The organism is Salicola sp. Rm-C-2C1-2 (assembly GCF_040196175.1).
GTDB lineage: Bacteria > Pseudomonadota > Gammaproteobacteria > Pseudomonadales > Oleiphilaceae > Halospina.
The window spans coordinates 170985-281272 of the sequence record NZ_JBEFNF010000003.1 but is presented as its reverse complement, the minus strand read 5'-3'; the positions used below and the strand labels follow the sequence as shown (position 1 = coordinate 281272).

At 59.6% G+C, this 110288-nt stretch carries 118 protein-coding genes (1 of these 118 only partly in view); 60 read left to right on the top strand and 58 right to left on the bottom strand.

Annotated features, from left to right (window positions below):
- Positions 1 to 180 precede the first annotated feature (180 nt).
- From AAF659_RS08510 to AAF659_RS08500, 3 genes are all read right to left on the bottom strand, one after another.
- Positions 181 to 801, bottom strand: a complete 621-nt coding sequence (locus tag AAF659_RS08510; protein WP_349751305.1) for a HEPN domain-containing protein — start codon at positions 799 to 801, stop codon at positions 181 to 183.
- 89 nt (positions 802 to 890) lie between these two features.
- On the bottom strand, positions 891 to 1622 hold the full coding sequence (locus AAF659_RS08505; RefSeq protein ID WP_349751304.1) for a hypothetical protein: 732 nt from the start codon (positions 1620 to 1622) through the stop codon (positions 891 to 893).
- 100 nt (positions 1623 to 1722) lie between these two features.
- Positions 1723 to 2454: a hypothetical protein gene (locus tag AAF659_RS08500; RefSeq protein WP_349751303.1), complete on the bottom strand. Its 732-nt coding sequence runs from the start codon at positions 2452 to 2454 to the stop codon at positions 1723 to 1725.
- Between the two features lie 227 nt (positions 2455 to 2681).
- On the opposite strand from AAF659_RS08500, the gene AAF659_RS08495 reads away from it, so the two are divergent.
- Positions 2682 to 3647 (top strand): integron integrase, encoded by a 966-nt coding sequence (locus tag AAF659_RS08495; protein ID WP_349751302.1) that lies wholly within the window; start codon positions 2682 to 2684, stop codon positions 3645 to 3647.
- Positions 3648 to 3748: 101 nt separating this feature from the next.
- Entirely contained in the window at positions 3749 to 4624 is an 876-nt protein-coding gene (locus AAF659_RS08490) for a patatin-like phospholipase family protein (protein WP_349751301.1), read from the top strand.
- Here the strand turns inward: AAF659_RS08490 and uvrD are convergent.
- Complete coding sequence (gene uvrD, locus AAF659_RS08485; RefSeq protein ID WP_349751300.1) at positions 4600 to 6753, bottom strand: DNA helicase II; 2154 nt, start codon at positions 6751 to 6753, stop codon at positions 4600 to 4602. The genes AAF659_RS08490 and uvrD overlap by 25 nt on opposite strands.
- 310 nt (positions 6754 to 7063) lie before the next feature.
- Between uvrD and AAF659_RS08480 the strand changes: the two genes are divergently transcribed.
- The 4 genes from AAF659_RS08480 (at position 7064) to AAF659_RS08465 (ending at position 12587) form a co-directional block, all read left to right on the top strand.
- Positions 7064 to 8677 (top strand): methyl-accepting chemotaxis protein, encoded by a 1614-nt coding sequence (locus tag AAF659_RS08480; RefSeq protein WP_349751299.1) that lies wholly within the window; start codon positions 7064 to 7066, stop codon positions 8675 to 8677.
- A gap of 38 nt (positions 8678 to 8715) precedes the next feature.
- Positions 8716 to 9912: a porin family protein gene (locus tag AAF659_RS08475; RefSeq protein WP_349751298.1), complete on the top strand. Its 1197-nt coding sequence runs from the start codon at positions 8716 to 8718 to the stop codon at positions 9910 to 9912.
- Positions 9913 to 9923: 11 nt separating this feature from the next.
- The gene (locus AAF659_RS08470) at positions 9924 to 10319 is read left to right on the top strand and encodes a hypothetical protein (RefSeq protein ID WP_349751297.1); all 396 of its coding nucleotides are present in this window, start codon (positions 9924 to 9926) and stop codon (positions 10317 to 10319) included.
- A gap of 306 nt (positions 10320 to 10625) precedes the next feature.
- Complete coding sequence (locus AAF659_RS08465; protein ID WP_349751296.1) at positions 10626 to 12587, top strand: methyl-accepting chemotaxis protein; 1962 nt, start codon at positions 10626 to 10628, stop codon at positions 12585 to 12587.
- Between the two features lie 17 nt (positions 12588 to 12604).
- Here AAF659_RS08465 and thiI read toward each other — a convergent pair whose 3' ends face one another.
- Positions 12605 to 14107: a tRNA uracil 4-sulfurtransferase ThiI gene (thiI, locus tag AAF659_RS08460; protein WP_349751295.1), complete on the bottom strand. Its 1503-nt coding sequence runs from the start codon at positions 14105 to 14107 to the stop codon at positions 12605 to 12607.
- 76 nt (positions 14108 to 14183) lie between these two features.
- On the opposite strand from thiI, the gene ppnN reads away from it, so the two are divergent.
- Both ppnN and AAF659_RS08450 read left to right on the top strand, forming a co-directional pair.
- Positions 14184 to 15563, top strand: a complete 1380-nt coding sequence (ppnN, locus tag AAF659_RS08455; protein ID WP_349751294.1) for a nucleotide 5'-monophosphate nucleosidase PpnN — start codon at positions 14184 to 14186, stop codon at positions 15561 to 15563.
- 102 nt (positions 15564 to 15665) lie between these two features.
- Positions 15666 to 16877, top strand: a complete 1212-nt coding sequence (locus AAF659_RS08450; protein WP_349751293.1) for an HD-GYP domain-containing protein — start codon at positions 15666 to 15668, stop codon at positions 16875 to 16877.
- A gap of 19 nt (positions 16878 to 16896) precedes the next feature.
- Here the strand turns inward: AAF659_RS08450 and AAF659_RS08445 are convergent, their stop codons facing one another.
- Positions 16897 to 17235, bottom strand: coding sequence for a c-type cytochrome (locus AAF659_RS08445; protein ID WP_349751292.1), 339 nt, complete (start codon positions 17233 to 17235; stop codon positions 16897 to 16899).
- A gap of 140 nt (positions 17236 to 17375) precedes the next feature.
- On the opposite strand from AAF659_RS08445, the gene AAF659_RS08440 reads away from it, so the two are divergent.
- A complete protein-coding gene (locus tag AAF659_RS08440) occupies positions 17376 to 18518 on the top strand; it encodes an enoyl-CoA hydratase/isomerase family protein (RefSeq protein ID WP_349751291.1) in 1143 nt (380 codons plus the stop codon).
- Between the two features lie 8 nt (positions 18519 to 18526).
- Here AAF659_RS08440 and AAF659_RS08435 read toward each other — a convergent pair whose 3' ends face one another.
- The 3 genes from AAF659_RS08435 to AAF659_RS08425 form a co-directional block, all read right to left on the bottom strand.
- Positions 18527 to 19210, bottom strand: a complete 684-nt coding sequence (locus AAF659_RS08435; RefSeq protein ID WP_349751290.1) for an ankyrin repeat domain-containing protein — start codon at positions 19208 to 19210, stop codon at positions 18527 to 18529.
- A 66-nt stretch (positions 19211 to 19276) separates the two neighbouring features.
- Entirely contained in the window at positions 19277 to 21376 is a 2100-nt protein-coding gene (locus tag AAF659_RS08430; protein ID WP_349751289.1) for a tRNA(Met) cytidine acetyltransferase TmcA, read from the bottom strand.
- Between the two features lie 2 nt (positions 21377 to 21378).
- Complete coding sequence (locus AAF659_RS08425; RefSeq protein WP_349751288.1) at positions 21379 to 21762, bottom strand: DUF2237 family protein; 384 nt, start codon at positions 21760 to 21762, stop codon at positions 21379 to 21381.
- A 62-nt stretch (positions 21763 to 21824) separates the two neighbouring features.
- On the opposite strand from AAF659_RS08425, the gene AAF659_RS08420 reads away from it, so the two are divergent.
- On the top strand, positions 21825 to 24068 hold the full coding sequence (locus AAF659_RS08420; protein ID WP_349751287.1) for an ATP-dependent helicase: 2244 nt from the start codon (positions 21825 to 21827) through the stop codon (positions 24066 to 24068).
- Between the two features lie 5 nt (positions 24069 to 24073).
- Here AAF659_RS08420 and AAF659_RS08415 read toward each other — a convergent pair whose 3' ends face one another.
- Positions 24074 to 24421 carry a DUF4870 family protein gene (locus tag AAF659_RS08415; protein ID WP_349751286.1) on the bottom strand — a complete coding sequence of 116 codons (348 nt, stop codon included), beginning with the start codon at positions 24419 to 24421 and terminating at the stop codon, positions 24074 to 24076.
- A gap of 63 nt (positions 24422 to 24484) precedes the next feature.
- Between AAF659_RS08415 and AAF659_RS08410 the strand changes: the two genes are divergently transcribed.
- Together AAF659_RS08410 and AAF659_RS08405 are read left to right on the top strand one after the other, a co-directional pair.
- Entirely contained in the window at positions 24485 to 25402 is a 918-nt protein-coding gene (locus AAF659_RS08410; protein ID WP_349751285.1) for a cytochrome c oxidase assembly protein, read from the top strand.
- Positions 25399 to 25998: an SCO family protein gene (locus tag AAF659_RS08405; RefSeq protein WP_349751284.1), complete on the top strand. Its 600-nt coding sequence runs from the start codon at positions 25399 to 25401 to the stop codon at positions 25996 to 25998. The genes AAF659_RS08410 and AAF659_RS08405 overlap by 4 nt, the downstream gene beginning before the upstream one ends.
- Here AAF659_RS08405 and AAF659_RS08400 read toward each other — a convergent pair.
- Genes AAF659_RS08400 through mqo form a run of 4 tightly spaced genes read right to left on the bottom strand, consistent with a single transcriptional unit; the run spans position 25983 to position 28726 of the window.
- Complete coding sequence (locus AAF659_RS08400) at positions 25983 to 26264, bottom strand: hypothetical protein (RefSeq protein WP_349751283.1); 282 nt, start codon at positions 26262 to 26264, stop codon at positions 25983 to 25985. The genes AAF659_RS08405 and AAF659_RS08400 overlap by 16 nt on opposite strands.
- Positions 26261 to 26992 (bottom strand): esterase/lipase family protein, encoded by a 732-nt coding sequence (locus AAF659_RS08395; RefSeq protein ID WP_349751282.1) that lies wholly within the window; start codon positions 26990 to 26992, stop codon positions 26261 to 26263. The genes AAF659_RS08400 and AAF659_RS08395 overlap by 4 nt, the downstream gene beginning before the upstream one ends.
- A gap of 45 nt (positions 26993 to 27037) precedes the next feature.
- Entirely contained in the window at positions 27038 to 27181 is a 144-nt protein-coding gene (locus AAF659_RS08390; protein ID WP_349751281.1) for a hypothetical protein, read from the bottom strand.
- A gap of 27 nt (positions 27182 to 27208) precedes the next feature.
- Positions 27209 to 28726 carry a malate dehydrogenase (quinone) gene (mqo, locus tag AAF659_RS08385; protein ID WP_349751310.1) on the bottom strand — a complete coding sequence of 506 codons (1518 nt, stop codon included), beginning with the start codon at positions 28724 to 28726 and terminating at the stop codon, positions 27209 to 27211.
- Positions 28727 to 28894: 168 nt separating this feature from the next.
- Between mqo and AAF659_RS08380 the strand changes: the two genes are divergently transcribed.
- On the top strand, positions 28895 to 29122 hold the full coding sequence (locus AAF659_RS08380) for a hypothetical protein (RefSeq protein WP_349751280.1): 228 nt from the start codon (positions 28895 to 28897) through the stop codon (positions 29120 to 29122).
- Between the two features lie 30 nt (positions 29123 to 29152).
- On the opposite strand, the gene gloA is transcribed toward AAF659_RS08380, so the two are convergent.
- Entirely contained in the window at positions 29153 to 29698 is a 546-nt protein-coding gene (gene gloA, locus AAF659_RS08375; protein WP_349751279.1) for a lactoylglutathione lyase, read from the bottom strand.
- A 131-nt stretch (positions 29699 to 29829) separates the two neighbouring features.
- Positions 29830 to 31068: a porin gene (locus AAF659_RS08370; RefSeq protein WP_349751278.1), complete on the bottom strand. Its 1239-nt coding sequence runs from the start codon at positions 31066 to 31068 to the stop codon at positions 29830 to 29832.
- A 334-nt stretch (positions 31069 to 31402) separates the two neighbouring features.
- On the opposite strand from AAF659_RS08370, the gene AAF659_RS08365 reads away from it, so the two are divergent.
- Complete coding sequence (locus AAF659_RS08365) at positions 31403 to 31570, top strand: hypothetical protein (RefSeq protein WP_349751276.1); 168 nt, start codon at positions 31403 to 31405, stop codon at positions 31568 to 31570.
- 132 nt (positions 31571 to 31702) lie between these two features.
- Positions 31703 to 33058, top strand: coding sequence for an MATE family efflux transporter (locus AAF659_RS08360; RefSeq protein ID WP_349751275.1), 1356 nt, complete (start codon positions 31703 to 31705; stop codon positions 33056 to 33058).
- Here AAF659_RS08360 and AAF659_RS08355 read toward each other — a convergent pair.
- The gene (locus tag AAF659_RS08355; RefSeq protein ID WP_349751274.1) at positions 33012 to 33845 is read right to left on the bottom strand and encodes a uroporphyrinogen-III synthase; all 834 of its coding nucleotides are present in this window, start codon (positions 33843 to 33845) and stop codon (positions 33012 to 33014) included. The genes AAF659_RS08360 and AAF659_RS08355 overlap by 47 nt on opposite strands.
- Positions 33846 to 33847: 2 nt before the next feature.
- Positions 33848 to 35305 carry an NAD-dependent succinate-semialdehyde dehydrogenase gene (locus AAF659_RS08350; protein ID WP_349751273.1) on the bottom strand — a complete coding sequence of 486 codons (1458 nt, stop codon included), beginning with the start codon at positions 35303 to 35305 and terminating at the stop codon, positions 33848 to 33850.
- 216 nt (positions 35306 to 35521) lie between these two features.
- Here AAF659_RS08350 and AAF659_RS08345 point away from each other — a divergent pair, with 216 nt between their 5' ends.
- Complete coding sequence (locus tag AAF659_RS08345; protein WP_349751272.1) at positions 35522 to 35938, top strand: universal stress protein; 417 nt, start codon at positions 35522 to 35524, stop codon at positions 35936 to 35938.
- A gap of 52 nt (positions 35939 to 35990) precedes the next feature.
- Complete coding sequence (locus tag AAF659_RS08340; protein ID WP_349751271.1) at positions 35991 to 37652, top strand: BCCT family transporter; 1662 nt, start codon at positions 35991 to 35993, stop codon at positions 37650 to 37652.
- A 55-nt stretch (positions 37653 to 37707) separates the two neighbouring features.
- Here AAF659_RS08340 and AAF659_RS08335 read toward each other — a convergent pair whose 3' ends face one another.
- The 3 genes from AAF659_RS08335 to AAF659_RS08325 form a co-directional block, all read right to left on the bottom strand.
- Complete coding sequence (locus tag AAF659_RS08335) at positions 37708 to 38430, bottom strand: 3'-5' exonuclease (RefSeq protein ID WP_349751270.1); 723 nt, start codon at positions 38428 to 38430, stop codon at positions 37708 to 37710.
- Positions 38431 to 38438: 8 nt separating this feature from the next.
- Positions 38439 to 40331 (bottom strand): DUF294 nucleotidyltransferase-like domain-containing protein, encoded by a 1893-nt coding sequence (locus AAF659_RS08330; RefSeq protein ID WP_349751269.1) that lies wholly within the window; start codon positions 40329 to 40331, stop codon positions 38439 to 38441.
- A 74-nt stretch (positions 40332 to 40405) separates the two neighbouring features.
- Positions 40406 to 41065 (bottom strand): hypothetical protein, encoded by a 660-nt coding sequence (locus AAF659_RS08325; RefSeq protein ID WP_349751268.1) that lies wholly within the window; start codon positions 41063 to 41065, stop codon positions 40406 to 40408.
- Positions 41066 to 41208: 143 nt separating this feature from the next.
- Here AAF659_RS08325 and AAF659_RS08320 point away from each other — a divergent pair, with 143 nt between their 5' ends.
- The 5 genes from AAF659_RS08320 to AAF659_RS08300 all read left to right on the top strand — a co-directional run bounded on the left by AAF659_RS08320 (position 41209) and on the right by AAF659_RS08300 (position 44230).
- Positions 41209 to 41760 carry a hypothetical protein gene (locus AAF659_RS08320; protein ID WP_349751267.1) on the top strand — a complete coding sequence of 184 codons (552 nt, stop codon included), beginning with the start codon at positions 41209 to 41211 and terminating at the stop codon, positions 41758 to 41760.
- A gap of 146 nt (positions 41761 to 41906) precedes the next feature.
- Positions 41907 to 42650 carry a MotA/TolQ/ExbB proton channel family protein gene (locus AAF659_RS08315; protein WP_349751266.1) on the top strand — a complete coding sequence of 248 codons (744 nt, stop codon included), beginning with the start codon at positions 41907 to 41909 and terminating at the stop codon, positions 42648 to 42650.
- The gene (locus AAF659_RS08310; protein WP_349751265.1) at positions 42637 to 43041 is read left to right on the top strand and encodes an ExbD/TolR family protein; all 405 of its coding nucleotides are present in this window, start codon (positions 42637 to 42639) and stop codon (positions 43039 to 43041) included. The genes AAF659_RS08315 and AAF659_RS08310 overlap by 14 nt, the downstream gene beginning before the upstream one ends.
- Positions 43038 to 43454, top strand: coding sequence for a biopolymer transporter ExbD (locus AAF659_RS08305; protein WP_349751264.1), 417 nt, complete (start codon positions 43038 to 43040; stop codon positions 43452 to 43454). The genes AAF659_RS08310 and AAF659_RS08305 overlap by 4 nt, the downstream gene beginning before the upstream one ends.
- Positions 43451 to 44230 carry an energy transducer TonB gene (locus tag AAF659_RS08300; RefSeq protein WP_349751263.1) on the top strand — a complete coding sequence of 260 codons (780 nt, stop codon included), beginning with the start codon at positions 43451 to 43453 and terminating at the stop codon, positions 44228 to 44230. The genes AAF659_RS08305 and AAF659_RS08300 overlap by 4 nt, the downstream gene beginning before the upstream one ends.
- A 48-nt stretch (positions 44231 to 44278) precedes the next feature.
- Here the strand turns inward: AAF659_RS08300 and AAF659_RS08295 are convergent, their stop codons facing one another.
- The 3 genes from AAF659_RS08295 to AAF659_RS08285 all read right to left on the bottom strand — a co-directional run bounded on the left by AAF659_RS08295 (position 44279) and on the right by AAF659_RS08285 (position 47428).
- Positions 44279 to 45340 carry a hypothetical protein gene (locus AAF659_RS08295; protein ID WP_349751262.1) on the bottom strand — a complete coding sequence of 354 codons (1062 nt, stop codon included), beginning with the start codon at positions 45338 to 45340 and terminating at the stop codon, positions 44279 to 44281.
- An 86-nt stretch (positions 45341 to 45426) separates the two neighbouring features.
- A complete protein-coding gene (locus AAF659_RS08290; protein WP_349751261.1) occupies positions 45427 to 46521 on the bottom strand; it encodes a hypothetical protein in 1095 nt (364 codons plus the stop codon).
- 181 nt (positions 46522 to 46702) lie between these two features.
- Positions 46703 to 47428 (bottom strand): SIR2 family NAD-dependent protein deacylase, encoded by a 726-nt coding sequence (locus AAF659_RS08285; protein ID WP_349751260.1) that lies wholly within the window; start codon positions 47426 to 47428, stop codon positions 46703 to 46705.
- Between the two features lie 154 nt (positions 47429 to 47582).
- Between AAF659_RS08285 and AAF659_RS08280 the strand changes: the two genes are divergently transcribed.
- Both AAF659_RS08280 and AAF659_RS08275 read left to right on the top strand, forming a co-directional pair.
- The gene (locus AAF659_RS08280; protein ID WP_349751259.1) at positions 47583 to 49169 is read left to right on the top strand and encodes a methyl-accepting chemotaxis protein; all 1587 of its coding nucleotides are present in this window, start codon (positions 47583 to 47585) and stop codon (positions 49167 to 49169) included.
- 35 nt (positions 49170 to 49204) lie between these two features.
- On the top strand, positions 49205 to 49747 hold the full coding sequence (locus AAF659_RS08275) for a DUF4136 domain-containing protein (protein ID WP_349751258.1): 543 nt from the start codon (positions 49205 to 49207) through the stop codon (positions 49745 to 49747).
- Here the strand turns inward: AAF659_RS08275 and AAF659_RS08270 are convergent, their stop codons facing one another.
- Complete coding sequence (locus AAF659_RS08270) at positions 49748 to 51565, bottom strand: ExeM/NucH family extracellular endonuclease (RefSeq protein ID WP_349751257.1); 1818 nt, start codon at positions 51563 to 51565, stop codon at positions 49748 to 49750.
- A 172-nt stretch (positions 51566 to 51737) separates the two neighbouring features.
- On the opposite strand from AAF659_RS08270, the gene AAF659_RS08265 reads away from it, so the two are divergent.
- Both AAF659_RS08265 and AAF659_RS08260 read left to right on the top strand, forming a co-directional pair.
- Positions 51738 to 52253, top strand: a complete 516-nt coding sequence (locus AAF659_RS08265; protein ID WP_349751256.1) for a MarR family transcriptional regulator — start codon at positions 51738 to 51740, stop codon at positions 52251 to 52253.
- Complete coding sequence (locus AAF659_RS08260) at positions 52228 to 53199, top strand: L,D-transpeptidase family protein (protein ID WP_349751255.1); 972 nt, start codon at positions 52228 to 52230, stop codon at positions 53197 to 53199. The genes AAF659_RS08265 and AAF659_RS08260 overlap by 26 nt, the downstream gene beginning before the upstream one ends.
- On the opposite strand, the gene yfbR is transcribed toward AAF659_RS08260, so the two are convergent.
- Complete coding sequence (gene yfbR, locus AAF659_RS08255) at positions 53178 to 53777, bottom strand: 5'-deoxynucleotidase (RefSeq protein WP_349751254.1); 600 nt, start codon at positions 53775 to 53777, stop codon at positions 53178 to 53180. The genes AAF659_RS08260 and yfbR overlap by 22 nt on opposite strands.
- Before the next feature lie 125 nt (positions 53778 to 53902).
- Here yfbR and pdxH point away from each other — a divergent pair, with 125 nt between their 5' ends.
- From pdxH to AAF659_RS08220, 7 genes are all read left to right on the top strand, one after another.
- On the top strand, positions 53903 to 54538 hold the full coding sequence (gene pdxH, locus AAF659_RS08250; protein WP_349751253.1) for a pyridoxamine 5'-phosphate oxidase: 636 nt from the start codon (positions 53903 to 53905) through the stop codon (positions 54536 to 54538).
- Positions 54511 to 55218 carry a 4'-phosphopantetheinyl transferase family protein gene (locus tag AAF659_RS08245; protein ID WP_349751252.1) on the top strand — a complete coding sequence of 236 codons (708 nt, stop codon included), beginning with the start codon at positions 54511 to 54513 and terminating at the stop codon, positions 55216 to 55218. The genes pdxH and AAF659_RS08245 overlap by 28 nt, the downstream gene beginning before the upstream one ends.
- Complete coding sequence (locus AAF659_RS08240) at positions 55215 to 55823, top strand: DNA-3-methyladenine glycosylase I (RefSeq protein ID WP_349751251.1); 609 nt, start codon at positions 55215 to 55217, stop codon at positions 55821 to 55823. Before AAF659_RS08245 ends, AAF659_RS08240 begins: the two co-directional genes overlap by 4 nt.
- Positions 55823 to 56197, top strand: a complete 375-nt coding sequence (locus AAF659_RS08235; protein ID WP_349751250.1) for a fluoride efflux transporter FluC — start codon at positions 55823 to 55825, stop codon at positions 56195 to 56197. Before AAF659_RS08240 ends, AAF659_RS08235 begins: the two co-directional genes overlap by 1 nt.
- Positions 56194 to 56592, top strand: coding sequence for a fluoride efflux transporter FluC (locus AAF659_RS08230; protein WP_349751249.1), 399 nt, complete (start codon positions 56194 to 56196; stop codon positions 56590 to 56592). The genes AAF659_RS08235 and AAF659_RS08230 overlap by 4 nt, the downstream gene beginning before the upstream one ends.
- Positions 56593 to 56665: 73 nt before the next feature.
- Positions 56666 to 56965 carry a DUF6482 family protein gene (locus tag AAF659_RS08225; protein ID WP_349751248.1) on the top strand — a complete coding sequence of 100 codons (300 nt, stop codon included), beginning with the start codon at positions 56666 to 56668 and terminating at the stop codon, positions 56963 to 56965.
- On the top strand, positions 56965 to 57414 hold the full coding sequence (locus AAF659_RS08220) for a DUF3429 domain-containing protein (protein WP_349751247.1): 450 nt from the start codon (positions 56965 to 56967) through the stop codon (positions 57412 to 57414). Before AAF659_RS08225 ends, AAF659_RS08220 begins: the two co-directional genes overlap by 1 nt.
- An 8-nt stretch (positions 57415 to 57422) precedes the next feature.
- Here AAF659_RS08220 and AAF659_RS08215 read toward each other — a convergent pair whose 3' ends face one another.
- From AAF659_RS08215 to ectA, 3 genes are all read right to left on the bottom strand, one after another.
- Entirely contained in the window at positions 57423 to 58496 is a 1074-nt protein-coding gene (locus tag AAF659_RS08215; protein WP_349751246.1) for a sigma-70 family RNA polymerase sigma factor, read from the bottom strand.
- Positions 58497 to 58659: 163 nt separating this feature from the next.
- Entirely contained in the window at positions 58660 to 60096 is a 1437-nt protein-coding gene (locus tag AAF659_RS08210) for an aspartate kinase (protein ID WP_349751245.1), read from the bottom strand.
- A gap of 93 nt (positions 60097 to 60189) precedes the next feature.
- On the bottom strand, positions 60190 to 60708 hold the full coding sequence (gene ectA / locus AAF659_RS08205) for a diaminobutyrate acetyltransferase (protein WP_349751244.1): 519 nt from the start codon (positions 60706 to 60708) through the stop codon (positions 60190 to 60192).
- Between the two features lie 285 nt (positions 60709 to 60993).
- On the opposite strand from ectA, the gene AAF659_RS08200 reads away from it, so the two are divergent.
- The 6 genes from AAF659_RS08200 (at position 60994) to AAF659_RS08175 (ending at position 64794) form a co-directional block, all read left to right on the top strand.
- Positions 60994 to 61665, top strand: a complete 672-nt coding sequence (locus AAF659_RS08200; RefSeq protein WP_349751243.1) for a hypothetical protein — start codon at positions 60994 to 60996, stop codon at positions 61663 to 61665.
- Complete coding sequence (locus AAF659_RS08195; protein ID WP_349751242.1) at positions 61666 to 61968, top strand: hypothetical protein; 303 nt, start codon at positions 61666 to 61668, stop codon at positions 61966 to 61968.
- A 2-nt stretch (positions 61969 to 61970) separates the two neighbouring features.
- Entirely contained in the window at positions 61971 to 62432 is a 462-nt protein-coding gene (locus AAF659_RS08190) for a hypothetical protein (RefSeq protein ID WP_349751241.1), read from the top strand.
- A gap of 433 nt (positions 62433 to 62865) precedes the next feature.
- Positions 62866 to 63399 carry an ADP-ribosylglycohydrolase family protein gene (locus AAF659_RS08185; protein ID WP_349751240.1) on the top strand — a complete coding sequence of 178 codons (534 nt, stop codon included), beginning with the start codon at positions 62866 to 62868 and terminating at the stop codon, positions 63397 to 63399.
- A 21-nt stretch (positions 63400 to 63420) separates the two neighbouring features.
- Positions 63421 to 63651 (top strand): hypothetical protein, encoded by a 231-nt coding sequence (locus AAF659_RS08180; protein WP_349751239.1) that lies wholly within the window; start codon positions 63421 to 63423, stop codon positions 63649 to 63651.
- 345 nt (positions 63652 to 63996) lie between these two features.
- Positions 63997 to 64794 (top strand): nucleoside phosphorylase, encoded by a 798-nt coding sequence (locus tag AAF659_RS08175; RefSeq protein ID WP_349751238.1) that lies wholly within the window; start codon positions 63997 to 63999, stop codon positions 64792 to 64794.
- Between the two features lie 58 nt (positions 64795 to 64852).
- On the opposite strand, the gene AAF659_RS08170 is transcribed toward AAF659_RS08175, so the two are convergent.
- A complete protein-coding gene (locus AAF659_RS08170) occupies positions 64853 to 67003 on the bottom strand; it encodes a dihydrolipoyl dehydrogenase family protein (protein WP_349751237.1) in 2151 nt (716 codons plus the stop codon).
- 187 nt (positions 67004 to 67190) lie between these two features.
- Here AAF659_RS08170 and AAF659_RS08165 point away from each other — a divergent pair, with 187 nt between their 5' ends.
- Entirely contained in the window at positions 67191 to 67646 is a 456-nt protein-coding gene (locus AAF659_RS08165) for a hypothetical protein (protein WP_349751236.1), read from the top strand.
- A 114-nt stretch (positions 67647 to 67760) separates the two neighbouring features.
- Here AAF659_RS08165 and AAF659_RS08160 read toward each other — a convergent pair whose 3' ends face one another.
- The gene (locus AAF659_RS08160; protein ID WP_349751235.1) at positions 67761 to 68522 is read right to left on the bottom strand and encodes a C40 family peptidase; all 762 of its coding nucleotides are present in this window, start codon (positions 68520 to 68522) and stop codon (positions 67761 to 67763) included.
- A gap of 58 nt (positions 68523 to 68580) precedes the next feature.
- Positions 68581 to 69198 carry a TetR/AcrR family transcriptional regulator gene (locus AAF659_RS08155; RefSeq protein WP_349751234.1) on the bottom strand — a complete coding sequence of 206 codons (618 nt, stop codon included), beginning with the start codon at positions 69196 to 69198 and terminating at the stop codon, positions 68581 to 68583.
- A 123-nt stretch (positions 69199 to 69321) separates the two neighbouring features.
- Between AAF659_RS08155 and AAF659_RS08150 the strand changes: the two genes are divergently transcribed.
- From AAF659_RS08150 to AAF659_RS08135, 4 genes are all read left to right on the top strand, one after another.
- Positions 69322 to 69873: a carboxymuconolactone decarboxylase family protein gene (locus tag AAF659_RS08150; protein WP_349751233.1), complete on the top strand. Its 552-nt coding sequence runs from the start codon at positions 69322 to 69324 to the stop codon at positions 69871 to 69873.
- Between the two features lie 171 nt (positions 69874 to 70044).
- Entirely contained in the window at positions 70045 to 70671 is a 627-nt protein-coding gene (locus AAF659_RS08145; RefSeq protein ID WP_349751232.1) for an RNA polymerase sigma factor, read from the top strand.
- On the top strand, positions 70665 to 71504 hold the full coding sequence (locus tag AAF659_RS08140) for a peroxidase-related enzyme (RefSeq protein WP_349751231.1): 840 nt from the start codon (positions 70665 to 70667) through the stop codon (positions 71502 to 71504). Before AAF659_RS08145 ends, AAF659_RS08140 begins: the two co-directional genes overlap by 7 nt.
- 124 nt (positions 71505 to 71628) lie before the next feature.
- On the top strand, positions 71629 to 71889 hold the full coding sequence (locus AAF659_RS08135; RefSeq protein ID WP_349751230.1) for an anti-sigma factor family protein: 261 nt from the start codon (positions 71629 to 71631) through the stop codon (positions 71887 to 71889).
- Positions 71890 to 71925: 36 nt separating this feature from the next.
- Here the strand turns inward: AAF659_RS08135 and AAF659_RS08130 are convergent, their stop codons facing one another.
- Positions 71926 to 72789 (bottom strand): DUF547 domain-containing protein, encoded by an 864-nt coding sequence (locus AAF659_RS08130; protein ID WP_349751228.1) that lies wholly within the window; start codon positions 72787 to 72789, stop codon positions 71926 to 71928.
- A complete protein-coding gene (locus AAF659_RS08125) occupies positions 72786 to 74933 on the bottom strand; it encodes a putative bifunctional diguanylate cyclase/phosphodiesterase (RefSeq protein ID WP_349751227.1) in 2148 nt (715 codons plus the stop codon). Before AAF659_RS08125 ends, AAF659_RS08130 begins: the two co-directional genes overlap by 4 nt.
- A 199-nt stretch (positions 74934 to 75132) precedes the next feature.
- On the opposite strand from AAF659_RS08125, the gene AAF659_RS08120 reads away from it, so the two are divergent.
- From AAF659_RS08120 to AAF659_RS08110, 3 genes are read left to right on the top strand one after another with little or no spacing between them, the layout of a single operon-like run.
- Positions 75133 to 75948: a cytochrome c peroxidase gene (locus AAF659_RS08120; RefSeq protein WP_349751226.1), complete on the top strand. Its 816-nt coding sequence runs from the start codon at positions 75133 to 75135 to the stop codon at positions 75946 to 75948.
- Positions 75949 to 76002: 54 nt separating this feature from the next.
- Positions 76003 to 76776 (top strand): DUF6969 family protein, encoded by a 774-nt coding sequence (locus AAF659_RS08115; protein ID WP_349751225.1) that lies wholly within the window; start codon positions 76003 to 76005, stop codon positions 76774 to 76776.
- 21 nt (positions 76777 to 76797) lie between these two features.
- Entirely contained in the window at positions 76798 to 77220 is a 423-nt protein-coding gene (locus AAF659_RS08110) for a hypothetical protein (protein ID WP_160898149.1), read from the top strand.
- Between the two features lie 34 nt (positions 77221 to 77254).
- Here AAF659_RS08110 and AAF659_RS08105 read toward each other — a convergent pair whose 3' ends face one another.
- Complete coding sequence (locus tag AAF659_RS08105; RefSeq protein WP_349751311.1) at positions 77255 to 77395, bottom strand: hypothetical protein; 141 nt, start codon at positions 77393 to 77395, stop codon at positions 77255 to 77257.
- Between AAF659_RS08105 and AAF659_RS08100 the strand changes: the two genes are divergently transcribed.
- Both AAF659_RS08100 and AAF659_RS08095 read left to right on the top strand, forming a co-directional pair.
- The gene (locus AAF659_RS08100) at positions 77342 to 77533 is read left to right on the top strand and encodes a hypothetical protein (RefSeq protein ID WP_349751309.1); all 192 of its coding nucleotides are present in this window, start codon (positions 77342 to 77344) and stop codon (positions 77531 to 77533) included. The two genes, AAF659_RS08105 and AAF659_RS08100, sit on opposite strands and share 54 nt — an antisense overlap.
- Before the next feature lie 50 nt (positions 77534 to 77583).
- On the top strand, positions 77584 to 78324 hold the full coding sequence (locus tag AAF659_RS08095) for a substrate-binding periplasmic protein (RefSeq protein ID WP_349751224.1): 741 nt from the start codon (positions 77584 to 77586) through the stop codon (positions 78322 to 78324).
- Here AAF659_RS08095 and AAF659_RS08090 read toward each other — a convergent pair.
- Positions 78314 to 78850, bottom strand: a complete 537-nt coding sequence (locus AAF659_RS08090) for a macro domain-containing protein (protein WP_349751223.1) — start codon at positions 78848 to 78850, stop codon at positions 78314 to 78316. The two genes, AAF659_RS08095 and AAF659_RS08090, sit on opposite strands and share 11 nt — an antisense overlap.
- 193 nt (positions 78851 to 79043) lie before the next feature.
- Here AAF659_RS08090 and bluB point away from each other — a divergent pair, with 193 nt between their 5' ends.
- Both bluB and AAF659_RS08080 read left to right on the top strand, forming a co-directional pair.
- Complete coding sequence (gene bluB / locus AAF659_RS08085) at positions 79044 to 79706, top strand: 5,6-dimethylbenzimidazole synthase (RefSeq protein WP_349751222.1); 663 nt, start codon at positions 79044 to 79046, stop codon at positions 79704 to 79706.
- Positions 79703 to 80602, top strand: a complete 900-nt coding sequence (locus tag AAF659_RS08080) for a haloalkane dehalogenase (protein ID WP_349751221.1) — start codon at positions 79703 to 79705, stop codon at positions 80600 to 80602. Before bluB ends, AAF659_RS08080 begins: the two co-directional genes overlap by 4 nt.
- Here AAF659_RS08080 and AAF659_RS08075 read toward each other — a convergent pair.
- Complete coding sequence (locus tag AAF659_RS08075) at positions 80599 to 81045, bottom strand: thioesterase domain-containing protein (protein WP_349751220.1); 447 nt, start codon at positions 81043 to 81045, stop codon at positions 80599 to 80601. The genes AAF659_RS08080 and AAF659_RS08075 overlap by 4 nt on opposite strands.
- A gap of 200 nt (positions 81046 to 81245) precedes the next feature.
- Between AAF659_RS08075 and AAF659_RS08070 the strand changes: the two genes are divergently transcribed.
- Positions 81246 to 81992 carry a substrate-binding periplasmic protein gene (locus AAF659_RS08070; protein WP_349751219.1) on the top strand — a complete coding sequence of 249 codons (747 nt, stop codon included), beginning with the start codon at positions 81246 to 81248 and terminating at the stop codon, positions 81990 to 81992.
- On the opposite strand, the gene AAF659_RS08065 is transcribed toward AAF659_RS08070, so the two are convergent.
- From AAF659_RS08065 to AAF659_RS08040, 6 genes are all read right to left on the bottom strand, one after another.
- Positions 81982 to 82416 carry an acyl-CoA thioesterase gene (locus AAF659_RS08065; RefSeq protein WP_349751218.1) on the bottom strand — a complete coding sequence of 145 codons (435 nt, stop codon included), beginning with the start codon at positions 82414 to 82416 and terminating at the stop codon, positions 81982 to 81984. The genes AAF659_RS08070 and AAF659_RS08065 overlap by 11 nt on opposite strands.
- On the bottom strand, positions 82416 to 83552 hold the full coding sequence (locus AAF659_RS08060; RefSeq protein ID WP_349751217.1) for an iron-containing alcohol dehydrogenase: 1137 nt from the start codon (positions 83550 to 83552) through the stop codon (positions 82416 to 82418). The genes AAF659_RS08065 and AAF659_RS08060 overlap by 1 nt, the downstream gene beginning before the upstream one ends.
- The gene (locus AAF659_RS08055; RefSeq protein WP_349751216.1) at positions 83552 to 84175 is read right to left on the bottom strand and encodes a YbhB/YbcL family Raf kinase inhibitor-like protein; all 624 of its coding nucleotides are present in this window, start codon (positions 84173 to 84175) and stop codon (positions 83552 to 83554) included. Before AAF659_RS08055 ends, AAF659_RS08060 begins: the two co-directional genes overlap by 1 nt.
- 219 nt (positions 84176 to 84394) lie before the next feature.
- Entirely contained in the window at positions 84395 to 85372 is a 978-nt protein-coding gene (locus AAF659_RS08050; protein WP_349751215.1) for a CobW family GTP-binding protein, read from the bottom strand.
- On the bottom strand, positions 85369 to 85833 hold the full coding sequence (locus AAF659_RS08045; protein WP_349751214.1) for a cupin domain-containing protein: 465 nt from the start codon (positions 85831 to 85833) through the stop codon (positions 85369 to 85371). Before AAF659_RS08045 ends, AAF659_RS08050 begins: the two co-directional genes overlap by 4 nt.
- A complete protein-coding gene (locus tag AAF659_RS08040; protein WP_349751213.1) occupies positions 85833 to 87572 on the bottom strand; it encodes a potassium/proton antiporter in 1740 nt (579 codons plus the stop codon). The genes AAF659_RS08045 and AAF659_RS08040 overlap by 1 nt, the downstream gene beginning before the upstream one ends.
- A gap of 155 nt (positions 87573 to 87727) precedes the next feature.
- Here AAF659_RS08040 and AAF659_RS08035 point away from each other — a divergent pair, with 155 nt between their 5' ends.
- From AAF659_RS08035 to AAF659_RS08020, 4 genes are all read left to right on the top strand, one after another.
- On the top strand, positions 87728 to 88114 hold the full coding sequence (locus AAF659_RS08035) for a hypothetical protein (RefSeq protein WP_349751212.1): 387 nt from the start codon (positions 87728 to 87730) through the stop codon (positions 88112 to 88114).
- A 34-nt stretch (positions 88115 to 88148) separates the two neighbouring features.
- Positions 88149 to 88871 (top strand): metallophosphoesterase, encoded by a 723-nt coding sequence (locus AAF659_RS08030; RefSeq protein WP_349751211.1) that lies wholly within the window; start codon positions 88149 to 88151, stop codon positions 88869 to 88871.
- Positions 88872 to 88879: 8 nt separating this feature from the next.
- Positions 88880 to 89395, top strand: a complete 516-nt coding sequence (locus tag AAF659_RS08025; RefSeq protein WP_349751210.1) for a L,D-transpeptidase family protein — start codon at positions 88880 to 88882, stop codon at positions 89393 to 89395.
- A 100-nt stretch (positions 89396 to 89495) separates the two neighbouring features.
- Positions 89496 to 89789, top strand: a complete 294-nt coding sequence (locus tag AAF659_RS08020) for an Lpp/OprI family alanine-zipper lipoprotein (protein ID WP_349751209.1) — start codon at positions 89496 to 89498, stop codon at positions 89787 to 89789.
- A 39-nt stretch (positions 89790 to 89828) separates the two neighbouring features.
- Here AAF659_RS08020 and queE read toward each other — a convergent pair whose 3' ends face one another.
- Positions 89829 to 90491, bottom strand: a complete 663-nt coding sequence (gene queE, locus AAF659_RS08015) for a 7-carboxy-7-deazaguanine synthase (RefSeq protein WP_349751208.1) — start codon at positions 90489 to 90491, stop codon at positions 89829 to 89831.
- A complete protein-coding gene (gene queC, locus AAF659_RS08010; RefSeq protein ID WP_349751207.1) occupies positions 90491 to 91153 on the bottom strand; it encodes a 7-cyano-7-deazaguanine synthase QueC in 663 nt (220 codons plus the stop codon). The genes queE and queC overlap by 1 nt, the downstream gene beginning before the upstream one ends.
- Positions 91154 to 91521: 368 nt before the next feature.
- On the opposite strand from queC, the gene AAF659_RS08005 reads away from it, so the two are divergent.
- Positions 91522 to 91767, top strand: a complete 246-nt coding sequence (locus AAF659_RS08005) for a hypothetical protein (RefSeq protein WP_349751206.1) — start codon at positions 91522 to 91524, stop codon at positions 91765 to 91767.
- A gap of 26 nt (positions 91768 to 91793) precedes the next feature.
- Here AAF659_RS08005 and AAF659_RS08000 read toward each other — a convergent pair whose 3' ends face one another.
- From AAF659_RS08000 to AAF659_RS07990, 3 genes are read right to left on the bottom strand one after another with little or no spacing between them, the layout of a single operon-like run.
- A complete protein-coding gene (locus tag AAF659_RS08000) occupies positions 91794 to 92177 on the bottom strand; it encodes a response regulator (RefSeq protein ID WP_349751205.1) in 384 nt (127 codons plus the stop codon).
- A gap of 52 nt (positions 92178 to 92229) precedes the next feature.
- Complete coding sequence (locus tag AAF659_RS07995) at positions 92230 to 92781, bottom strand: hypothetical protein (protein WP_349751204.1); 552 nt, start codon at positions 92779 to 92781, stop codon at positions 92230 to 92232.
- Between the two features lie 23 nt (positions 92782 to 92804).
- The gene (locus AAF659_RS07990) at positions 92805 to 96329 is read right to left on the bottom strand and encodes a response regulator (protein WP_349751203.1); all 3525 of its coding nucleotides are present in this window, start codon (positions 96327 to 96329) and stop codon (positions 92805 to 92807) included.
- A gap of 102 nt (positions 96330 to 96431) precedes the next feature.
- Here AAF659_RS07990 and AAF659_RS07985 point away from each other — a divergent pair, with 102 nt between their 5' ends.
- Positions 96432 to 97532, top strand: a complete 1101-nt coding sequence (locus AAF659_RS07985) for a hypothetical protein (protein ID WP_349751202.1) — start codon at positions 96432 to 96434, stop codon at positions 97530 to 97532.
- A gap of 15 nt (positions 97533 to 97547) precedes the next feature.
- Here AAF659_RS07985 and AAF659_RS07980 read toward each other — a convergent pair whose 3' ends face one another.
- From AAF659_RS07980 to AAF659_RS07970, 3 genes are all read right to left on the bottom strand, one after another.
- Positions 97548 to 97808 carry a hypothetical protein gene (locus AAF659_RS07980; protein ID WP_349751201.1) on the bottom strand — a complete coding sequence of 87 codons (261 nt, stop codon included), beginning with the start codon at positions 97806 to 97808 and terminating at the stop codon, positions 97548 to 97550.
- Between the two features lie 97 nt (positions 97809 to 97905).
- Complete coding sequence (locus AAF659_RS07975; protein WP_349751200.1) at positions 97906 to 99225, bottom strand: serine hydrolase domain-containing protein; 1320 nt, start codon at positions 99223 to 99225, stop codon at positions 97906 to 97908.
- Positions 99226 to 99290: 65 nt separating this feature from the next.
- Complete coding sequence (locus tag AAF659_RS07970) at positions 99291 to 100130, bottom strand: ion transporter (protein ID WP_349751199.1); 840 nt, start codon at positions 100128 to 100130, stop codon at positions 99291 to 99293.
- A gap of 132 nt (positions 100131 to 100262) precedes the next feature.
- On the opposite strand from AAF659_RS07970, the gene AAF659_RS07965 reads away from it, so the two are divergent.
- Both AAF659_RS07965 and AAF659_RS07960 read left to right on the top strand, forming a co-directional pair.
- Positions 100263 to 100868 (top strand): TetR/AcrR family transcriptional regulator, encoded by a 606-nt coding sequence (locus AAF659_RS07965; RefSeq protein ID WP_349751198.1) that lies wholly within the window; start codon positions 100263 to 100265, stop codon positions 100866 to 100868.
- Positions 100869 to 100914: 46 nt separating this feature from the next.
- Positions 100915 to 102141, top strand: a complete 1227-nt coding sequence (locus AAF659_RS07960; protein WP_349751197.1) for an NADH:flavin oxidoreductase/NADH oxidase family protein — start codon at positions 100915 to 100917, stop codon at positions 102139 to 102141.
- A gap of 1 nt (position 102142) precedes the next feature.
- Here AAF659_RS07960 and AAF659_RS07955 read toward each other — a convergent pair whose 3' ends face one another.
- The 7 genes from AAF659_RS07955 to cyoE all read right to left on the bottom strand — a co-directional run.
- Positions 102143 to 103669, bottom strand: a complete 1527-nt coding sequence (locus tag AAF659_RS07955) for a methyl-accepting chemotaxis protein (RefSeq protein ID WP_349751196.1) — start codon at positions 103667 to 103669, stop codon at positions 102143 to 102145.
- Positions 103670 to 103787: 118 nt separating this feature from the next.
- Positions 103788 to 104696 carry an alpha/beta fold hydrolase gene (locus AAF659_RS07950; protein WP_349751195.1) on the bottom strand — a complete coding sequence of 303 codons (909 nt, stop codon included), beginning with the start codon at positions 104694 to 104696 and terminating at the stop codon, positions 103788 to 103790.
- Positions 104686 to 107757: an efflux RND transporter permease subunit gene (locus AAF659_RS07945; RefSeq protein ID WP_349751194.1), complete on the bottom strand. Its 3072-nt coding sequence runs from the start codon at positions 107755 to 107757 to the stop codon at positions 104686 to 104688. The genes AAF659_RS07950 and AAF659_RS07945 overlap by 11 nt, the downstream gene beginning before the upstream one ends.
- 2 nt (positions 107758 to 107759) lie before the next feature.
- Complete coding sequence (locus AAF659_RS07940; protein ID WP_349751193.1) at positions 107760 to 108842, bottom strand: efflux RND transporter periplasmic adaptor subunit; 1083 nt, start codon at positions 108840 to 108842, stop codon at positions 107760 to 107762.
- Positions 108839 to 109498 (bottom strand): TetR/AcrR family transcriptional regulator, encoded by a 660-nt coding sequence (locus AAF659_RS07935; RefSeq protein ID WP_349751192.1) that lies wholly within the window; start codon positions 109496 to 109498, stop codon positions 108839 to 108841. Before AAF659_RS07935 ends, AAF659_RS07940 begins: the two co-directional genes overlap by 4 nt.
- Positions 109499 to 109583: 85 nt before the next feature.
- Positions 109584 to 110249, bottom strand: coding sequence for an SCO family protein (locus tag AAF659_RS07930; RefSeq protein WP_349751191.1), 666 nt, complete (start codon positions 110247 to 110249; stop codon positions 109584 to 109586).
- Positions 110249 to 110288, bottom strand: partial view of a heme o synthase gene (cyoE, locus tag AAF659_RS07925; RefSeq protein ID WP_349751190.1) — the 3' portion only. The gene runs 863 nt beyond the window's last position; 40 of the gene's 903 nt are visible here — the last part of the coding sequence; the start codon falls outside the window, past its right edge; its stop codon occupies positions 110249 to 110251. Before cyoE ends, AAF659_RS07930 begins: the two co-directional genes overlap by 1 nt.

The following is a 110288-nucleotide window of genomic DNA, read 5'->3' as shown; positions in this document are numbered from 1 at the left end:
CAACGAGTGTGCTTCGGGGACTGGCGTCACGATCAGGTACCCCGGAACCGCACATGAGTAGCAATGCTCCACCAAGAAATCTTGGTCACGACTAATCTCAAAATTCACAGTTTTATTCCACACAACGGCACGCTGAGCCGCGCGAGCTTGCGAGCGTCGGCTCCAGCGACTTGTTATACGCTAGATACGATTGCATATGATTTCATCCATGCTCGTAACCAGCCTCTCAAGATGTTTGATTCGTTTTGCTATGCTCGCCTCGTCGATGTCTACGATCCGTCCATGACCGTTGTAGTCCCCGGCGTGGGCGATCGCGTGCCGCCGCTCTACGAGTTTTTCCACGGACCTCTTTGTAGAGGGTGTGCCACTCTTCTGGGCCGCGTTCTCGCTGAGGTTCTTCAGGCGATACGGCAAGAAGATACTATCAATGACTTCGAATTTTTGTGTCGTGTATGAGTAGTAGTATTGCTGTATTAATGTCCGAATTCTCCGGTACGGCCGCTCCATTCGGATCAACACCAGGGCTTCCTTGGTGTCGAGTCCCGCTTCGTTGAGGAGGTCAATGAGTGACTGATCGGGCGTATACCGCTTGAGGTATGCAACAAGCTTCTCAGCAAACACATCCGTAACGTATGTATCCAACGCCGCCACTGCGAGCACTACCGCGCCCCGCACAATGTCCTTTGGGGCGGGTACGTCTGGATCGTCGGCATTCATCTTGTGCAAAGTTTCGTACGAGCTTGTGAGCGTTTCGCACCGGCGAATCGTCTTTAGAAACTTATCGTAGGCATTCGACGGCATCAGTGGCCTCTCGTATAACGCTTAGGTAACCGGCCGCTTTGGAGCAGAGCCGAAGGCGGCGCGGAAGAGCGGTCCCGTTGACCGTATTGTTAGTGCGGGGCTTCGGGAAATGCATCAAAGTTCTCTTCGATCCAAGCCAGGATGTATTCGTATCGGAGACCGATCAAAGCCTTCTTGGCTTTTTTGCCACCTAGCAAAATACCTTGGATTCGACCAGAAATATGCGCATCATTCCAAAAGAGCTCTGAAATAAGCCCACCACTAACTCCATGCATTTTTCTGGGCTGCGTACTATTTAAGTCCTCATCCAAAAGATTTTTTTCGTCGTACTCCAGAGCAAAATGAAGCTCTTTCATATACTCGTCATCAGGAAAGAAGCTTTCAGAGATATCATTTGCGGTATATCGCAACGCACTTTTTCCAACGCGGTGCGTACGAGTTTTCATAGTATTACGATTCGACGGAAAACCAAGCACCTCAGACCGTTGCTCACTTTTCCCGGGCGGATGGTTGTGGACAAATTCAGGCGTCACAAATAAAACAATGTCTTTTATCTTATCTACCGTCGAATTACTTAATTTTATCGCAGCAATATCCATTGCCTCATTTTTAATAATGCTATGACCCGCGAGAGTTATTGGTTCATCGATAGCGACGTATACAGGTTTCTGGTTCATTTCAACCAGCGCATGAGCAGGTGAAACCAAGAAAAACGAGCCACATACATAGGCGAACGTCGCAGTCGCAAAACAAGACCACAACTGGTTTCGCTCCTCATCCATTGACATGAGGGGTAGACAAAAACTTTTATCATTCTCCATTAATACACAGCCTTATATTTCGCACTAACGCCGCCAGCATGCGCGACTACGAAATGGAGGCGAAGCCGCAATGTAGTAGACGTCGCCGTGCCTGGCATTGTTAGCATAAATGGCACTTTCCTAGATCTCGCGCAAAGTAGTAGTTTGTTGCCTTAGAAACAGATGTATTGTTCAGTGCCACAAGATCCTCACGGCTTACATCGCCATCCTCCGTCTGTGAAACGAATGCCAATTTGGGGCTGATGGGCATAAAACAGTGTTCTTGGTAGCAGTCTGCAACCAGAAACTCTCCCTCCGTTGCTTGGACAAGACCCCAGCGAATATCGTTATACTGCACGATATTCATTTCAATCAGTTGCTGTATCTTTATTGATGCCGCGAACCGAGAAGGCATAATCCCTTCATCCCTTATGTGGCCTCCCCATTTTTTCTCAACTATTTCTGATTGGTCCTTGCTAAGACCTGAACCAGATATTCCAACCAGAGGAATGTCAGGGATAGAACCTATGTGAAAGTGATGCCGCAAGAACCAAAGAAGATGGTAAGTAGAAATGGCCAAATGGTTCCTTTGAGCGCCTATTTCAGCCTTATCTACCTGCTTATGAAATTCGTCTTCAATCTTTGCCATGTAGCCTTTCTCAGCCCTCTCATCCCAGGCTCTTTTTGCGCAGAAAATGGCTGCTCTCTTTTTCCTCTCTAGAACTTCACCAGTAGCAATTTCTTTAACTTGAACATATCCATCTTTTTCAAACAGCCCGATACAGTGCGCTGTATGAATGTGTTGATCCTTGGTGATCTGGTATGGATTGCCTTTTTGAGTTGGTTCGTACATGCCGGATTCCATGTAATGATGCTAACAGAGATTAGTGTGCCGGCACTGATATTCAATATCGTTGCGCGCTCAATAACTCCACCTTCAGGCATGAGCATGAACGCCTGAAGACCTTTAAAGAACAATAACCTATGTGAGGAAAGTCCGCTAGGCGTGTAATCGCTTGACCTCTCATTTCTGCTCATTCAATAATACTGTATATAAAAACAGCTTTCAAGGAGAGGGCCATGGATCGGCAGAAGGGTCGCCCGCGTCTGAGGGAACAAGTCCGTGAAGTCATTCGGCTCAACCATTACAGCATTCGCACTGAGAAGTCTTACTGGTACTGGATCCGCTACTTCATTCGTTTCAATCAAATGCGTCATCCCGGCGAAATGGGCGCCAATGAGGTGCGGGATTTCCTGACTTGGCTTGCGGTGCACAGAAACGTTGCGGCAGCTACGCAGAATCAGGCTCTTAACGCGCTGGTCTTTCTCTACGACAAGGTGCTCAATCAGCCTTTGGGCGAGATCGGTGATACCGTACGGGCAACGAAGCCTGCGCGGCTTCCGGTTGTTCTGAAACATGCGGAAGCCATGGCGATCATTAACCGCCTGGAATCGCCCCACCGGGAAATTGTAAGTCTGCTTTACGGCGCAGGGTTGCGTATTTCCGAGGCAGTACGCCTGCGCATCAAAGACATTGATTTTGAAACGTCGGTGATTACCGTCCGCGATGGCAAGGGCGGTAAAGACCGAACAACGCTTTTGCCCGAAACGCTCCGTGACATGCTTCGGTCGCGGATCAATTCGATCCACCAACACTGGAAAGGGCAAGAGGATTATTATGCATTCCCCGTTACCCTGCCCTTTGCGCTCAGTCGCAAATACCCGAACGCGGGAACGTCTTTCGTCTGGCAGTGGTTATTCCCTTCACACGGTCTCTGCCGTGACGGACAAGGCAAGGCAGTAAGACACCATCTCCACATGAGCGCTGTTCGGAAGGCAGTCAAACAAAGCGTACACGAGAGCGGAATCCAGAAGCCGGTGGGCTGCCATACCTTCCGCCATACCTTTGCAACAGAACTGCTCAGGCGAGGCAGTGATATCCGCACGGTTCAGGAGCTGCTCGGTCATTCGGACATACGCACCACCCAGATTTACACCCACGTGCTCGGTCAGGGCTTTGCCGGTGTTTCAAGCCCTCTGGGTTGAGGCCGCTGTTGGTCACGGTGTCAATTTATCGCTGGCAACCAGGTTGCCATTTTTGGACAATAAGCAACTGGCATCCCATCACCGGATCAATAAAAGACCCCATGGCTCGATTTGAATTCCCCCTCACCAACCGTGAACCCACCTTCGGCCTTGCCCTTGGCGGCGGCGCCGTTTTCGGCATTGCGCACCTGGGGGCACTGAAAGCCCTGGAAGAGCATGGTCTCCGCCCAACGCACATAACGGGCACCAGCATTGGCGCAATAATGGCCTCGCTCTATGCCTTTGGGCACACGCCGGAAGCCATTCGCGATGCCTGCTCGGAGCTGGAGTGGTGGCAAGTGTCCAGCTTCGGGTGGTCCCGCTACGGCATCATGAACAACTCAGCGATGGGTGATTTCGTTCGCAGCCACATCGGCGAGCGGGACTTTTCCGAGGCGCCGTGCCCGATGGCGTTCATCGCCACCGATCTTGCCTCAAGAACCCGGGTTGTTCTAGATAGCGGGGATGTGGCCGAGGCGGCCATGACCAGTGCCTGCGTACCGGGACTTTACAGCCCCATCGAACGGGGTGAGCAGTTGTTGGTGGACGGCGGCCTGGTCGAGAACGTGCCGATCTCGCCGCTCAGAGCACGGGGCGTGGACTTTGTGATGGGGATTGATCTCAATGGCAGCCGGCGGCCGCGCCAGCCCGGCGGTATCTTCGACGCGTTGATTACAGCCTTCGACATTGCCATCGACAGCCATACCCGCACCCAATTGGCCGAGGCTGATTTTGTGCTGTCGCTTGATCTTGCCGATTACGACCGGACCGACCCGGACCAGAGTGATGCCCTGTTCCGGGAAGGCTATGACGCCTGCCAGAATGCCATCCCCCGCATCCGCCAGACCCTGGATGCCAAAGCTCCCGGCCTTCTGCAACAGATCCGGCGTCGTCTGAGCCGTTTAAGGTCCTCTCAGGCCGGCTCCAAAGGGGCATAGGCCAGGACCAGCCACTTGCTGCCTTCCGCAAAGTTCACCTGCACCCGAGCGTGGCTGCCCGCGCCCTCGGCGTTCATCACAATGCCTTCCCCGAATTTCGGGTGCACCACGCGCTGGCCGAGCTGAAAGCCGGTTTCCGTTTCGTTGCTTACGGCGGAGCCGGCGTTGCTGAACATGGTGGGGCGGCTCACCGTATTGCGCAGTCGAACTTCGCGCATATGGTCATCCGGAATCTCACGGATGAACCGTGAGGGCGCATTGAACCGCTCCTGGCCGTAGAGCTTGCGGGATTCCGCGTAGGTCAGGGTGAGCTTGCGCATGGCGCGGGTCATGCCTACGTAGGCGAGACGGCGCTCCTCTTCCATGCGTCCCGGCTCTTCGGCGGACATGCTGTGCGGGAACAGCCCCTCCTCCATACCGGTCAGGAAGACCATGGGGTATTCCAGGCCCTTGGCCGAGTGCAGGGTCATGAGCTGTACGCTGTCTTCATCCTCCTCGGCCTGGGATTCCCCCGCATCCATGGCGGCACGGGCGACGAACTCGCTCAATGGGTTCTGGTCGTCTTCAACGCGGAACTCACGGGTCGCGCCCACCAGCTCGTCCAGGTTCTCAACCCGGGCCTGGCCTTTCTCACCCTTCTCTTTGCCGTGGTAGTCGCGCAGGCCGGTGTCGCGCACAGCCCGTTCGGCCAGCGAGTTCAGGGGCAGATTCTCGTGGTCGTCCGCCAACTGTTCAATCAGGTTCACAAACGCCTGCAGGCCGGTGCGGGCCTTGCCCTTGAGCAACTGGTGATGAAGCAGGTTGACGGTGGCCTGCCACAGCGAGACGTCCTCGCGCCCCGCGGCTTCCCGCACCGTCTCCAGGGCCTTGGCGCCCACGCCCCGAGTGGGGATGTTCACCACGCGCTCAAACGCAGCGTCGTCGTGGCGGTAGTTGACCAGACGCATGTAGGCCAGGGCATTGCGGATTTCCTGGCGGTCGTAGAAGCGCAGGCCGCCATAGACGCGGTAGGGAATGCTCTGGCGCAGCAGCGATTCCTCCAGCACACGGGACTGGGCGTTGGAGCGGTAGAGAATGGCGCACTCGGAGCGGGCGTTGCCCTGCTGGGCCCAGTCGCTGATGGTGTCGGCGATGTAGTTGGCCTCATCCTGCTCATTGAAGGCGGCGTAAAGATCGATGGGCTCGCCCGTCTCGCCGTCCGTCCAAAGATCCTTCCCAAGGCGCCCCTGGTTGTTGGCGATGACGGCGTTAGCTGCCTCCAGAATGGTCTGGGTCGAGCGGTAGTTCTGCTCCAGGCGTACCATCCGGCTGCCCCCGAAGTCCTGCTGGAACTGCTGGATGTTCTCGATGCGCGCGCCACGCCAGCCGTAGATGGACTGGTCGTCGTCACCCACGATCGTCAGCGGTACGCGATCCCCACTGAGCACCCGCAGCCAGGCGTACTGCACGGCGTTGGTGTCTTGGAACTCATCCACCAGCATGTGCCGGAAGCGGTGCTGATAGTGCGCCCGCAGCTCCGGCTTCTCCAGCCACAGCTCATGGGAACGCAGCAGCAGCTCGCCGAAGTCTACCAGGCCGCTGCGCTGGCAGTTCTTCTGGTACTCTCGGTAGACGTTGATCAGAGTAGTGGTAAACACATCGCCGTGGTCCTCGATGTGATCCGGGCGCAGCCCCTCATCCTTGCTGGAGTTGATGAACCATTGGGCCTGCTTTGGCGGCCAGCGGCTTTCATCCAGCTGCAGTTCACGCATCACCCGCTTGACCAGACGCAGCTGGTCGTCCGCGTCCAGAACCTGAAAGTTCTCCGGCAACCCGGCATCCTGGCAGTGCGCCCGCAGCAGCCGATGCGCCAGGCCATGGAAGGTGCCGACCCACATGCCCCGGGTCGGGATCTGGAGCATCTCCTCAATACGCCCACGCATCTCGCGCGCCGCTTTGTTCGTAAAGGTCACAGCCATGATGCTCGAGGCCGGCAGCTGCTCCACCTGGATCAGCCAGGCAATGCGGTGCACCAGCACCCGCGTCTTGCCGCTGCCAGCACCGGCCAGCACCAGCACGTGGCTGTCCGGCGCGGTAACGGCTTCGCGCTGCGCGTCGTTGAGGGGGTCGAGGATGGAGGAGACATCCATGGTTGCTCTGGGCCCTTTAGCGGTGAATGGGGTGAAAGTCCACCAGTATAACAGCCAACCCTGTTCAGGTATCCAGTACGCTTAAGCTCAAATATTGCAGTCTGCACCTGAACTGCTATTCCTTAAGTAAACCATGGAGCCAAGCACGCGTAGGGCTGCAGGATTTCGGCAACTCCTTACTCAAGAGCAGACACCTTCAGCCGATCCACAATAATAGGATGACTGATTTACAATAGGACAACATGCCAAGGCCACGCTCAGCGGGCGGTTAATATATAATTCGCCTCTAATAAAAAGGTTGAACACGACGATGCTTCAAAGACTCTCAATTGCCCTGAAACTTGCCCTTCTGGTGGGTATTACCGTTATAGCCCTGATCGTGACCCAGGGGTTCAACCTGTACACCCAGAGCCAGAACGCTGATCGCCTGAACCTTGTAGACGAAGAGCTCTATCCCACCATGGAGCTGGCAACCGTTAATCTCGGGCAACTTGAGTTAATGGAAGCTCAGATCAACTCAGCCGTGACCACAGGCAATGAAGATAAGCTGGCTGAGACAGAGACCTACCACAAGACCATTCAGGATAACCTGAGTGAATTGAAAACAACCGCGCCTGAAATGCGGGACCGCTTCAACCGGCTTTCGCAAGAGCTTGAACGCTACTACAGCGAAGCCACGAGGATCGCCTCGGCGTTCATTGAGGGCGACGCGGACATGAGCGCATTGAGCCAGGATGCCTCCGCCAACTCAGATCGTCTCAAGCAGCTTAAGGCGGATATGAAAGAACTGCGCGACCAGGCCCGGTCCGACTTCAACACAGCCATTGATGACACGGTTACAACCACGGAACAAAGCACCACGCTGGGGCTGACCATAGCAACCATTGCCATCGTCGCACTTGTGGTTCTGAGCCTGCTCATTGCCCGCTCCATCACGAACAGCCTCAATCGTGTTATTCAGCCTCTGCGGGATATGGCCTCCGGGGAGGGCGATCTGACCTCACGTATTGACTACGACGGTGGCGATGAACTCAAAGAGCTGGTTACCCATTTCAACGCTTTTATCGAAAAGCTCCACACAGCATTCAGCACGATCAGCACTGATGTGGCGGGTCTGGAAGAGGTCTCGCAGAAGCTGTCAGCGACCAGCAGCACAAACCTGAAGCGCATCAACGAGCAATCCTCAGCTATCGCCTCGGCGCGTAATTCAGTTGATGAACTGGTCAAGAGCGTGGAAGAAGTGGCCAACTTTGCGACCAACGCCTCGGAGCAGACACAGGGCGCAGCGGAGTACGCGAACCGCGGCAAGGACCATGTGTCCGGCAACGTCCAGACCATTCAGGATCTGGCGCAGGAAATTGATCAGTGCGCCGAGCTCGTTAACCAGTTTGAAAGCCACTCCAACAAAGTTGCGGGGCTGCTTGACACCATTAAGACCGTGACCGAACAGACCAACCTGCTGGCGTTGAATGCGGCCATTGAAGCCGCACGGGCCGGTGATCACGGGCGCGGGTTCGCGGTCGTGGCGGACGAAGTCAGAAACCTGGCGGTTCGCACCCAGCAGTCAGCTCAGGAGATCGAGACAGTGATTTCCGAGCTTTCAAACCTTGCGGAATCCTCGGTCAAGGCCATGCAGAGCAGCGTCGAAAAAGCCCGGACCGGGGTCGATGCCACGCGTGAATCCGGGGAGGTGCTCCAGAGCATCCTTGAGAACGTCGAAAGCATCAGCAGTATCAACGAGCAGATTGCGGCTGCCACTCACGAGCAGACCGCTACATTCAATGACGTTGTAACGAATATCTCGGACATCCACAGCAATGCCGAGCAGGTCATTGAGACAACTCAGGAACTGGACAAGGCCAGCCAGGACAGCCGGGAAATCACCCAGCGCCTGCACCAGATTGCCTCTCAGTTCCGTGTGTAACCCCGGCAACTCCCAACAACACAAAACGGAGCACCACCATGAAGCAATTGAAAACAGCAAAGTCCCGCCTGGCCCTTTGCCTGCTGGTCAGCGCCGGCGTTACCGGCGCTCATGCCCAGGATCAGGAAGAGCGACTGGACCGCCTTGAAAGCGAACTTGAGCGACTCCAGCAGGACATGCGCGATTCCCGTGACCGTGACTTCCGCATTAACGGTTTCATGAGCACCGGCTATGCCCGCGCCAGCAATGATGCCGGATACGCCGGAATAACCGAGGATTCTGAGGTCCGGTCGCAAACGCTGTTCGCGGTTCAGGGTACGTTTGACCTGAGTGAGCAGACCAAGGCCACATTCCAGCTGCTGTCCCGGGGGGAGCCGAAAGCGGCAGGGGGCGATCGATGGGAAACCCAGCTGGAATGGGGCTATATAAGTCACAAGATGGACAATGGGCTGCGCCTGCGCGCCGGTAAAATGCGCACTCCGCTGTTTATGTACTCCGACTCGCTGGATCTGGGCTACGCGCAACCCTTCGCCAAAGCCCCTGATGCCGTCTATGACCAGGTGTCACTGAGCTCTTTTACCGGGGCAGATGTGACTTACAACTTTGACATTCTCGGCCAGCCGATCCGCACTCAGGTTTTTGCGGGGCACAGCGAAAATGAGGACTTGGTCGGGGGAACGGAGCTGCGCAACACAGCCGGCGCCGTAGTGTCCTGGACGGATTACACCTGGACAGTACGAGGCGTCGCCGCGCGCGCCGATACCTCGATTGGCAACCTTCCGACTGAAGACGAGGACGGCAAGTTCTACGGACTGGGTATTGAGTATGAGCAAGGCAACATCCTGGCGGTTTCGGAGATCACCCGGCGCGATACGGATGGGGTGTTCCCGGAACGCGACGGCGCCTATGCCACTCTCGGCTACCGGTTCGACGACGTCATGCCCTACGTCACCTACGCGTGGGTGGAAACCCAGGATGACGACAAGCGTCCTGTCGCTCCAACGAGTCCCGCAGCCGCGCTGGCAGCGTTCAACGAAAAGCGTGAGGATTACAGCCTCGGCGTACGCTGGGATGCCATGCCCGGTATCGCCCTCAAGGCGGACTGGACCCATTCAAGGGCCTTTGGCGACACCTCCGGCGGCTTGAGTGGTAACGCAACAAGTTTTGCGACTGGCCAAGGCAACCGCTTCGACCACACCAACGTTTACACCCTCAAGCTCGACGCGGCATTTTAAGGAGCCCCGACATGAAAACACTACGCATGATGGCGCTTGCCGGCCTCTTCGCCGCACCCTTGAGCATGGCGGAGGTCGTGGTGATCGCGCATCCGGACGGTCCGGATAATCTATCCGAGAGCGACGTGCGCGCGCTTTATCTTAACCGCAGCGATGCAGCGACCCCCTTTGAGATTGCTGAAGGCAGCACGATCCGTCGCGAATTCCATGATTGGATTACCGGCCGCAGCAATTCCCAGCTCAAGTCGTTCTGGGCCGAGCAGACCTTCACCGGCGAGGGCGAACCGCCGACCGAAGTCGGTGATTCCGCCCGGATGGTTGATGAAGTGGCCGCCACGCCCAACAGCATCGGCTACGCCGACCCTGCGGACGTGGATGACTCCGTCGATGTCATCCTGAGCAACTAAGTACTTGCGAAAAAGCCACCATGCCGTGTAAAGGCGTGGTGGTTTCTTAATAGCCAACACACCTCAACATCCCTCATTGTCCAAAACCCTTCTCAATTATTTTGTAGTGACAAGCAGGCTCTCAGGAGCAGTCCGATAGAGATCTTTATACCTGTTTCTGGCACCCATTCAGCGCGATGGCGCACATTGGCGTAGGCGCCATCTTCACTACGACCGCATATTGCACCGCTACAACCCAGCACGATAGGCGAATACTGCTATGCTCCAATAAATAGCTTATGCATACAGCTGGGGGGGGGACCGGCCATGTCCATCACGAAGAAACTGGTTCTGACTTTCATCCTCGTACTGATCACAGTGATCGCAAGCGTTTCGGCGCTTGCCATCTACCAGGCCCGCCAGACCGCTGAACAGGACGCCGTCAGAGCCAGCCTGCAGCAGATCCGGCAGGTTGACTACTCCATCACCCAGTTCTTCCAAACCATGCGCAAAGAAGCCCGATTCCTTGCTTCGGATACCCGCATTGCGCAGTCTGTTGGCAACCTTTCCCGTTATCTGGATGCGAGCAGCTCGGGCGAGATGACGCCGCAGAAAAACAGCTTTGAAGAAGCCATGATGTATCGGCTGTTCAAGCGCTACGCCGAGACCAAGGGCGGTCTCGCCTATGTTTACTTCGGCAGCCGCAACGGTGAGTTTGTGCAATGGCCCATCGGCGCCAGCGGCGCGCCCTATGACCCCCGTGAACGGCCCTGGTACAAAAAAGTCAAGAATGCCTCAAGCGCCACCATCATGACCGACGCCTATTACTTTGAGGCGGATGATACCAGCCTGGTCAGTGTCGCCAGCGAAGTGCGCGACGAAGCGGGTGAGTTCGTTGGTGCCATCGGCATTGATGTGTCACTGAAAGGCCTCATGGGAATGGTCAATGACATCGAGCTCGGCAAAGGCGGCCGCCTTGTGCTTGTGGAAGAAGACGGAACCATCCTCGCCAACCCCCTGGCTCCGGACACCAACTTCAATAACGTGGACGAACTCGAAGACAGCACCCTATCGAAACTCGCCAGCATGGATGAAGACAGCCGCACCGTAACCTTGAATGGCACTGCCTATCAGGCCACCGTCTTCACCTCACCGGAACTGGGCTGGCGGTTCATGGGACTCATTCCAAGAGAACAAATGATGGCCGGCGCCAACACAATGGCGTGGCAAATCGCGATTATGGGGCTTCTGGCGATCCTGGTTTCCGCCGGCATCGCGGTGGCATTGGCGCGCTATCTGACCAGCCCCATTCGCAAAGTCACCAATCGGATGTACGACATCGCCGCCGGCGAAGGCGACCTGACGCAGCGATTACCCGAGGAAACAAACGATGAGATCGGCCAGCTCTCCCGGCAATTCAACGCGTTCGTCCAGAGAATGCAAGAGACCATTCAGGATGTGGATGGTACCACTCAAAGTCTCGCCTCCGCCGCGGAACAGTTGAACAACATCGCCACCCAAACCCGTCAGACGGTTGAGCGCCAGAGCAACGACACCGACCAGATCGCCACCGCCATCAATGAGATGACGGCCACAGTGCAGGAGGTATCGCGTAATGGTAACGAGGTTGCTGATGCCGCCTCGGATGCGGATGCCAAAGCCCGGGAGGGCGGCACAGTGGTTGCCGAAAACGCCGCGGCCATGGAGACGCTGGGCACCGAGCTGGATGACATGACGGCGGTCGTGGGCCAGCTCTCCGAGCGCAGCCAGGAGATCAAGACCGTCCTCGACGTCATTCATTCGGTCACCGAGCAGACCAACCTGCTCGCTCTGAACGCCGCCATTGAAGCAGCACGGGCGGGCGAACAGGGGCGCGGCTTCGCCGTCGTTGCGGATGAGGTCCGCGCTCTCGCCCAGCGCAGCAATAAATCCGCCGAGGAGATCCAGGGCATCATTGATGGCCTGATCTCGGAGACCAATAAGGCGGTGGCAACCATGAAGCAGGCGAAAGAGCGCTCGAACGACAATCAGCAGCGGGCTTCAAGCGCCAAAGACTCGCTGACTTCTATTGAGGAGTCGGTGTCAACCATTAGTGACCAGGTCACCCAGATTGCCACTGCAGCCGAAGAACAGAGCCAGGCTGCGGAGGAGATCAACCAGAACGTGACCCGGATTGTGGAGGCCGCTCAGGAAAGCAGTTCCGGTACCGAACAGACCAACCGCGCCAGTGATGAGGTTGCCTCAATGGCGGAGCGTCTCAGAGAGGTGGTTGGCCAGTTCAGGATCTGAAACCTGCAGGACAGGGATCAGTCCTGCGGCTCGTAAACCACGACGTTGTGGTAGCCCTCCGCCATGAGGTGACCCACGTGCAAGGTACTCATACTGCCCTCATCGCAATAGAGAAGGTAGCGGTTGCTGCTATCCAGCTCCGTAAAGCGCTGATTCAGCTCATAGAAAGGGATGGCGTGGATCTCATTGTTGGTGAGCGTCAGCGGTGCGTCCGCCGCTTCACCGGGATGGCGGATATCGATAATCACATCGCCCTGTGAGGGCGTGTTCACCCGTGGCACGTCATCAACGCCTACCTCACTTTCCAGAATCTGGTCCACTGGTACCATAGTGCGATTGGCCACGGCAGCATCCAGTACCGCGTCGTCAAAAAAGGCCTCATCGCGCTCAGTACGGCCCCTTCTGGCCTTGGTTGTCGGCCGCTCCGAAATCACACCACAATACTCCGGCATGTTCGCCGCCATCCAATAAGCACCGATCCGGTCCGCAGTATCGATGATCTCGTCCTTATTCATGAATACCAGGGGCCGCATAACCAGCATATCCGTACTCTGGTCGATCAGTCCCAGATTGAGGGGGGTCTGGCTGGAAACCTGCGAAATGCTCTCGCCGGTTACCAGGCCGGAGATATGCATTTCATTGGCAATGCGTTCGGCCGCCCGCAGCATCAGCCGCTTGAGCACCACGCCCCGGTATGACGTGTTGATGCAGGTCATCAGTTCCCCAAGCACGCCTTCAAAGGGCACCGAGATCATATAGACCCGATGGGAGGACTCGTAGTCTGACCAGAGATGGCGTACCATTTGACGGACGCCCGCCTCATGAGCCGTGCCGCCCAGATTGAAGAATAGAAAATGGGTCTGCAGCCCCCGCCGGATTGCCATGTAGGAGGACACGACGGAGTCGAAACCACCCGATATCAGCGTTAGCACCGGCTCCTGGGTCCCGACTGGAAACCCACCCTGGCCTGCGTAGCGCCGCCGCACCACTACCAGGCTTTCACGCTTGACCTCCAGCGTCACAGCGATCTCTGGATTCTTGAGGTTCACCCCGCAAGCGCCCGTATGCTTAAGCAGGTGCCCGCCCAGGTGCTGCTCCAGCTGCTGTGAGCTGAAGCTGTGCGCCCCCCGGCGCTTCACGCGCACGGCGAAGGTTTTTCCCTCCAGCCTTTCCCGGTAAACGTCGGTGACCTTCTCGGCCGCATCCTCAAAGCTCTGCCAGGGCAGATCGTCCACCAGCAGGATGAACTGGGCGCCGGGCATGCGCTGCAGGTAATGCACAACCCGCTCACCCGGACCGGCGTCCTCATGATGCTCCTCCGTACGCCGCTGCTCGGCGTCCGGATCCTCGCCAGGCACATACACGTCGATCCGATCCCAGCCCGGACGCACCTCAATGCGTTCATCAACCTGGCGCATCATCCGGCGTACATTGCGCCGCATCTGGCGCAACTGCTTACGCCGAACGGGATTGGATTTAACCGCCATTTCCGGCGAAATCTTGATGAGGTAATGGACCATGGGTAACACTAGTTGGCTTGGATCGCGCCCTGTTCGGCAGAGGCGGGATTTTAACCGACACCGAAGGGCTAATACTATGTCCCCACAAGGCGTACACGCGCGCGTCTCCCCCGAAGGCAGCCTGGAGATCCTCTCCAGCAAGGAGGTGAACCAGCTCAAGGACGACGGCGAGGGCGGCCTCTACCACCTGTTCCGCCAGTGCGCCCTGGCCGTGCTCAACAGCGGCACCGTCAGTGACGACAGCAAAGCCATCATGGAAACCTACCATGACTTCGAGGTGGCTCTGCTGCAGCAGCCGCGCGGTATCAAGATTGAACTCCATAATGCCCCGCCCAGTGCTTTTGTCGACGGCGACATGATCCGGGGCATCCGCGAGCACCTGTTTTCCGTGCTGCGCGACATTGTCTACGCTAACTCGATACTCGCCACCGCCGGCTGGTACAACCCGCAACAATCAGAAGACATCACCAACCTCATCTTCCAGGTCCTGCGCAACGCCGAGATCCTGCGCGCGGAACACGAGCCCAGTATTGTTGTGTGCTGGGGCGGCCATTCGATCAGCCGGGACGAGTACGACTACACCAAGGATTGCGGCCACGAACTCGGGCTGCGCGGTCTTAACATCTGCACCGGTTGCGGCCCTGGCGCCATGAAGGGCCCGATGAAAGGGGCCACCATCGCCCACGCCAAACAGCGCATCGACAGTGGCCGCTACCTGGGCATCACAGAGCCCGGCATCATCGCCGCCGAGGCGCCGAACCCGATTGTGAACGAACTCGTGATCATGCCGGACATCGAGAAGCGCCTGGAGGCTTTCCTCCGCGCCGGCCACGGCATTGTCGTATTCCCGGGCGGCGCAGGCACCGCCGAGGAAATCCTGTATCTCCTCGGGGTTCTGCTGGACCCCGAGAACGTGGATCTCCCGTTCCCGCTGATTCTCAGCGGCTCAAAGGAAAACGCCGATTACTTCGAGATGATCGACCAGTTCATCCGCAACACCCTTGGCGACCAGGCCGCTAGCCGCTACCGCATCATCATCGACGACCCGGAGGAAGTGGCGAGGGCCATGAACGAAGGCATGCAGACCGTGCGCGACTACCGCCGCAATAGCCGCGATGCCTACTACTTCAACTGGATGCTCACGGTCGACCCCATCTTCCAGACCCCGTTTGAGCCCAGCCACAACAGCATGCGCGCGCTCAATCTCAGCCGAGACCAGGCGCCCCACCGCCTTGCCGCCAACCTGCGCTGCGCCTTCAGCGGCATCGTCGCCGGCAACGTTAAAGCCGATGGCATCAAACAGGTTGAAGAATATGGCCCGTTCGAGATCGAAGGCGACCCTGATTTTCTCAAGCCCCTAGAGACCATGCTCGACGCCTTCGTGGCCCAGAACCGCATGAAACTCCCCGGCCAGGAATACAAGCCCTGCTACCGGATCATCGACAACGCGGGTTAGAGCAGCACGGACCGGCTTACTGCCCGTAACGGAGGCACGCTGTTTTTTTAAAGAGGATTCGACTAGTCTACAGGCAGAATCCCTAAAGACAACAAAGCCGATATGATCAAGCGACTGCCCGTTGGCTCTTTGCGGCTCGGAATGTTCATCACAGACCTCAACAACGACTGGATCCCCCATAATCAGGAAAAGCGCCGGGGCTTCATCCGGCGCGACGAGACGATTGCGGGCATCCAGAAACTGGGTGCCCAGTACGTCTATATCGATACCGCCAAAGGGCTGGACAGCAATGATGCTGAGCCCGCTTTTGAAGTGGATCGCAAGAACGAAGCGGCACTGCAGACCGCTGCCGAATCCGCTCCCTCAGACATAAAGTCCCGTGCGCTGGACGAAGAAATGGGCCGGGCCCGTGAGGTCCACAATCAGGCCCAGTCAATGGTCGATAACCTCATGCAGGACGTCAAGCTGGGGAAAGCCGTCGACGTAGCGCCCATCCACGACCTCGCCCACGACCTGAAAGAATCAGTATTCAGTAATCCCAACGCGTTGAGCGCTCTAGGCCGGATTCGCGAAAAAGACAACTATCTGCTGGAACACTCAGTCAACCTGAGCGTTTTAATGTCGGTCTTCGGCAAAGGGCTGGGGCTGAGCCATGAGATTATGGAACAGATCATCGTGGGAGCGCTGCTGCATGATATCGGCAAGATCCTCACGCCCGACGAAATCCTGCACAAACCCGGCAAACTGTCAGAACGCGAATTCCAGGTGATGAAGGAGCATGTGGCGCACTCACGTGACATCCTGATGAACAGTGAGGGTGTGGGTGAATTAACGCTTCTGACCGCCGCTGAGCACCACGAACGCCTGGATGGCACAGGCTATCCGGCCGGTCTCACGGGTGAAGAAATCTCGCGGTACGGGCGCATGGCGGCAATCGCCGATGTCTACGATGCCATCACTGCCGATCGCGTTTACCACAAAGGCATTACGCCCACACAGGGCCTGAAACGGCTTTTGGAGTGGAGCGGTGACCACCTCGACCCCAGCCTGGTGCGGGAATTCATACGCTGTATCGGGATCTACCCCGTCGGCACCGTCGTCCTGCTTGAAAGCGCCAAGCTGGGCGTTGTTATGGAAACCAACCCTGAGGATCAGCGGCTTCCCGTGCTGCGGGTATTCTACAACACCCAATTTCGGCAGCTGATCCCCATAGAGAGACTGGATCTCGCCGCGCCCGGCACACAGGATCAGATCGTCAAAGCAATCGACCCTCGGGATCATAATCTGGACGTACGGCGGGTCATGTCATTATGAGGTGGCTATCGCCTCTGAGTTACTTGGCCCCGGTTCGGGGCATCGCAGCATAGTAAGCCGCCAGATCCCGCAACTGCTTCTTGGAAAGACCGGAAACCTGCCCATGCATCACGGTCGCCTGCCCGCCACGTCGGTTGCCGTTCTGGTAAGCCTGAAGCGCTTTGAGCAGATAGCCTTCATTCTGCCCCGCGAGCGAGGGATACCGATCCACCGACGCGATCCCGTCACTGCCATGGCACGACGCGCAACCACTCGCCAGCGCCTCGCCCGCCTCCGGATCACCAGCCGGTGTCTGGCCCACAAAAAAGAAAACCAGCGTCAACGCCACCGCAGCCACAACAGCCAGGATACTCCGCATGCATACCTCCCCACTCCCGAAGCCCGTATTATAACGGCTGATCACGCCCACGCACCCCCGCCCGATTGGTGCCCCGGAACAATTGCGGTAGGATGAGAGCTCGTACCCAACGGCGAATGCAGTAGACAGGAGGCACGCCCATGGGCGCCGACAAAGCGCAGAACCAGGCCGAGGATTCTGTCCTCTTTGAGAAGCAGCCCTGCCAGGAAGGCGCGCTCGGGCTCATCACCCTCAACAATGCCCGCAAATTCAACGCCCTGACGCTAACAATGATCGAGGCCATCCAGGCGCAGCTTGATGCCTGGGCCGAGGATGACGACGTGCGCGTCATCGTGCTTTGCGGCAACGGCGAAAAAGCCTTCTGCGCCGGCGGCGACGTGCGCTCGGTGCACGAGGCAATCCAGAATGCCAAGGGTCGCCCGGGCAATGACGGCGAGCGCTTCTTCGCCGCGGAATACCGCATGGACTACACCATCGCCACTCATCCCAAACCCGTGGTCTGCTGGGGTCAGGGTGTCGTGATGGGTGGTGGTCTGGGCATGATGAACGCCTCGCGTTACCGCATGGTCACGCCGGACCTGAAAATGGGCATGCCCGAGATCAGTATTGGTTTCTTCCCGGATGTGGGGGCCAGCCGCTTCCTTAATCGCCTGCCTGGCAGCATCGGCATGTTCATGGGCCTGACCGGCGCCACACTGAACGTGGCGGATGCGCTGCGCGTGGGTTTTGCCGACTACGCTGTGCCCAACAGCGGCTTTGAAGAACTGATGGGCCATCTGCGCGAGCAGGCCTGGAGCCACTCCCCGGAAACCAATGACCGCCACCTGCTGGAAACCCTGCAGAGCTTTGCGGCTGAGTACCAACTGGACCTCTCGGAATCCAATCTGGCGCAACACGAACAGTTCATCAGCCGGATCTGCCGGGGGCGGGATGTGGTTGCCGTGGTCAATGCCATTCTCAACACCTCAACCGAGTCCGATTGGTTCCAGGCAGCCCAGGACAACCTGCGTACTGGCTGCCCGGTATCCGCACACCTTGTGTTTGAACAGCTTCACCGCGGCCTGCAGCAGAGCCTGCGCGATATCTTCGTGATGGAGTTGACCGTGGCGGTGCACTGTACCCGCCATCGCGATTTTCTGGAGGGTGTTCGTGCCAGGCTGATCGATAAAGACCACGCCCCGCGCTGGACCCACAAAGATGTTGCCAGTGTGCCAGCAGGCTGGATCCGCTCCCACTTCACACCGCCCTGGCCGGAAGACGAGCATCCGTTGCGGGACCTGTAGCGCCGGACTCAGTCGCCACCGGCGTTGCTGAGCAGCATCACCAGGTCAGGGTTGCCATTGGCGCGCGCCACATCCATTGCGGTGCGGCCATCCGGCGCCTCGTAATCCACATCCGCCCCGGCATCGAGTACCACACCGGTGAGCAGAAGGTCATTGCGGGCGACCGCGCGCATTAAAAGGGACTCGCCTTTTTCGTTGACCGTATCCACCTCCGCGCCGGCGCGCAGCAGCTGGTTTGTAGCCACGAGCTGGCTGTTCAGCACCGCGTAGGTCAACGCCGTCTCCCCCGCATCGCTGCGTGCGTTCACATCAGCGCCGGCACGGATGAGCATCTCCATGATGCGGCCATGACCTGCTGCGGCGGCCGCCATCAGCGGCGTGATGCCGCCCTCCAGGCCACGATCAGGGTCCGCTCCCTCGCGCAGCAGAAACCAGACTGTCTCTTCATGGCCTGAATCAACAGCCTGATAAAGCGGTGTGCCTTTCGGGCCCATGGCATTGACCTGGCCGCCCTCGGCCACCAGCGATGCCACGCGGCCTTGCTCGCCCTCGGCGGCGGCCTGCATCAGGGTCGTACTGGCATCCGTTTGCGTTTCAGTGCGGTCAGGTCCGGGCGAACTGCCGCAGCCGGCAAGCACCAGAGAGCCCAGAAAGAGCAGGGCAAACAGTGGATTCAGGGTGCGTGGGCTCATCGGTTACTCCGGGAACGGGTTTTTGCCCATTGTTCGCAGATGACCCGGCGGATGAAACCGAAGCGGTCACACTCCGCTCCGCGACCATTGCTCAACAAGCAATCCTGCCAGGACCCGGAGCTGTTTCAGGCCGGGTCGACGCCCTGCCACCAGCCCTTCCTGGCGTAATGTGGCCCAGTCCGCGCCCTGGTGGACCGCTCTCTGCCAGAGCTGGCGTTCCGTGCGGGTCCAGCTCTCGACCACAGACGGAACCTGCCCGGCAAGACGAGCCAATGGCAGCCGGGAAACCGCCAGTTCCCGTGCCCCCTCAACAAAAGCCTCGATCTCACGCCTGTCGGCCTCACCCAGAGCGTCGGCGGTCGGCCCATAGGGCTCGGGCATCATCCTCTCCACTTGCGCCTGCACCTCGGGCTCAACTCCCTCAAGTGCCGGCAACAGCCAGGGCCAATGCGCCGCAAACCGTTCCGCCTGGGACTGGCAGAGGGCCTCTCCCTCGCGGGTGAGCGGCTTAGCCAGTAGCGCAGTATGGGTACCGCTGGCCGCATCACGCCGGATCCCAAGGCGAAGAAGCCGCAAGCCAGCCTGCCGCCAGAACACCAGCAGCTCTGGTGTCGCCCCAAAGCTGACGGCGATTGCATCCACAGCGGCGCTCCGCGCCAACGCTTGCAACGATTCCAGCAACTGCAACCCGACACCCTGGCGGCGGCAGTCCGGATGCACGGCAATGCGGGTCACGCGCAGGTATCGCCTCCGGGCGGCCTCCGGGTCACCCCCCTGAAAGGCCAGCGACTGCGCCGCAAGATGACCACGGGGCCGGCGGTCGCCCCGCCAGACCGCTCGCGCCAGTTCCGCATCAAGCCCACCCTCGTGCAGCGCCCAGATCACGCCCACCAGGTCGGCGCCCTGAAACGCCGCGACAATGACTGTTTCCGGATCGTCCAGAAGCTGGCGCAGATCGTCCGGCGACGTCTGGTAATGGGCACTGACCAGCAGACCCATCACCGCTTTGAGAAGCCGTTCATCCTGCAAAAGCGCGTCCTGCGCAATCATCCGGTAGTCGATGGGTTCACCGGTAGCACCAGGCGCGGGGGGATCCGCATCCAGGCACAACAACTGATTCATCAGCGCTTCCAGTGGATCGTCTGCGGCCCAGCGTATGGGCTCATCCAGCGTTACCCGCCGCCAGCCCGGAGAACGGGCATCCAGAACACCCCGAAAGCGCAGATCAAAGCCCCTGCCGGTCCCTTCATAACCATGGACCGTGGTCGCCAGCACCGACGCTGGCCAGCGCGCTGTCATGGCCGTCAGCATGGAGACCGGCAACGTCGCGGCCTCATCCACCATCAGTACGTCAGCCACCGGCGGCTGACGCAGCAGTTCATCCGGGGCACGGAACACAACAGCGTCCTGGCAGTCCGGCGTCACAAAAGCCCAGAAGCTCGCCAGAGCGGCGGGTCGGGCAGCGGTCACACAGATCTGGCTACCCCACTCACAAACCAACTGTGTCGCAGCCATGCCCAGTGCGGCAGACTTACCCCGCCCCCGGTCAGCGCGCAGGACCACGGGCGCGGGCCTGACTTCCTGGCGCATTGTCATAATCGCCTCTACAGCCCGCCTCTGATCGCCGGTAGGCCCCTGCGGGGGCTGTCGCGCCTCTGCTGGCTTCGTCGGCGCCCCAACGAAAGCCGCGTGCGGGGTAACCAGGGCATTGGGTGGCTGCTCTGCCGCCGCCCCAAGCAGCCGTGACAGGCGGGCCAGGAACCGGTAAGGCGGCGCATGGTGGCGCAGGCGGTCGTAGTCCGGGTCCGGCCCTTGCGCCCATGCCGCCAGCGGCGGCACCAGCCAGACCAGCAGCCCACCGCCGACCAGGGCTCCGCTGACCGCACCCAGCCCGGCCGGGTGTGTGCCCGAATGGCTGTCCCACACAATCTGCGACAGATCCCGCCCCAGCCACTGACGGGCCTGGGCGCCGGTACACTGTGCCATGCCCCGAGGGGGGTCCGTATCACTCACCCAGAGGCCATCGCCTGGCAGGCACTGCGCCACCTCGGTCGCCAGGGTTCGGCCCCACTCGGCGGGGCCGGCCAGCACCAGCACGGCACGGTGGCGCAGTGCCCTGAGAGCAGGAACCGCGTCGGCCAGCCAGCGGCTGAGTTCAGGCTCCATGCTCAGTTGAGATCCACGGCATAGGCTTTGAGGGCCGCGAAGTCCACATACTCAAGCATGGCTTCATGCGTGGCCTGAAGTACCAGCTTAGGCGCACAGCCAGCCTCATAGGCCTCCTTCCAGCGCGCCGCGCACAGGCACCAGCGGTCCCCGGGGGTCAGCCCCTGGAAGCCAAAGGCGGGATTGGGCGTGGCCAGGTCATTGCCCCGAGCGCTGGAGAATTCCAGGAACGCCTCGGTCACCTCACTGCAGACCGCATGCACGCCCCTATCTTCCGGCCCCACATGACAGCAGCCATCCCGGTAGAACCCGGTCATGGGATCATAGCCGCACGCCTTCAGGGGCTCGCCCAGCACGTTGCGCTGAATGCTTTCCGGTTCACTCATATCATTACCCTCATTGCCTCTGCTGGCGTTACAATGGATGCCGCCGCCGGAAGGTCCCCCAGATGATGTCACTGACGGACGAACAGAACAGGGTCGTCACCCTCGATAACCAGCACTGCGTGATCACTGCTGTAGCCGGCAGCGGTAAGACCACCACGCTCGCCTGGCGCATCCGTTACCTGCTGGAGCAGGGCCATGACCCGGCGCGTATTCTGATCCTGATGTTCAACCGCAGCGCCCGGGCGGATTTCCAGGCCAAACTGCAGACCATCACCGCTGAAACCCGGCTACAGCTTCCCGAGATCCGAACCTATCATGCCATGGGCCTGCGCCTGTACCGCCGTTTTGTGCGCGAGGGTTACCTGCCCGCCTGGCAGGGCGACGTGCTGAGCGAGCAGGAGGTGAATTTCCAGGCCTGGCAACTGACGCTGCGCCTCGCCCCGGAAGACCTGCAGGACGAAATCAGGCGCAGCAAGAAAGAGTTCGTGGAAACAGCCACGGCCTTTATCGACCGCGTCAAAACCACTCTCGACAGCGCCGAAACGGTGTTCGAGGCCCTCGGGTTTGAGCCAAAGCACCGTTACCTGCTGGATCTCTACCACAGCTTTGAGCAGTGGCGGAAAGACCACCGGCGCATCACCTTCGCGGACATGCTCTACGAGCCGGTGGTGGCGATGCACCAGCATCCGCAATTGCGGGAACTGGTCGCCAACAAGATGGACATGGTGCTGGTGGACGAATACCAGGACACCAATGAGATCCAGCACCTGCTGCTGAAGGTGGTGGCCGGGGATCGCGCGCGCGTTACCGTTGTGGGCGACCCGGATCAGACCATCTATGAGTTCCGCGGCGCGCGGCCGGAATTCATCCTCTCACGGTTCCGGGAGGAATTCCCGGAACCGGTCGAACTGAGTCTGTCCTACAGTTTCCGCTACGGCCACCGGGTGGCGCTGCTCGCGAACCATCTGATCGCCCACAACCATGATCGCAAGGAAGTGCTCTGCCATTCACACCCGGGAACCCCCAAGACCACTGTTGAGCTGGAATCAGTACGCGAGGACGCGGATGCCGTGGTGCGGCTGGCTGAACAACGCCAGAGGGCAGGGCAGGCGCTGGAGGGCATGGCGGTGCTGGTCCGTGTCTGGAGCCAGAGCGTGCCGATCGAGCTACGGCTGCTGGCCCGGGGTGTGCCTTACCGCATTGATGCCCACAAGGGCGCGCTCTTCACCCGCGAAGTGGCGGGGCTGATGGAACTGCTGGCACTGGCCGCCAGCGAACACCGCGACCCCGGTGACGCAGCCCGGGCTGAGCGCCGCCAGTGCTTCCAGCAGGTACTGCGCTTCCCGCACTGTGGCCTGAAGGAGCAGGAGCTCAACGCCATTGCCGACCAGCTCGCCGCCTTCACACGGGACTGGGGGCAGGTACTGCAGCAGCTGGACACCAGCGATTGGAAGCCGCTTCCGGCACGCAAGGTCCGAAAACTGGGAGAGGCTCTGGCAGCACTGGAGGGCAGCCGCAGACCAGCCCACCGACTCCTTGAGGACTACGCCACCGCCACCGAACTGTTCGAAGGCATCCGCAGTCTGGCGCTCACCCATGAGCAGGCGGATGAGCGCATCGGTACCGTTACCGGCTTCCAGCGCTATCTGGCGAGCCTGAACCTGGACGCCCCCACAGCGCTGCGTCATCTCAGGGACCTGAAAGCGCGTGCTGGCTCCAACCAGCAGGCAGGCGTCCATCTGGCCACAATTCACCGCACGAAAGGCCTGGAATGGCCAACCGTGGTGATCCCCGGCCTGCAGGAGAAGACATTCCCCTATACGGCGCGCGGCAGTGCGGATCTGGATGCACTGCTGGAGAGCGAGCGGCGCCTGCTCTATGTCGGCATTACGCGCACGCAAGAGCACCTGCACCTTCTGACAACGGACGGCTCAGACCCGGAACGCCTGCCCAGCCGCTTTGTGGCGGAATGCGCATTCAGCCTGAGCCGGGAGCTGGGCGAAGCCCTGACGCAAGGAGAGCAGGCGTCAATAACACTCAGCAAACCCGCTACCCGGATCGCCCAGCGCTATGCCCGATTACACAGCGTGGCACTGGAGTCGCCTTTACCAGAAACCGCGCCGCAAGAGGGCGAGGCGCAGGCCCGGCCCATCTGGGAGGCCCGGGAAGTGGAGCATGTGCTTTACGGCACCGGCGGTGTGGTACGCGAAACCGACACCGCCTTCGAGGTGCGCTTCCTCTCGGGCCGCACCCTCCAGTTCAGCAAACAGAGCGCGCACCTGTACTTCCGCGCCCTGTCCCACTGAGTGGATCAGCCAAAAAGCCAGCTGGTCGGATCCGGGTGGGCCCGCCCTTCGTTCAGGGCCACCATACCTTTCACACAGCGGATCAGGAACCAGACCACCGCCCAGATCAGGATCATCCAACCTATCCCGACGGCCATGGTAAGCGTTCCCAGCACGGTGTACAGCAGGCCAATCCAGAAGGTGCGTATCTGGAACCGGTAATGGGTTCTCAGGCGTTCGTCATCAGCGCTGGCGTTCACATAGGCGATGACCACACCGATCAGCGCCGTGACACCCGCAATAAGGCTGGCCAGGTAGAGCGCATAGACGATCATGGGCCAGGTCTTGTCGAATGGTGTATCAGTCTCGGTCATGAACAGGCATCCTGAGTTGGTAAAAACAAAACCCAGTGTAGTCGTGCGTAGGGCATGGCCGCCATGGGCGATGAAAACCCGCTCACCTTCCGGTATTATTGCAGGCCGCAACACACTATGGCCCGGTTGCCCATGAGCTGGTACCACTACCTCCTACCCTACGACTTCTCGCCGCTGACGCTGATCGTGTTCGTGGTGGTTCTGACCATGTACCTTCAGGGCCTGGTCTGGCTCCCTTCGAACGAACGCCCCGGCGCACTGCGGCTCATGACGTTCCTATTGGGACTGCTGCTGTGCTATGTCGTCATGCACACTCGCTTCGATTACTACGCCCAGTACATGTTCTTCATCCATCGCGGCCAGCACCTGGTGCTCCATCACCTGGGGCCGCTGCTGATGGTGCTTTCCAACCCACTGGCGTTAATGCGCTTCTGGGCGCGCCAGGTTCCGGGGTGGCTGGATGCCATACTGTGGCCCATCAAAATGGCCTACCGGGTGCTGCAGCAGCCCGTGATCGCCACCACCCTGTTCGTGGGGCTGATCTACCTCTGGCTGACGCCGGAGCTGCACTTCGACGCCATGCTCAGCCGCCCGCTTTACTGGCTCATGAACTGGTCCATGCTGCTGGACGGGCTGCTGTTCTGGTGGCTGATCCTGGACCCGCGTTCGCCGCATACCCAGCGAGTCCTGGGTTACGGCAAGCGCATCATCCTGCTGGTTGTGATCATTCCACCGCAGAGCGCGCTCGGGGCCTGGATCCTATTCTCGCGGGAAATGGTCTATGACGTCTATGAAGTCTGCGGGCGGGCCTGGCCCATGGCCCCGGCAACCGACCAGATGCTCGGGGGGGTTCTCACCTGGATTCCCCCGGCCATGATGAGCGGCGTCGCCATCCTGATTGTGATCGGCCGGATGATGCGCGACGACGGTAACAGCAGAAACCAACAAGCGGCTAACGAAGCCGAGGAGGTAGCGGCATGACTGGCGCCATCCGCGTTCTGGGCGCTCTGGTTCTGTTGCTGGCGCTAGCTGGCTGCAGCAACGGTGATACGGACTGGAACGCCAAGAGCATCAAGGGCTTGATGCCGGACCTTGCGTTCAGTCTCACCGCTACCGATGGTGAACCTTTTACACCGGAAGATAAGACCGGGCAGGTTCGGCTTCTGTTCTTCGGCTTCACCAACTGCCCGGACATCTGCCCGGCGACCATGGCGCGGCTGCAGAAAGCAGTGGACCAGATGCCAGAAGGCATGCAGGACGAGGTCACGCTGCTGTTCGTAAGCGTGGACCCGAAGCGCGATACCCCGGAGCGCATCGGCCAGTTCGTGGACTTCTTCGGCGACAACATCGTGGGCCTGACCTCGGACGAACAGACCCTGCGCACCCTGGCCAAGCGCTACCGCACCACTTTCGGTTACGGCAAACCGGATGACGACGGCAACTACGCCGTCTCACACAGCAGCGCCGTCTACGTTTTTGACGGCCAGGGCCGGGCCCGGCTACTGATCCGCTCGGATCAGTCCGTGCCGGCGATCAGTGAGGATCTTGAAACACTGGTCCGTCAGCAGCGCGGCTGAAGCCCTATTGCGGCGGCCGCGTTCACACCACGCCCCAGCAGTGCCACGCTGCGGTAGGACAGCCGGCTGATCCCGTGATGCATCAGTCGCACCGGCTCGCTCACAGGGCGGGTAACCGGAACGGCGCGCAGCACATTGAAGGTTTCGTCCGCGATCGACAGATGCACGCGTTCCAGACCCAGCGCCGCCTCTTCCAGGCTCACGCCCGCCAGATCGGCCATGCCAAACCACCAGCGCGTGCTACTGCCATTGGCTTGCGTTGTCATGTCAGCCACTCCTTCAGTTGGTGGGCCACCTTTGGATCATGGGCGAGCCGAACGTGGTGGATCCCGGGGAAATTCGCGATAGCCGCCAACACCCAGCCAGAGCGTTCGTCACCCCGGGCACTGGGTTCTTGGACCAGCGCATCACCGAAGAGGGTGTTCACCGGATGCCTCCGGCTGCGCCCAAGAAGCCCTGAAACAACGTAATGATCCACACCAGGCAGTAACGGTGGCTCCTCAAAATCCGGCGGCGTCACCTCGCCACAGGATAGGTTGCGGATGCCATCACTGCGCAGATCGATGAATTCACCGGCTACCCGCAGGTAATCCCTGGGCATGAGCGCCAGATTCGCAGCGGCCCAGTGGGCACCCCGAGCGAGCCAGGAGCCGTCATGGGGTGACCCGATGTAGACACAGCTGCCCACACACCGACACCACTGATGCCCCATCTGGCGCCCGATATGGCAGGCCGATCGGATCATCAGCCCCCCCATGCTGTGGCCAATCAGGATCAGGTTCTCCACCGGCACCGGCCAGTGGGCCAGCAGGGTTTCCAGTTCCTGTGCCAGAAGACCGCCATTACGATGGATGGGCAGACCGCTGTTGTAACGCAGCATCACAGGGGTGGCATCCAGCTCAGCGGCGAGTTCGGTTGCGTAGGTGCTGTTGGGATCATCGCGGTAGCTCCAGACGGATTCCAGTTCCGTCAGACCGTGAATCAGCAACACCACGGTGCCGGAAGCGCCGGGGACATCAGGTGCGCTGGTATCGAGTACTCACTCACCCAGCCGCATTTCCATAGGCAGCGCCAGGGGATTGTCCCGGGCTTCAAGCCAATCCCCGAGCAAACCGTTGGTTATGGCGGAGACGTGCGCCTGCCAGCGCGGTATGGATGCCTTAACAGGCGGTTGCGTCATCATGGTCACCCAGTCTCCAGCAAACAGCGCCTACTCGTTCAGCTTGAGGGTACTGAGGGTATAGGGGCGGATCTCGTTGAGCAGCCCCGCCTCATCCTTGAGCGACCGGCCATGGGAGGGAATCATTTCCTGCAAACGCCGTGTCCACTCTCCATCCTCAGCCATCTTGCCGGGGAAACAGCGCTCCAGTACGTCAATCATCGCCTTCACAGACGTGGACGCTCCCGGAGAAGCCCCCAACAGTGCCGCCAGACTGCCGTCACTGGCCGCCACCACCTCGGTGCCGAACTGCAGCACCCCACGCCCGCTGGCATCCTTCTTGATGACCTGGACGCGCTTACCGGCATCCTGCAGAGTCCAGTCATTGAACTTGGCGCGCGGGTAGAAGTTACGCAGCGCCTCGATCCGTTCCTCCGCGGACTGGAAGACCTCGCCAATCAGGTAGCGGGTCAGATCCATGTTGCTCATGCCCGCGCCCATCATTGAGGAGAAGTTACTGCCACGCAGCGACGAGAACAGGTCAAAGAAAGACCCTTCTTTCTGGAACTTGGTGGTGAAGCCGGCGAAGGGCCCGAACAGCAGCGCGGGCTCACCGTTAATGATGCGGGTGTCCAGATGCGGCACGGACATGGGCGGTGCACCCACGGGCGCTTTGCCGTAAACCTTGGCATCATGGCGGTGCACCACATCCGGTTTACGGCACACCAGCCACTGGCCACTCACGGGAAAACCACCGTAGCCTTTGCTTTCCTCAATACCGGACTTCTGCAGCAGCGGCAGGGCACCGCCCCCGGCGCCGATGAACACGAAATCCGCTTCCAGGCGCCGGCTCACACCGGTATGGCGATCCCGGCAGGCTACCCGCCAGCTGCCGTCGTCCTCCTGATGCATGGCGGTAACCGGGTTGTTCAGAAGCAGCTCAAAATTGGGCTTGCTCTGCAGATAGCGCACCAGCCCGCGCGTCAACGAACCGAAGTCCACATCCGCGCCATGGCCAACCCGGGTTGCTGCAACCGGCTCCATGGGATCACGGCCATCGGTGATCAACGGCATCCATTTCTCAACCACGCGTGGATCCTGCGAGAACTCCATCTCCTGGAAAAGGTGGTGAGCGCTCATCAGCTCATGACGCTTACGCAGGAAGTTCACGTGCTCATCACCCCACACAAAACTGCAGTGGGGCGTGGAGTGGATGAACTCCTGGGGGTCGAGCTCGCCCTTGCTGACCAGATAGGACCAAAGCTGGAGCGAGACTTCGAAGGCCGAATTGATATCCAGCGCGCGATCAATACTGATGTTGCCCTGCTCATCCTCGGGCGTGTAGTTCAGTTCGCAGTAGCCGGCATGCCCGGTTCCCGCGTTGTTCCAGCCATCAGTACTTTCATGGGCAACATGGTCGAGACGCTCGACCAGGGTGATATTGAGGGTGGGATCAAGCTCCCGGAGGATCACTCCGAGAGTGGCACTCATTACGCCCCCGCCTACGAGGACAACATCCGTGGTGGTCGTCATGCACACTACCTCAGCCTTTTGGGCGACACGGCATATGATAATAACAGATGTTTACTCCGAAAACGCCGTCATCTCATTCGACCTTAGTGGTAGAGCGCTGGTGACACACGGACACATTCTGGTAACGAAGTTACCGTATGACCGAGAAGGGGCGGGCGCCAGAATGGTCTCAAAGACGATTCTGGCGATCAGTACGAGGTCGACATGCCGGTCAGTGAGGAAACACTCGAACGCACCCAGGGTTACAGCATCGTCCGCATCACCGAGAGCGACGCCCAGGGACAGCCCGAACTGAAAACCTATGCTCTCTGGCACGAAAGCGGTGGCCAACTGGACGAGTTCGCGGACTACATTGATGCCGTCCGCGCGCTCAACAGGCTCCTGTTCCCATTACCGGGTCTCCCCGAGGAGACGCTTCACAGCATGGGCTGATCGGTCCCTGATTCACAGAGATGGCGCGTTTCAGGCCCTGTCCATCTTCGCCAGGGAATCCGGCTGAAAGAGTTCCACCCAATAGCCATCCGGGTCCCGCACAAACGCGATCCCCTTCATGGCGCCGTCGTTCGGGCGCTTCTGGAACGGGACACCCAGACTCTCCATGCGCTGACAGGCGGATTCCACGTCCGGCACAGCGACACCGATGTGCCCGTATCCCTTGGGTTCCTCATTGCCATTATGGAACTGCTTGTCGGGATCCTGCTCGTCACCCCAGTTGTGGGTGAGTTCGATCAGCGCTTCACGTCCGAAGTTATAAGTGGTGCGTTCCTTCGGGTCCGCAGGCACCTCGGAGGCCGCACCTTCCGGCAGGTAGCCCAGAAAATAGAGGGTGAACTGCATGTCTTCAAAGTCCAGCCGACGGATCAGTCGCATGCCCAGAGCCCGGGTATAGAAGTCGAGACTCTTCTCGGGATCCTTGATGCGGACCATGGTGTGATTAAGGCGGTACTGCTGCGTTTCCGCATCCGGCTCATGGCAGAGGCCGGGGGCATCATCGAAATGCTGCGGCATGGTGTTCTCCTGTTAGTGGCTTTCCCCAATAAATGGGTACGACGCGGCGCCCTTCCAAGGCCACCAGAGCCCCAACGAAAAACGGCACCCCGAAGGGTGCCGTTATCAGCTGCAATCGTCTGACCGGATGATCAGAAGTTGTGCTGAATACCGACCAGAGCGACGGTCGCGCTGGAGTCAGCCTGATTATCGTACTGGATGTTTTCCAGTTCGAAGCGCACATCAGTACGATCAGACAGCGCCTGCTTGATGTACCCGTAAGTATTCAAATCAATATCAGAATAGTTATCGTCGTCAGTCGATTCACGGTCATCAGACAGCTGGGAAAAGCCGAGATGGCCGGTCAGACCGTTGCCAAAGTCCATCATGGACGCGATCGCGATGCTTTCGACCGTGTCATCATTGCCGTTATTAGTGTTCGCTTGTGTGTAGTTGACAGAGAGCTCGTACGCGTCCGTCACATTCCAGCGTGCACCGAGGTTGTAGAGTTCCGGATCATATTCCTCAGCAATCCCTACACCGCCATAATCGTTGAACTCCCGGACATAAACGCCGTTGACGCTCACGTTGTCAGCAAAGCTGTACTGAGCAGCAGCCTGGATGGAAGTGATGCCATTCTGGTTAGACACGCCTTCGCTTACGGTCTCCTGAACATAGTTACCGCCGGTGAGATCATCCCGGCTTTCTGCCAAAACCCGGTTTCCGCTTGCGTCTTCGAACACCATGTCATCGTCTAGTTGCCCGAAGCTCTTAGCCTGCGTGCTGTCCACGCTTGCAGAACCCTCGCCAACGCCAAGCGTGACCTGGGCCGCAAACGGATCAGAGTGACCCCATGCGCCGCCGTATTCATAGCTGATCGCACTGTCCTGACGGAAACCGTATGCCAGCGAATTACTCAGGACACCAGTGGTGCGGTAATAAGTGCCATAGCCGTGCACGTCGGTCCGGTGCGTGTTCCAGCCACCGAACTCATACAGCGCCTGCCACTGGGAACCGACCTTGATCTTACCCCAGTCACCACCGAGCGCAGCCCAGCCAAGGCGGGTAAACGTATCGCTGTCGCCATCATCGAGCACGTCGATACCGAGCTCAATATTGTAGGACGCGGTCAGACCAGCAACATCCAGTTCTTCCTCGCCGCGAACGCCCAGGCGCGAGTTCAGACCGTTAACCAGGGCAACATCCCGGCCATCGCTGTTTCCGGCTACTGACCTGAGGCCCTGAAAGATATCGCCACTAGCGTTATCACTGTCGGTGTAGTGCTCAACACCGATATCCACGATGCCGTACACTTCCGGTGCCGCCATGGCGCCCATTGGGGCTGCTGCCAGACCACCGCTAACCGCAAGGGCCAGAATCTTCTTTTTCATGGTTTTCATCCTCTTTCCGTTTTTAATCGACTGCACGGTGCGGGCTGTTTTCCCGCCCCGGTTTTGCCTGCTCCTGCACCCACTTGGGCGAACTTCATGAGAGGGTAGATCAAGATCGTCAGTTAATCAAAATTAATTTTTCATTAAATCGGTGGATAGCGTTAGTAAGCAGGCTAAGTAAGTTTCCGTATTTTCCAATCGGAAACAAAAGTCCACCATCGTGTTGTCTATTAACGGGGCCAATACGCTTGCCATCCGAGCAAAGTTCATACTGCCGCCGTTGGGCAACAAATCGAATGACTCACAGCAACCGGACCCCATACAGGAGGCGACCATGCGCAGCAAGTTTGTCCAATCCAATGTTCGCCGCCGTGCTACCGCGCCGGTTGAAGCGTCCCGTCGCGCTGGCGTGAATCGTCCTAACAAAGACACCATGACGCTCGAAGCCCTGACTCGCCCCGCTCAAACGCGCAGTCTCAAGGCGTTACTCCGTCGCAAATAGAAATCAGCCGGTCGCCAGTCTCATCAAGGGAGGGCTAAACCAAGGCCTTCCCTTCTGTGTGTGTGAATCCCCCGCCATCTCCGCTAGCATAACAGTCTTTGCCACAGCGTCCGTGGAGTCGCTTCCGTCACCATGATCAACGCAACCGTGGACAACCCGCGCCCCGGGCGGGAACTATTCCATCTCACCTGGCCCATGCTTTTTGGCGTGCTCGCGTTGATGAGCTATCAGCTGGTGGACAGTGCCTTCATCGGGCAGCTCGGCGTTAAACCCCTGGCAACGCTCGGGTTCACCGTGCCGCTGCAGATGTTCATCATTGGCGTTCAGGTGGGCATCGGCATCGCCACCACGGCGGTGATTTCCCGGGTCCTGGGGGCAGGGGATCCAGTGCGTGCCCGTCGGCTGGGGGGTCTGGTCGTGCTGTCGGGCGCACTACTGATCGCAGTGCTGGCCGTCATCATCTGGTTCAGCCGCCATCTGATCCTGGCGATGCTCGGCGGCAGCGATGACCTCCGCCCCATCGTTGACGCCTACTGGGCACCCTGGCTGTTGGCCGCCTGGCTGGGCGCGGTTCTGTATTTCGGCTACAGCCTTTGCCGCTCCCACGGCGACACCCGCCTGCCGGGCGCCATGATGGTTATCACCAGCCTGATCAACGTGGCACTGGATCCGCTGTTCATCTTTACGTTCGATTGGGGCATTGCGGGTGCGGCCTGGGCCACAGTCGCGGCTTTTGGCACCGGTACCCTGGTGGTCTATTCAAGGCTGCTCACACGCCAGTGGCTGACTTTCGTCCTGGCGGATCTCGCCATCAGACCGGCACTCGCCCGGCTGGGCGGTGTTGCTGGCCCCGCCATGCTCAGCCAGCTCATGCCACCCCTCGCGGCTATGCTGGCCACCGGTTTTGTAGCGGGTTTCGGCGAGGCGGCAGTGGGCGCCTGGGGGCTGGGCTCGCGCCTGGAGTTCTTCTCACTGGTCGCGGTTCTGGCGCTGACCATGGCCATGCCCCCCATGATCGGACGCTACGTGGGCGCCGGCCGGCCGGACCGGGTGGCCCTGCTGGTGTGGTTGGCGGTGCGGTTCGTTATTCTGCTGCAGCTGGTCATCGCAGCTGTCTGGCTGCTGGTCTCAGGCCTGGTGGCACCACTGCTGGCCAGTGATCCGGCAGTGCAAGCCCATCTCTGGGACTTTCTGCTGCGGCTGCCGTTAAGTTGGAGCGGGCTGGGTGTCTGCATGCTGATGGTCTCAGCCTGCAACGCCATGGGGCTGCCCATGCGCGCTCTTGTAATCTCGATTGTGCGGCTGTTTGCCTGCTTCCTGCCGCTATTGTGGCTCGGTGGCCAGATTGGTGGGCTGACCGGGCTTTTCACTGGGGCCATGGCAGGGAACATTGCCGCCGGCATCAGCTCCTGGCTGCTCTACCGGCGCGGTATGGCGCACCTCAGGCAGAAAGCCGATCAATCAGGGCCCGCACCATCGGCTTCATGAACCAGGATTCTTCCGGCATCACGTCTGGCTCAATGCCGTGATCGGCAAGCTGGTCGGTCACCACCGGTCCCACGGACACCAACAGTATCCGCCTCAGTGCCGCCACTGTCTCATCCTGCTGGCCCATGGCCTGGGCAACACTCATCAGGCGCTTGACCTGAGCCTGACTGGTAAAGGCAATGGCATCCAGATTGCCATGGACCAGCCCTTCAACCAGAGCGGCGACCTGCTCACGGTTACTTTCGTCCGCGTAGACATAGGGCGCTACCGCATCCACGTTCGCCCCCTGCTGTCGCAGAAAATCGACCAGTTTCTGATTAGGCTCTTCACCATAGAGCTGCACGCCCACGGTGTGCCCATGCAGGTCACATTCGCTGAGGGTCGCCATAACACCCTCAGTGGTTGCTTTGTGCGCCGTTAGATCATTCTTCAGCCCCAGCTCTCTCAAGGCATTCACCGGCTTGGGGCCTCGTGTGATCTTTGTTACCCGCTGCAGGGCGGTCACGAACGCCTCGTAGCCCCCCTCCCGCTCGGCCGCCGCCGAGAGCCGGCGCAGGCCTTCGCCGGTAAGCAGGATCAGGTCATCCATGGCGCCGGCGTTGAAGCGCTCCAGCCAGGCGCGCACGGAATCCTGATCCGGGGTATCCAGAATCGACACCAGAGGACAGCGCCAGGTTGTGGCACCGCGGCGCTCCAGCATCTGCGCCAGCACATCCAGCTGGCGGGTCTCAGGAATCGCGATCCTGAGCCCAGCCAGGGGCTCGCCTTCAAGAACCTCGTCGGTCATCGTCAGTAGCTCCTCGGCACGGTCTGCGGTTCCACAAACTCGAACAGGCCTTCCAGGCCGCCCTCACGCCCGATGCCGGAGAGCTTCATGCCACCGAAAGGCGCTTCCGGCGCGGGGCCAGTGCCAGTGTTCCAGCCCACATGGCCGAAGCGCATGGCCGGAATCATCCGCTGCGCCCGGGCTTCGTCCTTCGTGAACAGATAGGAAGCGAGGCCATAGTCGGTATCATTAGCGGCCGCGAGCACATCCTCTTCAGTTTCAAATGTTGCCATAGGGATGAAAGGCCCGAAGGTTTCCTCGTCACAGCACTGCATGTCCGACCTTACGCCGGTTACGAGGGTGGGCGGGTAAAAGAGACTGCCGGACTCGGGCAGGGTGTCCGGATGCGGCCCTGCCTTCAGTGTGCCGCCTTTGTCCAGGGCATCTTTCACATGGCGGCGCACCTTATTGAAACCGACCTGATTGATGAGTGGGCCGATGTCGGTGCCCTCCTGCATGCCGTCGCCCACCTTCAGTGCCTCGACCTTTGCGGCCAGCCTGTCCGCAAAGGTGTCTGCGATGCCCGATTGGACAAAGATACGGTTGGCGCAGACGCAGGTCTGGCCGCCGCCACGGAACTTGTTGCCAATCAACTGGTTGATGGCGTCATCAATATCGGCATCATCAAACACGATGAACGGCGCATTGCCACCCAGCTCCAGCGCCAGCTTCTTCACCCGCCCGGCGCACTCACGCATCAGGTGCTGGCCGACGCCGGTGGAACCGGTAAAGCTGATCATGCTCACATCCGGGTTCTGGCACAGCGTATCACCGATCGGCTTCGGTGGACCCATGACCAGGTTGATCATGCCTTTGGGGAGGACATCACGGTCGTGGATGGCCCGGAAAGCGGCGATCATGGTTAGGGGCGTGTCCTCGGCAGGCTTGATCACGCTCGGGCAGCCGCCAGCCAGCGCCGCCGAGAGCTTTTTGGCGATCATGCCGATGGGGAAGTTCCAGGGGGTAATCAGGCCGGCCACGCCAATCGGGCGGTAATGAACCGTCCAGTTACAGTCCTTGGGGGTCTCCGGGATGGTGTGCGGCGCCAGCTGGTCAATGTATTTGGCGCAATGATTGAAAAAACCAGCAGCGTAGTCCACTTCTCCCACGGCCTCCTTCAGAGGCTTGCCATGCTCCAGGCACAGAATGCGGCCGATCTCCTCACGTTCTGCCTTCAGGGCGTCGCGCACGCCTTCAAGCCAGCCGCGCCTTTCAGCCAAAGACGCTGGCGCCTGCAGGTTCAGGGCACGTGAAGCGGCAACAACAGCTTCCTCGGTCTCCGCCGCCCCCAGGGCTGGAACCTTGGCCAGGATCTCGCCGGTCGCGGGGTTGGTCACGCTCAGTGTGCCACCGCTTCCTTTGCCTACCCACTGGCCGCCGATATAGCCTTCCGCGCGTTCGAGCAGTGGTGATTCAATCATGCCATCTTCCCCTGTTTATGCCCGTTGTGATCGTGTTTGTTGACTATAACAGGGGTTCCGGAGAGTGGCATCCGTCGTTAACGTAGTGATCCAAACCTCACTCTTTGAACTATAGTAGTCGAATAGCAGGGCTACGGGTGGCATTACAGCGAGCAACCTAGTAGCCTCTTCAGCGCAGCATTAATTCCCTTTCACGTGCACGGAAGGAGCAACACGATGTATCGGAAAATCATGGTTCCCGTGGACCTGGCCCACGTGGACGCACTCAAGCGTGCGCTCACAGTGGCCGGTGATCTCGGGCAACACTACGAAACGGAAATCTGCTATGTCAGCGTCACGCATTCCTCACCCGGGTCTGTAGCCCACAATCCCGAGGAATACGAGGAAAAGCTGGAAGCCTTTGCGAAGGAACAGGCGCAGCATCACGGTCGGCCTGTATCGGTTCAGGTCAGCGTGTGCCCTGACCCGGCCGTGGAGCTGGACGACCAGCTGCTGAAAGCAGTCAAGGATGTGGGTGCGGACCTGGTGGTCATGGCGACGCACCTGCCGCGCAAACTCGACGCCATCATGCCCGCCAACGGCGGCAAAGTAGCTAAAGAGACGGATGCGTCCATTTTCCTTGTGCGCCCCTGAGCGCATGGCCCGGAATCTCAATAACGTCTCAGCATAAACGGAGTGATCTATTATGACGCAGGATCCCAAAAAATCCGGCGAAAGCAGCGAGGGCGTCGACGGCGTGCCCGCGCCGGAGGGCCCGGCGAATCTGATCGATACGGATTATCAGATCGGCCAGGACAACTTCTCCGGCAAAGTAAGCTTCAACCTTGACCTGCATGGCAAGGTTTTCGGCATCTCAGCTGCCGTCATCCTGTTTTTCGTGTTCATTACCCTGGCGATGCAGAACCAGGTGGAACCAATCTATAACGCGGTCTTTGACTACCTGACAGGGAACCTCAGCTGGGTCTTCCTGCTCGCTGGTAACGTCTTCCTGGTGCTCACCATTATTCTGATCTTCACACCGCTGGCGAAGGTCAGGCTGGGTGGCGCCAAGGCCAGGCCGGACTTTTCCTACATGGGCTGGTTTTCCATGCTGTTTGCTGCCGGCATGGGCATCGGCCTGATGTTCTACGGCGTCTCCGAGCCGGTCACCCACTATGGCACCGCCATGGGTGGCACGACCGTGGAGGATGGCGTACGCACCGACTGGGCGCCGCTGGGCGCAGCGGAAGGTGATCAGGAAGCCGCTCAGCGTCTCAGTATGTCCGCCACGATCTTCCACTGGGGTCTGCACCCCTGGGCAATCTATTCAGTGGTTGCGCTGGCGCTGGCGCTGTTCTCATTCAACAAGGGACTGCCGCTGACCATCCGTTCGATCTTCTACCCGCTGCTGGGCGAGAGGGTCTGGGGCTGGCCAGGACACATCGTCGATATCCTGGCCGTCTTCGCCACCCTTTTCGGTCTCGCAACGTCTCTGGGCTTGGGGGCCACGCAGGCTACAGCCGGCCTGGAACACCTGTTCGGCATCCCCAATGTGGACGCCACCCGTATCGTGCTGATCATGGGTATTACCGCGGTAGCACTGGGCTCCATCCTGCTGGGTGTGGATAAGGGTGTACGGCGTCTTTCGGAGATCAACCTGATCCTCGCTGCCATTCTGTTGCTGTTTGTGATCCTGGTCGGCCCGACCCTGGCCATTGCGCTTGGCTTCTTCGAGAATCTGGGGGCCTATCTGGTGAACCTGCCAGCGCTGTCGAATCCCTTCGGCCGTGAAGACGCCAACTTCAGCCAGGGTTGGACCGCCTTTTACTGGAGCTGGTGGATTGCCTGGTCGCCCTTCGTGGGTATGTTCATCGCCCGCGTCAGCCGCGGCCGGACCGTACGCGAGTTCCTGATCGCCGTGCTGCTGATTCCCTCCACGGTCTCCGTCCTTTGGATGACCGCGCTGGGCGGCACCGCGCTGGACCAGTACCTCAACCACGGTGTCCAGGCAATCGCCGACGCAGGCCTGGATCTGCAGATGTTTGTAATGCTGGAGCAGCTGCCACTGGCTGAGATCACCTCCTTCGTGGCGATCACGCTGGTGATTGTGTTCTTCGTGACGTCCTCGGACTCCGGGTCGCTCGTTCTGGACACCATCACCGCAGGCGGCAAGGTAGATGCGCCCAAGCCTCAGCGTATTTTCTGGGCTGTTGTTGAAGGCGCCATCGCCATCGCACTGCTGCTCGGCGGCGGGCTCCAGGCGCTGCAGACCATGGCGGTTTCCATGGGTCTGCCGTTCGCTGTGGTCCTGCTGATCGGCTGCTTCTCAATCGTGAAGGGTTTGATGAGCGAGCCCCGCGCTCAGTAATCCGGTTCCTCCGGATGCAGCATGAAAAGGGCGGCCCTGGTGGGCCGCCCTTTTTTTATACCCAGATATCGCCGACGGGCTTGTCCGGCGCGAACCGCTGAGCGATCTGCGCCTGAAACAGCTCCGCTGTCGCCAGAGCATCCGTGAGGGCGTGGTGACCGCGATAGAAAGGCAGGTTGTAGCGCGCACGGCTTTCATGAAGACGTATGGAAAGCGGCTGCTGGCCAAACCACTTGCGCATACGGGCCCGCAATGAATGCCGACACCAGCGTGACTCCAGCACCATGGTATCGATCATGGGGCACATCAGTCCTTCACCGAGGCGTACACGCACGGACTCATCAAGGAAGCGACGCTCAATGGGATGGTAGTGAACCACCGGCAGGTAGCCCGCCATCCGGCTGAGCAGTTCCGGCAAAAGGTCTGCAAGGTCAGGCGCCCTGGCAACCTCGGAATGGGTAATCTGGTGAACCACGACCGACTCCTCGCGCAGCATCTGGCGGGGCCGGACGATGCGGTACCAGCTCTGGCCAGTATGGATACGCTCAAGAGTAAACGGCAGCATGCCGATGCTGACAATGCCGTGACGCGCCACGTCCATGCCGGTGGTTTCCAGGTCCAGCGCCATCATGGGCACCTTGTTGATGGGCGTCTCCGGGTCGAGCTGGCCCTGCTCAAAAAAGTGTCTGAGATCCGGATTCCGGGCGCGCCGCGTACACTCCGCCATGTAGTCCGGCCATGCCGGCTTGGAACCCTTGAGATCGCGCAGTGACAGCATCGTCTGCCTCAGGGCCTGGGATAGCGGAACTGGAGGAAGCTCTGGGCGTTGCTCAGCACCTGGAAGGCATCCTTGAGGTTGTGCCGTTCGCTGTTGGAGACATCTTCCGGCTCAATGTTGTTGTCCGGCTCACTCCCGGCTTCTACATCGTAAAGGTGGTGCCAGATGCGGGTCATGTACATGAACTCCAGCGCATAGCGGATTTTTTCCACCGCGTTGGGCGTAAGCAGTTGAGTCTTGGCGATGTCGTCCAACCGGTCGAAGGAATTCTGGGCCCGTGAGCCGCAGGCGAGGGCGTGAATACGGATCAGATCCACCATGGGCGCCGTCCCGCGCCGCTTGATGTTGATCGAGCGGTTCTCGTGGCCGTTCTTCTCCATCACGAAGGTCCGGAAGAAACCCAGTGGCGGCGTGCGGTTGAGCGCATTACGCGCCATAGCTGACAGAAACCCATCCGCCAGTGGCGCCTTGTTGGCGATCAGCCCCTGAAGGTCTTCAACAAACTGCTCTTCGCCGTGCACACAGTCCAGATCAAAGAAGATGTTGCAGTGCAACAGGGCCTCCGGCGTGGGGTTATCGATCCACTCGGTGAAAGTGCGCCGCCAGGTGCCCAGAGGCTTACGCCACTCGGGGTTGGTTGCCATGATGTCGCCCTTGCAATAGGCGTAGCCGCAGGCGGCCAGCCCGTCACAGACGCGCTTGGCAAGGGTCTCGAAATAGGTACCGTGCTGGTCGGCATCATAGTCGTTACTCAGGATCATGGCGTTGTCCTGATCCGTTACCACAGTCTGCTCATCCCGCGCCATGGATCCCAGCACCATGAACGCGTAAGGAACAGGCGGTGGGCCCAGTTCCTCTTCCGCCAACTCCAGAATACGCCGGGCAAAACTGCGTCCGATGGCAGCCAGCGCAGTACCGATCACCTTGGAGTCGGAACCGTCGCGCACCATGCGGGTGAAGGCGATGGCAACCTCATGCCGGAGCCCGGCCAGCCCTCTCATGGTCGTCTGGTTCAGAATACTGCCGACCAGATAGAGGCTGCTCTGGGTTTCATAGCGGATAATGTCGGAAAGGTGCAGCAGCCCGATGGGCCGGCGCCGATGCAATACCGGCAGATGCTGCACATTGTTACGCAGAATGCTGAGCATGGCTTCCTGCACAGTCTCATCCGACTGGATGGAGATCAGGGCGCCGCTGTGCAGCCGGCTCACCGGGGTTGTGGCGGCGAGCCCCTCGGCCACCAGCCGTACGCGCAGGTCCGCATCGGTGAGGATGCCCCTGAGGGCCCACTGACGTCCGTCCGCGCCTGTATAGATCACCGAGTCCGCGTCCACAGCAGGCTCCACCACCAACGCCGCTGAAACGTTCTCTTCGGCCATCCGGGCGGCCGCATTCTGGGCGGTGGCATCCGTCTCGATCAGCAAGGGGAGCCTATTCACCAGCTTGCGCACCCGGGTGCTCATCAGATCATTGCTCTTGTGCTGCGCCTCCACCGTAGCCTGCAGTCGCGGCTTCTCCACCTCCACGAACTCAGCAAAGGCATCATCCGCCTCGCAGAGCTGGTAGAACACCGAGTCCGGTATGAAATAGATCAGGGTGTCTTCCATGGCACGCGCCGGAAAGCGCACCCGGTTGTTCCGCAACAGATTGAAATGCCCGAAGATATCGCCTTCACCCAGACGATTATAGAGATCGTTATTGCGACGGTAGATCTCTACCGCGCCACTTCGGATGTAGCATAGATCGTGGATCTCACGGTCGGCCTCCAGGATCATGCTGCCGGCCTTGAAATAGGCCACGTCGACAGAACCGGCCAGGTCATCAATGAGCTCATCATCCAGGCCATCAAACGGCGGGAAGCGGGCCATGTGGTCGCGGATCTCAAGCAGCTCAGTGTTCATCTTGACCTCTCCGGAACGCTTACGGCCTAAGCATGGTGGAGGCCCGGACCGGGCGCAATCCGCATCGGCCGCAATCACGCCTCCAGCGTGGCGTCCGCCGGCACCTGTTCATCCTGCGCGACGGGCTGATTCCGCGCTTCCGCCTCGGATGTCAGAGCCTGATCCATGCGGGTCTCACCCGGCAGAACCCGAAATCGGAGCCGCTGCTCGCGAGCCTCTCCCGCCACCGTGGCGCGCACAATCAGCGTCCAGTAATGATGGCAGCGCCATTCACCCTCGTTCAGCTCGGGGCGCGGTTCGGTAGCGGGGAGAGACGCCGGCGGCTCAAAGCGGAACCCAAGACAGTTGGCCTTGGGGAAGGCGGGCCGGGTCTCCCACCAGACCCAGTCACGGCGATGGGCAATCGTCTGGTGGCCGGCTTTTTCGCACAGGCGGGTACAGACCAGGGTCACCTCGGTATTCTCCGGAACAGGTGTACCCTCTTCCGGACACAGCCGCCCCCCAACATCACCACCGAGAGCCCCGGGATCAGGATCCGGTTCCAGTCGGAAGGCCAGCGCCGCAGGCGCCCGGGGGCGATCAAGCCAGGCGCGCCAGCCACAGAAGGCACCAACGGCAAGCGTGGCGATTGCCGGCAAAGGGTTGTATGCCAGTACCGCAACCCCCATAACTGTTATCAACAGGGCCATTACCAGCCAGGCGCGGTAAAGGCGCTGATCGGGACTGCACGACAAGGCCTCATCTCCTGGGTAGACTAACTGAGTGTCACTATGCCACACCCTCAGGTTGCACTGAACGGGTCGAGATTCCAGCCCAAAGCGTCTATTCTAGGGGAAAGGCCCTGCCCCAAAACCTGGCCCATTCAAGGGAGGTGCCCGTGAGCGATCTCATGCACGATGCCATCACCATTGCCCATGCCGGTATTCTGGGGGAATATGATGTTCCGCCGACAGCCGTTGTGCTGGGCGATGGCAACAAAGTACAGCTCGTCCTCGGGGGTCTGCCTGAGGACGCGGAAAACGAGGAATGGCAGAACGCTCTGCGCACCGTGCGTGAAGAGATGGAGGCGCCAGCTGTGATGCTCTATTTCTCCGCATGGACCACCATCCAGCGCGATGGCGAAGATGAATCCATGGATACGCTGATCGTTCAGATCGGCACGCCGGGCTGCCTGTATTTCCGCGCCTATGAGCAGGTTCGTGACCCCCGAATGGGGGTTGTGACCGGCTTAAGGGAGCTAACTCACCTGCGCGATGAGGCGGGTCCCGGCAAAGACACCCCGATGCAGCCCAGCCTGGGCGATGTCTTTGCACCGGCTACGGAGTCGTTCCGTGAATCCAACACCTATCTTGATATCATCGATACGGTGACCGAGAAACTGGACGAAAAGGCGCCCCTGGCGGGCGACAACCGTACCCACCTGCACTGACACAGTCACCACTGAACGCCTTGGCGCCCGGCACTCAGACGCCGGGCGTTGAGTTTCTGACAGCCATCCCTTCACTTTTCGAATGATAATGTTTATCATTCGGTGGCCGCTTTGCGAATTACCCCCCAGAGGGTCATACAACGCTTATGAGTCTATCCACACCTGCCTCCGAGAATCTATTGGCCCCGGTTGCTGAGCTCCTGGCCATGGGCGGCCCGGTCATGGGCGTGCTGCTGGCCGTTTCCGTGCTGGGACTCGGTAGCGCTTTCTACACCCTTGTCATCAGCCTTCTTCAGGCCCCCCGCCTTAACCGCCGCATCCGGGCAGGCGTTGATCAATGGTGTGACGGCGAAGACGACGCCGCTAGGCGCAGCCTCAGCGGCCAGCGGAACCCATTGGCTGGTCTGCTCAGTTTTGTCATGCAGCAGCGCAGCCAGGGCGAGACCGAGGAAAGTCTGCGTGATGAAGTGGCTCGCCGTGCCCAACGACTTCTTCTACCGTTTGAGTCACCTCTGAAAATTCTGGAGGTGATTGCCGCTCTAGCGCCGCTGATCGGCCTGCTTGGCACCGTCATGGGCATGATGACCGCCTTTGACGCCATGGCGAACGCTCAGGGCCAGGCGGACCCCGCGGAACTCAGCGGCGGCATCTACGAGGCGCTCTCCACCACGGCAACTGGCCTCGCCATTGCTATTCCGTTTGCAGCCATTGCCGCCTGGATGGAATTTCGGATGCGACGCATGCAGCAGCAGATCAACGACCTGCTGGTCCGGATCTTCCGTCGCGAGGTACCGGATGACCGGCCCCACGAGGCCGTAACCGCCGCCAGTACGCAGCAACCCAGCGACAACCACAGGCCGGAACCCGCCCAGCGCCATGCAATGGCTTGAGCCCCGACCCAGCCGGCGTGTGCCCATCCGGCTCACGCCGCTGATTGATGTGGTCTTCATTCTGTTGCTGTTCTTCATGCTCACCTCCCGTATGGAGCCGGTTGGTCTGCTGCAGCTGGATACACCGGCACCGGATTCCGGTGGTAAGGCCTCGGACGAGACTCCCGCCCGGCTGCACCTGACGAAGGACGGGCTTGAGTGGAATGGCCAGACCCTGGACGAACCGGCGTTGACGGAAAGAATCCAGGGATACGACGGCGAGCGCATCGAGATCAGCACCGGCGATGACGTCGCCCTGGGCCGCTTCACCCGCTGGCTGGGGGCTGCCGATGATGCGGGTTTCAGCGCCAGCTGGGAACGTGATGCAGGCACAACCCCGGACGCCCCATGAAACAGCAACAGCCGTTTTTCCCCGAATCTGATCATGATCCCGCGCTGACCGAGAAGCTTGAGGAGGGCTTGCTGCCACTCATCAACGTGGTCTTCCTGCTGCTGTTGTTCTTCCTGATCGCGGGGATCGTTCTGCAGGACCAACTGCCAGCGTTACCGGATACCGCCAACAAACGCGATGATCGCCGCCCGGATATGGATCTGGTGGTTGAGGCGGATGGTTCGCTGCGGTTGAGCGGTGAGTCGATTGAGCGAACCGCCCTTGCTGAACAGCTGCCTGACTACGACAAATCCGACCGATTACGCTTGGGCGTGGATGAGCAGCTTTCCATGTCGGAGCTTGAGAGCCTGTTTCAGACCCTGGACGAGGCCGGCCACCCCCAGGTCATCCTGCTGACGGATCCGGGCCAATGACCCCCGAACGCACCCGCTCACTCATTGCCATTGTCTCTATCAGTATTGCCGTCATTCTGCACCTGGCGGTGCTGTTCAAATGGCCCGTAGACAGGCCCGAAATGCCGGGCCCGGACACCGGCAAACGCGGCATTGTGGTCAACACTCAGGCCCCACCGCCCGCGCAGGAGGCAAGCGCCTCCTCGGAATCCGAAGACGTTAAAGCGGAACCCAAAGAACCAGAACCAGAACCAGAACCAGAACCAGAACCAGAACCTGAGCCTGAGCCTGAGCCTGAGCCTGAGCCTGAGCCTGAGCCTGAGCCTGAGCCTGAGCCTGAGCCTGAGCCTGAGCCTGAGCCTGAGCCTGAGCCTGAGCCTGAAAAGAGTGTTGAGCCGGTCGAGCCGCCCGACAACCCCAAGGAGCAGCAATCCAACTCAAAGAACGGCAGCAATCCGGAAGCCAGCAATGACACCCAGAATGTCACCATCGGCGGTGGCGACCAGGCCGAAGAGGATGCGTACCTGGCGGAACTGCAGCGCCACCTCGCCAAGCACTATGAATACCCCAGGCGCGCCCGTCGCCTGGGTCAGGAAGGAACGGTCAGCCTGACCATCGGCTTCAATCGCAATGGCTCGCTCAACCGCACCGAACTAGTAGACCGCAGCGGTTACGGCATTCTGGACGAGGCCGCGGTGGCAATGCTGGAGCGGGCGGAACCATTACCGCAGGTGCCGAAAACCATCGAGGGCGACACCTTCCGGCTGCAACTGCCAATCCGGTTCCAGATGCGATAGCAAAAGGCGGGAGACAGGAGCGGCTGGCGCCGCTCCTGTTGAGGCGTGCTAGTCGAGTGTGTTGTACACCAGCCCTGAAACGCTGTGCTGCTCGGCGTCGGTGACAACCTGGTAGGTGTCACCACTGCCCCACAGCTTCCACCAGGGACGCTTTTCATAGGTTTCGGTCGCAAAGTTCACGGCAACGCCGGACACGCTGAACCCATTGTTGGCATAGGTCAGAGTATTGCCAGACTCGGTATTGATTACCTGGCCGTGGTCCACGTTCTCCCCCATCAACACCGGGTAATGGTTGTAGTAGAGATCCGAGGGGGCGCTGACGCTGGTACGCTTGCCATCCAGCGCGACATTGCTCACACAGCTGTCGTAGCTGCCCACCTGGGTACCACCACAGGTCGAATGCAGCGCCACCACCCCATCATCGGTTCCGGGCAGGAAAGGCCCCGTCAGACCGCCATAATTGCTGCCACCGCCCACAAACCGCAGACGCGGCACACTGTTGGGCGAAGTGGCCAGATTACGCGCCACGGCAGGCTGAAGGTCCCGGAGAACCCCCAGGTTGTCCGGCGTTGGCGTAGTGCCCAGGTAGGCCGTCACGGCCAGCTTGGCCAGCTCATCCGCAAAACTGTCCGAATAGGCCGCGTTGACCGCCAAATCCGCCAGCTCCGAACCTCCGCCGGCACCGGCGAAGTCCAGCGCGGCTACGACATTGAGCGGTTCCAGTCCGTCGTTGCTCAACCAGCGGGCCTGGTTGTCCAGCACATAGCGCCCCACCAGATCCCCGGTGGAATGGGTAACCACAATACAGCCTTCGCTGCACAGACCCTGTTGGGAAATCTCGACCAGCTGGTTATACGCACGCTCGGCCGTACGACCCTCCACGCGCTCATGGCTGCCCCAGTCAATCCGCGCCTCAGCACGTGAAGCCCAGAACGCCTGCCAGTAGGCGTCGCCATTCTGGTCAATCTCGCGCTGGTTGGCGGGGTTGTTCGCGATGTCATCACCCTGAAGTCCATGAATCAGGATCACGTTCTTGCCGGCAAGCTGGGCCTGCGCGCCGCCGGCGAACGCCAGCGCCAAGCCCAGTGCCGTAAGTTTCAGGCCTTTCATGATGGTTCTCCTTTCTTGTTGTGTTGTCTTGTTGTTGTGTTGGTAATGGCCCTTTTGTTGTTGTGCCTTCCCTGTACCCGGCGGACCTACGGCTCGATTTCCTCTGCGGCATTGCGCAGGAATTCGAGTCGGGCCTCGCGCATAGGATCCTGGTAATTGGCCTGGTCGTAGCGCTCGAACGGGGCACCCTCGACGTCGTAGCGCTCATCATGTGTTGGGCTGAATCGGGTACGGTCGCCCGGCCTGGCCGGAAGCTGGCGCAAGCTCAGATCCCCTAACCTGTAGGGGCCCGCATCGCCGCTGGCCTCCAATGCCTGTCGGTGCACACGCAACTGTGCCGTGCTGTCCATGGTACCAAGACGGGCTTCGTGCTCGACATGAACAAGGGGCGTGCCGGATTCGGAATAGAGGTTGCCTGCAATGGCGTAATCGCCATCGGAGTCAATGGACACCTGAACAGGAATAACCAGGTGCGCCCCCTCCACCCTGCTGCTACCAACGTCGGTAATGTCGCCCACCGCCGCGTGATAGCGCACGGGCGCCACGGCATCAGCGCTCTCCCCACGGAAATCACCGGACACCATCAGCATCAGCTCCATTGGCCACGCCTCAACGCCACTGGTGCCGGGTGACATACTCAGCCGCTGTTCACCAGCCCCGGCTTCCAGCGATTCACGGTAGAGCACATCTCCCGTCTGATCCCTGAGGGTCACCTCATCCAGTGATACGCCGGAGGCGCCGTCACCATTAATGCCCACCATGCCGGTTATGGGTTCACCATATTCAAAATGGAGCTGATCCAGTCGCAGGGTGATGGTGGCCTTTTCACCATCAGAGGCCACGGGCACACGGACAGGGCTGTAACCGTTGTAGCGGTAGTCATCAACGGCTCCCTGATCAATCGGAAAGGAATAGGGCGGGAACTGCGAGCCCGCTTCGTACTGATCCGCGATACGCGCAAATTCGCCTTGCAGCCGCTGCGCCACCGCGGCCTCAACTGGAGGATCCGAAGGCGGTTCATCATCAGCCGCCCCGGAAGTGGATTCGGGCTGCGGGGGTTCAGAAGTCACGGCCGGTTCCGGGCTGGATTCCGGCATGGCGGTGGTGATCGCGTACAAGCTCGCGATCACGCCCCCCAGAAGTGCCAGGGCTGCCCCGCTCGCCAGAAGCCATCGCCACATAACGTGCTCACTGTCTGTTGTTGTTATTAAGGAGTCTTAATCCCAGACCCTAAAACGGCGTGTCCGATGGCGCTAACAGACTTTTGCATTATGGGACGAAGGTCACACTCCGGGCCTGCCACAAAAAACCCACCGGCACAGCATCCGGAAAAGCGGCAATAGGAGCGCTGTCATGCCTCACTCAGATGCTGAAAGCGGCCCTGAACCCGTTCACCCACTCGGGCACTCCCTTGCTTGCAGCTTTGCGGATAACCCTGGCCCCGGGCAGGTTCATGCGTGCGTCTGGGTCAACAACACTGATTGGCACGCCCGGTTCCACAAACTGAACCAGCGAGGCAGCGGGATAGACATTCAGCGACGAGCCCACTACAAGAAGGTGATCCGCGCGGCTGACCAGTTCCACCGCGCGCTCCATCGCTGGCACGGGCTCTCCGAACCAGACCACATTCGGGCGCATCGGGTGGCCGCCGCTGCAGGTCAAATTCTGGGTCAGGTCCTGCTCGCCCAAAGGCATCTTTTCGTCCGGGTCCACCACGCTGCGTGCTTCCATAATGGTGCCGTGAAGGTGCAGAACGTGGGAGGAGCCAGCCCGCTCATGCAGATCATCCACATTCTGGGTAACGACACTGACCTGGCAGCGGTTTTCCAGAGTCACCAGGGCTTCATGCCCCGCGTTCGGTCTGGCCGCCAGCACCTGCTGGCGGCGCTGGTTGTAAAAATCCCGGACCAGCTCGGGATTGCGCTCCCAGCCCTCTGGCGTTGCCACATCCTCAAGATCAACCTGTTCCCAGAGTCCACCTGCGTCCCGGAAGGTGGACAGGCCACTTTCAGCACTGATACCGGCGCCCGTCAGAACCACGACATGCTCACTCAGCTGAAATGGTGAGCTGGTGCGTCTGCGCCACATTTGACCTCCTGATTGCATTCCAACCCATTGCCCGTGCGTCCAATGATGCCTGAGCCAGCAGCCCGGTAAAGCCCTGTCACGGGCAATCCCAATGGGTAAACGCCTATTTCCATGCTATCTTGAGGGAAATCAAATTCCACTTCAGGGCTCCGGAATGCGGCAGAATCTCCCAGTCACCGACAGAGAAGTACCGGTACGGGACGACCGGCCTCTGATCTCCTCCACCAATGAGCGGGGCGTGATCAAGTACGTCAACGATGCGTTTGTGGAAGTCAGCGGCTTCCGGGAAGACGAACTCATCGACCAGCCGCACAATCTGATCCGGCATCCGGACATGCCGCCGACGATTTTTGAGCACATGTGGAACCATCTCAAGGCGGGCAAGCCCTGGATGGGGCTGGTAAAGAATCGCTGTAAGAATGGCGACTTCTATTGGGTCAGTGCCTATGTCACCCCAATACGCCGGAATGGCCGCATCACCGGGTATGAGTCCGTACGCGCCAAACCCAAGCGTGAATGGGTAGACCGGGCCAACCGAGTCTACGCCCGGCTCAATGCTGGCAAACGTGCCGCACCTTTAAGCCTCGAAACGGGTGCCTTTGTCATGCAGAACCTGCCTCTGGCGCTGGTCGCCGGTGCCGCACTCGTCCCTCTGGCACTCGGGTTCGGGCCGGGCGTCATGGCTGGCACCACCGTCGGGGGGCTTGCGACTGGTGCGGTCTGGAACCGCCAGCGGCTGCAGGCCCATCTGAATGAGGCGCTGGCGCTGCGTCCGGATGCCTTTGCCGATCCGCTGGTGGCCACCACCTACTCGCCCCGCAGCAGCGGCCTGCGCGAGCTCGACATGCTGATCATCAGTGAGAAGGCCAGGCTGGTTACGGTTCTTGAACGCATGGAGAACCTGGCCGGGCAGCTTTCCGCCAAGGCTGCCCAGGGGCACCAGCTGATGCAGACCAGCCGTGACCAGATCCGCAACCAGCGCTCTGAGACGGACCAGACCGCTTCAGCGATCAACGAGATGACCGCATCGATCAGCGAGGTCTCCCAGAGCGTTGGCCAGGCCGCGCAACAGGCTGATGAGGCAAACACGGCCACCAGTGAGATCACGCGTATCGCGAGTGATAATTCCCGCGCTATCGAGGAACTGACGGGCAGTGTTGATCATGTGGCGCAGACGGTGAACCAGCTCGGCGAGGCCACCGACGAAATCGGCTCCGCGGCCCAGCTGATCACGGATATTGCCGACCAGACCAACCTGCTGGCGCTGAACGCCGCCATTGAGGCGGCACGGGCGGGCGAGACCGGGCGCGGCTTCGCGGTAGTGGCGGATGAGGTGCGCAATCTGGCCAAGCGCACCCGCGAGTCCACGGATCGTATCCACCAGATCATTGAGAATTTCAAACAACAGGTCCAGGCGTCTCTGGATGCCACGGAAAACAGTCGCAGTATGGCCCAGACAGGGCTGAACACGGTCCAGGAGACCGAGCACAAGGTCCAGGAGGTAGCCGGTTATATCGATACCATTGCCTCCCAGACCATGCAGATGGCCTCAGCTGTGGAAGAACAGAGCCAGGTCGCGGACCAGATCAACCAACAGATCACCCGGATCGCGGAACTGGCGGATCAGACCAGCGGCGAAGCGGATCAGAACGCGGACGTCAGCTCCGGCGTGGAAACGCTCGCAGAAGATCTTCACGTGCTGGTGGACCGGTTCCGATCCGGCCAGGACGATAACACTTAAGGGATTCATGGAATTATTGATGAGAGGCTCAACCAATGGCTACTTTACTCAAGACGGCCACACTGGCTCTGATGCTGGCGCTGGTTTCCGGCTGTGCGCGTTACGCGGCTACGGATTACGACAGCAGCGCCGGATTCGACCGCTACAGCACCTATCAGTTCGCCAAGCGCGGTGGTGAGGATGCCGTTCAGGGACTGGATGCCGCGCGTATTGAACGAGCTCTGGAAAAGGCACTGGCAGGCGACGGATTCACCAGGGCCGACAGCGATCCGGACGTTCTGGTGCGCTACCGCATTGAGGATGAAGTGCGGACCGAATCCCGAGGACCCAGCGTTGGCTTTGGGTTCGGGTTCGGACGCAGCCCCTTCACCTTCGGGATGGCGCACTCCCCGGTTCAAACCCGCGAGATACGCGAAGGCCAGCTGGTGGTGGAAATGGTTGACCCAACCATTGAGCAGATCGTCTGGGAAGGCCGTGCCCGCCGCAACCTGAGTGAATCCCAGGACCGTGAGGATCGCACCAGGCTGATTGATCGGGTTATTGAGGCCATGTTCGAGCAGTACCCGCCTCAGCCCTGATCACTTGGTGCTTCTGGCCTTCATAAGCGCGGGCCGGAAATCCACCCAGGTGGGATCATGATCCGAGGCTCGCCAGGGTGCCTGACCGGAAACGGTCAGTGATTCCGGTAATCGCTCGCGTGTTTGAGCACTGTAGTGGAGCAGCGATGATTCATCGGCGTTGATCGCGTGAATGCCCGCTGCCTCCACGCTACGATCTAATGCCTCTGACAGTAGAATGTAGTCCAGTGTCCCGGATGCTGCGCGATAGATGTAGCTGCTGGCCGGGCGTTCATGGCGACCATTGAGTCCGTTGCGGTAACCGGCCTGCCGGAGCAGCGATAGCGGCGTCTCCATAGCGTAAGCGTTCAGATCACCAACGAGCAGAACGTTCCGGGTCTCCATAGTCCCGGTGAGACGATCCAGCCATTGCAGCAGGCGGCGGGTTGCCGCATTCCGGTGGGCACTCCAGCAGCCCTCGCCGTTACCCTGAGCCGCGTTAGCGCCCTTGGCACCGCCACAGCGTTTGCTCTTGAAGTGATTCACCACCACCAGAAAAACGGTTCCGGACCCCTGATGCCGGAACCGCTGGGCCACTGGTGGCCGACTGCCGTGATTGAAAGGCGGTGACAACAACACCTCTGGTTCTCCCACGGGCACAACCCGATCACGGCGCCAGGCAAGGCCCACGGCGATGGCATCGTCGCCGGGACGACGCTTCAGCTGGGCATAATCCCAGTTGCCTTCCAGATCCGCCACTAGCGATGCAATGGCGCTGTGCTGCCCGGTCCCATCATTTTCCAGCTCCACCAGCCCGACGATGTCCGCCGCGAGGCTGTCCAGCGCCGCTACCAAGCGCTGGTGCTGTGCCCGCCAGGCATCAGCCGTTTGCGCGCCGCGCGCGGTGGGGAAGCCGCCACCCCGACCATCGCCATTGAAGTAGTTTTGCAGGTTGAACCCCGCAACCCGAACCAGGCCCTCGCCGGGCCGCTCTAAAGGATCTGGCGCTGGATTCAGGACCTCAACCGCCGGTGCTGTCGTGGGCTGCAGTCGCCAGTCGTCATAGCGGTAATCAAGTATACCCTTCACCCCGCTGAGGGCATTGCCCACCCGCAAACGCCGGCCGGCTTCGTAGTGACGCTCCACCCAGTCCGCCAGCCCGGGGAACTGGCGCCGGCTGCCATCATCCAGAAGCAGACGACGCGCCTGGTTGCGCTCAGCGACATTACGCGCTGCCTCACCGGGTGCCGCAATCTGCGTGGGCTGGAAGAGACGCCTGTCAGCCAGCGAAACCACCCCATAGCGAGCCAGATCATAGAGGCCGGTAACGGTCGCACTGTCCATCAGCTGCACCCGCATGCCCTCGAGCGCCTCCTTCTGTTCAGCATCCACAGGAAGCGCCAGGGGGCGCGGTTCCGGCAGCCCCAGCTTAGCGCATCGTGCTTCAATACGGGCACTGGAAAGCTGGGTCATACCATGGTGCTCACCGGCCTCACCACGCACCCGCAGCTGCTCTCCCGGCGATACATCCGCACCCGGGGCATAGACGAAAAGCCCCCGGGAGGCCTGACTGGCCGACGCTTGTTGCTGCTGGATGAAAAAACCACCCAGGGCCTCACGCCCGGTAAAATCGGCTGTAACCACGCCTTGAGTGAGCACAGTGCGCCCATCCAGCGGTGTAACCGCGCCGGAACCCTGAATGCGCTCAACAGCCGTTACGTTACCGTAACAGCCGGCTTCACCCGCAGCGGGCAATGGCCAGAACCAATAGCTGAGGCCGAACCAGAGTCCGATAGCCAGAAACACCAGCCATGCCGGCACCCCTCTGAGGTTGTGCATCAACCCGTTCTCTCCCCTGAAACCTGTGGACAACCCCTATGGGTGAAGCCATTTTCCCGCATTAGACTAACAGAACGTTTCACGGGGTTGTGGTTGCGGATCTTGCTCCGCGAAACCACAATCGTTTCAGATGGGGCATCAGACCCCCCCGCAATAAATAGCAGGCAAAGCAATGGATGGTAGGATTGCAGGCAGGCAGGCCGAGCAGAGTTCGGACAATACGAACCGGCGCCAGTTCCCATTCAGTGTCGCCCGCATCGCACGTCGCTGGCGCAAACTGCTCGACGAGCGCCTCAGGGATCTCGGCGTTACCCAGGCGCGCTGGAGCACCATGGTCGCTCTCCACCGTGGTGGTGAAGGCGTCACCCAGCGTGAACTGGCGGAACTGATGTCAATTGAGAATCCCACACTGGTGCGACTGCTCGATAACCTTGAAACTCAGCAGCTGATCGAGCGTCGCCCCTGTGAGCAGGATCGGCGGGCCCGCCGCCTGCACCTGACCGAGCATGGTGAATCCTTCATCAAAAAGCTGGATGAACGTGCGGAAGGACTGCGCGAGCAGCTTCTCAGTGGCATCAGTGAAGACGAGCTGGCAACATGCCAGAGTGTGTTTAACCGCATCCTGGCCAACGCCGAAGCCACGAGTACGGATCATCAGGATCTTGCTGCCCCAGACGAAAAGCAATAGCGCCGCCCGACCCCTGATCGCCCTCTGCCTGTGGGCGGTGGCTGCTGCCGTGGCGGCCGGTGATCAGGTGCATGAATGGCAACCCGGCCAAGCCATCGTCGGTGACCCCACTTGGACCACCACCGTCTACGAAGATACCTTTGCCGATATCGGCGAGACGCTCGGTTTCGGCTTTCTGGAAATGGTCCGTGCCAACCCCGACGTCGATCCCTGGCTGCCGGGTGACGGCACCCGCATAAGACTGCCCTCGCGGCGCGTGCTGCCGTCTGGCCCGCATGACGATATTGTCATCAATCTGGCTGAATTCCGGCTCTATCACTTCCGCGAGGGCAAGGTTGCTACCTATCCGGTGGGCATCGGCAACGCCAGTACGCCCTCGCCACTGACTAACACCAGTGTGCGCATGCGCCTTGAATCGCCAGCCTGGTATCCTCCGGAATCCATCCGTAAGGAAGCGGCTGAGGAAGGAAAGCGGCTTCCTGCGGAGATCCCCCCCGGTCCCTCGAACCCACTTGGGCCCTTTGCGCTGCAGCTTGAGGAAGACGGGTACCTGATCCACGGCACCAACAAACGCTTCGGCGTGGGTCAGCGTGTAAGCCATGGCTGCATCCGGATGTTCAATGACGACATCGAGCAACTGGTATGGGCCACGCCCAAAGGCAGTGAGGTCCGCATTGTGAAGGAGCCAGTGAAAGCGGGCGTTCAGGGCAACACCATCTGGCTGCAGGTCCACGGACAGCAAGAATCGCTCAGCAAGGCGGATCACGATCGGCTGTGGCGGGAAGCCGAAAAGGTGCTGAGCCGAATCCGGGAACGGGAAAACGGTGTCGAGATCTACCGTGGACGGGTAGAGAACGCCGTTGAACAGGCCAGCGGCCTAGCTGTTCGGGTTGGCATGGTCCTGGGCAAAGCCCCGGGCTGGCGCTACTGGCGCTCGAGCAGATAATCCAGGCTGGCGCCATAGTCCGGCGCAAACACCTCCAGAAAATACGCCACTTCAGGCAGTTGCTCGGCCTCAAGCCGTGACCGGATCTGCTGCGCTGCCTGCTCAAATTCCCGGTTCCCTGCGCGCAGTTCCGCCTCGCACTTGAGCAGTGCCGCCAGCCGGTCTGAAGCCTTGATCAGCTCCGCAGTACCTTCGTCCCAACCACTTTCCTGCAGATAGGGTGCCAACGCCGGGCGCAGCGTCTCCGGCAGAAGATCCAGAAGCTCCTGCTGGGCGCGGTGCTCCACGTCGGCAAAGGCCTCACGCATGACGCTGGAGTAATACTTGACCGGTGTGGGCATGTCGCCGGTGATCACCTCGGACGCATCGTGATAGAGCGCAGTGGCGGCAATGGCATCCGCATTCACGTCACCGTCATAATGTGTATTGCGGATGGTTGCCAAAGCGTGCGCCAGCACCGACACCTCCCAGGAGTGGGTTGCCACATCCTCTTCGATGGCGTTGCGCATCAGCCCCCAGCGTCGGATCCAGCGCAGGCGGCCAAGGTAGGCGAAGAAAGGACTGGTACGGCGTCCCATGATCAGATCACTCCAGTTGGCGGTGGTTGATTACAATGACAGCATTATACGGACATGGAGCAGGCGCCGGGCAACGAAGGCCGGAACATGTTAGTGTTCGGCTCGGGTAAGCGAGGAGGTAAGCCGTGGACATTGGCGATATGCGCCGGGACTTTGAAAGCGAGGGACTGGAACAGGATCAGCTGGATGATAGTCCCTTCCGCCAGTTCGAGCACTGGTTCAATCAGGCTCAGAACGCCGGTATTGAGGACCCCAACGCCCTGACTCTGGCAACTGCGGATGCCGAAGGCTGGCCGAGTGCCCGCACAGTCCTGCTCAAGTACTTTGATAGCGACGGCTTCGTGTTCTATACCAACTACGGCAGTCGCAAAGCGAAGGCACTGGCGGCCAATCCGCGCGCAGCCATGCTGTTTCCCTGGGTTCCCCTGAACCGCCAGGTCACCATTGAAGGGCATGTTGCAAAAGTAAGCCGCCAGGAATCGCTGCGGTACTTCACCTCACGCCCGGAAGGCAGCCAACTGGGCGCCTGGGTCTCCCAGCAAAGCGCGGTTATCGAGTCCCGCCAGGCTCTGGAGGCGAAGCTTCAGAGCATGAGAGAGCGTTTCCGCCAGGGCCGCATTCCGCTCCCGGATTTCTGGGGCGGCTATCGGGTGATCCCGGAGCGGATTGAGTTCTGGCAGGGGCGGCCCAGCCGACTCCATGACCGTTTTGAATATCGCCGGGTAGGAGATGAATGGCGGATTCAGCGCCTGCAACCGTAACAGCCCCACAGCTTTTCAGCGTCCATGAGGCACCTCACGGCGGCCCGGAATTTCCCCTCAACGCCGCCGAACAGGCCCGTTTGGCCTCAATGGCGGATCGCGGACGCCGGGGCACCTATGCGGCATCCCGGCAGCTATGGCGCCGTGGTGCACTGCATTTCACGCACACCCATGGACTCAGTTGCCCGGATTTCACGCGCTTGGCGCCCCGGGGCGCCATCACACCCCGGGGCGCAGCCTTCCGGAGCAGTCTCAGCCATACCAATACGCTAATTCTATTGGGGTTCAATCAGGGTGCCATTGGTGTGGATGCCGAACCGCTGAACCGCCGCCCGCCCTGGCAGGCACTCGCGCGGCGTTGGTTCAGCTCGCCAGAAACCGACTGGCTGCAGGCGCAAGCTCAGCCAGCGGATGCCTTCCTGACGCTGTGGACCCTGAAGGAAGCCTGGATCAAGGCAACCTCAAGGGGTATGGCGGGTCATCTGCAGGCACTGACGTTCGACCCTTTGAGAAACCAACTCATACTGGACCAGCCAGACCCAACCTGGTGTCTCGCCACCACCACGGCTCACAGCCACCGGATTGGCGTGGCCTGGCAGGGCGACGCAACGCCTGGGTGGTGGCATGACGGCATGAGCTGTGAAGCACACTGGTACTTTCACGAGGTAGCAGCCCAATGAAAAACGTCGCGGCGCGCAGCGACGGGCGCTGCCCCTGGTGTGGCGACGCCCCCGATTACATCGAATACCACGACCATGTCTGGGGTCGACCCATAACCGGCCGCAATGAGCTCTTCGAGAAACTCTGTCTGGACGGCCAGCAGGCGGGCCTGAGCTGGCTGACGATCCTGCGCAAGCAATCAGGCTATCGCCAGCGGTTTGAAGCGTTCCAACCAGAGCAACTGGCCGCCTGGGGAGAGGAGCAAATCGTGGCTGCTCTGAACGACCCCGGGATTGTGCGCAATCGCCGCAAGGTAGAAGCGATTATCGGTAACGCCCAGGCCCTGCTGGCGATGGAACAGGCAGGCGAGGACTTCAGCCGCTTTCTGTGGTCGTTTGTGAACCATCAACCGATCATCAACGAATTCCGCGATGTGCACGAGATCCCGGATGAAACAGCCGAATCCCGGGCGCTGTCCCGGGCCCTGAAGAAACGGGGATTGCGCTTTGTTGGCCCCACCATCTGCTACGCCTTTATGCAGGCGGTGGGCATGGTCAATGACCACCTTCTGGGCTGCCCGGTCCGTTCTGAGACCGTGGCCCAGAGCCGGGAGATGGCCCAGTGATGGCGGAATTGCTCGCCGTGGCTGCAGGCAGCGCCCTGGGCGGGCTAGCGCGCTTCCACCTGACGGTCTGGATCGATCGCCGCACCCACACGCCGCTCTCCTTCGGTACCCTGACCGTAAATACTCTGGGCGCCTTTCTCGTTGGGCTGCTGGTCGGGGCAACAGGTGGCTCATCCGGCCAGCCGGTGGTCTCCGCTCTGGCTATGACCGGCTTCTGCGGCAGTTTCACCACAGTGTCCTCGTGGTCACTGCAGACGCTCACCCTGGCGCACGCGCACCGGCTGGCCAGCGCTTTGTTCAACCTGGCTGCCACACTGGTGGCCGGGCTGGGGGCGCTTGTTCTGGGGCTGGCGATAACTGGAGGAATGCAATGAATTCAACCCTGACGGCCTTCTGGGTCGCGCTGGGGACCGCGCTTGGAGGTGTTCTGCGTCACGGGCTGGATCGATTCATGGTCTCCGGGCACGCTTTTCCCTGGAGCACTCTGACGGTGAACATCCTCGGCTCCCTGCTGATCGGGTGGATCGCCGGTCGCGCCGCTGATCCTGCTTCAAGACTCGCGCATGCCAACCTCCACGCCTTTCTGGTGCCGGGTTTCTGCGCCGGACTCACCACCTTTTCAGTATTCAGTCTGGAAACCCTGACGCTGCTGCGCTCCGGTGCGATTACGGCGGGTATTGCCAATATTGCAGCCACGCTGGTGCTGATGCTCCTCGCCGCCACACTGGGGCTGGCGGCCGGTCAGACCATGAAAGATCACGAAGACTGATTGCCGGGCAAACCAGACCCCACATGACCATCGTATTTGAAAAGACATCATAGCGCAGAAATGGGAATCAGTTATGCGCATTCAGTTCGCCGCCCTCCGCGACGCCGCTAATCGCGTCGAGAACACGGAAATCCGCTCATTGGAAGGTCAGTTCTACATGATTCAGGTGCTGCTGGACGGACAGCGTCTGGTGCTTTCGGACAACGATAACCAGACGCTGCTGCTGCCCAGCATCCCCGCTGCCAACGAGCTGCTGGATGAAGCCGGTATCGCTACACGCGAGCTTGTCCATGACTCCGCCTACAACGAAATGGTGGGACTTGACGATGTGGGTATTGACCCGCTTCGGATCCCGACCGGGAGATACCGCTGATGCTTGCTATACGTCCACTTGCATTCATCTTCGGTCTGGCTGGGCTGATTCCCTTTCTGGCAACACTTGGGGTGGTGGTGTTTTCAACCCATCACGACGCACTCGGCATCCAGCTTTTCTACCTTTACAGTGCGGGCATTCTGGCCTTTCTTAGTGGTGTCTACTGGCCCGTGAGCATGCAGATCGGGGCACACAGCTACCCGCTTTCGCCCATCCACGCGATGTTCCTGAGTCAGGTCTTCTTTGTGTCGGCAGGCGTTACGCTGCTGCTGGGCTGGCATCTTCAGGCACTGATCTTTCCAGTGCTCTACATTCTGCTTTTCCTGACGGATTGGTTCGCTATGCCGGCTTATTGGCCGCGCTGGTATCTGCATCTGAGGCTGATGCTGACAACAGGCGTTGTGGCTTGCCAGGTGGCCGCGGCCACCTGGCTGTATCTGATGCATTAAGGAAGGCGTCAGTTACCGGCCACATCCGCGAACATGACCGCGTGCTCACGCAGCTTGCGCAGGGCACCCTTCTCAATCTGGCGCACCCGTTCACGGCTGATACCGAGCTCTTCGGAAATGACCTGGAGTGTCTCAGGCTCATCCCGGTTAATGCCGAAACGACGACCCAGGATATCCGCTTCGCGCTCGCGCAACAGATGAAAAAGGTCTTTCAGAAGACGTGCCTGATCGCGCTCTTCGAGTGGTGACTCCCCGTTGTCACTGCCCTCATCAGCGAGGGTATCACCCAGCTCCAGATCCCCATCACTGGAGATCGGCGTCGCTGTGGAGACTTCGGGGCGAGCAAAACCAAGCAGCTCATCTACCCGGGCCGGATTGGTTCCCGCAGCTTCCGCAAGTTCATAGCGGTCAGGCTGGGAGCCCGTTTCACGCTGGAGACGCGCTTCCACTGCCTGAAGCCGACGGATCTCGTCCACCACGTGGTCCGGCGTGCGCACGACACGGCGGCCTCGCTTAATGGCTCGCTTGACCTCTTCCGAAATCCACCAGTAAGCGTAGGTGGAGAACTTGAAACCACGGGTCGGATCGAAGCGTTCCACGGCTTTGATCAGGCCCAGATTGGCTTCCTGAATAAGATCCGGTAATGCCAGGCCACGGCCCTGCTGGCCACGGGCGATATAAACCGCCAGCCGCAGGTTGCTCTGTATGAGTTCACGTCGCCACCGCCGCAGGTCGGCAAGGTGCTGGCGCGCCTGCTCACTCAGGGTGCCGGTGTGGCTCTCCACCTGGGCGAGTACCTCCCGGATGGTCAGCGCCTCGGGTTGCGCTTCGTCGATTTCAGAGAGAAGCCCGCGCAACGTCTGCTGCAGTGACGCTCCCAGATCCCGCTCTTGCTCTTTACCCAGAAGAGAGAATCGATGCGCATCACGAAAATAGTGACCGACGACGGAGGCTGGCTCTTGATCATCCAGCAATTCCGGTTCGGCTGACGCCGGTTCCTTCCAGTTCTCCGTCGTATCGGCCCTGACGTCGTCAACCAGCTCCCGGTCACGCTGCTCCATTGGGTTTAACAGCGTATCCATAATATTCCCCTGGTTGATGGCTGTACTTAAATATACTTTATGCGGCCATTTATGGATGACTCAATGCATCCCTGAGTGTTACCTGGCGGGAGAGTGTGAGCCCCTGTCAGACAGGGGCTCAGGCGCGATAGTAACGCCCCATCAAAGCCATTGACTCGTGCAATTAGGCCGCAACAATGGCGTATTCGTGCTTGTGGGGCTCGATCAGCTTACCGTGCAGTGTGGCGATAGCCCGTTCGTAGTCGCTCTCCTCCACCACAAACTGCATATCCACCTGACGCATGCACTGGTGCATGGCCAGAACCGGGATTTCAGCTTCCTGCAGCGCATTAACAGCTGTAGCCAGAAGCCCTGGAACCTGCATGTCACTGCCAATCGCCGAGACCATGGCGACCTTGCGGGTGGAGATTTCAGCCGACGGGAAGACCTCTTCCAGCGCCTTAACCAGCCGCTTCACGTTACGCAGCGAGGTATCCACATAGTGTGTAATGGTGTTGGCGTTGGTGTCCTTGCTGATGAAGTGCACCTTGAAGCGCGACAGGATCTCCAGGAACTTGCGGTCCGCCCCGGGCTCGCCGAGCATATCCTGATCAAACACTTCGATACCGAAGACATGCCGCATTCCGGCCACAATCTCCACCTGCGGCTTTTCACTTACATAGTCGCGGGTGATCAGCGTGCCGGTGTGTTCAGGCTCAAACGTGTTCTTGAGCCGCAGCGGAATATCCGCCTGGCGCATGCCCTTGGCCGCGCGTGGGTGGATCGCTTCCATACCCAGGTTGGCCAGCTGGTCGCCTACGTCGTAGTTGGTGCGGCCCAGTGGCACCACCTTTTCAGCGTCCACAATTTTCGGATCGGCGGAACTCAGGTGATATTCTTTGTGGATCACTGCTTCGCGAGCTTCGGTCATGCACGCGATCCGGGAGAACGTCATCTCGCTGTAGCCACGGTCGAAGGTGCGCATCAGCCCTTCCTGGCACTGAGCGTATCCCGTGACGATGGCCAGTTCACGGCTCAGGTCGATCTTGTCGAAAGCCTGGGAGACCTTCTCATCCAGGGGCAGGGTCTCGGTATCGCGCCAGCCGGTGAGGTCCACCAGGCGGGCATTGTAGCCTTCGTTCTGCAGCAGCAGCGTGGTGTTGAAGGCGCTGTGTGCCTCGCCAATGCCCGCCAGCATCTCACGTACCGTCAGCAGGTGGTCCTCGAGCTGGAAATGCCCGTAAGAGCACAGGCGCTGGAGGTCCAGAAGACAGTTGCGTACCCCCTCGATGCGTTCGGCGATGAACTGGTCCGCCTGCTGGCTCAGCAGTTCATCACCGAAGAGCTCCTCATTGATCTCACAGAGAAACTTCGAAAGCTTGGTGAGCTCATCACCCCAAGCCCAGTCGGAATCCGATTGGGAGAACAGGGCATAAACGCCGGCATCGCCGGTTTTCTTGTGCTCCAGAAGCCGATCCGTGACACCGCCATAAGCGGAAACCACAAAGATGCGATTGTAGACGTCTCCGTCCTCGCGATTCGCAAGGATGATGTTGTCGCGAACGGCGGTATAATCCGACATGGACGTACCACCGATTTTTTCTACCGTATGATCTGCCATAGTACCGTTCTTGCGTTGATTCTGACTTTGCGCCCTGGAACCGGCCCATTGTTCTTGCATCCAGTATAGCCGGTTCCGTGACTGTGTGCTGTTTCAGTGCGCGTTCACGTCGAAGGGACCGATTCGCAACAGAATCTCGGAATCGTGATGCCCGCCGAAATGAACGTCACCATCAAAGAAGGTTTCCTTCTGGGTCTCCGCTGCCAGCTCCCGCGCAAAGGACATGAAAAGACCCCATGAGGCAGCGTTATCCTCGGTTATGGTCGTGTCCATGAAGCGTACATTGCGGCATGCCTGACGCTGCGCCACAAAACGCAGCATACGCTTGCCCAGACCAGTGCCACGCGCTTTTTCATGCACCGCCACCTGCCAGACAAAGACGGTCTCCGGCTTAATGGGTGGAATATACGCGGAAATGAAGCCCACCAGCTCACCGTCGAGTTCGGCAGCGACGCCGGTCTCCGCGAAGTGAGTGCACTGGAGGAGATTGCAGTAGATGGAATTAGGGTCGAGAGGCGGGCATTCGGCAATCAGCCGGTGTAACCGGTAGCCGTCTGTATCCTTCGGTTGCCTGAGCTCGATTGCCTCCGCCCTGGAGGTCTCGCTGGTCATTCGGTCTTGAGTTCACCCAGCCATCGGAGCTGTGCCCGCTGTTCTGGCTGAATGCCTTTGCCGTTGATTTTAAGGGCGTTTACCCAGCCCCGTATGGGATAATACGTAGTCCATTATAAAGGTTGGCTGGTGAAAATGGAACCAGCGCCAATGGAAGGGCTTTGTCTTGACCCTGAAAATCGCCCTGGGGTATTTTTTCATTTGTCGATCTGAAGGACCAGGTAACCGACAGTCATCCGTCTACCTCCGGCTGTCAGACGCCTCACTTGAAAGGAATCAAACCCAATGAAGACAGACTCCGTACTCTCCCGATACAACACAGCCAATTTCGATACCAAGCCCGTTCTGGCACTGGCCAACCTCATGGGGCTTTCCAAGCCCTGCCTTGATGAGATCAAGAGTTCCCCATCAAAGTACGCACCCCATGTGACTGGCGTGGCCCTTTACCGCCATCTCCCGGAACAGAAACAGTGCCTGGTCCTAAGACGCATGCTCGATCAACTACCCCGGGACTCCCGTGTCCTGAGGGATCTCCGGAAGTTGATCGGTTTCCAGCGAGTCCAGCCTTACTGGTTTATGTGGTCACTCAGTGATGAGGAGCTAAAAGAGTTTTTTGCCTTTAACCAGAAAGTTGCCTCTGTTACCGATCAAACGAAGATACCGGAAGTCACAACCGATGTGACCGTCGCTGGCGTCGCGGGAACGATCCTGACGGTGCTCAGCAAAGGGTTTAAAGGGGCGGTTTCGGATACAGTCCGGGCATTGTGCTCAAGCCCATTGGTCAAGGCAGTCGCTGATCGATTCGGCAAGGATCCTGAAAAAGCCCTGCGCTATGGCGGTGCAACCGTCTTTGTTTTCATCCTCATCGCGGGCATCAATATCCTAGCTAGGAACAGTTCCGAAGAAGCCCGAAGAGAGCTTGCCGCGCGGGGCCTCCTAGTCTATGAGGATCTCTGAATGTACGGCTTCCTAGCCCTCATAGCGACCTGGTTCCTCCGCATGACGATCATCAACGGTATGAGCAGTGGGAGGATAACCTCCGGTCTGTGGGCATCCCTGGCGCACGGTCTGCTTAGTGCGGTGCTGTTCGCGTTTTCAGGTGTGTTGCTGTTTGCTCCCTTCATTGAAACGGAAAGCTCCAGGGCGCTTTTTCTTCTCCTGGTTGCGTGTTTCGCTTCTTTCACCTATCTGGGCTACCGAAGAGCCAGCGACCAGAGACAGGCAATACTGGATACACAGGATTGGAGAAGCAGGACATGAGCATGAGGCGACATCTGACAACCCTCCTGGTTTCAGCCCTATTACTCTCGTCAGGTGTGTCACAGGCTTTCGCTAATGAATCTGCACATTCCCCTGAAGCATTGCTGCCCCTGGCTCGTCTTCTATACAAGATCAGCTTTTGCGGGAGTGTCGCCGAACACGAGGGAAGACATAAGCATAGTGAGTCCTTTCTTGAGATCAATGCGCAGCTGGAAACCACCATACTCAAAGCTGGCTGGTCTTCCTCGCAGCTCGCAAATGCTATGCAGTTGGTTACCAGGGAGGGTTTCCCAGAGCTTAAGCCCGACCCCGATGAAACCATGCGGGAGTTCGCCCGGCGACATTTCACCGAGAAACGATGTCAGTCCGTCCGGCAAGATGCTTCTTCCAGAATAGACGCCGGAATACCTTCTCCTGAAGCCAAGAGGATTGAGAGAGAAGAAAATGGGGACAGCTCCTCATGATGCTCGCTGGAGCAATACTGGCACTCGGCGCTTCGATCATTTTCTATCACTGGCAGGTCGGCCGACTGCCACCCGAGTCGTGTATCAGTACAGTGGAGAGCTGGATTAAAACTATTATTCCTGCCTCAGCATTGGCCTCATCCTCCACAACTATAATGGCAATAAGCCTGTTCCCGGAATTTGAAATGGCGCTGGGACTGCTGCTGTGGGCTTGTTTTGCAGGATTGATGGATGCTGACTGCAGAGGCCTCCTGACAGGGAGCTGCAAACGGATTTCATGAGTAACCTCACAACCCCGTTGGCACTCAAAACCAAATTCAAGCCCAACAGATCAACATTGCGATCTTGTCGAGAAGGGCACAGCACAAGCTTCTTGTGTAACACTCCGTGATCCGAAACGTCTAAAGCTGTTCGTGCCAGCTTGAGGAGTTCAATGATGCTCCGAGAAAGAATTGAAAACGCGCTCTGGGGCGCGTTCGTGGGGGATGCCCTTGGAATGCCCTCACACTGGTATTACACCGATGACGAGCTGAAACGGGACTTTCCAGACGGCATCAGGGGCTACCAAGCCCCACCGCACCCGCACCCGAGCTCCTTCCTGGTGGGGGCCCGCTATCAACCCGACACCGACAGCGCCACGACGCTCTCCAGACCCTATGACATCCTCCAGGAACACGCCCGCTTCTACCGGACGTCCTACAGTCATTTCGGGTTTACCACCGACGCCCGGGAACAGGCCCACGGCAATGCCGCTGCAGGTGAATCCAAACGCTACCATTACCACCACGGGCTAGAGGCCGGCGAGAACACACTGGGGGCGGATCTCCTGCGCCTGCTGATGCGCTCCGTTACCCAGCATGGCGGGTACAGCCAGACAGGTTTCCTTTCTGATTTCATCGGCTTCATGACCACGCCCGGCGCCATCCCGGATCCCTATAGGGAGACCTACCTCCGAAAGTGGTTTTAGGCCTACGCCACTGGCATGGCCATGACCCACCAGCAGCTGACCCATCGCTCCGAGCTGGTCAGTACCGGGTTGGCCGTCTTCATCCCGATGCGCCTCAGGCTGATCAACGGTGACGCCCTGACCCGGGTCATCACCGACACGGCCCCAACGCTCTGGAAGCCGACCATTACCGGCGACGAACCCGGGCGCGAATACCGTACACCGGGGTATGATCCTGGGAGTGCTCCTGGGAACAATACAGCCTGTCGATGAGTCATTCAGGAAGGGCTTGGTGCAAAATGAGGCGCTCGAGGCAGACATCAGTGGGATGGCTTCCACCCCCAACGCTTCCGCCAGTTCTGGCAACAGACCACGGACGAGGCTCTTGAAGCAGAATGACCCACATCAGGAGACGCAATAATGAGTACCTCAGGATGGTTCTCTCCACTGGCGATGGTGTTAGGAACAGGCGGTCAGCGTTTGGATGTTCGAGCTCGACCTGCGCCCCCGGACGGAGCCATTCCGACGGTTCGAGGGCGAGCATGGAAGGCACTCGACTATACTTGCTCCGACAGATCCAACAAGTTGCCGAACATACAGGCCAAGACAAAGGTGATTATGACAGAGTCCAACCAATTACCGCCGATTCTTCGCGATAAGCATTGGCACGAGCCCTCCGCTTTCACGCCAGAAAGCCTCCTGCGAGAAGCACGCCGCCAGAAACAGGCATCGACCTCACCAGTGCCTGAGGTATGCATTCTCGATCCGGACGGCGACATTGTGCGCAGCAAACGCGCCGCAGGGCTGACCCGACGTCACACAGACTGGGTCTGTTATCACACCGAACTCGACGTGATCTCGCTGGGAGACCGGGAGGTGGGCATCGTCGGATGTGCCGTAGGGTCCGCTTTCGCCGTTCTGGTGGCAGAGGAGCTCTTCGCCTGCGGTTGTCGGCTTCTACTGAGTCTGACCTCGGCAGGCCAGCTTACGCCGGTGCAGCAACCGCCCTATTTTGTCCTGATCAACCGGGCGCTTCGGGATGAGGGGACGAGTTATCATTACTGCCCACCCTCCGATTACAGCCACGCGCCTGCCAATCTGGTAACCGCATTTGAGGAAGGCTCGGGCGTGCTTCCCGCCCCAGTAATAACCGGAGCAAGCTGGACCACGGATGCCCCTTTCCGTGAAACCGAAACCGCGATCGACCACCACCGGGAGCAAGGCTTGCTGGCCGTCGAGATGGAGGCAGCGGCACTGTATGCCTTCGCCGAAGCTCGGGCGTGTTCAGTGCTTTGCTTCGCGCACGTGACCAACCAGATGGGCCAGGAAGGTGATTTCGAGAAAGGAGACGGCAACGGCGTGAACGATGCACTAGCGCTTATCGAACGGGCCGCCCAGCGGCTTCTTCCTCTTTAACCGCAGCCGCCTGAACGCACCCCTTCCAGGCGGCCATCATGCATCCAGGCTAGGGGATTCAGCTTTTCAGACGCCGACGGTGATAGCGCCCCAGCCACTGGATCACCTTCTGCGGCGCATGGGCTTTCTTCCACTCGCCCGCCGCGAACTTAACGCTCTCGTTCCAGGTCGGGTAGGGGTGGATGGTGCCCAGAATCTTGTTCAGGCCGATCCCGTGCTTCATGGCCAGGATGAACTCAGTGAGCAGTTCACCGCCGTGCTCCCCGGCCACCGTCGCGCCCAGGATCCTGTCCTTGCCGCGCGGCGTGATGACCTTGATGAAACCGTGGTCTTCGCTCTCGGCAATGGCGCGGTCCAGGTCGTCCAGGCCATAGGTGGTGACCTCATAATCGATGCCCTGTTCCCGGGCTTCCGCCTCATTGAGGCCTACCCGGCCTACCTCCGGTGAGGTGAAAGTTACCCAGGGCGTGACCGAGTAATCCACACGGAAGCGCTTGAACTGCCCGAAGAGCGCGTTCACCGCCGCGTGCCAGGCCTGGTGGGCGGCCATGTGGGTGAACTGGTAGGGCCCGGCCACGTCGCCGCAGGCGAAGATGTTGGGATAGACCACACTCAGGTCTTCATTGGTGGGAACCGTGCCTTGAGGACCGGGCTCGATGTTCAGGGCCTCAAGACCCAGACCTTCGGTATTGCCCTTGCGCCCCACGGCCACCAGGACCCGGTCAAACGGAATTCGCACCGTCTCGCCGCCGTGTTCGCAATAGACCACGCGCTCGCCGTCCTCGACCGCGAAACGGCTGGCCTTGTGGCCCAGACGGACGTCCGCGCCTTCCTCGCGGAAGCGGTCGAGGACCAGTTCCGAGACGTCGGTATCCTCGCGGGGCAGGAGCCGATCCCCCTGCTCAATCTGCGTGACCATCGTACCCAGCCTCGCAAACGCCTGGCTGAGTTCGGAGCCGATGGGGCCGCCCCCGAGCACCACCAGGCGCCCCGGCTGCTCCTCGATCTCCCAGAGGTTTTCCGAGGTCAGTGGATCGACGTCCTCCACGCCCGGAATCGGTGGCACGAACGGCTTACCACCAGTGGCGATGACCACAGTCCGGCTGGTGATGCGGCGTTTGGCGCCGTCCTCGTCCAACTCAATTTCCCAGGGCGTCACGAAGCGTGCTGAGCCCTGGATGCAGTCCACGCCCAGGCTGGTAAACCGCTCCACGGAATCATTGGGCTCGATGGTTTGAATCACGCTGTGAATCCGCTTCATCACATTGGCGAAGGGCACCTTCGGCTCGCTGGCGTCCAGCCCGTAACGGTCCGCTTGGCGCATCATCTGGGCAACCTTGCCTGAGCGGATCAGTGCCTTGGAAGGCACGCAGCCGGTATTGAGGCAATCACCGCCCATCTTCCCACGCTCCACCAGCGCCACCTTAGCGTTCACGGTGGCCCCGATGTAGGCGGAGACCAGCCCGGCGCTCCCGCCCCCGATCACGACCATGTTGTAGTCAAAGTGCTCGGGTTTGTCGAAATCCGCATAGAGGCGCTTTTTCTGGACGCGACCCACCACGAATTTGGCGATGAGCGGGAAGACGCCCAGCAACACAAAAGACAGAAGCAGTTCCGGCGAGACAATGTCGCTCATGCGCTCGATCTGCGCGAGCTGAGTGCCGGCGTTCACGTAGACGGCGGTGCCCGGCAGCATGGCCAGCTGGCTGACCCAGTAGAAGGTCCAGGTCTTCATACCGGTCAGACCCAACACAATGTTGATCACGAAGAACGGAAACACCGGGATCAGGCGCAGGGTGGCGAGGTAAAAGGCGCCGTCGCGCTGGATGCCGTCATCAATCTTTTTCAGATAGGTCGCGTAACGGGCCTTGAGCGTGTCACGGAACAGGAAGCGGGCCACCAGGAAGGCCAGCGTGGCTCCAACCGTGGAGGCAAACGAAATCACCAGTAGACCCCAGCCCAGCCCGAACAGGGCGCCGCCGGCCAGCGTCATGACGGCAGCGCCAGGCAGGGAGAGTGCCGTGACAGCCACATAGACGACGAATAACACGGCGAGGCTGAGCAACAGATTACTCTCAATCAACTCGCTCAGTTGCTCCTGTTGCGCCTTGAGGACCGACAGTTCAAGAAAGCGGCCCAGGTCAAACAGGAAAAAGGCACCCACCAGCAACGCGATGACGCCTAAAACGATCTTTTTACTGTTGCTCATTCCGGAATCCTTCTGGTTGTGAATGGCTCACTTGCGTTGAGACGTCACCGGATGGCTTACGTTACAGCGACCGCACCAGTTTGGACACCGGGGGAGGGGATTGGAACAGCCAGTATCCGTGTAACAGTCCATACTTTGCTGTGTCTGTCTCCCTGAACGCCCACCAACAAACTCAAGGAGGTGCTTCATGGCGACCGCCACAAATACAACGCAGGCAGCAGGCATTTCATGGCCTCGCACGGTGGAGGTCGGGCTGATCGCGGCCATCATCCCATCGTTTTTCATGGTGCCAATGTTCAATCTGGGGCTCTCGCCCATGCCGGCGCCGCCCAGCCTGGAATTCGCCGAGATGGTACTCGGCACGGACCTTCCGATGCCGGTTGGTTTACTGTTCCATCTCGCTTATGTGATGGCCTGGACCCTCGTCTATGTGATCGTCCTCAATCCAAGATCCCTGAAGTCAGCTCTGGCCCTTGCGGGCGTGCTCTGGCTGGGGGTTCTGTTCGTTTTCTTTCCGTTGTTCGGCTGGGGGATCGCGGGTACGGCGATCAGCATGAAGCTGATTCCCGCTTCTTTCATTCCCCATATTCTGTTCGGCCTCGCGCTCTGGGGCGGCAGTCGCCTGCTTACTCCCAGGCGTTGAGCAGGCCTTTAATGCGGCCCTTGTGTCATGGTCGTTGGCGCTGGGTGACAGCTCTCAATACCCGCAAGACTGCTCACCCCGGATAACCGTTGAAAATATGAGCAAGGGCTGGCCTCATTCGGTTTCGTCAATCCAGGGCATTGTCCGGTGATCAAAACCCGCCTGGATCGACGATTTGATGATGTCGAAATAGGGGGATGCATCGAAATCACGCGGTACAAACAGCGAGTGATGACGGATTCGATAATAGGCGTCACGACATCCTTCACAGTTCGGGTTATCGGACGGGACATGGATGCGCTGGGGGAGAATCGGATACCGGATATGCTGAAAGCTCTGAGCGATGAACGTTGAACAGATGGCACGGGTCGGATCGCCACTGCCCAGAGCCAGCATCTGACGACGATAGCGCGTCGGCACCGGCGGCGTTGGGCACAGGTAGCGTGCCAGGTCCACCACATTCCTCAGATCATAGGTGTCCCCGACCCGGTTTCTGGCATGGGTCGTCAGCGTCCGCACATCCTGTTCGTCCAGCCCAACCGGCCGGCACACCCGTGTGTGCATGTGACGGTAGAACGACAGTGGCAGCGTTCGAATGCCCGCCTCAAGGTCGGCCTCGACCAGAACATGCGGTTCGCCGTCACTGGCGACCGGCAGACCGGCATCCGGCCCGAGATAGAGAGCCGCATGCGACCAGGTCGATTGGGTCAGGTACCGAATGGCGACACTAATGCGTGCATCACCTTCCACCAACAGTACATCAGCCGGTTGCAGGGCTGCACTGAGCGCCTCAAAGGTTGCGGTACTGACCGAGTGCGTGACCACCTTCCGTGACAGGTAAGCAGCGAGTAAACGAGATAACCAGCGGAACAGCATGCAAACCTCCTGAGCGGGGACGCTCCTTTTCCGCTGGGACGCTCGGGCCAGGGCCGCGTTACACCTCGCGGCAGGAACTGCTCCGGAGCAACACCACCATGTCTTCGGCAAGCTGTTCAACTGACGCCGCATCCACCTCACGGTGGGCGAAGGTTCGCAGTGCCATGATCTGTGCTTGCCAGAGCCGTGCCAGACGCGCGCAGTCGCTCCCACGGGGCAGCTCACCCTGATCCATGGCGCTTTCCAGCAGGGCGGTCAGATCACTTTCGATCCGATCAAAAAGCTGGTTGACAGTGTGACTCAATCCGGGTGTATCCGCTGTCACCTCGAGCAGCGTCTTCACCATCATGCAGGCCGACACCGGCGCGGACTGCGCCCCCGCGCTGCCTGTCGCTTCTGTTGCAAGGCGACGGAGGTAGGCGGACAAACCTTCCAGAACCCGTTCATGGGCCTCCAACACTTCCTCCATACCCTGAACGAGCTGCTGGTAATAGGTCATAAGTGCTGCCTCGAACAACTGCTCCTTGCTCCCAAAGGCGGCATAGATGCTGCCCGGGCGCATATCCAGCGTGGCTTCCAGGTCCTTGAGCGAGCAGGCGTGATACCCCTTTTCCCAGAAAAGATGGGCGGCCCGCTCCAGCGATATGGCGTAATCGTGTCGCGCAGTGCGTGGCATAATGGAAAGCTTTTTGAGTTTTCGCTCAATTATAACTTGAGTGATCGCTCAAAACCAGTTATTGTTCTCCTTTTCTTGAGTGGTTACTCAAGATTACACAGTCATTACAAGGCAGGAGATCCCATGACCACATTCCAGCTTCACGACACCCAGAGCGCACCCTCGGATGCCAAACCCATTCTTGAAGGCTCGCAGAAATCCATGGGCATGATCCCGAACCTGCATGCAGTACTCGCCGAGGCGCCGCAGACGCTCAAGGCCTACGGTACACTGCACGAGCTATTCACCAACACCAGCCTCAATAACGATGAGATCACCGTGGTCTGGCAGACCATCAACGTTGAGCACGAGTGCACCTATTGCGTGCCGGCCCATACCGCCATTGCCAAGCAGATGGGTGTGTCGGATGACATCTCCCAGGCACTGCGTGATGAAACGCCTCTTCCGGATGAAAAACTGGAAGCACTGAGGACATTCACAAAGCAGGTCATCGCCAAACGCGGTAATGTCGAAAAGACGGACTTGGCCGCGTTCTTCAAGGCCGGCTATGGCCAGCAGCAGGTGCTCGAAGTCATCCTCGGGCTCGCGCAGAAGACCATCAGCAACTACGTTAACCATATAGCGGAAACCCCGGTAGATGAGCCATTCCAGGCACTCGCCTGGAAGCGTGCATAACCAGGACCGTGGAGACGGCCCGAATCCGTGGAACGGATGCTAAGGATTACTTCAAGACGGTCCACAGTGTGCGGGAGCTGAGCATGTCCATGCCGGATCCGGACGGATCCGGCATCTGCTTTTGCTCATACACCGGAGGGCCGTTATGATTCACAACCATGACAGGCCGCAATGAGCGAAGACATGGAGCAGGCAGCAACGGAAGAACAGCACTTGGTTGGCCGTCTTCGCCAGCGCGACGCCAGCGCCTACCACGAGGCCGTCCAGCGCTTTTCCGGTTCCATGCTGGCAACGGCGCGCAGCATGCTCGATCCGGCCACGGCGGAGGATGTCGTTCAGGAAACCTGGGTGGCGGTGATTGATGCCATTGATGGCTTCGAGGGGCGCTCGGCGCTCAAGACCTGGCTCTGTACCATCACGGCGAACCGCGCACGCAACCGGCTGCGCAAGAGTAACCGGGAAACACTGACGGACTTCCAGTCCCCGCTCGATCCATCGCTGGAGCGGCGATTCAATGAGGGTGGCAGCTGGGCCCAACCTACTCCGCCCTGGGGCTCGGAATCCGCCGATGAGCTGCTGTCCAACGAAGCCCTCAAGGAATGCCTCGATAAGCACTTCGAAGCCCTGCCCGAAACCCAGCGATCCGTATTGATGATGCGCGAGATCCAGCAGATGGAGGCGGACGATGTCTGCCGGATACTGGGGCTCAGCTCCGCTAACCTCAGGGTCAGCCTGCACCGGGCGCGGCAGAAACTCTTTACCATGATTGAAGGCTTCCGGGAGACGGGTGAATGCTGAAGTGCCACGAAGTAACCGCACTGGCAAGTGACTGGCTGGACGGGGAACTCACCGTCGGCCAGAGGATGAAGGTGCGCCTCCACCTGATGATGTGCCGGCATTGCCGAAACCTGGTTGATGGCCTCGCGACAACCCAACGCATTCTGGGACAGCGGGTCGAATCCGAGGCGGCGATCCCCGATCAGTTTCTCCAACGCACGACCAGCGCTCTGGAGGCTCGCCTGTCGGAAGGTGCATCACAGGGACCCCCCAACGGCAATATTGCCGTTTCCGACGCAGCCGGCAATGATCCGGCTTTCCACCCGCTTCAGGAAACGTCCGACGACAGAGTCCTGGCCATTTTCGATGAAATCCGCCAGAAAGAGGGCTACGTGCCCAACCTTTTCAGGACCTATGCCCATAACCCGGATCTGCTCGAACAGGCCTGGAGCCGCGTGAAGTCGCTGATGTATAACGGCCAGCTGTCGCCGCGGCTGAAAAATGCGATCGCTACCATCGTTTCCCAAGACAATGGCTGTGACTACTGCGTAGCCCACCATAAACGAATGCTGAAGACGCTCGGTGTCGAGCCAAGCGATCTATCAACCTTCATGGCGACATCAGAGCCTGTTTTCCTGGGGCCGATGGACGCCGCCCTACTGCAACTCGCCCGCGAGGCAAACCGCAACCCCCATGGCATGCCGCCGGACCTTATCGCCAACACACGGGCGGCTGGTGCCAGTGATTCCGCCGTCATGGAAGCAATCGGCGTAATGGAGCTCTACAGCTCCTTCAACCGCATGCTCGATTCCCTGAACGTGGCGCTGGAACCGGAGATGGCCAGCGAACTCTGAGCCCCGATCCCCTGTAACAACACTGCCTCCAGCGTGTCTCCTGCCCATCGGACCAGGATGGTGGTATGGACATCCACCATGCGGCCTGAAACGGAGGTCAAGTGCCAACAGGCGGGGACAACCTATGGTGAAATGTCGCGACATCACGCTAGTCGCCAGCGACTACGTCGACGGTCGACTCCGCTGGAGCAAGCGGCTGGCCGTGGTTGCGCACCTGATCATGTGCCCCCATTGCCGACGCTTCATGGCCAACTTCCGCGCCGTTGTTACGGTTATACGCGGTCATTGTCCACCGCAATCTGACACCCGGCAGATTGAAACGTTTAAGCGGACGGTGGACGGCGCACTCGAGAAACCTGACGCTCACGACCTGAATGATGATTGAACGGTAAACGTCATCCTGGGACCAATAAAGCGCAGATTACCGGAACTCAGGGAAGTTCCCGGGACGGTTCAACGACCAGTCATAGTCGATGTATTCGATGGAATCCGTCTGCTCAACCTTCTCCACGATCGTCTCATCCGCCCACTGGCTGATAAAGCCACGGACTGAACCGCCCTCATCGACAAAATCCTGCTCGTACCACTTGAACAGCTCCGTAAGGTGAAGGGTGTCGCCTTCCACCCGGAGATGGCGGTCGGTATTGAACGCCAGACGGGTGTTTTCGGTCATCAGCTCATCGATGTTGTCGCTGGTGTAGATGCTTTCCCGCAGTGGCGGGCAGCCGACCGAGGCGCAATTCACGGTGAAATGGACCCGCGCCTCCTTCCAGCCTTTCTCCTTGATCGTCGCTCCCAGAAGGACGCCCTTCTCGATCTCATTCAGGCTGTAGTCCTTTCCGCCAATGTCGAACATCGCCCGTTCAAACACATTGTCCGTGAAGGGATTGTAGCGGCCGCCGTAATCCCATACGGAGCTGACCAGCTCGCCCTCACCACGTTCGGTCAGGATCTGCTGGATCATGAAGAAGTTATAGGCGTTGTTCCAGAACGCCAGCGCCTGCTCCCGGGTATCCAGGGTCGACACATCAAACGCCGCCAGTTGCTCTGACTGGTCATCCAGCAGCGCCTCCGTCCGGTCATCGGCCAGCGCCGCTTCGTAGTCGAACGCGGAAACGAGCCCTCCATTGGCGGTGCGTTTTTCCTGCAGATAGCTGTTCAGCAGTGTCTGATAGTCGTTGAAGACGTGCTTTACCGCGGGTGCGTCATTGGCGGAAACGCTGGCGGCCGCTGTCGCAACCAACAGCATGGCGCCGATACGCACGGCGGGTGATTGGTGTTTCATATGGGGCTCCTTGGATCAGACAACGTGTTGGAATCGACAATCCCTCGCTCCCTTTCGGACCATGCAGTGTCCCCTTCGTTACAGCCTGAGGCCCAGCAATCTATCTCCGGGGCCCGCATGGGGCGGGCATAGTAGAAGCCCTGCAGAAGGTGGCAGCCCTCACGGGCCAGCCACTGGCCCTGACTTAAATTCTCCACACCCTCGGCCACGATTCCCAACCCAAGTCGCTGACCCAGACTTATAATGGCAGCGCACAGCGCTGCGTCCTGCTGGTCCTCGGGCAGATCCCGCACGAAAGCGCGATCGATCTTGAGCCGTTTTATCGGCAACTGTTTGAGATAGGCGAGGGAGGAGTAGCCCGTACCAAAATCATCCACCGCAATGGCCACGCCAAGCTCACTGATACTGAGAAGGACCTGACGAGCATCCTCAAGGTGATGGATGAAGCTGCTTTCCGTGATCTCAAGTTCCAGGGCCTCGACGGGAAGGTCATGCGCCCGGAGACATTGCGCCACTTCCGCACGGAGATCCGTCGACGTGACCTGGGCCGCCGCCAGGTTCACCGCAACGCGAAGCCTGAGCCCGTGCGAACGCCACTCGGCCGCCTGGCGGCAGGCCTCATTCAGTACCCACTGGCCGATAGGCACAATCAACCCGCTTTCCTCCGCGAGCGGAATGAACTCACCCGGTGAAATCAGCCCCTCTTCCGGATCACGCCACCGTAGCAGGGCCTCGACGCTGATCAGCCTCCCACCGGGATCAATCTGGGGCTGATAATGCAACTCGAACTCGCTGTCCCTCAGGGCGCGGCGAAGCCCCCGCAGGCGTTTCTGCCGGTGCCGGACATCCTCGCCGTGCTCAGGGGCAAAGAAGGCATAGGCGGCCTCGGGGTTGGTCTTGGCGCGGTACATGGCGATTTCAGCATGGCGCATGAGCGTATCGGGGTGCGTACCATCCCCCGGATAGAGCACGATGCCAATACTGATGCTGCACTCAACATCCTCGTTGTCGACCCAGATCGCCCGGGCGACGGCATCGCGCAGATTCTCCGCGAGCACCGCCGCACTGCTGACCACACCGGCATCATGGCCATCATCCATGAGGGCAAAGATATCCCCACCGGTCCTGGCCACCGTGGCGGTTGCCGGTGCCGATTCAGCGATCCGCCGGGCCACCTGCTGCAGAACCCGATCCCCCGCGCCATGGCCCATGACGCCGTTGATGGAATGGAACCCGTCCAGCCCCAGCAGCATGACGATGCCATTGGTGCCCTCAACCTCAGCGTCGCGAAGACTCTGCTGGAGCCGCTCCTCGAACAGGGCCCGGTTGGGGAGATCGGTGAGCGTGTCGTACCAGGTCCGATGGCGCAGCTGTTCGTTGGTTTCATAGAGCTCACGGGTCCGCCTGGCGACCCGCTGGTCCAGCTCCTCATTCAGCTCCCTCAGGCGCGCGAGATTCCGTGAGCTGTTTTCAAGCATGTGATTGAACGCCTCGGTGGCCTGCCCCAGTTCATCGTGGCGATCATCCGCAAGCTGGTAAGACTCAGGATGGTCCGGATCGGCGCCGGCCCGCTGCATCTGGGTTCTGAGCTGGAGCACTCTCGAGAGCACGAGGCGGCCGAAAACCGCCATGGTGACGAAAGTCACGAACAGCGCAATAAGCAGGACGAGACCCAGGATACGGAACAGGAAAGCGCCCAGCTGCGAATCCACTGAGCCCGTGTGCACCAGCACCCGGACGGGACCCGGGGTCGCCATCGTCTCAGCCGGCCATTGCAGCGCCAGGCGGTCCGGAGCATGCCGGTCGCGGCGCTCCCTGAGCGTGTCGTCGGCACTGATGCCTGCGGGCGGCGTCTCACCGAAGTCCCATTGTGGATTGCCGCGGACCGCAACGCCCGTGATCGAGGTGTGCTCGACAAGACGCTCAAGCACCGCCTCCCGGAAGTCGGAGCGACCCGCCAGAGAGCTCCGGGCGCTTTCCAGAGCCGCCTGCTCCATGGAGGCCAGCAGATCCCGTTCGTAGTTGAACAGGGATGGAACCAGGATGAGCGCCTCAATAACAACGATCCCGGCAAATACGGCGGCTGTCACCATCCAGCAGAGTCTGCAGGCAACCAGGGTGCGAGCCGGTAGTTTGTTCGCCATTGCCCTCGTAACTCCCATATTCAGCGGGTTTCCTGTAACAGGGACAAATCGCCAGCCGTCTTGTTACCCGGCCCAGGAAATAGTTGCGACGCACGGTGTAACGCCAGGCCCGAACCGTTGTCCCACTATTGATGGCCTTCCAACGGAGGTACCGGAAGGGCCCGACAAACCGAGACACCACGGAAGACGGAGACCCACCATGACTCAGACATCCGCATTACCCAATCCAGGCGCCCGCAGGCGATTGAACCGCTATGCCCGCGCAGCCGCCCTGCCGATCGCCATTATGAGTGCCTCCTTGAGTGCCGGCGCGCTCGCCGCGTGCTCGCCCTGCAAGGGCCGTTGCAACCCGTGCGCAGCCAAGAGCGCCTGCCGCGCGACCCCATGCGCCGGCACCAACCCCTGTGCTGCTAAAAACCCGTGCGCCGCCAAGAACCCCTGCGCCATGAAGAAGTGCAACCCCTGCAATCCATGCGCAGCCAATCCCTGCGGGACGAAGAACCCATGCGCGGCGGGGAATCCGTGTGCCGCGAAGAAAAAGGTCAAGCGCCCCGAGGATTACGCCCGATACGACGGTAACCCCTGTAAGCTGATGGAAAGGGGCCGGAAACTGTTCAACGACACCAGCCTGAGCGGTAATGGGCTGTCCTGTGCCACCTGCCACTCCAATGGCGCGGGTTACAACGCCACCTTCGCCACATCCTACCCACACCAGGTCGCCATGGGCGTCAACCAGTTCGGCATGGACCAGGTGCACCTGGATGAGATGATCCAGATCTGCATGGTTCAGCCCATGCAGGCAGAACCACTGGAGTGGGGCGGAGCGGACCTGGCGGCTCTTGAGACCTTCATGGAGAGGGAGCAGGCGAAGTACCAGAAGGCCAATCCCTGTGCAGCGAAGAACCCATGTGCCACGAAGAAGAAGTGCAATCCCTGCAATCCATGCGCGGCCAACCCCTGCGCCTCGGTAAACCCGGCGGCGAAGCGCCGGCCCGCCGAAGTGGCTGCGCACTGAGTGGCGGCCCGGCCATTGGCCGGGCCGGATTCAGACCGACAAAGGCTAGCCGCTATGATTGAGCTGACAACACCACGAGCCGCCGAACTGGACGACCTGACGCTGAAGGAACTGATGGAGGCCGGCGCGGAACTCGACACCTGCACCCGGGCGCTGACCAAGGGGGGCATCAACGTGGTTGGTGAACTCCTTCGCGGCCAGGGCACCTTCTACGAGATGGACCATTACCCGGAAGGCGATGTGTACGACGCGGACCATCACGCCCAGTATTATTACCACGCCCACCGGGACGATGCCGACGAGCATGGGCACTTCCACACCTTCCTGCGCGGTTCAGCACTTCCGGATAACATGATCCCGGAAACGGGGTTCCAGGAAACACAACCCTGGCCGCGGGGCGAGGATGTCGTGGCCCACCTGGTCGCGATCTCCATGGACGTCTGGGGGAAGCCAATCGGCCTTTTTGCCACCAATCGATGGGTGACGGACGAGACCTGGTTTTCCGCTGAGGATGTCATCCGACAGATAGAACGCTTCCAGGTGGACCATGCCTGGCCCTCCTGGGCCGTCAATCTATGGCTTTCGGCCTTGATCCGGCTTTACAGGCCACATATCGAACAACTTCTGCGCCATCGCGATGCCGTAATAGCACGCCGCCACCTTGAGACGCCGGACACCGATGTCCTGGAGGACCGGTCGCTGGAAATCACCGGGCAGCTTGCCATCACCCCGGACCAATGGCAGGAGGCTCTCGCCCGGGAATGGCGGAACCGCCATCTATCGACAGCGGATACTCCATCGCGTCAGCAATCCCACGTATCACACTGACACTCAAAAAAGGAGCGATTTATGACTGAATCCACAGCCGGCCGCCTGCCCATCGCACTGCTCGCCCTGCGTCTGGGTGTCTTCATCGTGATGGTCATGTGGACCCTCGATAAGCTTGTGCAACCCGAGCACACGGCCGGCGTGTTCGCGAATTTCTATGGTCTGTCCGGTCTCGGGCCCAGCATTTTCATGCTTCTCGGTGTAGCCCAGCTGGTTCTGGTTCTGGCATTTGTAGCCGGTGCCTTCCGGCGGCTGACCTATGGGCTTATCTTCCTCCTGCACACGGTCTCCACGCTTTCCTCCTGGGCCCAGTACCTCGATGCGTTCAACAACCTGCTGTTCTTCGCCGCCTGGCCCATGCTGGCAGCCTGCTTTGCGCTGTACCTGCTGAGGGACCAGGACACTCTGTTCAGCATCGATGCAGCACGTAGCGCCAAACGGTAGGAACCAAGCCCAAATGAACATCGGAAAGTTGGGGTTACAGCGGCTGCCCCGTCAGTGTCGGCGAGCCCTGGTGCTCGCCGTCACCGACGGTACCCCGTGGCGCGCGCTTAAGCTCGCCGCGGTGGTCGGCACGCTGTTGGTCGCCATCAACCAGTGGGAAGCGTTGCTCGGCCAAGCCCAACTCTCCCTCCCCAAGGTATTTCTAACCTTCCTGGTTCCCTACCTGGTATCCACCTACACCTCCGTCTCAAAAGACCTTCAACGCCCTCAGCAGAAGCCTTTGCACAAGAGCCGGTCGCACACCCTCTCTTAACGAACTATCCTTGGGCACAGAATAGTGACAACCGCCAAGGAGGGATTCACATGCCCGCGCAAGGCGCTCTACGCATTCTGCTCACCGCTGTTGTCTGGAATCTCGTTCTGATCGCCCGTCTCTCGGCCGCGCAAGAGCAGTCGGCAGTACTCAAGGGCGCCTACATTGAGTTTCCCCCACTGACCTACACCAATGAGCAGGGCGCACCGGCAGGCTTGCATATTGAAACCACCAACCGACTCGCACAAAAAGCAGGTTATAAGATTGACTGGCGCAGCCTGCCCATTGACCGGATTTTTCTGTACTTGCAGAAAGGCAATCTGGATGTCTGGCTAGGCGCACAAGACGTGCCAATGCTTGCGGAATGGACGCGGGAGCCGGGCTTTTCATTCGGGCAGATCCGGCTGAACGCCTATCACAAGGAGACAACCGAACCGGTATCCGCTATCCCAGATCTGCGGGGTAAGCACCTGATCATGATTCGAGGGTATACCTACCTGGACCGGTTAGACGACGTTGTAGAGGCTGCCGAAACCCAAGTTGATCATGCATCAACCCACCGGGCTGGCCTACGTATGCTGCAAGCAGACCGCGGTGACTACCTGCTGGACTTCGAGGCGCCGGTGACGCAGGCGCTTGAAACCCTCTCGTTGCCGGCCATCACCGACAGCCCCCTGACAGGGTGGAACACCACGCTTGTGTTCTCTAAGCGAGCGGATCACAGCGAAGACGCCATTATCCGTGATTTCGAAAGCGCCTGGTCAGACAATCCGCATTCGCTCAGGCGTTGAGGACCGACTCGAACACCCGCTCATGCAACATCCGGTCGTCATCACTGAAAAGCACCCACCGCATGCGGCGCACGGACTGCAAGTTGCCTGATCGGGCAAGAACCGTACGCGATGCAACCTCAGCCGCGTGCTCCATGGGGAAGCCAAAAGCACCCGTGGAAATCGCTGGAAAAGCGATTGATTCAAGTCCGGCGTCATCGGCCAGCTCAAGGGCCCGCTGGTAACAACCGGCAAGTATTGGTGAGCCCGGCTCATCCACTCCGAAAACCGGCCCCAGACAGTGGATGATATGCCGGTTAGGGAGATTCGGTGCGGAGGTCATCACCGCCTTGCCCGGGCTTATGGGGGCCAGGGGCCGGGTCTCATCGTCCAGCTCGGAACCAGCTGCCCGATGGATCGCGCCGGCCACGCCACCGCCCATTCGCAGTTCCGCGTTGGCGGCATTCACAATCGCGTCGATATCCGGCTGATCGGTGATGTCACCCTGAACCAGCTCCACCTCAATACCGTTCGCCTGGAGTCCCATAGGGTCTGCCTCCTTTGATCTGTTGAGACTCATTATTGGAGCGCTTGCCCGACGCGTAAAGAGCAGCCAGCCCGTAGCGGGAGAACAGATTGAGCACCAGCGTCAGAATCATCGAGGTCAAGGGAATGGCAACCACTGAAAAACAGTGTCTTCTGGGTTATCCTGCGGCTTTCACCAACAGCGTTCAACGCCCATGGAACCGCAACACGCCTTCAGTGACGACGAGCGTCGGGCGCTCTACCGATGCATCAACGAGCGCCGCGACATGCGCCATTTCCGACCAGAACCGGTCGCGGAGCCGGTACTGATGCGTCTACTTCAGGCCGCCCACAGAGCACCGAGCGTGGGGCTTATGCAGCCGTGGCACTTCATCCGGGTTACCGATACGGACCTGCGCGAGCGCATCCATCAGATGGTGGATACGGAAAGAGAGCGCACTGCCCAAGCGCTGGGCGAGCGTGGCAATGAATTCATGAAACTGAAAGTGGAAGGCATCCGTGACTGCGGCGAACTGCTGGTGGTTACCCTGCGCGATGGCCGTGAAAAGCACATCTTCGGGCGCCGTACGCTGCCGGAGATGGATCTGGCGTCCGCCTCCTGCGCCATCCAGAACCTGTGGCTGGCCGCCCGCGCGGAAGGCCTGGGCATGGGCTGGGTATCATTGTTCGATCCCCGGGCGCTGGCCGAACTCCTGTCCATTCCGGAGGAAGGTCACCCCATGGCCATCCTCTGCCTCGGGCATGTGGAGGCGTTCTACGAACGCCCGATGCTGGAGATCGAAGGTTGGACCGAAGGGCTCTCCCTGGAGCACTTTCTCTCCGAAAACCAATACCGCGCTGCCGAGGAGGACTCATGAGCAAGGACATACTGCGCACCCCGGAATCACGTTTCGAGCGCCTGCTTGACTACCCGTTTGAATCCCACTACGAGGATGTTGACGGGCTTCGCATGCATTACGTGGACGAAGGCCCTGCGGATGCGGACCCGGTGCTCATGCTCCATGGGGAACCGAGCTGGTCCTATCTTTACCGGCACATGATCCCCATCTGTGCCGCCGCCGGTCATCGGGTCATCGCCCCGGACCTGATCGGTTTCGGTAAGTCCGACAAACCAGCCCGGATCGAGGACTACAGCTACCAGTCCCACATGGACTGGCTGGGCGGGCTGATCGAGCAGCTCGACCTCACCCGGATCACGCTGGTCTGCCAGGATTGGGGGTCGCTTCTGGGGCTACGCTACGCGGCGGAAAACCCGGAGCGCTTCCGTGCCATCGTCGTGGGCAACGGTATGCTCCCAACCGGCGATCAGACCATGCCAAGGGCTTTCCAGCTGTGGAAAGCGTTCGCGCTCTATTCCCCGGTGTTTCCACCAGCGCGCATCGTGGATGTGGGCAGCTTCCGGCGATTGAGCCGCGATGAGCGCCGAGCCTATGACGCGCCCTTCCCGTCACGCCACTACAAGGCGGGCGCCCGGGCCTTCCCGGCGTTGGTACCAGCATCCCCCAAAGATCCGGCAACAGAGGCCAACCGACGGGCCTGGGAGGTTCTAAGCCAGTGGCAAAAGCCGTTCCTTACCACCTTCAGTAATGGCGATCCGGTCACACGGGGTGGTGACCGCTATATGCAGGAGCGCATCCCCGGAGCCCAGAGTCAGCCGCACGTCACGCTCAAAGGCGGCCACTTCCTGCAGGAAGACTCACCGGTGCCTTTCGCTCAGGCCATCAATGATCTGCTTGCGCGCCTGAACAGCTAGCCCTGGGTCAGAGCCACGAATTCGCCGGTGAGGTGCCCCGCCGATTCACCGGCGAAGGTCAGAACCGATTCCACGCGAATACGCGCACGGCCACGGCGCTCCAGGGTTTTACGGAAGCGTTCCCAGCGTTGCGGATCCGCCAGCCTCGCCTCGGCGATAAAGGACCCGTGAATAGGCCGCTCGTAATCCATGACGTTACGCTGGATCACCAGTTGAGCATCAAGGCCGGCATCCCGGACTCGCAGGTGCAGTAAGGACCAGGCGGCCAGGGTCGCCACAGCCGAGGCACTGCCTCCGAACACCGTTGCCCGATGATTGATGTTGGGCTCCAGCGGCGCTTCCACGCGCACAACATCGCTTGCGACGTCCAGCACTGACACGCCCATGGCAGAAGAGATCGGAATGTGCTCGTGGAGGTACTGCTGTATCTCAGACGGGGACATAGGCTTCTCCAGCATGAGGTTGAAAAGGGTGACCTGAATCACAAGAATACCGCGCAGAGCCGGCCACAGGAATGGGGTGACCGTTACGCATGCGGGAAAGGCGCGGTTACATCCGGTAGCGTAACGTTGATTGACCAGCAGACCACCGACTATACCCTTATGCGGGCATCTATATTCATTCCATAATTGGGAGTTCTTTCATGAAAACATTGCGCATACTCACAGCCTTTGCCTGCATTGGCCTGCTTCCGCTGACGGCACAGGCCGAGACCATTCAGCTCACCTCACTGGAATGGCCACCTTATACCGGCTCGGAACTGCCGCAGCAGGGTGCCTCCATGGCTGTGGTTGACGCCGCGTTCGACGCCATGGGGCATGACCTTGAAGTACAATTCCTGCCTTGGCAGCGCGCCGTAGATCAAGCCCAGCAGGATAACGCCATCGCTGGTTACTTTCCGGAATACTATGCCGAATCGCTGGAAGAGGATTTCATCTTTTCCGACAGTATCGGCACCGGCCCGCTGGGGCTCGTCGAAAACATGGATCAGCCGATGGAATGGTCCAGTCTTGACGATCTGACGGATCACACCATCGGAACGGTCTCCGGCTACGTGAACACTGCTGAATTTGATGCCATGGCGGAGCGTGGCGAGATTGAGACCCAACCTGTAACCAACGACGCTACCAACCTGCGCAAGGTGGCCGGCGGGCGCATTCCGCTGGCGGTTATCGATAGCAACGTGTTCGACTACCTGGTGTCGGATCAGCTGAGCAACCTGGAGGGCAAACTCCAGATGAACGACAAGCTGCTGGAGCAGAAAGAGCTCTACGTCGCGTTTTCGCGCAATGATCAGGGCGAGCGGATGGCCGAGATCCTCAACAAGGGTCTCAAAAAGATTGATCAGGAAAAGATCATGAAGGACGCCCTGCAGCGCATCATGAACTGATCCGCTCAATGGCCTCGCGAAGCGGCCCGGGTATGGGCGTTGGCTCATTATTCGCGCGGATAACAAATACATGCACGAGCCGTCCCTGAGCCAAGGGGCGGCCATCGTGGCTACCGAAGATACCGATACCCCAGGTCACCGAGCTGTTACCAAGCCGCTCCACACGAAGCCCCACCTCCACTGGTTCGGGGTAGGCTATAGCCCGGTAATACTCACAACCTGAGCTCACAACATACGCAATCACCGGCCCATTGTGGATATCCAGACCACCCTCTTCGATGAGAAAACGGTTCACCGCGGTATCAAACCAAGCGTAATAGGTCACGTTGTTCACATGCCCGTACACATCATTGTCGTGCCAGCGGGTGGTGATCGTCTGGAAGGCATCAAAGGCAGCGCGTGGCAGGGGCTCTTCCTGCACCATCACAACGCCTCCTTGTAGATCGCCAGGGCATGCTTCTCGGTTACTTCGCGGCGATTGTTCACCAGAAGCCGCTTCTGCTGCATGGCATCGGAGGCCAGCGTCGGCAACCAATCCTCGCCAATATTCATTTCACTGAGTGTGCGCGGCAGCGCCACAGCCTCGATCAGCGCCGTCATGCGGCTGATCAGGTCACCGTTACCCCCATTGCGTACCAGAGGTGCCAGTTCCTCATAGAGCGCACCGGCTACCGGCTGATTGAAACGCAGAACCTGCGGCAGGACCAGCGAGTTACTGAGCCCATGCGGAATATGAAAGTGCCCACCCAGTGGGTAGGCAAGTGCATGTACAGCCGCCACCGGCGCATTGGCGAACGCCTGCCCGGCCTGAAGCGCACCCAGCAGCATCCCGGCCCGGGCATCGCGGTTCTCACCGTTGTGGACCGCCTCCACAATGTTACTCGAGAGCTGCGCCAGTGCCTCACGCGCCAACGCGTCCGAGACCGGGTTTTTGCGATGGGCGGTGGTATAGGCCTCGATGGCGTGCACCATGGCGTCGATACCTGTGGCGGCTGTCACCTGTGGTGGCAGTCCCAGCGTCAGATCCGGATCCAGCAGCGCCAGATCTGGCAGCAACAGGGGCGAGACAATACCGGACTTGGTGGTTTCGCCGGTGGTTATAATCGCGATGGGGGTCACCTCGGAACCCGTTCCGGCAGTGGTGGGCACCTGAATCAAGGGGAGACGGCGACCACTGGCCATGCCGACCCCATAGAGCGCTTCCAATGCCTGGTCGCAGCCGTCAGAGGCGAGCAGAGCAACCACCTTGGCCACATCCATGGAGCTGCCACCACCAAAGCCGACCACCAAATCAGCGCCACAGTCCCGGGCACGCTCAGCTGCCGCCCGAACCGCAGTATGCGGCGGATCCGCTTCCACCCCGCTGAACCAGTCCACGGCCAACCCTTCATCAACAAGGCCGGCCTGGGCTTCATCCAACAGACCCGCCTTGATGATACCGGGGTCTGTAACAAGGAAAACCGAGCGGGCCCCACGCTCACGACAGTACGCGGCAAGGTTGGCCGCGCCTCCGCTCGCCATGACGATCGAAGGCGTGGTGTTGAAAGCGAAATCACGCATCAGCGCAGATCCGGATTCAGGGTGTAGGTGGCCATCACCGAGGCCTCATCCAGAATGTGCCCGGCCATCGCTTTCTCTACATCAGGCCCACGGAACTCATCTCCCAGTTCCAGGTGCTCCACGTCGAGCGCGAACACCGTGAAAATGTAGCGGTGCACGATTTCATCGTTCCAGGGTGGGCAAGGGCCGTCATAGCCAGCATAAGTGCCGGCAAGGTCAGGATCTCCGGCCAGAAAGTCAGTGTAATCATTGATGCCACGCTTACCCAGAGCGTCCTTGCAGGGTGCTTTACCCTTGGGCACCACGCCGTTGGATTCCTGCCCCTCCTCAATACGGGCCACTGTCGGCGGCACATCCACCAGAAGCCAGTGGTAAAAATCCACACGCGGTGTCTTCTTCGAGACAGCTTTGCCTTCCTGGTTCACGTCACTGGCGTCACCGGGTACATCCGGATCCTTGATCATGACCACGAAACTGCGTGTGCCTTCGGGCACACCGCTCCAGGTCACCTCAGGGTTGAGGTTGCGGCCCAGAGCCATATGATTATCCGGGTCATATACGCCGAAAGCGAAGTGCTCCGGTACAGGCTGCCCCTCGTTGATGTCTTTCACTTTGATGTCCATGGAAACCTCCTCAAGCGGGATGGATTGCTCCAGCCATTGAGCCTCGTGTGAGGCTTGCTGTGCAACCCCCATCATGGTCGTAACAGCCGGGCCGTAACTGCACGGGGGGCTGTGCCGCCAAAGCCAATGCAAAGGCGACCATGGGCACTACACTCATTGGCTGCCAGCAGTCGCAGCCGGAAGGCCCCGCCATGGTCGAAGATGAGTCGAGCACAGCCGCTAACCCTGGACCACAATAGCGCTCAGTTTTTGATCCAGGTCGGCAACATCCGGTGGAGCATCCATGATGATCTCAAGCCGGCTTTCCCGACCGCGATCAACGCTGGTCTCGCTCAGCGCATCACCGGCCATATTCAGTGCTACCCAGCCCTGATCCGTACGCATCACCCCTTTGATGCGACGCCAGCTGCCACTATGACAGAGCGCCTGCAGGCCCTGATGGTCAAAACAGTAGTCCGGACTGATCCGCCAGCCACAGCTGTAATGGCCATTACCACTGTTGCGGAATCGCTGCCAGGGCTGTTCGGAAAGCGGCAGTTCGACGTTAGATTCCGGGCCATGGTGGTGGCCATGGGCATGGGGATCCTCCGCCTGACGATCACTATGGGACTTTGTGAGCCAGTCCAGTTCCAGACGCCCCTGAGCGGTTTCAGCCACCAAGGCTTTGGATGGTTCAAAAGCACCGGCCCATTCGTGGAACCGGGCCCGATCCGCGTCAGTGCACAGATCGCATTTATTGGCGACAAGTACATCCGCCACTGCCGCCTGATCCCGGAAGTGAACATTGTTCAGAACCCGTTCTTCGGCCAGGCGACGCGGATCGATCAGGCAGAGCACGGATCTCAGGTGAAGCACTCCGTCATAGCTGCCACCGGTCAGGGTGTCGATAACCTGACTGGGGTGACCCAGACCAGTGGGCTCAATCAGCAGCCGGTCCGGCTTCTCCCGCCGGATCAGCTCATTCAGCGCCACTTGCATGGGCAGACCCGCAACGCAGCACATGCAGCCACCCGGCACTTCACGTACGGCAACGCCACCGGCTTCCATCAAGGCACCATCAACGCCAACCTCTCCGAACTCATTCACCAGAACGGCCCAGCGCTCGCCTTCCGGGCGCCTCTGCATCAGATCCATGATGGCGGTGCTCTTGCCCACGCCCAGGAATCCCAGAATCAGATGTGCGGGGATACTGCTCATCGTACAAGCCTTCGGATCAGCCGCTCATCCTCTGGAAAAGCCGCCATCAGAGCTTGCGGATCACCCCATTCAAAATCCTCAAAATCAAAGCCCGGGCTCACAGTGCAGCTCACCAGAACGTAACCGGTCTCGGGCGCGGGCTCAGCGGCAAACCAGGTATTGGGCTCAATGGTCAGCGTCAGCTCTGACTGGCTGCCGAGCTTGTGGCTGGCAATGCCGTTGTCGTCAGCGCAGTGGACGAGGACCGGCCCGCCTGCGTGCCAATGCCAGAGCTCATGGCTGCGCAGCCGGTGCCAAGCGCTGTACTGCCCCTGTTCGAGCAGATAATGGATCGCCGTCATGGTCGGTCGGCTGCCATGCTCAGTGCGTACATTAATCGGGCTGGCGAAGAAACGACGATACCAACCGCCCTCCGGGTGGGGTGCCAGTCCCAGTTCCTGTTTCCAGTGTTCTGCGTCCATTATGGCTCCATGTTTTGCACGTTGGCGCTACGGCTGTGCAGATTCAGGCCAACACGGGTTACTTCATCACCGGAGACAGCTTTGGCCACCAGTTTGATTGGCCCCATCCGCAGCTTGTCACCGACGACCGGATGCCCGTGGGCCCTGAGAAAACACCCTGACAGCGTTTCGGGGGGATCATAGCCGGAAATGTCGATGCCATAGAAGAGCTCCACATCGCCAACCGTGGCGTCACCGTTGAGAACGAACTCGCCGAAGAACTGACGATCCTCGAGTGGGCTGGTGCGCGGATGGGTATCAAAGAGCTTGCTCATCTCCTCCAACTGGCCGGGCGCTGCCATCAACGCGACCAGATCCCCCTCAGCCAGTTCCGTCTCCGCCTCAGGATGGAACAGCTGTGAATCGCGGAAGACACCGGCGCAGATCACATGTCGGGGCAGCTTCAGTTCACTGAACGGCAGCGGTTCACGCCAGCGTTCCCCGGTTAGCTCAAAAACCATCAATTCGTGGTCACCGGAGCCCGGAAGATCCAGTGGCAGACGGCGGCGCGGCTCCTGCCCCGAAGGCACCTCCAGCCGCAGGCGGTGGGCTAGTGGCGCCAGCGTTGTGCCCTGAACCAGTAATGATACCAGCACCACACAAAAGGCAATATTGAATAACAGGTGCGCGTGCTCAATGCCCGCCATAACTGGAAAAAGTGCCAGAACGATGGGCACCGCGCCGCGCAGCCCAACCCAACTGATGAAGATCTTTTCGCGGGTATGGAAACCAAAGGGCCAGAGTGTTGTCACAACGGCAATGGGTCTTGCCAGCAGAATCAGTACCGCGGCAATAGCCAGCCCCGGAACCAGTAGATCCACCAGCTCGGAAGGCGTGACCAGAAGTCCAAGGAGCAGGAACAGTGACATCTGCGCCAGCCACGCCAGCCCGTCATGCATCTGCAGCACAGCCGGCAGCATCCGGATCCGGCGGTTGCCCAGCACCACGCCACAGAGGTAAATCGCCAGAAAACCGCTGCCCCCCAGGCTGTTGATCCCAGCAAATACCACCAGCCCACCCGAAGCTACCAGCAGTGGATAAAAGGCGGGCACCAGCTGCACCCGGTTAATCAACGCCGCAATCAGACGCCCGCCCAAAAGGCCACCGGCCACACCCAGCCCGAACTGTTGCACCAACAGCCAGAGACTTTCGAGCACCGGTGCTCCGTCACTGTTCTGGATGAACGAGAGCAAAACCAGGGTCAGGAAGATCGCCATGGGGTCGTTGCTGCCGGACTCAATCTCCAGCGTGGCGCTAACCCGGTCATTCAGGTGGAGCCCTCGCCCCTGAAGCAGTGAGAATACGGCAGCCGCGTCCGTAGAGGACACTATCGCTCCCATCAGAAGCGCCACAGCCAACGGCAGATCAAACAGCCAGACCGCGGCAATGCCTGTTAGCCCCGCCGTAATCGCCACACCGAGAGTCGCCAGACCCAGTGCTGGTTTGAGGCCAACACGGAAACTCCCATGGCGGGTTCTAAGCCCACCATCCAGCAGTATGATCGCCAGCGCCAGATTGCCGACCAGAAAGCCGGTTTCAAAATCATTGAACGACAAGCCACCCGGCCCCTCCTCACCGGCCAGCATACCGATGGCGAGAAACAGCAGCAGCAACGGCATCCCTACCCGGCTGGACAGGGGGCTGAGCAGAATACTCAGGCTGAGCAGCAGACCAATGAACAGCAGCAGGTCAGTGGTCAATCCAAACCCCCGTGAAAACCTGTTTGACGCTTCTTTAAGTACAATGACTTCATACGATCATGATTTCAGTTTGAATACGGGGCGTATTACCCTTAAAAAGGCTGAATGGAACCGTCCATCAATCCAACAGTCTCAGCAACCTGGAGAACCCCTCTATGACCAACGAGGTACTGGTTCTGGACGTGCGCTTCGCCGTTCACCAGCTCAGAAGCACCGACCTGGTCCCCGCTGAGGTCTTTCGCACCCCCTATTACTGGATCGGGCGCACAGGAGGGTTTCTCTCGCTCATCTGTGACGAATCGCTGTCACTGCCTGCCGCGGATACTACCATTGGCTGGCGCTGCCTCAGTATCCGCAATGGCGATCCGGTTCTGCCGGAGGTAGCACAGAACCTGCGCAGCAGCGGCATCGATTTTGTGCCTCTGCCTTCCGGGGCCGGCGCCTACGGGCTGATTCCGGAACAACAGCTGTCCAAGGCCCGCGCCCGGCTTGAGGCATCAGGCTACCGGCTTAGGGACCACGTCAGCACAGGTTCCGACTGAAGTATGTTTTTATCACCCTGAGTTCCCGCACATCATGCACGACCTGACACAGCATCGCTATTTCCGACGCAACCAGCGTGGTCGCGATTTCATTGTCAGTGACCTTCACGGTCGCCTGGATCGACTCGATCACCGACTGGAACAACAGGCATTCGATCCGGACCGCGACCGGCTGTTCGCCGTGGGCGATCTGGTTGACCGCGGCGACAACAGCGCAGCCCTGATCGAGCGTCTGGAGCAACGCTGGTTCTTCAGCGTGCTTGGCAATCATGAACTGATGCTGCTGGACGCGCTGGCGGATCCCGCCGACAGAATGCTGCACGAACACAACGGCGGACTCTGGTTCCACCGTCAACCCTCTAGTGCGCAACACTATCAAAGCGGTGTTCTCCGCCAGCACCTGTCGCTTGCGTTCACCATTGAAACCATGAACGGCAGTGTCGGCATCGTACACGCAACCGCCCCCTCAGACTGGCGCACTGTCCAGGAAGTTGCGCTTGGTGACGGCCAGTGGGAAGAGCTGGTCTGGGATCGAGCCGACTACACCCAGGCTCTGAAAGTACCCGGTATGATTCCCCCGGTACGCCATGTAACCCGCGTGGTTCACGGCCATGTATCCTGTGAGCAGCCGGTGAACGCGGCCAATCGTTTCTGGATTGACACGCTCTACCGGGGTGGCGATATTACCCTTATCCCTATTCCGGCACTGCTCGGCATTCCAGAACACCAGCGCTCCAGCTCCGGCTTAACCCCGTAGAGATGATAATGCGCCTATCCACAAAAGCCGTCATTTTTCTACTGTGCCTGCTGCCTATCATTATGCCGGCACCGTCAGGAGCAACCAGTGAGAGCGTGGCGCCGGCAGACCGGGTTCTGGTGATCAAGAGCGAGCGCCAGCTGTATCTGATCCGTGATGGCAAACGAATTGCGCGCTTCCGTATTTCGCTGGGACAGCAACCGCAGGGACATAAGCTTTCCGCCGGTGACAACCGCACTCCCGAAGGCAAGTACACCCTGGACTGGCGCAATCCCAACAGCGACTTCTACCGCTCCCTGCATATTTCCTACCCCAGCCCTGATGATCGCCGCGAGGCCCGCGCGTGGGGGCTGGATCCTGGTGGCAACATCATGGTGCACGGCCTCCCCAATGAAGCAGGCGATCTGGCTTTTGCCTTTGAGGGGCTCGACTGGACAGATGGCTGCATCGCGGTCAACAACCGCGCAATGGATCGAATATGGCGCCGGGTTGAAGTCGGCACCCCTATTGAGATACGGCCGTAAAAAACGGTTTTCACAAAGGGACACTTTGATACACTTACGGTGGCAAGGGCCCCGGACACTGAGCCCACCGAACATCAACCCGAACAAAAAGGGGATCACTATGAAAAAACTGACGCTTGCCAGCGTTGCAATCACTGCGGTTGCACTGGGCGGTTGCGCAACCACCGATCAGGACGCGCGTAACACCGCGGACGACGCTCTGGACACTGCCAACGATGCTATGAGCACGGCGGAAAGCGCCGATAGCAGTGCCTCGAATGCCCAGACACGGGCGGACGAAGCCTATGACATGGCCGAGAAAGCACTCGAGCGCGCCAAGAGTGCCGAGCAATCGGCTGAGCAGGCCAATGAGCGCGCCAAGCGCATGCTGGATCGTGCTACCGGCAAGGAATAAGCCGCTTACCGGAAGCCGCCGAAGGGCGGCTTCGTTTGTTCACCCAATCCCCACCATCTTGTGCATCTGCACACTCAGTCGCCAACGCGGATTCGCCATGCAGTAACGGATAGCCTCACGCGTGCTTGCATCTCTTACCAGATCCCGCTCCGCCTCTGCATGTGGGGATGACATGGGCGAAAGCAGCCGTGCCTGTGCCACGATGTCATCATAGTCTTCCGGATCCTGCCCCTGCTGGGGATAAACCAGCTTGAGCTCGTCACAGTGTGTGATCCGAATGGCGGTACCCCCTTTGGGGCTGACGCAGAGCCAATCAATGCCCGGCGGGGCTGCCAACGTGCCGTTGGTCTCCACCGCCACGAAAAAGTGGCGCTGATGAAACGCCTCCAGCAGCGGTTCATCAAGTTGCAACAGCGGTTCACCGCCCGTACAGACCACCATTGGGGACTCATCCCTGCCGCCAGTCCCGGGCCAGAGCGACGCGATATGGTCGGCCAGCTGTTCCGGCGTTGCGAACACACCACCGTTCGTTCCATCTGTACCCACAAAATCCGTATCGCAGAACTGGCACACGGCAGTGGCGCGGTCCTTTTCCCGACCGCTCCACAAATTGCATTTGCTGAAACGGCAGAAGACGGCGACCCGCCCGGCCTGAAGCCCCTCTCCCTGTAGAGTGGCAAAAGCTTCCTTGATCCGGTACATCAGCGCGTTTCCTCATAGGACAGGGGATCAGTGACCCCATGGGCGGCAAAAGCCTCCAGCCGCTCGGTGCAGGCACTACAACGCCCACACGCCTGGGCACGGCCGTTATAGCAGGTCCAGGTCTGACAGTAATCCAGCCCCAAGGCCAGTCCCTCACCCAGAATCTGGCCCTTGGTCAGATGCATGAACGGCGCCTCCACCCGCACAGCCTCATAGTTGGCCACCCGCGCCACACGGTCCATATGCTCAATGAACTCAGGCCGACAATCCGGGTAGATGGCATGATCGCCACCATGAGCGCCATACCAGACCGCATCCGCCCCCCGGCTCACTGCATGGCCGATGGCCAGCGACAGCAGGATCATGTTGCGGTTTGGCACCACTGTTGCCTTCATGGTGGCCTGCTCATAATGGCCTTCCGGAACCGGTTCCGAGTCGGTCAGCGCGGAGCCGGCCAGCAGGTTCTGGATACCGGTGATGTCCACCACTTCATGGTCGATGCCCAGCGCCTGTGTCACCGTGCGCGCGCAATCAAGCTCACGCGCATGACGCTGGCCATAGTCAAAGGACAGGGCATCTACCCGCCAACCCTGCGCCAGCGCTCTGTGCAGCAGGGTGTAAGAGTCCATGCCTCCTGAATAGATTACAACAATACGACTCATCTGGATTTCCGTTACGGTAGGGCTTTTAGTGCTTCATTCTACCAACCATGGACGGGTTGCGGAGAACTCTGTAGGGACTACCCGCAGCCACCCTTGAAAAAGCCCGGCGCAAGGATACACTGATGGTATGGAGTCAAAAGGCGTATATACCATGACAACAGATGGTAACCCGGCAAGGGTGACATCCATTACGACACGAAAGCACCCGCGGACGATCGCGGGCTCCTGACCGGTATACCAGACCGGAGGGAGCCCTGCGGGGTCGCCTCCGGTCGGTCGGGCTGATGCCCTGTCCGAAAACCCGGAGGTGACCGCCTTCGGGTTTTTTTGTTGCATTGAAAATGAGCAACGCGGACAGGAGGGGTATCATGAACCAGAAAGCGAATCACAACAGTAACCACATCCGGCGCCCGGGGCGTCTACCGTTTCTGGACGCCATCTGCAAACGCCTCAATCAGCGCGTGAACCTGGAGGACGAACGCTCGGTTCTGGCTCTGTATGAACGGGGCTGGATTTTCCATGGCGTGCTGGGCACACCAAGCGAGGCGGAAAGCCGCTATATCCGCTCCCTCGCGGGCAGGTATAACTCCTGGATCCAGAAGCAGGTAGCCTGAACGCCAGCTGGCAACACAGCAGCGGCTCACGTGCCGCTGTTGTGGATCATCATGTAGTTGTTAACCACATCCTGGATTTTTTCCCGTGAATAGGGTTTGACCACATAACCGTTGGCGCCAGCGGTAATCGCCCGCTGAATGCTGTCGATGGAATCATCAGCGGTAACCAGCACTACGTGCTGTTGCCGGCTTTGCGCTTTGATTTCCTTCATGATCTCGTGGCCGTCGCGATCAGGCAGCCCAAGGTCCAGCATCACGATCTGGAAGCTGTCGCCTTTGAAGGCTTCAAGCCCGGCCTCCCCGTCGGCCGCCTCAACTACCCTGTCCACGCCCACAGCATAAAGCATTTCGGTGAGCATCTGGCGCATTGTGGGTTCATCTTCCACCACAAGAACGCTGAGATTCGTCATCGGAGTCCCCTCGCTTGTTCTCCCGCTTTGCAACTATAGCAGGCGTGCGTTTTTACGCGTCATCACGTGACATTCTCTGACTTTCTTCGTCCCTTCGCGGAAGATCAAGCTGACGCTCCCCATCTGATTCGCCCGTTTGCGACGACTCACCAGGGAACAGGACCGGATCCGGCCGCGTCAGCAGATTACTGATGCTGATAGCCGTGGTGTAGAGTGAAATGGCCACGATCAGCAGTATCGGCTGGACAAACACCACGACCCGGGGTACCTCGTCACTGGCGGTGATCAATAGCAGCACCAGGATTGTCGGCCCCAGAACCAGCAACAGTGTCAGCGCCAGAAAAAACACGATCCGCTCCCGGAAATGGCTGAGACTGTGGTCGGTCACCAGCCCGAGAACGAACTTGCCAAGCGCCAGACCACCCAGAATAGCCGCTGCAATCGAGAGATCCGGCGCTGTTAGCGTAGCCTCGGCATTGCCCTGCCAGGCGCGCGTCATGGCGATGACAGCGAACGGGAAGAGAATGAAGATCACATCCGCATAGGTCCCGTACATCATGTTAACGGTGTCGTGACTCGTACGATTATCCGCAAGCTTGTGCATGGCGTCGTCCTGTTGCTGTTTGGCTATGCCCGTCCATCCAGAGCCTGCCGGATCAATGCAGCAAGTTCTGGGTAGAGGTTAACCGCCTGGGTCACGTCCTGGGTTTTGAGGGCACGCTCCACTTCGGCGGCTTTCTCCGTGATCAGCGGGTACCCCATGGCTCCCGCCGTTCCCTTGATCTGATGAACCTGTCGCTGCAGATCCACCCACTGCTCACCCCGGATCGCGTTCTCCATAAGGTCGATACGCTCCGGTAGACCATCCAGAAACTGATCCACCAGGTGCTGCACGTCCGGGTCAATTCCGGCATCCGGCGCGGCATCTTCCAGCTCCGACCCCCCAAGGTACTTCTGCAATAGAACCCGCAGCTGCCCTGAATCAATGGGCTTGTGCAACACGCCATCACACCCGGCTTTCTGGAGTTCGTCCACTTCCGCGTCGTCACCGGCGGTGAAGGCAATAACCGGACGCCGGAAACCGGTCTGGCGCAGCATCCGGGTTGCCTCTGGGCCGTCCATCTCCGGCATGTGGCTGTCCATCAGCACCAGGTGCACGGTCTCGCTCATCGCTTTTGACACCGCCGCTGATCCGGTATCCACCGTTACAACCGTCACCCCGAAACGTCGCAGTAGCCGTTCCACCAAACGACTGTTGTCTTCGTTGTCCTCCGCCACCAGAACGGTCCCCTGATACTGCTGGACCGATTCCGTGCGCGCTTCGCTGCGCACCCGCAAGTAGCGGGCCAGGGTCTCGTAGAAACGGCGCTTGTCGATGGGTTTGGCCAGATAATCATCACAGCCCGCTTCCTGATAGTCCTCAAGGTCCTCGGCCATGACATTCGCTGTCAGAGCGACAATCGGCGTGTTGATGCCAGCCTCCCGGATGGCCCTGGCAGCGTCCCGGCCATCCATCACAGGCATCTGAATATCCATAAGAATCAGATCCCATGACTCGCCCGAAGCCCGCTCCAGTGCCTCAGCACCATTGCCCACATGCGCCACCTCGGCGCCGGTGCGGGTGATGAGGAGGTCCACCAGCTTGCGGTTTACCTCATTGTCTTCCGCCACCAGGATCCGGCCACTGAGGTGGGGCGCATGCAGCATGGGTAGCTGGCGGCGGCGATGGGTCATTTCCGAGGCATCCCGGATCAGATGCACGTCTTCCAGAGGACCACTGTCGATGGTCACCGCGAATTCACTGCCCTCGCCATAGACACTGGCCACACGGATGTCGCCACCCAGCAGTGCCGCAAGATGCTTGGAGATGCTCAGCCCCAGACCAGTGCCGCCATACTGGCGAGCTGTCGCCGCCGTGCCCTGGGCAAAGGGGTCAAACAGGCGCTCCAGATGCTCCGGCTTCATACCGATGCCGGTATCCACTACCTTTGCAAGCAGTTTTTCCTGTTCCCATTCACACTGAATCGCAATGTGAATGCTGCCCTTTTCGGTGAACTTGAGCGCATTCCCGCAGAGATTGATCAGAATCTGGCGGAAACGGGTGGGATCGGTACGGATGATTTCCGGCAGCGGGTATTCGCACTGAATGAAGAACTCCAATCCCTTTTCACGAGCCCTTGGCGTGAAGAAGGCGCGTACCTCGTCGAGCAGTTCCGGAAGATTGACGTTCAGCCGCTCTACCTCAAGCTTGTCCGCATCAATCTTCGAATGGTCGAGTATATCGTTGATCAGGTCGAGAAGGTGACGCCCGGAGCGAACCACTGTCTCAGCGCTGTCACGTTTTTCGGATTCGTTCAGATCCGGCTCCATCAGGGTCTCGCCGTAACCAATGATCGCTGCCAGCGGCGTGCGGATCTCATGGCTCATGTTGGCCAGGAACTGGCTCTTGGCAGCGGCTGAGTTACGTGCGATCTCTTTCTCCAACCGCTCGTTCTCACGCTCATTCTCAATCTCCTGACGCTGGCGGCGCTCGGTGACATCAACAAAGGTGCCCTCCAGGTGGCTGGGCTCGCCATCCTCAGTGTAAATGGTCCGGATCGAAATATTAGCCCAGCGCTCCTCGCCCTGGCAGGTCTCAAAGGTACCTTCAACACCGTGCACCTCACCTTCCTTTTCCAGCTGCCGGGTTACCCAGTGGCGAACGCTTGACTGGGAGAAACAGGCCCGCAGCGCATCCGGCACGCCGTTGATCAGCTCAGCCACGGAGCCGTAACCAAGGATGCGTGCCATCGAGGGGTTCGCATCCAGAAACCGGCAGCTGGTGGACATCTGGAAGATTCCTTCCATCGCATTCTCGAACAGCGCCCGGTAACGGTGCAGGTTGGCCACAGCCTGTTGGTTCCACTCCAGGGCCTCGCGCTGAACGATCTTTATGCGATTCGCAAATGCGAGGGACAGCAGAATGTTCTGAGCCACGAATCCGATCTGGGGCGCATGACTGGTCAGGCTATTGAGTGGGTAGTAGCCCATGACGGCGGTGCCGTAGAAGCCAACCCCCGACAGAGTACACAACCAGGACACGAAGTAGATCCCAGCACTGGGTAGCTCGTTGCGCCAGGCCCAGAAACTGAGTGCGATGATCACCACCGCCAACCCGACAGAGCCCACAACCGTCCATTCCATGGCCACGTGATAATCATGGAAAAGGCTGATCACGAGCGTGGTGATGGCCGCGTACAGGCAGAGCTTCAACACCTGGTCCAGATGGGTGGCCCGATTGCGCGTATCCAGCAGCTCCCGCGCCATCATAGTGCCGAAGATCCAGCTCAGCTGGATGTAGATGTGCAGGTACTCCTTGTGAAGCCAGGGCTGCAGCCCCCCCAATACCTGCATGCCATGCACCTGCTCGGTCATCACAAACAGCATGGCGAACAGGATGTAGGTGGTGTAGTAGATATAGCCCGGCTCGCGCACCACCAGGGTGACAAAGAAGTTATAGGCGAGGAGCGCGAACAGGGCCCCCATGAACAGCCCCTGGATCCACTCGTCCACCGCAACCTTGCCGAGATAGCTGTCCAGTTCCCACAGGTTCAGTGGCAACCGCATGGTATTGCGGGTCTCAACGCGCAGGTACAGCGTATAGCGCTTGCCCGACTCCAGGCTCAGACGATAGGTCGGGTTGGGCACTGCAAATTCACGCCCGGACCAATCCTCGGAATAGCGGTGCTTTTGCTCGGTCACCACCTTGCCCTGTTCATTGACCAGGAATAGATCCGCCTGATCGACCAGTGGTAGGACCAGTTCAATCACCCAGTCCGCCACCGGGTGGTCACCCTCGCGGTAGACAAGGTCTCGCTTAATCCAGAAAACTGATTCGGTATAGCCGTAATTGAGCACCCCACGGGTGTGCTCATTGAAAGCGGGCGTATCGCCAGCGATCACATCCTGCAGGCTGTATTCATGTGTTTCATCCTGCAGGTAACGGAAACAGCTGCCGAGATTATGGTGTTCCTCACCGTCCTCGATCACCACCGGACTGTCGAGGCAATTCCCCGGCTCCTGCGCACGAGCCCCGCCGGCTGCCAGAATCACACCAAGGCACAGGGCCAGCAGCGTAACGACCTGCCGTGCAGACCGGCTATGTGCGGGCAATCTGGCGTTCAAAACTGTGATCTCTCCAGACGCTGTGAAAGCAATAAAGCATTATGCTGTAAACCATTAGTCACCGGAAAGTATGGTCGCTGGAGTATATAGATGAAAACGCGCTTGTGTTTCAGGGCGTATCCCGCGTTTCTGGCCACTCTCCTGGCTTCAGGTCTTACCGGGTGTGAGCTCGACAGCGGCTCATCCGGCGGTGGCCCGGGCTCATGCACGGATGGTTTCACCTTTGAGGACCCGTCGGAAGAGCAGTACAGCTCACTGACCATTGACAGGGATCAGGCCACTAATCCGGCACAGGCCGATCTGGAAAAAACACTGTTCCGCCAGTTCACGCAAATTACCAAGCCGGCTGGTACGACAGCAAACAAGGAAAGTGCCACACAGGCCTATGATTTTTTCAGCCGGAAGACGGAGGGCTTTATAGGCTTCAACCAAAGTGAACTGCCAGAATACAACTCGGTGAGAAACGGTTTTGACCTTCTCGAAGCCATGATCGCCTCCGGCGACGTAGCGCCTCTTCAGACGGCCCGGGATGCTATGGTGAACTGCGTGCGGGAAGACGCTCCTGGCAGCATCAGAGTCAACACGCTGAAAGTCACTGAAACCGAGCCTTCGCAAAAGGATCGTGACACCTGGGAACTGGGCGTCAACTACGCCCACAATCCGGAACCCCTCACCGATCCCACACCCTTCGGTCCCAACGTCGCGCGCGTGGCTTTCACGCCTGAAAGCTTTGTGTTCACGCTCTACCCCAACGAGGCTTTCGAAGGCGTAGGGCCTTCATCCGGATTCAAACAGCCGAGCAAGCTGATTGCCGGATTCAACGCGGACTTCGAGGAAACCATCAATGAACAAGAAAGCGATGAAGAGGAGAGTGAGGCAGGCAACGCTGCTTCAGTAATCTTCGAATCCTTCCTTGATAATACGCAGGATGATCGGAGAAAAGACCGCAGTAAGACAGATCGATGGTCCTGGAGTTCAGAGCAGGCAACTGACGTATTCACCGGGGTGGCCAACGCGCGCTGTGTTCGGATCACTGCTTACTATGGGAGGGATAATGCCGATGACCAGGTCAAGGTTGAGCTGGACTCGAAGACCTGCCCCGGTATCAGCAGCGCGTCAGACCTCGAAAACCCTGATCATACGTTCAGCTACAGTTCAGCCAAAACGAGTATTCCGCAGGTCCGGGACTGAGCGCAGAACGCGCTCTTACCGACCGCTGCAGCTCGGGTCCATGCCCCAATGCTCCATGAAATCCCGCTTCTTGCGGATCAGGCGCTCGTAGGTACTAACGATGCTGGCGCTGTGTATGGTGGGCGATTGCCGCAGGGCGTCGACGCGGTTCTGCAACGACCTCAGCTCACGGCACAACCGCTGGTGGAGATGGTTGTGGACACTCTCGAACTGATCCAGAGCAATATCGTTCTCTGCCTCAGCTCTCATCACATCCTGTTGTTCGCTGTGTATCATAATAACCCATCCCTGACTGGTTATACTGACTACTTTTTGTGCATTGTGCCCCGGCTGTCACTGGATTGCAATAAGGTCTGAACAGAGTTTCAACGTTTTAAACACTGCTCGGGCGTCGCCTCGCCCCCTGAACGACGCCCAATGGGCGTTCAGACTCCGAAAGAACCGGAAAGCTCCTGCATACCTGATTCACAAACCCCGCCAATGCTGGCAGATGATGACCCACGATGGGGATACCGGTATTGACCAGCGACACACTGATATCGCGGCTCGGATCGGCCCAGCACCATTTGTTGATCAGCCCGACATGCCCGAAAGCCTCATCCGACTGGGAGCCCCATATCCCCACCGGAGCCGCTCCCAGCATGAAACCGGTGCTGAAGCGCATGGGAATCATCATGGTGCGGTCAATCTGCATCCGCCCGTAGGCCTGGACCGCCCCGATGACGGTCTCGCGGTCACAGATAAGGCGACCGTTCCAGGTACCGCCGTTGAGCATCATCTGGAAAAAACGCCCCATCTCCTCGGCGGTCCCGCACAGGTTGCCGGCAGGGATGATCGCCTCCTGAAAACGCGGATCATTACTGATTTCAGCTACGGTATTGATATCAGCGCCCAGCGCTCGCTCCACAATCCAGGACACCGGGAACACCAGTTTCGGGCCCGTGGCATAGTTCCAAGCGAGATCCAGAAGATCGTCGTGATCAATACCGTAAGTGAAGTAGCGCATACCCATGGGCTGGCGCAGGCGCTTATCCAGCAGCGTCGCGATGCTTTCTCCCGTGACCCGGCGCACCAGCTCGCCCATGACATACCCCCCGGTAATGGCATGGTAGGCAACGGTGCTGCCATCCGCCTCAATAGGGCGGGCATCACACAGCAGCTTCCAGATGTGCTGCTCATCCCAGAAAGCATCGATGGGCGTTCCCCTAGGCAGCCCCGGAATCCCGCCACGATGGCTGAGAATCTGTTGAATCGTGATGTGTTTCTTGCCGTTGCGGGCGAATTCCGGGCAGTAGGAACTGACCGGATCAAGGAGGTTAATGAGACCGTCCTCCGCCAGCATGTGCACCAGCAGGGCAGTCACAGCCTTGGAAGCGGAAAAAAAGCACACCGGGGTTTCCGGCGTCATGCGCACACGCGGTCCGTGCGCCCGATCCTCGGGCCCATTACCCTGGGAATGACCAAGCGAACGGTTCAAAACAAGCTTTCCCTTGTGGCGCAGAGTGATCTGCATCCCCGGATGGGTACCGGTACGGTAAAGGGTTGCTACTTTTTCCCAGACGGCATTCAGCGCCTCCGCGCTGATACCAGCATCCGCCGCTGGTTGCTCACCCTGCGTGTCCACCTCTGTAACGGAATCCAGGTCCGCCGGCACACGGCTACTGTGAAGCCGCCTCCTGAGCCATTCATGCATCGGGGCTGATCCCTCCTCGCACCCTTACTCAATGTCACATTAGAGTAGGAGAGTATGGCACGGAATCACTCACAATGCGTGCCATCCCGCCGCTCGAGGCCGTTCTCGATGCGGTCCAGCTGCTGCTGGAGCTGACCCATGCGTTCATGGATGCGATGCACCTCCACCGCCTCGCCCTCACCGCTTTCCTCGTCGACCCTTTGGCTTTCCTTTTCCATAACCTGGAGCACAATGCCGATCATCATGTTCAGAAAAATGAACGCGGTCAGGAACAGAAAGGTCAGGTAATAGATCCAGCTCAACGGGTAGACCTCCTGAGTCTCGTACATCACATCCGTCCAGTCCTCAAAGGTGGCAATGCGGAAGAGGGTCAGCATGGACCGGGAAATGTTCCCCCAGAGAAACTCATTGATGTGACCAAAGAGGAAGCTGCCAAAGGCGCCGTAGATATAGAAGATGATGAACATCAGCAGCACTACGTAGCCCATGCGCGGGATGGCCTTGAACAACGACGCCATCAGAATTCGCAGCTCCGGAATCAGCGACACCAGACGCAGAACCCGGAAAATCCGTAGAAGACGCGCCAGAAGCACCATCTCTGAATCGTCGATCGGGACAAGACTCGCAACCACGATCACGAAATCAAACACATTCCAGCGTTCCCGGAAAAAGTCCCGTAACCGCGACTCCGCAGCCATGCGGATCAGGATCTCGATCAGAAAGAACACCGTGACCGCCCAGTCTAGAACACCTATGAACTGGTCAAACCGGCTGACCCCTTCATAGGTGCGGGCGCCGATGAGCAAGGCAGATACGACGATGATGGTGATCACCGCCCCTTCAAAAAGCCGGTTGCGGTGCAGCGCATCGAGTCGGCGCTTCAGCTCGCTGGCACTCTGGCCCATTGACTGACCCCCTGTATACGGAAAACGCCATTATCACTGATCCGTCCCCTTCCAGACGAGCATTTGACCCTCCCAGGGAGAACAGATAGTGTTCAATTCATTAAATAGACGACCGGTCTAATTGGCACAGACATGACAAAAGCCCAGCGCAACCCCAATCTCCGCCAGGAGCTGCTGCAAGCCGGCGTGCATCTGCTGTCCGAACAGGGCTATCACGGCACCGGCATCAAGGAGATCCTGGAGCGGGTTCAGGTCCCCAAAGGCTCTTTCTATCATTACTTCAGCAGCAAAGAAGGCTTCACTGCCGAGATCATCGAAGATTACACCGAGGATTTGCTGACACTGATGGACGAGCATCTGCGCCACCCCAGGGAGTCGGCGCGCGAGACCATACGCCAGATGTATGGGCTGATGGTTACCGAATTTGAACGCCGAGGCTGCATCCGCGGCTGCCTGCTGGGTAACCTGGCCGCCGAGATCGGCGCCGCCAGCCAGCAATGCCAGCGAGCACTGCAGAAAGGCTACCGTGACTGGCGCGAGCGTTTTGTGCCCCTGATCGAACAGGGTCAGCACAACGGCGAGTTTCGCGACGACATCCCCGCCACCGCTTTGAGCGACATTTTCTGGAATCACTGGGAGGGCGGCATCCTGCGTATGAAGCTGGAGGGCCAGGCCGAACTGTTACGCGCGGATCTGGACTGGCTTCTGGACCGTCTTATGGCGCCCGCCACCTCGTGAACCAAACCTGATTATCGAACCATTCCCTTTTGAAGGAGTAGCCGCTATGACAACCCCCACATTGAACGACGAAAAAGCCCTCCAGCGAGGCCGACCCATCAAGAACCGTTTGGTCAAGTCCGCGATGAGCGAACAACTGGGTAATGCGCGCCATGACCCTGACCAACGTCTTGCCCGCCTCTACCGATCCTGGGCGGATGGCGGTATCGGTCTCGCTATGACCGGCAATGTCATGATCGACCGTAATGCCCTGGGCGAACCCAAGAACGTGGTTCTGGACGATGCGTCTGACCTCGATGCGTTCCGCAAGTGGGCCGAGCAGGGTCAGGCCAATGCCACCCAAGTATGGATGCAGCTCAACCACCCCGGCAAGCAGATCCCGAAGTTCCTGAACAGTAAGCCGGTAGCACCGTCGGCAGTGCCATTGGGTGGCGGACTCGAGAAGATGTTCGCCACACCACGCGCTCTGGAAGCGGAAGAAATCAATACCATCATTGGCCAATTTGCCCATGCCGCCCACCTCGCTAAGGAAACCGGCTTCTCCGGTGTCCAGATTCACGGTGCTCACGGCTACCTGGTCAGCCAGTTCCTGTCACCACGCCACAACCAGCGCGAAGACGAATGGGGCGGGTCACCGGAAAACCGTCGCCGTTTTGTTCTGGCGGTCTACGAAGCCATCCGTGAAACCGTGGGACCGGACTTTCCGGTCGCCATCAAACTCAACTCCGCGGATTTCATGAAGGATGGTTTCAGCGAAGAAGAATCCATGGATGTGGTGCGGGCCCTTTCACAAGCCGGTATCGACCTCATCGAGATTTCCGGTGGCACCTACGAGGCACCAGCCATGACCGGATTCAGAGCGAAGAAGGAAAACGCCCGTGAAGCCTACTTCCTGGACTACGCGGATGCGGTACGCCGCCACACGGACGTGCCACTGATGGTCACCGGCGGCTTCCGCTCCGCCTCGGCCATGCAGCAGGCGTTGGACTCCGGCGCCACCGATTTCATCGGCCTGGCGCGTCCCCTGGCTGTGGATCCCGCACTGCCACGAACCCTGCTCAGCGATCCCCAGGCGAGGCTGGCGATTAAGCGCCCTTCCACGGGTTTCAAAGGGCTCGACAAAGCGTTAATGCTCGACATCACCTATTACGAGTCCCACTTGGCGCGGCATGCAGACGGCAAAAAGTCCAAACCGGGGCTGAGCCCATGGATCACTGTGGCCAACACTTTCAGTGCCATGGGCGTGAACGCCTTCAAGCCGCGCCGGGGCTGATTCAGACGCGGAAGGTACCCACCAGCTGGCGGAGTTCTCCGACCAGCTGGGATACCTCTTCGCTGGCGGCCTCGGTGGACTGGGTATCCTTGGCTGCCGCTTCCGCCACATCCACGATGCGCTGGAGGCTCTGGTTGATCTCCTCAACCGTTGTCGTCTGTTCCTCGGCAGCGCTTGCGATCTGAACATTCATGTCGTTAATCGTCGATACAGCCTCGCGTACCTGCCCCAGAGAGGTTTCGGCTTCAGAAGCCTTTTCAACGGTCGTCTCACCCCGCTCCTTGCTCTGCTGCATCACCGAAACCGCCCGCTGGGCACCTTCCTGCAGTTTCTGGATCTTCTGGTTGATCTCACCTGTACTGGCCTGGGTACGGCTGGCAAGGTTACGCACTTCGTCCGCTACCACAGCAAACCCACGCCCCTGCTCACCAGCGCGCGCTGCCTCAATCGCTGCGTTCAATGCCAGCAGATTCGTCTGCTCCGCGATCCCGCTGATATCCTCCACCATGGAAGTGATGTCGTTGACTGCCTGATCGAGATCATTAATCACCGCAGCGCCGCTTTCAATCTCTTCCGCCAGGGTTCGGATGGCCACTGTTGCCTCTTGGACCACATCCCGGGCATGCACGCCCTCATCATCCGCTTTCTGGGTCGCGTTGGCGGCATTATTGGCGCTTTCCGCCACTCCATGAGCCGTACTACCCATCTCATTCATAGCAGCAGCCACCTGATCCGTTTCCGCCCGCTGATTGTTAACACCACTCGCAGTGCGGGCTGAGAGCTGCTGAAGGGACTCTGTGGACTCATTAATGCGGTCAGCGTTTCCGACCACCTGACCGATAAGCTCCTGGATTTTGCCCACAAACCCATTGAACGCTTCAGCCACAGCGCCCACTTCATCCTGGCGAGAAACGTCCAAGCGTTGAGTCAGATCCCCCTCACCACGGGCGATATCCTGCAGCGCCTGCTGGACGTTGCGAATCGGCCGGTTTACAAGCTGCTGGGTAAGCAGAGCCAGAACCGCCACCATGATCACAATCATGACCAACGTCTGGACCAAAGTCCGGATCAGCGAGGCATGCTGCATAGCATTCACGGTGGAAGGATCCGCCACGATCGTCAGTTGACCGACCTTCTTGCCATCATGGCTCAGGTCCTTCTGACGCAGATGCTCAGCGGCTGATGGCACGGTGTCACTTTCGATCACAGTGTTACTGTCATCGATACGCCGGCCTGCAACCAGTTCGCCCTTATTGTCATGAATGTAGATGCCACCGATGCTGACCCCGCCCATTTCAGACTCAACCAGGGTCTTGAGCTTGTCGAACTCATAGTTCCAAAGCATGCCTGGTACACTCAGCGTCAGGCGCTCCATGGCAGCACCCACCTCGCGCTCCAGCTGACGTTCAAGGGACTGCTGGTCCTGACTGTAGTTAAACCAGCCAAACGCCACCATCAAAACGAACAGCACCAATGCATTAATAAGCACAAAACGGAAAAGAATTGAGCGTGACAAGGCAACTTTCATGACCAGACTCTCGCTTTTAGGTGGTTGTGATGTGCGAACCGTTTGTGGCGAAAAGCTTAGTTAATACATCGCCATCACACCATGAGAAGTTAGTAAATCTTGGTTTCCTTCAGAGCGCTCACTCAGTCAGATCCGTTTCCCGAACCAGGGAACAGACTTGATCCACCATCCGATCGATCAATTCATCCGGCATGTCGTGACCCATACCCCGGATCCAATGCAAGCGCGCGCCGGGAACTAACCGGTGCAGCCGCCGCGCGGCCTGGGGGCGGATCAACGGATCTGCGGTGCCATGCAGAATCAGAGTCGGCGTGCGGATGCGCCGGCTGAAACCCGATAGATCACCGGTGGCGAGAATGCCCCGCATCTGGCGCAGTATGCCTTGGGGCCGGTAGCTGCGGCGATAATCCGCGCGGATGTGCTGCTCCGTTGCCACCAGATCACGCGGGTAGGACGGACTCTGGATGCGCTTCCAGAGTCCCAGCCCTCGGGCAACAGCGGCCTCTTCATCATGCCCCCGAATGCCGCCCCCCTGAAGCCACCAGAGCACGTCCGCCCTGGGCATGGGCATCCGTGGGCTGTTATTGGATGTCATGACCAGCGCCAGGCTGCGCACTCGCCGGGGATGGGTTGCGGCCAACAGCTGGGCGGTCATGCCCCCCATGGAAACCCCTTTCACATGGGCGCTGTCGATACCGAGTGCGTCCATCAAACCAGCAGCATCTCGAGCGTGATCATGCAGGGTATAGGGGGCCTCCGTTGTCAGACCCAGCCTGAAGCGGGCCATGGCCGCAAGAGGGTGGCCATTCACAGGGGCGTCAATCAGCGAGGAAAGGCCAATGTCCCGATTGTCATAACGGATCACGCGGTACCCCTGGCGGGCGTAGCGCTCCAGCATGGGTTCCGGCCACAGGGTCATCTGCGCCCCGAGGCCCATGATCAACAGCAGGGGCGGTCCCTCCGGATCACCCCGCTCTTCCACGCAGAGGGTCAAACCATTGCTTTCAATATAACGGCTAGGTGTCATCGTCGGCTCCTCCGCCGGGCAGCCAACGCTCGCCCAGCAACAACAGAATCGGGGTAATCAGCAGCGTCAGTACGGTAGCAAAAGCCAGTCCCCCGGCAATGGCGCTGGAAAGCTGGGTCCACCACTGAGTGGATGGGGCATTGATGCCCAGCGAGGGCGTCAACAGATCCACATTCACCCCCAGCACCATCGGCATCAGACCGAGTATGGTCGTTACGGCCGTCAGCAGCACCGGCCGGAGACGCAGACAACCGGTCTCAAGCGCAGCCTGGTAGGGGGATTTGCCTTCATTGCGCATCACGTTGAAGGTATCGATCAGAACGATGTTGTTGTTCACCACGATCCCGGCCAACGCAATGATCCCCATGCCAACCATGACCACACCGAAGGGCTGGGCATTGAGCAGTAGCCCGAGCAGAACACCAGCCGTGGACAACACGATGGCGGAAAGCACCAGCAACGCCTGATAGAGGCTGTTGAACTGAGTGACCATGATGGTGAACATGAGAAAAACAGCCACCATGAATGCGGTACTCAGAAAACTTGCGGCCTCCTGCTGGTCTTCGTTCTCACCGGCCACCGCCATGCGAATCCCCTCTGGAAGCGCCGGCATAGCCGCCTGAAGCGTTTCCAGGCGCTCCGTAACCTGCTCGCCAGGAGCTACATCGGCCTTGATGGTGATGGCTCGCTGTCCGTCCACACGCTTGATAACGCCTGTTTTGGGGGCAGGTTCAAGATCCACGAAATTGGTGATTGGTACCTGGCCCGCCTCGGAATTAAGGGTCAGGCGCTCAAACTGGTCCAGGTTACGCCAGAGTTCCGGTAGCCGCACCAGTATATCCACTTCATCGCTTACCCCTTCCGGCCGGTAAGTGGAAAGTACCAGGCCGTTAGTAACCAGCCGCACCACGTTACCCACGCTTACCACATCCGCCCCGAAGCGGGCGGCTTTTTCCCGGTCAACGTCAATCTGCCACTCGATACCTGGCAGGCTGCGATCGTCCTCAACGTCCACAAAACCACCGATCCGATCCATAGTGGCCCTTATCCGGTTCGCCGCCGTCTCCAATGTCGCCATTCCAACACCCCGTACCTGCAGCTCCACAGGCTTACCCTGGCCAGGACCCTGCTGCTGTTTTCGGAATTCCAGAATGACCCCTGGAATGTCCGCGGTACGCTGCTGCAGATCCGCGAGGATACGGCTAGCCGGGCGGCGCTGTTCCCAGTCCACAAATTGGAACTGGATAGTGCCAATGACATCCGGTGCCATCTGGTCCCCGGAAGTGGCGCGGGAGCGGGCGTAAAGGGCCTCGACCTCCTTCAGTCCATACAGCCGCTGCTCCACTTCCCGGACGATGGCATCGCGCTCATGGACGGAAAGATCCCCCCGGGCCCGGATGTGCACCTGGGCGGAGTCCGGCTCCACCTCAGGAAAGAACTCGACGCCATGGTTGAAAACGCTATAGGCACCGTAAATACCCACCATCGCAACCAACAGGACCAGCAGTGTTCTGCCCGGGTGGATCAGACACCGGTGCAGAAGCCGCCGATAAGCCCACCCGAAGCGGCTCAGCTGATTATCACCGCCGCTCGCCCCGCCCCCAGTGATGCCTCCCAGTATGGGGAGAAAAATCAACGCCATGGCCAGAGACATCAGCAGGCAAAGAATAACCGTGATCGGCAGGAACTTCATGAACTCACCGACCACGCCAGGCCAGAAAAGCAGCGGGGTGAACACCGCCAGAGTGGTGGCGGTGGAAGCAATGACCGGCCAGGCCATGCGGATCGCTGCCTCGGCCCAAGCCTGGCGGGAAGGCATGCCGTCCAGCTGGTTACGGTCCGCCAATTCTGAGACCACGATGGCACCATCCACCAGCATACCCGCCACCAGAATCAGGCTGAACAGCACCACGATGTTGAGTGTATAGCCAAGGAGCCAGATCAACAGAATGCCGGACAGAAAAGCGCCTGGGATGGTCAGCCCCACCAGCAGCGCCGAGCGCGGCCCCATGGCGCCTACCACAATGATCAGGACCAGCACGATCGCGGTCAGCACATTGTTGAGAAGGTCGCTGAGAATGTCGTTCACCTCATCTGACTGGTCCATGATGGTGGTGACCCGCACGGCATCGGGCAGCCGCTGCTGTGCCTCATCCATCAGGCCCTGGACTTTGTGAACGGTTTCAATGATGTTGGCGCCGGTGCGCTTGGAAATTTCCAGAACCACCGCCGGCTCGCCGTTGATGCGGGCGAAGCCCTGAGGGTCCTTGAAGGTACGCTGAAGTGTGGCGACATCACCGAAAGTCACCACGGAGTCATCCTCGACCTTCACAGGCATGGTCATGACATCCTCAAGCGTTTCGACCACGCCGGGCACCTTCAGCGCCATGCGCCCGGCGCCGGTATCCAGACTGCCGGCCGCCACCAGCTGGTTGTTACGCGCGACCCGGTTGCCGAGGGTTGCGTAATCGATCCCATAGCTGTCCAGGACCTGGGGATTCACCACCACCTCGACCATGTCTTCACGGTCACCAGCAATATCGACTTCCAGTACTTGCGGAATCCCCTCAATCTCATTCTGGAGATCCCGTGCCATCCGGATCAGTTCCGACTCTGATAACGGCCCGGAAAGACCTACACTCAGCACCGGGAAGAGCCCCACGTTAACCTCGTTAACACGCGGCTCCTCGGCCTCCGAAGGAAGATCGGCGCGGGCGATGTCCACTTTTTCACGGACCTCCTGGAGTGCCTGGTCCGCATCAAAACCGGCATCGAATTCCAGCATGACTGAAGCATGCCCCTCACTGGCGGTCGCACTCATCTGCTCCACGCCTTCCAGGGAGCGCAATTCCTGCTCCATGGGACGCACCAGCAATCGCTCGCCGTCCTCAGGGCTGACCCCTTCAAGCGCCATGGAGACGTAGATCATGGGAATGGGAATATCTGGATTGGCCTCTCTGGGAATGGTCTGAAAGGCCAGGATGCCCGCAATCATGAGAAAGATCAGGGTCAGTATGGTAGTGCGAGCCCGGTCCAGGGCCGCATTAATGAGGCGGCGCATGGTCAGCCCCCATCCCCACTGGCCATAACCGGCGTCACGCTGTCGCCTTCACTGACAAAGCCAGCACCCCGGGTAATCAACCTGGTACGCAGCGGCAGTCCAGCGACCCAGGCGCCGTCATCATCCGTACTCAGAAGCCGGATCGGCGTGAACAGCACCTCATCCCCGGCGGAGACATGACGGACTCCGAGTTCACCGGCGTCGTTGAGCCTCAGGTACGCCGGTGAAAGCCGGGTCGCCAGCGCCGGCTCCTGGGCAATTCGCAGTGTTGCGCTGGAACCTGCGACCCGCCAGTTATCGGGGTTCGGAACCTCGGCCTCAACCCGGAAACTACGCGTTCCCCGGTGGGCGGAGCTGGCAATGAAACGGAGTTTGCCGGTGAGTTCCCGACCGTCGAGAAGTTCGACCCGCACGGTCTGTCCCTCGGTGAGTTTTCCAGCCTTTTGCTGCGGCACGCGGCCACTCACCTTGAGGCGATCAGTCTGGACCAGCTCCACAATGGATTCGCCGGGCCGGAGTTCATCCCCGATGACCACCTGACGTCGGTTGATGGTGCCGGCAAAGGGCGCAGCGGGCGTGACGCTTTGCAGTGCAACCCGAGCTTTCTCCAGTTCCGCACTGGCGGCCGCCCGATCCGCGCTGCGAGCGAGGTATTCGGACTGGGAGGCCAAGTCCTGGCCCCGGAGCTGTGATGCAGCTTCCACATCCGCCTGCGCCCGCTCAAGCCGGGCCTGTGCCTGTTCAACCTGCTCCTGGCGGTCCTCTTCACTGAGCCGTGCCACGGGGTCACCTTTTTCGAGGCGCGCCCCCAGTGGCTCCAGTGTCTCAACCTGTGCTGTGATACGGCTGCGGATCATGACCGATCGCCAGGGCTCGACCTGCCCCTGCACCACCACTTGCGGCTGGAACGGGCGCGCCCTGAGTTCACTGACTTCGACACGGGCTGGTCGCGGTCCGGTAGCTTCGTAGGGATCGTCCATGCTCTGGGCACTGCGACGGACCTCACCACTGACCAGCCATAGGCCCAGAACAATCGCCAGTCCCACGGCCAGCGCTACGGGTCCTCGGGGTAGTCGGTTGGTCATTGTGTTTTCTCCCTGCCCTGGGTCGGATCCGTCCCGGCAAGACCCGCGACGATGAAGTCGACCACGTATTCGAAATACGCCTCAAGACTGGGCGTTTCATGGCGGTCCGGACCCACACCACCGGCGGCGATGCGCTCCATTACACCCTGAAAGATGGCATCAACGCCCCAGAAAAGGCCTTCAATGGGTTTATCCGGAGCCTCACCCTCGGCGATAGCCGCCCGGACCATTTCATGGAAAAGCGCCAGGTATTCCCTGTCCAGCGCTTCCATAGCCCGGCGCTCCTTTTCCCCCAGTCGGGCCTGGAGTTCCGGCCGGTCACAGTGCAGGCAGAGCTGGACATCAATGGGGTTAGACCGCATCAGCGCGAAGGCTTCATACAGCACGCAGCGTATGGTCTTCAGGGGCGATTCGGCGGGCTCCATCGCACGGTAATGGGCCAGACACTCGCGCGAAAAACGCAGGGCGAGGCGGGCGTAGATACTTTCCTTGCTGCTGAAGTGCTTGTAGACGGTCCCTTTGGCAACACCCGCGTGCTGGGCGACCTGGGCAATAGTGACGCGCTCCCAGCCGCAGTCGCAATCGCAGAACAGTTGCCGAGCGGTATCCAGCAGCAGGGTCTCCCGTTGCTGAAAGAGTTTATCCTGATAGCGCACTGTTGCTGGATCTCCCCGGATGACCAGCGGTCATTATATGACCATAGGTCACTGCCGGCAAACAGACAGTGTGAAGGTGGCCGGCTCAGTTCTTGCCAGGCTGCCAGCTCTGGATGGCCTCGTAGGTTTCAGCCACAGTCTGAGCGTCAAATGGCTTCTGGATCAGTCCAGCAAGGCGGCCATCCGGTGAGATAATGGCAAGGTGGGCGCTGTGTTCGACAACCGGATCGCCGTTGTCATCCGTGCTGTGAGTGAAGGTCGCGTTCAGATCCGAGGCGAGACTTCGCACGGTTTCAAGTTTTCCCGTGATGCCTCGGAAATCATCTCCGAAGAACGTCACATACCGGCTCAGGACTTGTGGTGTATCCCGTTCCGGATCGGCGGTAATCATCAGGAACTGCGGTTCTGTGGCACGGTCCGAAATACGCTTATCCGCCTTTGAAAGGGTCGCCATGGTGGCAGGGCAGATATCCGGGCAATTCGTGAAGCCCAGAAAGGCCAGGGTCCACTGACCACGCAGCATGGATTGATCCACCGAGTCACCCTGTTCGTCGACCAGGGAGAAGTCATTGATCGCGCGCGGTTTTTCATAGAGGTATACATTCTCCGAAGCCACCTCCGGGGGTTTACTGCCCCCTTCAGAGGCGTACTGGGAGCCCAGCCAGACGTTGTAGATGGTCAATGCCATCACACCGGCTGCAGCCAAAAAGAGGATAACAACAGTGATGGCGATATTGCGATTCTGGGACATCAGATCTCCGGGAAACGGACAAAGTGGTCAACCAGCAGG

Bases quoted from the DNA above. Each gene is read 5' to 3' on its own strand.
- AAF659_RS08045 (WP_349751214.1), bottom strand. From the start codon at position 85,833: ATGGACGCAGAACACTGGAAACAGGAACTGGGACTGGCACCCCACCCG.
- AAF659_RS08505 (WP_349751304.1), bottom strand. From the start codon at position 1,622: ATGGAGAATGATAAAAGTTTTTGTCTACCCCTCATGTCAATGGATGAG.
- AAF659_RS08165 (WP_349751236.1), top strand. From the start codon at position 67,191: ATGGCGACCGCCACAAATACAACGCAGGCAGCAGGCATTTCATGGCCT.
- AAF659_RS07930 (WP_349751191.1), bottom strand. From the start codon at position 110,249: ATGTCCCAGAATCGCAATATCGCCATCACTGTTGTTATCCTCTTTTTG.
- AAF659_RS07955 (WP_349751196.1), bottom strand. From the start codon at position 103,669: ATGAAAGTTGCCTTGTCACGCTCAATTCTTTTCCGTTTTGTGCTTATT.
- queE (WP_349751208.1), bottom strand. From the start codon at position 90,491: ATGTACCGGATCAAGGAAGCTTTTGCCACTCTACAGGGAGAGGGGCTT.
- AAF659_RS07970 (WP_349751199.1), bottom strand. From the start codon at position 100,130: ATGGGCCAGAGTGCCAGCGAGCTGAAGCGCCGACTCGATGCGCTGCAC.
- AAF659_RS07940 (WP_349751193.1), bottom strand. From the start codon at position 108,842: ATGACCAACCGACTACCCCGAGGACCCGTAGCGCTGGCCGTGGGACTG.
- AAF659_RS07965 (WP_349751198.1), top strand. From the start codon at position 100,263: ATGACAAAAGCCCAGCGCAACCCCAATCTCCGCCAGGAGCTGCTGCAA.
- AAF659_RS08070 (WP_349751219.1), top strand. From the start codon at position 81,246: ATGAAAACATTGCGCATACTCACAGCCTTTGCCTGCATTGGCCTGCTT.
- AAF659_RS08145 (WP_349751232.1), top strand. From the start codon at position 70,045: ATGAGCGAAGACATGGAGCAGGCAGCAACGGAAGAACAGCACTTGGTT.
- AAF659_RS08390 (WP_349751281.1), bottom strand. From the start codon at position 27,181: ATGATGACGCAACCGCCTGTTAAGGCATCCATACCGCGCTGGCAGGCG.
- AAF659_RS08380 (WP_349751280.1), top strand. From the start codon at position 28,895: ATGCCGGTCAGTGAGGAAACACTCGAACGCACCCAGGGTTACAGCATC.
- AAF659_RS08130 (WP_349751228.1), bottom strand. From the start codon at position 72,789: ATGAAACACCAATCACCCGCCGTGCGTATCGGCGCCATGCTGTTGGTT.
- AAF659_RS08215 (WP_349751246.1), bottom strand. From the start codon at position 58,496: ATGGATACGCTGTTAAACCCAATGGAGCAGCGTGACCGGGAGCTGGTT.
- AAF659_RS08360 (WP_349751275.1), top strand. From the start codon at position 31,703: ATGATCAACGCAACCGTGGACAACCCGCGCCCCGGGCGGGAACTATTC.
- AAF659_RS08210 (WP_349751245.1), bottom strand. From the start codon at position 60,096: ATGGCAGATCATACGGTAGAAAAAATCGGTGGTACGTCCATGTCGGAT.
- AAF659_RS07950 (WP_349751195.1), bottom strand. From the start codon at position 104,696: ATGACACCTAGCCGTTATATTGAAAGCAATGGTTTGACCCTCTGCGTG.
- AAF659_RS08315 (WP_349751266.1), top strand. From the start codon at position 41,907: ATGAGTCTATCCACACCTGCCTCCGAGAATCTATTGGCCCCGGTTGCT.
- AAF659_RS08095 (WP_349751224.1), top strand. From the start codon at position 77,584: ATGCCCGCGCAAGGCGCTCTACGCATTCTGCTCACCGCTGTTGTCTGG.
- AAF659_RS08090 (WP_349751223.1), bottom strand. From the start codon at position 78,850: ATGGGACTCCAGGCGAACGGTATTGAGGTGGAGCTGGTTCAGGGTGAC.
- AAF659_RS07945 (WP_349751194.1), bottom strand. From the start codon at position 107,757: ATGCGCCGCCTCATTAATGCGGCCCTGGACCGGGCTCGCACTACCATA.
- AAF659_RS08450 (WP_349751293.1), top strand. From the start codon at position 15,666: ATGATCAAGCGACTGCCCGTTGGCTCTTTGCGGCTCGGAATGTTCATC.
- AAF659_RS08155 (WP_349751234.1), bottom strand. From the start codon at position 69,198: ATGCCACGCACTGCGCGACACGATTACGCCATATCGCTGGAGCGGGCC.
- AAF659_RS07995 (WP_349751204.1), bottom strand. From the start codon at position 92,781: ATGCACAAGCTTGCGGATAATCGTACGAGTCACGACACCGTTAACATG.
- AAF659_RS08025 (WP_349751210.1), top strand. From the start codon at position 88,880: ATGCGCCTATCCACAAAAGCCGTCATTTTTCTACTGTGCCTGCTGCCT.
- AAF659_RS08420 (WP_349751287.1), top strand. From the start codon at position 21,825: ATGATGTCACTGACGGACGAACAGAACAGGGTCGTCACCCTCGATAAC.
- AAF659_RS08035 (WP_349751212.1), top strand. From the start codon at position 87,728: ATGACCAACGAGGTACTGGTTCTGGACGTGCGCTTCGCCGTTCACCAG.
- AAF659_RS08335 (WP_349751270.1), bottom strand. From the start codon at position 38,430: ATGCTGTCACTGCGCGATCTCAAGGGTTCCAAGCCGGCATGGCCGGAC.
- AAF659_RS08305 (WP_349751264.1), top strand. From the start codon at position 43,038: ATGAAACAGCAACAGCCGTTTTTCCCCGAATCTGATCATGATCCCGCG.
- AAF659_RS08475 (WP_349751298.1), top strand. From the start codon at position 8,716: ATGAAGCAATTGAAAACAGCAAAGTCCCGCCTGGCCCTTTGCCTGCTG.
- AAF659_RS08425 (WP_349751288.1), bottom strand. From the start codon at position 21,762: ATGAGTGAACCGGAAAGCATTCAGCGCAACGTGCTGGGCGAGCCCCTG.
- AAF659_RS08135 (WP_349751230.1), top strand. From the start codon at position 71,629: ATGGTGAAATGTCGCGACATCACGCTAGTCGCCAGCGACTACGTCGAC.
- AAF659_RS08440 (WP_349751291.1), top strand. From the start codon at position 17,376: ATGGGCGCCGACAAAGCGCAGAACCAGGCCGAGGATTCTGTCCTCTTT.
- AAF659_RS08055 (WP_349751216.1), bottom strand. From the start codon at position 84,175: ATGGACATCAAAGTGAAAGACATCAACGAGGGGCAGCCTGTACCGGAG.
- AAF659_RS08355 (WP_349751274.1), bottom strand. From the start codon at position 33,845: ATGACCGACGAGGTTCTTGAAGGCGAGCCCCTGGCTGGGCTCAGGATC.
- AAF659_RS07960 (WP_349751197.1), top strand. From the start codon at position 100,915: ATGACAACCCCCACATTGAACGACGAAAAAGCCCTCCAGCGAGGCCGA.
- AAF659_RS08300 (WP_349751263.1), top strand. From the start codon at position 43,451: ATGACCCCCGAACGCACCCGCTCACTCATTGCCATTGTCTCTATCAGT.
- AAF659_RS08270 (WP_349751257.1), bottom strand. From the start codon at position 51,565: ATGCACAACCTCAGAGGGGTGCCGGCATGGCTGGTGTTTCTGGCTATC.
- AAF659_RS08340 (WP_349751271.1), top strand. From the start codon at position 35,991: ATGACGCAGGATCCCAAAAAATCCGGCGAAAGCAGCGAGGGCGTCGAC.
- AAF659_RS08265 (WP_349751256.1), top strand. From the start codon at position 51,738: ATGGATGGTAGGATTGCAGGCAGGCAGGCCGAGCAGAGTTCGGACAAT.
- AAF659_RS08510 (WP_349751305.1), bottom strand. From the start codon at position 801: ATGCCGTCGAATGCCTACGATAAGTTTCTAAAGACGATTCGCCGGTGC.
- AAF659_RS08140 (WP_349751231.1), top strand. From the start codon at position 70,665: ATGCTGAAGTGCCACGAAGTAACCGCACTGGCAAGTGACTGGCTGGAC.
- AAF659_RS08410 (WP_349751285.1), top strand. From the start codon at position 24,485: ATGGGCGATGAAAACCCGCTCACCTTCCGGTATTATTGCAGGCCGCAA.
- AAF659_RS08220 (WP_349751247.1), top strand. From the start codon at position 56,965: ATGCTTGCTATACGTCCACTTGCATTCATCTTCGGTCTGGCTGGGCTG.
- thiI (WP_349751295.1), bottom strand. From the start codon at position 14,107: ATGGTCCATTACCTCATCAAGATTTCGCCGGAAATGGCGGTTAAATCC.
- AAF659_RS08050 (WP_349751215.1), bottom strand. From the start codon at position 85,372: ATGAGCAGTATCCCCGCACATCTGATTCTGGGATTCCTGGGCGTGGGC.
- AAF659_RS08175 (WP_349751238.1), top strand. From the start codon at position 63,997: ATGACAGAGTCCAACCAATTACCGCCGATTCTTCGCGATAAGCATTGG.
- AAF659_RS08200 (WP_349751243.1), top strand. From the start codon at position 60,994: ATGAAGACAGACTCCGTACTCTCCCGATACAACACAGCCAATTTCGAT.
- AAF659_RS08195 (WP_349751242.1), top strand. From the start codon at position 61,666: ATGTACGGCTTCCTAGCCCTCATAGCGACCTGGTTCCTCCGCATGACG.
- AAF659_RS08235 (WP_349751250.1), top strand. From the start codon at position 55,823: ATGGCGGAATTGCTCGCCGTGGCTGCAGGCAGCGCCCTGGGCGGGCTA.
- AAF659_RS08185 (WP_349751240.1), top strand. From the start codon at position 62,866: ATGATGCTCCGAGAAAGAATTGAAAACGCGCTCTGGGGCGCGTTCGTG.
- AAF659_RS08405 (WP_349751284.1), top strand. From the start codon at position 25,399: ATGACTGGCGCCATCCGCGTTCTGGGCGCTCTGGTTCTGTTGCTGGCG.
- AAF659_RS08125 (WP_349751227.1), bottom strand. From the start codon at position 74,933: ATGGCGAACAAACTACCGGCTCGCACCCTGGTTGCCTGCAGACTCTGC.
- AAF659_RS08275 (WP_349751258.1), top strand. From the start codon at position 49,205: ATGGCTACTTTACTCAAGACGGCCACACTGGCTCTGATGCTGGCGCTG.
- AAF659_RS08365 (WP_349751276.1), top strand. From the start codon at position 31,403: ATGCGCAGCAAGTTTGTCCAATCCAATGTTCGCCGCCGTGCTACCGCG.
- queC (WP_349751207.1), bottom strand. From the start codon at position 91,153: ATGAGTCGTATTGTTGTAATCTATTCAGGAGGCATGGACTCTTACACC.
- AAF659_RS08120 (WP_349751226.1), top strand. From the start codon at position 75,133: ATGACTCAGACATCCGCATTACCCAATCCAGGCGCCCGCAGGCGATTG.
- AAF659_RS08240 (WP_349751251.1), top strand. From the start codon at position 55,215: ATGAAAAACGTCGCGGCGCGCAGCGACGGGCGCTGCCCCTGGTGTGGC.
- AAF659_RS08080 (WP_349751221.1), top strand. From the start codon at position 79,703: ATGAGCAAGGACATACTGCGCACCCCGGAATCACGTTTCGAGCGCCTG.
- AAF659_RS08060 (WP_349751217.1), bottom strand. From the start codon at position 83,552: ATGCGTGATTTCGCTTTCAACACCACGCCTTCGATCGTCATGGCGAGC.
- AAF659_RS07980 (WP_349751201.1), bottom strand. From the start codon at position 97,808: ATGATACACAGCGAACAACAGGATGTGATGAGAGCTGAGGCAGAGAAC.
- AAF659_RS08190 (WP_349751241.1), top strand. From the start codon at position 61,971: ATGAGGCGACATCTGACAACCCTCCTGGTTTCAGCCCTATTACTCTCG.
- AAF659_RS08445 (WP_349751292.1), bottom strand. From the start codon at position 17,235: ATGCGGAGTATCCTGGCTGTTGTGGCTGCGGTGGCGTTGACGCTGGTT.
- AAF659_RS08350 (WP_349751273.1), bottom strand. From the start codon at position 35,305: ATGATTGAATCACCACTGCTCGAACGCGCGGAAGGCTATATCGGCGGC.
- AAF659_RS08285 (WP_349751260.1), bottom strand. From the start codon at position 47,428: ATGTGGCGCAGACGCACCAGCTCACCATTTCAGCTGAGTGAGCATGTC.
- AAF659_RS08490 (WP_349751301.1), top strand. From the start codon at position 3,749: ATGGCTCGATTTGAATTCCCCCTCACCAACCGTGAACCCACCTTCGGC.
- AAF659_RS08470 (WP_349751297.1), top strand. From the start codon at position 9,924: ATGAAAACACTACGCATGATGGCGCTTGCCGGCCTCTTCGCCGCACCC.
- AAF659_RS08330 (WP_349751269.1), bottom strand. From the start codon at position 40,331: ATGAACACTGAGCTGCTTGAGATCCGCGACCACATGGCCCGCTTCCCG.
- AAF659_RS08345 (WP_349751272.1), top strand. From the start codon at position 35,522: ATGTATCGGAAAATCATGGTTCCCGTGGACCTGGCCCACGTGGACGCA.
- AAF659_RS08310 (WP_349751265.1), top strand. From the start codon at position 42,637: ATGCAATGGCTTGAGCCCCGACCCAGCCGGCGTGTGCCCATCCGGCTC.
- AAF659_RS08430 (WP_349751289.1), bottom strand. From the start codon at position 21,376: ATGGAGCCTGAACTCAGCCGCTGGCTGGCCGACGCGGTTCCTGCTCTC.
- AAF659_RS08160 (WP_349751235.1), bottom strand. From the start codon at position 68,522: ATGCTGTTCCGCTGGTTATCTCGTTTACTCGCTGCTTACCTGTCACGG.
- AAF659_RS08245 (WP_349751252.1), top strand. From the start codon at position 54,511: ATGGCGGATTCAGCGCCTGCAACCGTAACAGCCCCACAGCTTTTCAGC.
- AAF659_RS08005 (WP_349751206.1), top strand. From the start codon at position 91,522: ATGAACCAGAAAGCGAATCACAACAGTAACCACATCCGGCGCCCGGGG.
- AAF659_RS08500 (WP_349751303.1), bottom strand. From the start codon at position 2,454: ATGTACGAACCAACTCAAAAAGGCAATCCATACCAGATCACCAAGGAT.
- AAF659_RS08400 (WP_349751283.1), bottom strand. From the start codon at position 26,264: ATGACAACGCAAGCCAATGGCAGTAGCACGCGCTGGTGGTTTGGCATG.
- AAF659_RS08465 (WP_349751296.1), top strand. From the start codon at position 10,626: ATGTCCATCACGAAGAAACTGGTTCTGACTTTCATCCTCGTACTGATC.
- AAF659_RS08065 (WP_349751218.1), bottom strand. From the start codon at position 82,416: ATGGTGCAGGAAGAGCCCCTGCCACGCGCTGCCTTTGATGCCTTCCAG.
- AAF659_RS08110 (WP_160898149.1), top strand. From the start codon at position 76,798: ATGACTGAATCCACAGCCGGCCGCCTGCCCATCGCACTGCTCGCCCTG.
- AAF659_RS08280 (WP_349751259.1), top strand. From the start codon at position 47,583: ATGCGGCAGAATCTCCCAGTCACCGACAGAGAAGTACCGGTACGGGAC.
- AAF659_RS08020 (WP_349751209.1), top strand. From the start codon at position 89,496: ATGAAAAAACTGACGCTTGCCAGCGTTGCAATCACTGCGGTTGCACTG.
- AAF659_RS08230 (WP_349751249.1), top strand. From the start codon at position 56,194: ATGAATTCAACCCTGACGGCCTTCTGGGTCGCGCTGGGGACCGCGCTT.
- AAF659_RS08150 (WP_349751233.1), top strand. From the start codon at position 69,322: ATGACCACATTCCAGCTTCACGACACCCAGAGCGCACCCTCGGATGCC.
- AAF659_RS08180 (WP_349751239.1), top strand. From the start codon at position 63,421: ATGACCCACCAGCAGCTGACCCATCGCTCCGAGCTGGTCAGTACCGGG.
- AAF659_RS08295 (WP_349751262.1), bottom strand. From the start codon at position 45,340: ATGAAAGGCCTGAAACTTACGGCACTGGGCTTGGCGCTGGCGTTCGCC.
- AAF659_RS08290 (WP_349751261.1), bottom strand. From the start codon at position 46,521: ATGTGGCGATGGCTTCTGGCGAGCGGGGCAGCCCTGGCACTTCTGGGG.
- uvrD (WP_349751300.1), bottom strand. From the start codon at position 6,753: ATGGATGTCTCCTCCATCCTCGACCCCCTCAACGACGCGCAGCGCGAA.
- AAF659_RS08115 (WP_349751225.1), top strand. From the start codon at position 76,003: ATGATTGAGCTGACAACACCACGAGCCGCCGAACTGGACGACCTGACG.
- AAF659_RS08495 (WP_349751302.1), top strand. From the start codon at position 2,682: ATGGATCGGCAGAAGGGTCGCCCGCGTCTGAGGGAACAAGTCCGTGAA.
- AAF659_RS08225 (WP_349751248.1), top strand. From the start codon at position 56,666: ATGCGCATTCAGTTCGCCGCCCTCCGCGACGCCGCTAATCGCGTCGAG.
- AAF659_RS08000 (WP_349751205.1), bottom strand. From the start codon at position 92,177: ATGACGAATCTCAGCGTTCTTGTGGTGGAAGATGAACCCACAATGCGC.
- AAF659_RS08435 (WP_349751290.1), bottom strand. From the start codon at position 19,210: ATGAGCCCACGCACCCTGAATCCACTGTTTGCCCTGCTCTTTCTGGGC.
- AAF659_RS08415 (WP_349751286.1), bottom strand. From the start codon at position 24,421: ATGACCGAGACTGATACACCATTCGACAAGACCTGGCCCATGATCGTC.
- ectA (WP_349751244.1), bottom strand. From the start codon at position 60,708: ATGACCAGCGAGACCTCCAGGGCGGAGGCAATCGAGCTCAGGCAACCG.
- gloA (WP_349751279.1), bottom strand. From the start codon at position 29,698: ATGCCGCAGCATTTCGATGATGCCCCCGGCCTCTGCCATGAGCCGGAT.
- AAF659_RS08370 (WP_349751278.1), bottom strand. From the start codon at position 31,068: ATGAAAAAGAAGATTCTGGCCCTTGCGGTTAGCGGTGGTCTGGCAGCA.
- AAF659_RS08075 (WP_349751220.1), bottom strand. From the start codon at position 81,045: ATGTCCCCGTCTGAGATACAGCAGTACCTCCACGAGCACATTCCGATC.
- AAF659_RS08030 (WP_349751211.1), top strand. From the start codon at position 88,149: ATGCACGACCTGACACAGCATCGCTATTTCCGACGCAACCAGCGTGGT.
- AAF659_RS08480 (WP_349751299.1), top strand. From the start codon at position 7,064: ATGCTTCAAAGACTCTCAATTGCCCTGAAACTTGCCCTTCTGGTGGGT.
- yfbR (WP_349751254.1), bottom strand. From the start codon at position 53,777: ATGGGACGCCGTACCAGTCCTTTCTTCGCCTACCTTGGCCGCCTGCGC.
- bluB (WP_349751222.1), top strand. From the start codon at position 79,044: ATGGAACCGCAACACGCCTTCAGTGACGACGAGCGTCGGGCGCTCTAC.
- ppnN (WP_349751294.1), top strand. From the start codon at position 14,184: ATGTCCCCACAAGGCGTACACGCGCGCGTCTCCCCCGAAGGCAGCCTG.
- AAF659_RS08170 (WP_349751237.1), bottom strand. From the start codon at position 67,003: ATGAGCAACAGTAAAAAGATCGTTTTAGGCGTCATCGCGTTGCTGGTG.
- AAF659_RS07975 (WP_349751200.1), bottom strand. From the start codon at position 99,225: ATGCATGAATGGCTCAGGAGGCGGCTTCACAGTAGCCGTGTGCCGGCG.
- AAF659_RS07985 (WP_349751202.1), top strand. From the start codon at position 96,432: ATGAAAACGCGCTTGTGTTTCAGGGCGTATCCCGCGTTTCTGGCCACT.